This is a genomic window from Methylomarinovum caldicuralii (assembly GCF_033126985.1).
Lineage (GTDB): Bacteria > Pseudomonadota > Gammaproteobacteria > Methylococcales > Methylothermaceae > Methylohalobius > Methylohalobius caldicuralii.
Genome location: NZ_AP024714.1, coordinates 894,310 through 1,004,917, shown reverse-complemented (window position 1 = coordinate 1,004,917; position 110,608 = coordinate 894,310). Strand labels below are relative to the sequence as shown.

At 65.5% G+C, this 110,608-nt stretch carries 109 protein-coding genes, 2 tRNA genes and 1 pseudogene (2 of these 112 running past the window's edge); 42 read left to right on the top strand and 70 right to left on the bottom strand.

Translation table 11 applies throughout. The features are described 5' to 3' along the window. The 4 genes from leuS to MCIT9_RS05275 all read right to left on the bottom strand — a co-directional run. Window positions 1-1,836 carry the 5' portion of a leucine--tRNA ligase gene (gene leuS / locus MCIT9_RS05290; protein WP_317706366.1) on the bottom strand. The gene continues 627 nt to the left of window position 1, outside the view, so the window shows 1,836 of its 2,463 coding nt (coding positions 1-1,836); the start codon lies at window positions 1,834-1,836; the stop codon falls past the left edge of the window. A gap of 85 nt (window positions 1,837-1,921) precedes the next feature. Beyond that, entirely contained in the window at window positions 1,922-2,785 is an 864-nt protein-coding gene (locus tag MCIT9_RS05285) for a TonB-dependent receptor (RefSeq protein WP_317706365.1), read from the bottom strand. 12 nt (window positions 2,786-2,797) lie between these two features. Further along, window positions 2,798-3,799: a TonB-dependent receptor plug domain-containing protein gene (locus MCIT9_RS05280; protein ID WP_317706364.1), complete on the bottom strand. Its 1,002-nt coding sequence runs from the start codon at window positions 3,797-3,799 to the stop codon at window positions 2,798-2,800. Between the two features lie 73 nt (window positions 3,800-3,872). Then, window positions 3,873-4,994: an ISAs1 family transposase gene (locus MCIT9_RS05275; protein WP_317706363.1), complete on the bottom strand. Its 1,122-nt coding sequence runs from the start codon at window positions 4,992-4,994 to the stop codon at window positions 3,873-3,875. Between the two features lie 213 nt (window positions 4,995-5,207). Between MCIT9_RS05275 and MCIT9_RS05270 the strand changes: the two genes are divergently transcribed. From MCIT9_RS05270 to MCIT9_RS05255, 4 genes are read left to right on the top strand one after another with little or no spacing between them, the layout of a single operon-like run. Then, on the top strand, window positions 5,208-5,993 hold the full coding sequence (locus MCIT9_RS05270; RefSeq protein ID WP_317706362.1) for a ParA family protein: 786 nt from the start codon (window positions 5,208-5,210) through the stop codon (window positions 5,991-5,993). After that, complete coding sequence (locus MCIT9_RS05265; protein WP_317706361.1) at window positions 5,990-6,967, top strand: ABC transporter substrate-binding protein; 978 nt, start codon at window positions 5,990-5,992, stop codon at window positions 6,965-6,967. Before MCIT9_RS05270 ends, MCIT9_RS05265 begins: the two co-directional genes overlap by 4 nt. Before the next feature lie 6 nt (window positions 6,968-6,973). Next, the gene (locus tag MCIT9_RS05260; RefSeq protein WP_317706360.1) at window positions 6,974-7,711 is read left to right on the top strand and encodes an ABC transporter permease; all 738 of its coding nucleotides are present in this window, start codon (window positions 6,974-6,976) and stop codon (window positions 7,709-7,711) included. Further along, on the top strand, window positions 7,708-8,406 hold the full coding sequence (locus MCIT9_RS05255; protein ID WP_317706359.1) for an ABC transporter ATP-binding protein: 699 nt from the start codon (window positions 7,708-7,710) through the stop codon (window positions 8,404-8,406). The genes MCIT9_RS05260 and MCIT9_RS05255 overlap by 4 nt, the downstream gene beginning before the upstream one ends. Window positions 8,407-8,627: 221 nt before the next feature. Here the strand turns inward: MCIT9_RS05255 and MCIT9_RS05250 are convergent, their stop codons facing one another. Both MCIT9_RS05250 and queA read right to left on the bottom strand, forming a co-directional pair. Beyond that, entirely contained in the window at window positions 8,628-9,728 is a 1,101-nt protein-coding gene (locus tag MCIT9_RS05250; protein WP_317706358.1) for a lysylphosphatidylglycerol synthase transmembrane domain-containing protein, read from the bottom strand. A gap of 35 nt (window positions 9,729-9,763) precedes the next feature. Further along, window positions 9,764-10,786: a tRNA preQ1(34) S-adenosylmethionine ribosyltransferase-isomerase QueA gene (gene queA, locus MCIT9_RS05245; RefSeq protein ID WP_317706357.1), complete on the bottom strand. Its 1,023-nt coding sequence runs from the start codon at window positions 10,784-10,786 to the stop codon at window positions 9,764-9,766. A 42-nt stretch (window positions 10,787-10,828) separates the two neighbouring features. Between queA and MCIT9_RS05240 the strand changes: the two genes are divergently transcribed. The 5 genes from MCIT9_RS05240 (at window position 10,829) to MCIT9_RS05220 (ending at window position 17,118) form a co-directional block, all read left to right on the top strand. After that, window positions 10,829-10,915: transfer RNA gene (locus MCIT9_RS05240), tRNA-Leu, on the top strand. Window positions 10,916-11,165: 250 nt separating this feature from the next. Next, entirely contained in the window at window positions 11,166-11,588 is a 423-nt protein-coding gene (locus MCIT9_RS05235) for a hypothetical protein (RefSeq protein WP_317706356.1), read from the top strand. Between the two features lie 53 nt (window positions 11,589-11,641). Next, on the top strand, window positions 11,642-12,298 hold the full coding sequence (locus MCIT9_RS05230; protein WP_317706355.1) for a DUF2760 domain-containing protein: 657 nt from the start codon (window positions 11,642-11,644) through the stop codon (window positions 12,296-12,298). Then, the gene (locus tag MCIT9_RS05225) at window positions 12,295-14,355 is read left to right on the top strand and encodes an Hsp70 family protein (RefSeq protein WP_317706354.1); all 2,061 of its coding nucleotides are present in this window, start codon (window positions 12,295-12,297) and stop codon (window positions 14,353-14,355) included. The genes MCIT9_RS05230 and MCIT9_RS05225 overlap by 4 nt, the downstream gene beginning before the upstream one ends. A 3-nt stretch (window positions 14,356-14,358) precedes the next feature. Beyond that, complete coding sequence (locus MCIT9_RS05220; RefSeq protein WP_317706353.1) at window positions 14,359-17,118, top strand: Hsp70 family protein; 2,760 nt, start codon at window positions 14,359-14,361, stop codon at window positions 17,116-17,118. Here MCIT9_RS05220 and MCIT9_RS05215 read toward each other — a convergent pair. The 5 genes from MCIT9_RS05215 to MCIT9_RS05195 are packed head-to-tail and all read right to left on the bottom strand — an operon-like array spanning window position 17,115 to window position 22,985. Next, entirely contained in the window at window positions 17,115-18,845 is a 1,731-nt protein-coding gene (locus tag MCIT9_RS05215; protein WP_317706352.1) for an ABC transporter ATP-binding protein, read from the bottom strand. The genes MCIT9_RS05220 and MCIT9_RS05215 overlap by 4 nt on opposite strands. Next, on the bottom strand, window positions 18,845-20,041 hold the full coding sequence (gene spt, locus MCIT9_RS05210; RefSeq protein ID WP_317706351.1) for a serine palmitoyltransferase: 1,197 nt from the start codon (window positions 20,039-20,041) through the stop codon (window positions 18,845-18,847). The genes MCIT9_RS05215 and spt overlap by 1 nt, the downstream gene beginning before the upstream one ends. Next, entirely contained in the window at window positions 20,041-20,286 is a 246-nt protein-coding gene (locus MCIT9_RS05205; protein WP_317706350.1) for an acyl carrier protein, read from the bottom strand. The genes spt and MCIT9_RS05205 overlap by 1 nt, the downstream gene beginning before the upstream one ends. Before the next feature lie 20 nt (window positions 20,287-20,306). Next, a complete protein-coding gene (locus MCIT9_RS05200) occupies window positions 20,307-21,221 on the bottom strand; it encodes an NAD-dependent epimerase/dehydratase family protein (RefSeq protein ID WP_317706349.1) in 915 nt (304 codons plus the stop codon). Window positions 21,222-21,242: 21 nt separating this feature from the next. Next, window positions 21,243-22,985: a fatty acyl-AMP ligase gene (locus tag MCIT9_RS05195; protein ID WP_317706348.1), complete on the bottom strand. Its 1,743-nt coding sequence runs from the start codon at window positions 22,983-22,985 to the stop codon at window positions 21,243-21,245. 293 nt (window positions 22,986-23,278) lie between these two features. Between MCIT9_RS05195 and MCIT9_RS05190 the strand changes: the two genes are divergently transcribed. Together MCIT9_RS05190 and MCIT9_RS05185 are read left to right on the top strand one after the other, a co-directional pair. Further along, window positions 23,279-24,409: a hypothetical protein gene (locus tag MCIT9_RS05190; protein ID WP_317706347.1), complete on the top strand. Its 1,131-nt coding sequence runs from the start codon at window positions 23,279-23,281 to the stop codon at window positions 24,407-24,409. A 142-nt stretch (window positions 24,410-24,551) separates the two neighbouring features. Next, window positions 24,552-25,340 carry a nucleotidyltransferase family protein gene (locus MCIT9_RS05185; RefSeq protein WP_317706346.1) on the top strand — a complete coding sequence of 263 codons (789 nt, stop codon included), beginning with the start codon at window positions 24,552-24,554 and terminating at the stop codon, window positions 25,338-25,340. On the opposite strand, the gene MCIT9_RS05180 is transcribed toward MCIT9_RS05185, so the two are convergent. From MCIT9_RS05180 to ffh, 9 genes are all read right to left on the bottom strand, one after another. Then, window positions 25,320-26,486 (bottom strand): MotY family protein, encoded by a 1,167-nt coding sequence (locus MCIT9_RS05180; RefSeq protein ID WP_317706345.1) that lies wholly within the window; start codon window positions 26,484-26,486, stop codon window positions 25,320-25,322. The two genes, MCIT9_RS05185 and MCIT9_RS05180, sit on opposite strands and share 21 nt — an antisense overlap. Window positions 26,487-26,552: 66 nt before the next feature. Beyond that, complete coding sequence (locus MCIT9_RS05175) at window positions 26,553-27,350, bottom strand: alpha/beta fold hydrolase (protein WP_317706344.1); 798 nt, start codon at window positions 27,348-27,350, stop codon at window positions 26,553-26,555. Continuing rightward, entirely contained in the window at window positions 27,347-28,759 is a 1,413-nt protein-coding gene (gene lpdA, locus MCIT9_RS05170; RefSeq protein WP_317706343.1) for a dihydrolipoyl dehydrogenase, read from the bottom strand. The genes MCIT9_RS05175 and lpdA overlap by 4 nt, the downstream gene beginning before the upstream one ends. Window positions 28,760-28,779: 20 nt before the next feature. Then, window positions 28,780-30,075, bottom strand: a complete 1,296-nt coding sequence (gene aceF, locus MCIT9_RS05165) for a dihydrolipoyllysine-residue acetyltransferase (RefSeq protein ID WP_317706342.1) — start codon at window positions 30,073-30,075, stop codon at window positions 28,780-28,782. Between the two features lie 53 nt (window positions 30,076-30,128). Continuing rightward, window positions 30,129-32,822: a pyruvate dehydrogenase (acetyl-transferring), homodimeric type gene (gene aceE / locus MCIT9_RS05160; protein WP_340681280.1), complete on the bottom strand. Its 2,694-nt coding sequence runs from the start codon at window positions 32,820-32,822 to the stop codon at window positions 30,129-30,131. Further along, window positions 32,819-33,400 carry a Uma2 family endonuclease gene (locus tag MCIT9_RS05155; protein ID WP_317706341.1) on the bottom strand — a complete coding sequence of 194 codons (582 nt, stop codon included), beginning with the start codon at window positions 33,398-33,400 and terminating at the stop codon, window positions 32,819-32,821. Before MCIT9_RS05155 ends, aceE begins: the two co-directional genes overlap by 4 nt. Before the next feature lies 1 nt (window position 33,401). Further along, entirely contained in the window at window positions 33,402-34,382 is a 981-nt protein-coding gene (gene moaA, locus MCIT9_RS05150; RefSeq protein ID WP_317706340.1) for a GTP 3',8-cyclase MoaA, read from the bottom strand. A 10-nt stretch (window positions 34,383-34,392) separates the two neighbouring features. Then, window positions 34,393-34,614 carry a hypothetical protein gene (locus MCIT9_RS05145; protein ID WP_317706339.1) on the bottom strand — a complete coding sequence of 74 codons (222 nt, stop codon included), beginning with the start codon at window positions 34,612-34,614 and terminating at the stop codon, window positions 34,393-34,395. Window positions 34,615-34,624: 10 nt separating this feature from the next. Continuing rightward, window positions 34,625-35,989 (bottom strand): signal recognition particle protein, encoded by a 1,365-nt coding sequence (ffh, locus tag MCIT9_RS05140; RefSeq protein WP_317706338.1) that lies wholly within the window; start codon window positions 35,987-35,989, stop codon window positions 34,625-34,627. A gap of 62 nt (window positions 35,990-36,051) precedes the next feature. On the opposite strand from ffh, the gene MCIT9_RS05135 reads away from it, so the two are divergent. Beyond that, on the top strand, window positions 36,052-36,846 hold the full coding sequence (locus MCIT9_RS05135) for a cytochrome C assembly family protein (RefSeq protein ID WP_317706337.1): 795 nt from the start codon (window positions 36,052-36,054) through the stop codon (window positions 36,844-36,846). On the opposite strand, the gene fliT (MCIT9_RS05130) is transcribed toward MCIT9_RS05135, so the two are convergent. From fliT (MCIT9_RS05130) to MCIT9_RS05105, 6 genes are all read right to left on the bottom strand, one after another. Next, entirely contained in the window at window positions 36,827-37,084 is a 258-nt protein-coding gene (gene fliT, locus MCIT9_RS05130; RefSeq protein ID WP_317706336.1) for a flagellar protein FliT, read from the bottom strand. The genes MCIT9_RS05135 and fliT (MCIT9_RS05130) overlap by 20 nt on opposite strands. Window positions 37,085-37,089: 5 nt before the next feature. After that, entirely contained in the window at window positions 37,090-37,386 is a 297-nt protein-coding gene (gene fliT / locus MCIT9_RS05125; protein ID WP_317706335.1) for a flagellar protein FliT, read from the bottom strand. A 10-nt stretch (window positions 37,387-37,396) separates the two neighbouring features. Continuing rightward, window positions 37,397-37,756 carry a flagellar protein FlaG gene (locus tag MCIT9_RS05120; RefSeq protein WP_317706334.1) on the bottom strand — a complete coding sequence of 120 codons (360 nt, stop codon included), beginning with the start codon at window positions 37,754-37,756 and terminating at the stop codon, window positions 37,397-37,399. A gap of 28 nt (window positions 37,757-37,784) precedes the next feature. Further along, window positions 37,785-38,210, bottom strand: a complete 426-nt coding sequence (gene fliS / locus MCIT9_RS05115) for a flagellar export chaperone FliS (protein ID WP_317706333.1) — start codon at window positions 38,208-38,210, stop codon at window positions 37,785-37,787. A 20-nt stretch (window positions 38,211-38,230) separates the two neighbouring features. Continuing rightward, window positions 38,231-40,279 (bottom strand): flagellar filament capping protein FliD, encoded by a 2,049-nt coding sequence (gene fliD / locus MCIT9_RS05110; RefSeq protein WP_317706332.1) that lies wholly within the window; start codon window positions 40,277-40,279, stop codon window positions 38,231-38,233. 77 nt (window positions 40,280-40,356) lie between these two features. Continuing rightward, complete coding sequence (locus MCIT9_RS05105) at window positions 40,357-42,519, bottom strand: flagellin N-terminal helical domain-containing protein (protein WP_317706331.1); 2,163 nt, start codon at window positions 42,517-42,519, stop codon at window positions 40,357-40,359. 133 nt (window positions 42,520-42,652) lie between these two features. Between MCIT9_RS05105 and MCIT9_RS05100 the strand changes: the two genes are divergently transcribed. Genes MCIT9_RS05100 through bioA form a run of 4 tightly spaced genes read left to right on the top strand, consistent with a single transcriptional unit; the run spans window position 42,653 to window position 46,163 of the window. Beyond that, window positions 42,653-42,973, top strand: a complete 321-nt coding sequence (locus tag MCIT9_RS05100) for a type II toxin-antitoxin system RelE/ParE family toxin (protein ID WP_317706330.1) — start codon at window positions 42,653-42,655, stop codon at window positions 42,971-42,973. A gap of 3 nt (window positions 42,974-42,976) precedes the next feature. Next, window positions 42,977-43,276 carry an addiction module antidote protein gene (locus MCIT9_RS05095; protein WP_317706329.1) on the top strand — a complete coding sequence of 100 codons (300 nt, stop codon included), beginning with the start codon at window positions 42,977-42,979 and terminating at the stop codon, window positions 43,274-43,276. 50 nt (window positions 43,277-43,326) lie between these two features. Then, window positions 43,327-44,841 (top strand): Ppx/GppA phosphatase family protein, encoded by a 1,515-nt coding sequence (locus MCIT9_RS05090; RefSeq protein ID WP_317706328.1) that lies wholly within the window; start codon window positions 43,327-43,329, stop codon window positions 44,839-44,841. Further along, window positions 44,838-46,163: an adenosylmethionine--8-amino-7-oxononanoate transaminase gene (gene bioA / locus MCIT9_RS05085; RefSeq protein ID WP_317706327.1), complete on the top strand. Its 1,326-nt coding sequence runs from the start codon at window positions 44,838-44,840 to the stop codon at window positions 46,161-46,163. Before MCIT9_RS05090 ends, bioA begins: the two co-directional genes overlap by 4 nt. Here the strand turns inward: bioA and MCIT9_RS05080 are convergent. The 4 genes from MCIT9_RS05080 to MCIT9_RS05065 form a co-directional block, all read right to left on the bottom strand. Next, window positions 46,112-46,669: a Uma2 family endonuclease gene (locus MCIT9_RS05080; protein ID WP_317706326.1), complete on the bottom strand. Its 558-nt coding sequence runs from the start codon at window positions 46,667-46,669 to the stop codon at window positions 46,112-46,114. The two genes, bioA and MCIT9_RS05080, sit on opposite strands and share 52 nt — an antisense overlap. A 13-nt stretch (window positions 46,670-46,682) precedes the next feature. Further along, entirely contained in the window at window positions 46,683-47,252 is a 570-nt protein-coding gene (locus MCIT9_RS05075) for a UbiX family flavin prenyltransferase (RefSeq protein ID WP_317706325.1), read from the bottom strand. Beyond that, window positions 47,249-48,196: a prolyl aminopeptidase gene (gene pip, locus MCIT9_RS05070; protein WP_317706324.1), complete on the bottom strand. Its 948-nt coding sequence runs from the start codon at window positions 48,194-48,196 to the stop codon at window positions 47,249-47,251. Before pip ends, MCIT9_RS05075 begins: the two co-directional genes overlap by 4 nt. 67 nt (window positions 48,197-48,263) lie before the next feature. After that, window positions 48,264-49,124: a porin family protein gene (locus MCIT9_RS05065; protein ID WP_317706323.1), complete on the bottom strand. Its 861-nt coding sequence runs from the start codon at window positions 49,122-49,124 to the stop codon at window positions 48,264-48,266. Window positions 49,125-49,335: 211 nt separating this feature from the next. On the opposite strand from MCIT9_RS05065, the gene MCIT9_RS05060 reads away from it, so the two are divergent. Next, entirely contained in the window at window positions 49,336-51,222 is a 1,887-nt protein-coding gene (locus MCIT9_RS05060; RefSeq protein WP_317706322.1) for a polysaccharide biosynthesis protein, read from the top strand. Then, window positions 51,219-51,566 carry a hypothetical protein gene (locus MCIT9_RS05055; protein WP_317706321.1) on the top strand — a complete coding sequence of 116 codons (348 nt, stop codon included), beginning with the start codon at window positions 51,219-51,221 and terminating at the stop codon, window positions 51,564-51,566. The genes MCIT9_RS05060 and MCIT9_RS05055 overlap by 4 nt, the downstream gene beginning before the upstream one ends. Before the next feature lie 4 nt (window positions 51,567-51,570). Here MCIT9_RS05055 and MCIT9_RS05050 read toward each other — a convergent pair whose 3' ends face one another. Next, on the bottom strand, window positions 51,571-52,272 hold the full coding sequence (locus MCIT9_RS05050) for a YggS family pyridoxal phosphate-dependent enzyme (protein WP_317706320.1): 702 nt from the start codon (window positions 52,270-52,272) through the stop codon (window positions 51,571-51,573). Window positions 52,273-52,300: 28 nt separating this feature from the next. Between MCIT9_RS05050 and MCIT9_RS05045 the strand changes: the two genes are divergently transcribed. Together MCIT9_RS05045 and MCIT9_RS05040 are read left to right on the top strand one after the other, a co-directional pair. Continuing rightward, window positions 52,301-53,335 (top strand): type IV pilus twitching motility protein PilT, encoded by a 1,035-nt coding sequence (locus tag MCIT9_RS05045; protein ID WP_317706319.1) that lies wholly within the window; start codon window positions 52,301-52,303, stop codon window positions 53,333-53,335. An 11-nt stretch (window positions 53,336-53,346) separates the two neighbouring features. Continuing rightward, window positions 53,347-54,471, top strand: coding sequence for a PilT/PilU family type 4a pilus ATPase (locus MCIT9_RS05040; protein ID WP_317706318.1), 1,125 nt, complete (start codon window positions 53,347-53,349; stop codon window positions 54,469-54,471). Window positions 54,472-54,473: 2 nt separating this feature from the next. Here MCIT9_RS05040 and MCIT9_RS05035 read toward each other — a convergent pair whose 3' ends face one another. Genes MCIT9_RS05035 through gshB form a run of 7 tightly spaced genes read right to left on the bottom strand, consistent with a single transcriptional unit; the run spans window position 54,474 to window position 60,034 of the window. After that, entirely contained in the window at window positions 54,474-55,748 is a 1,275-nt protein-coding gene (locus tag MCIT9_RS05035) for a dihydroorotase (RefSeq protein ID WP_317706317.1), read from the bottom strand. Beyond that, window positions 55,745-56,704 (bottom strand): aspartate carbamoyltransferase catalytic subunit, encoded by a 960-nt coding sequence (locus MCIT9_RS05030; protein ID WP_317706316.1) that lies wholly within the window; start codon window positions 56,702-56,704, stop codon window positions 55,745-55,747. The genes MCIT9_RS05035 and MCIT9_RS05030 overlap by 4 nt, the downstream gene beginning before the upstream one ends. Then, on the bottom strand, window positions 56,701-57,213 hold the full coding sequence (gene pyrR, locus MCIT9_RS05025) for a bifunctional pyr operon transcriptional regulator/uracil phosphoribosyltransferase PyrR (RefSeq protein ID WP_317706315.1): 513 nt from the start codon (window positions 57,211-57,213) through the stop codon (window positions 56,701-56,703). The genes MCIT9_RS05030 and pyrR overlap by 4 nt, the downstream gene beginning before the upstream one ends. Then, complete coding sequence (gene ruvX / locus MCIT9_RS05020; RefSeq protein ID WP_317706314.1) at window positions 57,210-57,644, bottom strand: Holliday junction resolvase RuvX; 435 nt, start codon at window positions 57,642-57,644, stop codon at window positions 57,210-57,212. Before ruvX ends, pyrR begins: the two co-directional genes overlap by 4 nt. Continuing rightward, window positions 57,637-58,203, bottom strand: coding sequence for a YqgE/AlgH family protein (locus tag MCIT9_RS05015; RefSeq protein ID WP_317706313.1), 567 nt, complete (start codon window positions 58,201-58,203; stop codon window positions 57,637-57,639). The genes ruvX and MCIT9_RS05015 overlap by 8 nt, the downstream gene beginning before the upstream one ends. A gap of 11 nt (window positions 58,204-58,214) precedes the next feature. After that, window positions 58,215-59,039, bottom strand: coding sequence for an energy transducer TonB (locus MCIT9_RS05010; RefSeq protein WP_317706312.1), 825 nt, complete (start codon window positions 59,037-59,039; stop codon window positions 58,215-58,217). Then, window positions 59,036-60,034 carry a glutathione synthase gene (gshB, locus tag MCIT9_RS05005; protein WP_317706311.1) on the bottom strand — a complete coding sequence of 333 codons (999 nt, stop codon included), beginning with the start codon at window positions 60,032-60,034 and terminating at the stop codon, window positions 59,036-59,038. Before gshB ends, MCIT9_RS05010 begins: the two co-directional genes overlap by 4 nt. A gap of 85 nt (window positions 60,035-60,119) precedes the next feature. Here gshB and rpmB point away from each other — a divergent pair, with 85 nt between their 5' ends. Continuing rightward, complete coding sequence (gene rpmB / locus MCIT9_RS05000; protein ID WP_317706310.1) at window positions 60,120-60,356, top strand: 50S ribosomal protein L28; 237 nt, start codon at window positions 60,120-60,122, stop codon at window positions 60,354-60,356. A 24-nt stretch (window positions 60,357-60,380) separates the two neighbouring features. Continuing rightward, window positions 60,381-60,536: a 50S ribosomal protein L33 gene (rpmG, locus tag MCIT9_RS04995; RefSeq protein WP_317706309.1), complete on the top strand. Its 156-nt coding sequence runs from the start codon at window positions 60,381-60,383 to the stop codon at window positions 60,534-60,536. Window positions 60,537-60,577: 41 nt separating this feature from the next. On the opposite strand, the gene MCIT9_RS04990 is transcribed toward rpmG, so the two are convergent. Continuing rightward, on the bottom strand, window positions 60,578-62,431 hold the full coding sequence (locus tag MCIT9_RS04990) for a cyclic nucleotide-binding domain-containing protein (protein WP_317706308.1): 1,854 nt from the start codon (window positions 62,429-62,431) through the stop codon (window positions 60,578-60,580). Between the two features lie 139 nt (window positions 62,432-62,570). On the opposite strand from MCIT9_RS04990, the gene MCIT9_RS04985 reads away from it, so the two are divergent. Next, the gene (locus MCIT9_RS04985) at window positions 62,571-62,933 is read left to right on the top strand and encodes a hypothetical protein (RefSeq protein ID WP_317706307.1); all 363 of its coding nucleotides are present in this window, start codon (window positions 62,571-62,573) and stop codon (window positions 62,931-62,933) included. Window positions 62,934-63,004: 71 nt separating this feature from the next. On the opposite strand, the gene ltrA is transcribed toward MCIT9_RS04985, so the two are convergent. The 6 genes from ltrA to MCIT9_RS04955 all read right to left on the bottom strand — a co-directional run bounded on the left by ltrA (window position 63,005) and on the right by MCIT9_RS04955 (window position 70,162). Further along, window positions 63,005-64,339: a group II intron reverse transcriptase/maturase gene (ltrA, locus tag MCIT9_RS04980; RefSeq protein ID WP_317704536.1), complete on the bottom strand. Its 1,335-nt coding sequence runs from the start codon at window positions 64,337-64,339 to the stop codon at window positions 63,005-63,007. Window positions 64,340-64,918: 579 nt separating this feature from the next. Further along, a complete protein-coding gene (locus MCIT9_RS04975; RefSeq protein WP_317706306.1) occupies window positions 64,919-65,932 on the bottom strand; it encodes a formate dehydrogenase subunit gamma in 1,014 nt (337 codons plus the stop codon). 13 nt (window positions 65,933-65,945) lie between these two features. After that, window positions 65,946-66,083, bottom strand: coding sequence for a hypothetical protein (locus tag MCIT9_RS04970; protein WP_317706305.1), 138 nt, complete (start codon window positions 66,081-66,083; stop codon window positions 65,946-65,948). A gap of 164 nt (window positions 66,084-66,247) precedes the next feature. After that, window positions 66,248-66,853, bottom strand: coding sequence for a formate dehydrogenase FDH3 subunit beta (gene fdh3B / locus MCIT9_RS04965; RefSeq protein WP_317706304.1), 606 nt, complete (start codon window positions 66,851-66,853; stop codon window positions 66,248-66,250). A gap of 289 nt (window positions 66,854-67,142) precedes the next feature. Further along, window positions 67,143-69,989 carry a formate dehydrogenase subunit alpha gene (locus MCIT9_RS04960; protein WP_317706303.1) on the bottom strand — a complete coding sequence of 949 codons (2,847 nt, stop codon included), beginning with the start codon at window positions 69,987-69,989 and terminating at the stop codon, window positions 67,143-67,145. Continuing rightward, complete coding sequence (locus MCIT9_RS04955) at window positions 69,986-70,162, bottom strand: hypothetical protein (RefSeq protein WP_317706302.1); 177 nt, start codon at window positions 70,160-70,162, stop codon at window positions 69,986-69,988. Before MCIT9_RS04955 ends, MCIT9_RS04960 begins: the two co-directional genes overlap by 4 nt. A 125-nt stretch (window positions 70,163-70,287) precedes the next feature. Between MCIT9_RS04955 and speE the strand changes: the two genes are divergently transcribed. Then, window positions 70,288-71,148: a polyamine aminopropyltransferase gene (speE, locus tag MCIT9_RS04950; protein ID WP_317706301.1), complete on the top strand. Its 861-nt coding sequence runs from the start codon at window positions 70,288-70,290 to the stop codon at window positions 71,146-71,148. 32 nt (window positions 71,149-71,180) lie between these two features. On the opposite strand, the gene MCIT9_RS04945 is transcribed toward speE, so the two are convergent. Then, on the bottom strand, window positions 71,181-71,504 hold the full coding sequence (locus MCIT9_RS04945; protein ID WP_317706300.1) for a c-type cytochrome: 324 nt from the start codon (window positions 71,502-71,504) through the stop codon (window positions 71,181-71,183). Window positions 71,505-71,539: 35 nt separating this feature from the next. Between MCIT9_RS04945 and MCIT9_RS04940 the strand changes: the two genes are divergently transcribed. Beyond that, entirely contained in the window at window positions 71,540-72,118 is a 579-nt protein-coding gene (locus tag MCIT9_RS04940; RefSeq protein ID WP_317706299.1) for a MarR family winged helix-turn-helix transcriptional regulator, read from the top strand. 23 nt (window positions 72,119-72,141) lie between these two features. Here MCIT9_RS04940 and glnK read toward each other — a convergent pair whose 3' ends face one another. Continuing rightward, window positions 72,142-72,480: a P-II family nitrogen regulator gene (glnK, locus tag MCIT9_RS04935; RefSeq protein ID WP_317706298.1), complete on the bottom strand. Its 339-nt coding sequence runs from the start codon at window positions 72,478-72,480 to the stop codon at window positions 72,142-72,144. A 117-nt stretch (window positions 72,481-72,597) separates the two neighbouring features. Between glnK and ubiK the strand changes: the two genes are divergently transcribed. Both ubiK and MCIT9_RS04925 read left to right on the top strand, forming a co-directional pair. Then, the gene (gene ubiK / locus MCIT9_RS04930; RefSeq protein ID WP_317706297.1) at window positions 72,598-72,852 is read left to right on the top strand and encodes a ubiquinone biosynthesis accessory factor UbiK; all 255 of its coding nucleotides are present in this window, start codon (window positions 72,598-72,600) and stop codon (window positions 72,850-72,852) included. Between the two features lies 1 nt (window position 72,853). Then, window positions 72,854-74,386 carry a YifB family Mg chelatase-like AAA ATPase gene (locus MCIT9_RS04925; RefSeq protein WP_317706296.1) on the top strand — a complete coding sequence of 511 codons (1,533 nt, stop codon included), beginning with the start codon at window positions 72,854-72,856 and terminating at the stop codon, window positions 74,384-74,386. Here the strand turns inward: MCIT9_RS04925 and MCIT9_RS04920 are convergent. Beyond that, window positions 74,362-75,192, bottom strand: coding sequence for a DUF2797 domain-containing protein (locus MCIT9_RS04920; RefSeq protein ID WP_317706295.1), 831 nt, complete (start codon window positions 75,190-75,192; stop codon window positions 74,362-74,364). The genes MCIT9_RS04925 and MCIT9_RS04920 overlap by 25 nt on opposite strands. A gap of 33 nt (window positions 75,193-75,225) precedes the next feature. Between MCIT9_RS04920 and ppa the strand changes: the two genes are divergently transcribed. Then, complete coding sequence (ppa, locus tag MCIT9_RS04915) at window positions 75,226-75,765, top strand: inorganic diphosphatase (protein WP_479724339.1); 540 nt, start codon at window positions 75,226-75,228, stop codon at window positions 75,763-75,765. Between the two features lie 16 nt (window positions 75,766-75,781). Here ppa and MCIT9_RS04910 read toward each other — a convergent pair whose 3' ends face one another. After that, on the bottom strand, window positions 75,782-76,213 hold the full coding sequence (locus MCIT9_RS04910; RefSeq protein ID WP_317706293.1) for a molybdenum cofactor biosynthesis protein MoaE: 432 nt from the start codon (window positions 76,211-76,213) through the stop codon (window positions 75,782-75,784). Window positions 76,214-76,215: 2 nt separating this feature from the next. Next, complete coding sequence (locus tag MCIT9_RS04905; RefSeq protein WP_317706292.1) at window positions 76,216-76,446, bottom strand: MoaD/ThiS family protein; 231 nt, start codon at window positions 76,444-76,446, stop codon at window positions 76,216-76,218. A gap of 61 nt (window positions 76,447-76,507) precedes the next feature. Here MCIT9_RS04905 and moaC point away from each other — a divergent pair, with 61 nt between their 5' ends. The 3 genes from moaC to MCIT9_RS04890 all read left to right on the top strand — a co-directional run bounded on the left by moaC (window position 76,508) and on the right by MCIT9_RS04890 (window position 78,120). Beyond that, entirely contained in the window at window positions 76,508-76,999 is a 492-nt protein-coding gene (gene moaC / locus MCIT9_RS04900; protein WP_317706291.1) for a cyclic pyranopterin monophosphate synthase MoaC, read from the top strand. A gap of 46 nt (window positions 77,000-77,045) precedes the next feature. Continuing rightward, window positions 77,046-77,987 carry a Tim44 domain-containing protein gene (locus MCIT9_RS04895; protein WP_317706290.1) on the top strand — a complete coding sequence of 314 codons (942 nt, stop codon included), beginning with the start codon at window positions 77,046-77,048 and terminating at the stop codon, window positions 77,985-77,987. A gap of 60 nt (window positions 77,988-78,047) precedes the next feature. After that, window positions 78,048-78,120 (top strand) — tRNA-Lys (locus MCIT9_RS04890). A gap of 6 nt (window positions 78,121-78,126) precedes the next feature. On the opposite strand, the gene MCIT9_RS04885 is transcribed toward MCIT9_RS04890, so the two are convergent. After that, on the bottom strand, window positions 78,127-79,260 hold the full coding sequence (locus MCIT9_RS04885; RefSeq protein WP_317706289.1) for a tyrosine-type recombinase/integrase: 1,134 nt from the start codon (window positions 79,258-79,260) through the stop codon (window positions 78,127-78,129). Between the two features lie 357 nt (window positions 79,261-79,617). Here MCIT9_RS04885 and MCIT9_RS04880 point away from each other — a divergent pair, with 357 nt between their 5' ends. The 4 genes from MCIT9_RS04880 to MCIT9_RS04865 are packed head-to-tail and all read left to right on the top strand — an operon-like array spanning window position 79,618 to window position 82,706. After that, window positions 79,618-81,051, top strand: a complete 1,434-nt coding sequence (locus MCIT9_RS04880) for an RNA polymerase factor sigma-54 (RefSeq protein ID WP_317706288.1) — start codon at window positions 79,618-79,620, stop codon at window positions 81,049-81,051. Further along, window positions 81,048-81,896 carry an RNase adapter RapZ gene (gene rapZ / locus MCIT9_RS04875; protein ID WP_317706287.1) on the top strand — a complete coding sequence of 283 codons (849 nt, stop codon included), beginning with the start codon at window positions 81,048-81,050 and terminating at the stop codon, window positions 81,894-81,896. The genes MCIT9_RS04880 and rapZ overlap by 4 nt, the downstream gene beginning before the upstream one ends. Before the next feature lie 4 nt (window positions 81,897-81,900). Continuing rightward, a complete protein-coding gene (msrB, locus tag MCIT9_RS04870) occupies window positions 81,901-82,359 on the top strand; it encodes a peptide-methionine (R)-S-oxide reductase MsrB (RefSeq protein ID WP_317706286.1) in 459 nt (152 codons plus the stop codon). After that, complete coding sequence (locus MCIT9_RS04865) at window positions 82,359-82,706, top strand: HIT domain-containing protein (protein ID WP_317706285.1); 348 nt, start codon at window positions 82,359-82,361, stop codon at window positions 82,704-82,706. Before msrB ends, MCIT9_RS04865 begins: the two co-directional genes overlap by 1 nt. A 12-nt stretch (window positions 82,707-82,718) precedes the next feature. Here MCIT9_RS04865 and purH read toward each other — a convergent pair whose 3' ends face one another. The 5 genes from purH to MCIT9_RS04840 all read right to left on the bottom strand — a co-directional run bounded on the left by purH (window position 82,719) and on the right by MCIT9_RS04840 (window position 87,885). After that, a complete protein-coding gene (gene purH / locus MCIT9_RS04860; protein WP_317706284.1) occupies window positions 82,719-84,278 on the bottom strand; it encodes a bifunctional phosphoribosylaminoimidazolecarboxamide formyltransferase/IMP cyclohydrolase in 1,560 nt (519 codons plus the stop codon). Between the two features lie 2 nt (window positions 84,279-84,280). Beyond that, window positions 84,281-84,541: a helix-turn-helix domain-containing protein gene (locus MCIT9_RS04855; RefSeq protein WP_286292670.1), complete on the bottom strand. Its 261-nt coding sequence runs from the start codon at window positions 84,539-84,541 to the stop codon at window positions 84,281-84,283. A 28-nt stretch (window positions 84,542-84,569) separates the two neighbouring features. Further along, the gene (gene dusB, locus MCIT9_RS04850; protein WP_317706283.1) at window positions 84,570-85,541 is read right to left on the bottom strand and encodes a tRNA dihydrouridine synthase DusB; all 972 of its coding nucleotides are present in this window, start codon (window positions 85,539-85,541) and stop codon (window positions 84,570-84,572) included. A gap of 62 nt (window positions 85,542-85,603) precedes the next feature. Continuing rightward, complete coding sequence (locus MCIT9_RS04845; RefSeq protein ID WP_317706282.1) at window positions 85,604-86,464, bottom strand: HAD family hydrolase; 861 nt, start codon at window positions 86,462-86,464, stop codon at window positions 85,604-85,606. After that, entirely contained in the window at window positions 86,461-87,885 is a 1,425-nt protein-coding gene (locus MCIT9_RS04840) for a glycosyltransferase (protein ID WP_317706281.1), read from the bottom strand. The genes MCIT9_RS04845 and MCIT9_RS04840 overlap by 4 nt, the downstream gene beginning before the upstream one ends. 120 nt (window positions 87,886-88,005) lie before the next feature. On the opposite strand from MCIT9_RS04840, the gene MCIT9_RS04835 reads away from it, so the two are divergent. After that, window positions 88,006-89,265, top strand: coding sequence for a glycosyltransferase (locus MCIT9_RS04835; protein WP_317706280.1), 1,260 nt, complete (start codon window positions 88,006-88,008; stop codon window positions 89,263-89,265). 6 nt (window positions 89,266-89,271) lie between these two features. Here MCIT9_RS04835 and speD read toward each other — a convergent pair whose 3' ends face one another. Both speD and MCIT9_RS04825 read right to left on the bottom strand, forming a co-directional pair. Next, window positions 89,272-90,054: an adenosylmethionine decarboxylase gene (gene speD, locus MCIT9_RS04830; RefSeq protein WP_317706279.1), complete on the bottom strand. Its 783-nt coding sequence runs from the start codon at window positions 90,052-90,054 to the stop codon at window positions 89,272-89,274. A 24-nt stretch (window positions 90,055-90,078) separates the two neighbouring features. Beyond that, a complete protein-coding gene (locus MCIT9_RS04825; RefSeq protein WP_317706278.1) occupies window positions 90,079-90,507 on the bottom strand; it encodes an OsmC family protein in 429 nt (142 codons plus the stop codon). A gap of 264 nt (window positions 90,508-90,771) precedes the next feature. On the opposite strand from MCIT9_RS04825, the pseudogene MCIT9_RS04820 reads away from it, so the two are divergent. From MCIT9_RS04820 to purL, 4 genes and pseudogenes are all read left to right on the top strand, one after another. After that, window positions 90,772-91,827 (top strand): annotated as a pseudogene (locus tag MCIT9_RS04820) (integrase core domain-containing protein); the annotation flags it as partial. Window positions 91,828-91,978: 151 nt separating this feature from the next. Further along, on the top strand, window positions 91,979-92,854 hold the full coding sequence (gene dapA / locus MCIT9_RS04815) for a 4-hydroxy-tetrahydrodipicolinate synthase (RefSeq protein WP_317706277.1): 876 nt from the start codon (window positions 91,979-91,981) through the stop codon (window positions 92,852-92,854). 4 nt (window positions 92,855-92,858) lie between these two features. Next, window positions 92,859-93,431 (top strand): outer membrane protein assembly factor BamC, encoded by a 573-nt coding sequence (bamC, locus tag MCIT9_RS04810; protein ID WP_317706276.1) that lies wholly within the window; start codon window positions 92,859-92,861, stop codon window positions 93,429-93,431. Next, window positions 93,428-97,294 (top strand): phosphoribosylformylglycinamidine synthase, encoded by a 3,867-nt coding sequence (gene purL, locus MCIT9_RS04805; protein ID WP_317706275.1) that lies wholly within the window; start codon window positions 93,428-93,430, stop codon window positions 97,292-97,294. The genes bamC and purL overlap by 4 nt, the downstream gene beginning before the upstream one ends. Window positions 97,295-97,440: 146 nt before the next feature. On the opposite strand, the gene amoB is transcribed toward purL, so the two are convergent. From amoB to MCIT9_RS04745, 12 genes are all read right to left on the bottom strand, one after another. Continuing rightward, the gene (gene amoB / locus MCIT9_RS04800; protein ID WP_317705821.1) at window positions 97,441-98,685 is read right to left on the bottom strand and encodes a bacterial ammonia monooxygenase, subunit AmoB; all 1,245 of its coding nucleotides are present in this window, start codon (window positions 98,683-98,685) and stop codon (window positions 97,441-97,443) included. A gap of 49 nt (window positions 98,686-98,734) precedes the next feature. Further along, entirely contained in the window at window positions 98,735-99,478 is a 744-nt protein-coding gene (amoA, locus tag MCIT9_RS04795; protein ID WP_317706274.1) for a bacterial ammonia monooxygenase, subunit AmoA, read from the bottom strand. 145 nt (window positions 99,479-99,623) lie between these two features. Then, complete coding sequence (gene amoC / locus MCIT9_RS04790) at window positions 99,624-100,445, bottom strand: bacterial ammonia monooxygenase, subunit AmoC (protein WP_317705823.1); 822 nt, start codon at window positions 100,443-100,445, stop codon at window positions 99,624-99,626. A gap of 248 nt (window positions 100,446-100,693) precedes the next feature. Then, window positions 100,694-101,020, bottom strand: a complete 327-nt coding sequence (locus MCIT9_RS04785) for a DUF4389 domain-containing protein (RefSeq protein ID WP_317706273.1) — start codon at window positions 101,018-101,020, stop codon at window positions 100,694-100,696. Window positions 101,021-101,022: 2 nt separating this feature from the next. After that, a complete protein-coding gene (locus MCIT9_RS04780) occupies window positions 101,023-102,072 on the bottom strand; it encodes a DUF2333 family protein (RefSeq protein WP_317706272.1) in 1,050 nt (349 codons plus the stop codon). A gap of 50 nt (window positions 102,073-102,122) precedes the next feature. After that, entirely contained in the window at window positions 102,123-103,028 is a 906-nt protein-coding gene (gene xerC, locus MCIT9_RS04775; RefSeq protein ID WP_479724334.1) for a tyrosine recombinase XerC, read from the bottom strand. Continuing rightward, a complete protein-coding gene (locus tag MCIT9_RS04770) occupies window positions 103,025-103,726 on the bottom strand; it encodes a DUF484 family protein (protein WP_317706271.1) in 702 nt (233 codons plus the stop codon). Before MCIT9_RS04770 ends, xerC begins: the two co-directional genes overlap by 4 nt. Further along, window positions 103,723-104,532 (bottom strand): diaminopimelate epimerase, encoded by an 810-nt coding sequence (gene dapF / locus MCIT9_RS04765; RefSeq protein ID WP_317706696.1) that lies wholly within the window; start codon window positions 104,530-104,532, stop codon window positions 103,723-103,725. Before dapF ends, MCIT9_RS04770 begins: the two co-directional genes overlap by 4 nt. Before the next feature lie 17 nt (window positions 104,533-104,549). After that, on the bottom strand, window positions 104,550-105,797 hold the full coding sequence (gene lysA / locus MCIT9_RS04760; RefSeq protein ID WP_317706270.1) for a diaminopimelate decarboxylase: 1,248 nt from the start codon (window positions 105,795-105,797) through the stop codon (window positions 104,550-104,552). Beyond that, window positions 105,798-105,908, bottom strand: coding sequence for an LPS translocon maturation chaperone LptM (lptM, locus tag MCIT9_RS04755; RefSeq protein WP_317706269.1), 111 nt, complete (start codon window positions 105,906-105,908; stop codon window positions 105,798-105,800). A gap of 2 nt (window positions 105,909-105,910) precedes the next feature. Then, window positions 105,911-107,296: a TRAP transporter large permease gene (locus MCIT9_RS04750; protein ID WP_317706268.1), complete on the bottom strand. Its 1,386-nt coding sequence runs from the start codon at window positions 107,294-107,296 to the stop codon at window positions 105,911-105,913. A gap of 4 nt (window positions 107,297-107,300) precedes the next feature. Next, on the bottom strand, window positions 107,301-107,837 hold the full coding sequence (locus tag MCIT9_RS04745; protein WP_317706267.1) for a TRAP transporter small permease subunit: 537 nt from the start codon (window positions 107,835-107,837) through the stop codon (window positions 107,301-107,303). Between the two features lie 52 nt (window positions 107,838-107,889). Here MCIT9_RS04745 and MCIT9_RS04740 point away from each other — a divergent pair, with 52 nt between their 5' ends. Together MCIT9_RS04740 and MCIT9_RS04735 are read left to right on the top strand one after the other, a co-directional pair. Beyond that, window positions 107,890-110,271 carry a Lon protease family protein gene (locus MCIT9_RS04740; RefSeq protein ID WP_317706266.1) on the top strand — a complete coding sequence of 794 codons (2,382 nt, stop codon included), beginning with the start codon at window positions 107,890-107,892 and terminating at the stop codon, window positions 110,269-110,271. A gap of 50 nt (window positions 110,272-110,321) precedes the next feature. Beyond that, a protein-coding gene (locus MCIT9_RS04735) for an LEA/WHy family protein (protein WP_317706265.1) crosses the window boundary here: on the top strand, window positions 110,322-110,608 show its 5' portion. The gene runs 205 nt beyond the window's last position; 287 of the gene's 492 nt are visible here — the first part of the coding sequence; the start codon lies at window positions 110,322-110,324; its stop codon lies beyond the right edge, outside the window.

The following is a 110,608-nucleotide window of genomic DNA, read 5'->3' as shown; positions in this document are numbered from 1 at the left end:
TTCCGGCGGAGCGGCGAAGAGGATGAACAGGCGCACGGTATCGGCGCCGTATTTCCCGATCAGTTCCTCGGGATCGACCACGTTGCCCTTGGACTTGGACATCTTGGCCCCGTCCTTGAGCACCATCCCCTGGGTGAGCAGGTTCCTGAAGGGCTCGTCGCAGCTCACCAGGCCGTGGTCGCGCATCAGCTTGTGGTAGAAACGGGCGTAGAGCAGATGGAGGATGGCGTGTTCGATGCCGCCCACGTACTGGTCCACCGGCAGCCAGTAGTCGGCCTTTTCCTTGTCCACCATGCCGGCGGCGTAGTCGGGGCAGGTGAAGCGGGTGAAATACCAGGACGATTCCATGAAGGTGTCGAAGGTGTCGGTTTCCCGCTTGGCCCTGCGCCCGTCCGGCAGGGTGACCTCGTAAAAGTTCGGGTCGGTCTTGAGGGGCGAGTGGACCCCGTCTAGGGTTACATCCAGCGGCAGCGCCACCGGCAGCTGGTCTTCAGGCACCGGAATCGGGGTGCCGTCCTCCAGATACAGGATGGGAATCGGCGCCCCCCAGTAGCGCTGGCGCGACACCCCCCAGTCCCGCAGGCGGTACTGGACCTTCCGGTGCCCGTATCCGTGACTCTCCAGCCAGCGGGCGACGGCCTCGAAGGCTTCCTCCGAGGTCAGGCCGGTGAAGGGACCGGAGTCGATCAGCACGCCCTTTGCGGTGAAAGCGCCTTGTTCCAGATCGCATTCGACATCGCTGCCGGGTTTGGGGGCGATCACCTGCTTGATCGGCAGACCGTATTTTTTGGCGAACTCCCAGTCGCGCTGGTCGTGGGCCGGCACCGCCATGACCGCCCCGGAGCCGTATTCCATCAGCACGAAGTTGGCGACCCACACCGGCACCTTGTCGCCGCGGATGGGATGAACGGCGTAAAGCCCCGTGGGACAGCCCTTCTTCTCCATGGTGGCCAGATCGGCCTCGGCCACGGCGCTCTTCTTGCATGCCTCGATGAAGGCCTTGAGCTCGGGATGGGTCTCGGCCGCCTTCAGGGCCAGCGGATGCTCCGGGGACAGGGCCAGGTAGGTCACCCCCATGACGGTATCCGGACGGGTGGTGAAGATGGTGATGGACTCATCACCGCCCTCCAGGGGGAACTGCATCTCCACCCCGACGGACTTGCCGATCCAGTTGCGCTGCATGGTTTTGACCCGCTCGGGCCAGCCTTCCAGCTGGTCCAGATCCTGGAGCAGCTCTTCGGCGTAAGCGGTGATCTTGAGGAACCACTGGGGGATCTCGCGCCGTTCCACCGGTGCCCCGGAGCGCCAGCCGCGGCCGTCGATGACCTGCTCGTTGGCGAGCACGGTCTGGTCCACCGGGTCCCAGTTGACCGTGGCCATCTTGCGGTAGGCCAGGCCCTTGTCGAACAGCCGGGTGAAGAACCACTGTTCCCATTTGTAATAGCCGGGATCGCAGGTGGCGATCTCGCGTTTCCAGTCGTAGGCGAACCCGAGACGCTTGAGCTGCCCCTTCATGTATTCGATGTTCTCGTAGGTCCACTTGGCCGGATGGATGCCGTGCTTGGCGGCGGCGTTCTCCGCCGGCAGGCCGAAGGCGTCCCAGCCCATGGGCTGGAGCACGTTCTTGCCCAGCATGCGCTGATAGCGGGCGATGGCGTCGCCGATGGAGTAGTTGCGCACGTGGCCCATGTGCAGCCGCCCGGAGGGATACGGGAACATCGACAGGCAGTAGAACTTCTCCTTGCTTGGGTCCTCGGTGACCTCGAAGGCGCGGGTTTCTTCCCAGAGCCGTTGAACCTTTTCCTCGATGGCGTGGGGGCGGTAGTTCTCGTCCATTGGTGGCTTCAATCCTGCTGGCAAAGGTTGGTCGGGTCCAATTGGTGGATTCTATCCAACCTCGTCAGACCGGTCTAATCCACCGCTAAAATTCCAGGCGGAATCCCGCCTCCGCCCCGCGGCCCGCTTCCGGGGCGATGGTGCGCAGGGGGGAGGTGGCGCTGCGGATGGTCTGGTCCAGCAGGTTGGTGCCCCGGGCGAACAGGGTCAGACCGCGGCCCTCCCCCAGCGCCAGACGGTACTCGCCGCCCACGTCCAGTCTCAGATAAGCGGGAGTGGGCACTTCGAGACGGCCCGGGTGGTCCTGGGCCTCGGCCCGGGTCAGGCGCAGGGCGAGGCTGCCGTCAGCGCGGTAGAGGCCCAGTTCCATACCGTAGCGCAGCGGCGGCATCCGGGGCACGTCCCCACCTTGGGACAGCCGTCCCCGGACCCGGTCGCCGAACAGGGTCAGATCCAGATCGCCCTGGTCAAGGGCCAGCAGGTTGAGCCGGACGCTGGCCTCGAGCCCCCGGAACACCGCATCCTCCTGGGCGGCGGCGAAGACCGGCAACCCCGACTCCGGATCGGAACCGCCGGTGGCGCGGAAGAAAACGTAATCCCGTACCCAGTGGTGGAACAGGGTGAGGTCCGCCTCGAGCCGGGCGCTGCGGAAACGGTAACCCAGTTCCAGTTGGTGGGAACGCTCCGGCTTCAGACCGGGCGCACCGATCTCGAAACGCTGGGTGGCGGCATGGACGCCGAAGGCATAGCGCTCCTCGGGCGAGGGGGCGCGGGCGGTGGCGGTGTAGGCCAGGGAGAGGCTTTGGTTGTCATCAGGCCGCCAAACCGCCTCCAGGGCGCCACTGGGGAGGAAATCCCGCCGGGGGGCACGGCCCTGGGCCTGGAGCCGCTGCCATTCCAGCCGCAGCGCGCCGCCGGCGGCAAACGGCCCCTTCTCCCAGCGCTCCACCACAAAGCCGGCTTAGCTGGCGGTCTTGGTGCGGGGCACGATGGCCTCCTCCCCGATGGCGGCCACCTTGCCGTGGCGGCTGTGGAACCCCACCTGACCGGCCATCCCGGCCACCGGCAGATGGCGCAGCACCACCCGGCCTTCGTAGCTGCGCCGGGTCCAGCGGCTGCCGCGCTGGCCGGATTCGATTTCCACGTGGCGGTAGTCGTTGTGGGCAAAGGCCAGATCCAGGGCCTCCACCCCGGCGGCAGGGCCATACCAGGCGGCGCGCAGCTGATGCCGGGTGCGGGTCAGGTCGATGTCGAGGGGGACGGCCTCGAAGCTGGGCACTCCGTAGTGGTTCTCCAGGCGGCTGACCGAGCCTCCCAGAAAACCGCTCTCCCCGATCCAGGACAGGCCGGCGCCGCCGCTGCGGCGGTCGCTGCCGGTATGGTCCAGCACGCCGCGTCCGGTGCGCAGGTCACCGCTGTGGCGCCGGGAACCGTCCAGATGCACTCCCAAGGAGCCGGCGCCGGCATCGAGGCGCACCGCCCCACCGTGGGCATCGTCGGGGGAGGTGTAACCGTAGCGGGCGCCACCGCTCAGGGGCTTTTCCGGCAGGGTTTGCGGAATCCTGCCGTCGTCCACGTTGACGGCGCCTCCCAGCAGCCCGCTGCCGTAGGCCAGGGCGGCGGGACCGCGCAGCAGCCCGACGCGGCCCGCCAAGAGGGGATCGATGGCGACGGCGTGGTCGGGGCTGAGGGCGGACAGATCCCCGGCGCCCAGGCCGTCCTGCAGCAGCCGCACCCGGTTGCCTCCCTGGCCGCGGATGACCGGCCGTCCCACGTTGGGCCCGAAGGACTGATTGGCGATGCCCGGCGTCCCCTCCAAAGCGGTCCCCAGGTTGGCACCGCTGCCGTATAGCGGCAGCGCTTCCTCAGCGTGGACGACCATCTCTTCCAGGCGGATGGTCTCATCGGCCTGGACGGCGGCCGAAACCAAGGCGGCGATCAAAACGATGACGTTGGGCAACATGCGCTCCTCAGGCTCCGTGAACAAGCAGGCGCGCCTATTGTCTCAAAGCGATGCCAGGGCAATCGCATGAACGCTACGTCCATCCAAGCAACTGAGCCCGATAGTGGTCACTGGAGGCGGCCAGGAGCCGTCTTGCCTTGATACCCCCGCGGCGTTTGGTGTGGTCGAGGCGAAAGAGATTGAGCACCATCTGTTTGAGCAGCGCCAGGTTATGAGCCGCATGTCGGGTTCGAAGGCGCATCTGATCATCGTTGAATACGACATCCATACACCAGTGAAGCGGGTTCTCCACCGCCCAATGCTGGCGCACCGCCGAGGCCAGCCGTTCGGCATCGGCCGGCAGGCTGGTGATGTAGAAACGCCGTTCCCGGGTGGTTTTGCCGGCGACGGTGCGTTCGGACTCGACCACGGCAAAGCAGGCCAGATCCGGCCAGCGCTGGGGCCGGTCCAGGCCGTCGAGCTGGTCGAACACATAGCAGCGTCGCACTTCCAGGCGACCATGCGCCCTGTCGACCGTCTCGCATTGCTGATGCGGGGTTTTGTCCGGCGCGTCCTGAAAGGCCTGGAAGAAATCCCGGATCGATTCGGACAGACCTTTCTGGTTGTCCTTGACCGCCAGTACATAGTCGGCCCCCCGGTCACGGATGGCCTTGGCAATCTTGGGATCGGTCCCCATGGCATCGAGGGTCACCACGCATCCTTTCAAGGCCAGGGTCTCCAGCAGGGCGGGAATGGCCGTCTTCTCGTTGGATTTGTCGGCCACCGCCTCTTGACCGACCACCAACCGGTACTGAGCCGCAAAGGCACTGACCAGATGCAGGGGATCCTGCCCCTTGGACCGGCTGCGCCGACTGGTCTTGCCGTCGATGGCGATCACCTGACCTTCCAATGCCGGAACCACGCTCACCGCCCAGCGCTGGAAGGCCGATCCGAACGCTTCCGGATCGATCATCGCCAAAATCCTCCCTAGGGTGTCGTGGGACGGAATCCCATGCGGCAAAGGCACATATCGACGCAGCCAATCCAGCTTCTCTTTGCCCCAAAGTTCAATCTCCACCAACGTATCGGCACCGCAGATCACCGCACACACCACAACCACCAGCACTTCCACCAGATCGTAGGTCACCTTCGATGATTGTCGCGGGTCCGGAATCGATACGAACACCTCGCTCAGCGCCAGGGGCTTTTCCAACATCTGTGCCTCCCACAAAAAGCATGCTCCTCAGAGAAGAAGTCTCTAATCTGCAAGTAATCTGCTGCAAGTCATCGAATCTTAAACCATCATCTTCGTGGGGTATATTCATGCGATTGCCCTGAAAGCGATGCACAGCTGTGCAACACCCCCCCGGCAACAATGCTAGAATGACGAAATTCTCCATTTTGGCTTGACAACTCACAGGCACACTCCATGCGCAGGGGCATCTTCAATCAGAAAGGCGGTGTCGGCAAATCCACCATCACCTGCAACCTGGCGGCCATCAGCGCCGCCGAGGGCAAATCCACCCTGGTGCTGGACCTGGACATCCAGGGCAACACCACCCACTATCTCCTGGGCGGCAAGATCGAGGACCCGGAGGAAACCCTGGCCAAGTTCTTCCGCGACACCCTCAGCATCAACCCCTTCGCCAAGAACCAGAAGGCCTCGGCCCGGGAGCTGATCCAGGACACCCCCTTCCCGAATCTCTACCTCCTCGCCTCCCATCCGGACATGGAGGAGCTGCAGACCCGGCTGGAATCGCGCCACAAGATCTACAAGCTGCGCGAGGCGCTGGAACAGCTCAACGACTTCGACCACATCTACATCGACACCCCGCCGATCCTCAATTTCTACAGCCGCTCGGCCCTGATCGCCGCCGAGCGCTGTCTGATTCCCTTCGACTGCGACGCCTTCTCCCGTGACGCCCTCTACAAGCTGCTGGAGGCCATCGCCGAGATCCGCGCCGACCACAACGAGAGCCTGATCGTCGAGGGCGTGGTGGTCAACCAGTTCCAGAGCCGCGCCCGCCTGCCCCAGCAGCTGGTGGAGGAGCTGAGCGCCGAGGGCCATCCGGTGCTCAAGACCCGCATCTCCCCCTCGGTGAAGGTGCGCGAGTCCCACAGCCAGGCCCGGCCCCTGATCCACTATGCCCCGGATCACAAGCTGACCGAGGAGTTCAGGAACCTGTATCGGGAACTGCACGGCGAGGCGGCATGAAAGCTTTCCTCATCCTGACCGCCCTGCTGGCCTGGCTCGTGCCGCAGGCCCGGGCCGGCAGCCGCGACATCACCGTCGGGGCGCTGGCCTACGGCACCTTCAACTGGGAGCTGACCGTCATCGAGCGGGAAGGGCTGGACCGGCGCCAGGGCTTCCATCTCAAGATCCGCAAACTCGCCAATCCCCAGGCCGGCCGCATCGGCCTTCAGGGCGGCAGCGTGGATCTGATCGTCACCAACTGGCTGTGGGTGGCGCGCCAGCGCAGCGGCGGGCACGATTTCACCGCCGCGCCCTATTCCCTCACCCACGGCGCCCTGATCGTGCCCCCGGACTCTCCCATCCGGGGCATCGCCGATCTGAAGGGCAGGCGCATCGGCGTTGCCGGCAGCCCCCTGTACGAGAACTGGATCCTGCTCAAGACCCTGGCCAAACGTGAATACGGCCTCGATCTGGAACAGGACGCCCGGCCGGTGTTCGGGGCCCCGCCGCTGCTCAATCAGCAATTGCGCCAGGGCCGTCTCGACGCCCTGCTCAACTACTGGCACTACGCCGCCCGCCTGGAAGCGGCGGGTTACCGCCGCCTGCTCGACGGCGGCGAACTGCTGACCCGGTTAGGGGTCACCCCGCCGGTGCCGACCCTCAGCTACGTGTTCCGGCAGCGCTGGGCCGCCGACCGCCGCGATACGGTCACCGCCTTCCTGCGCGCCGCCTACGGAGCCAAGGACGCCATCTGCAGCGACCGGCGGGCCTGGCGCTACGTCGCACCCCTGACCGGCAGCACCGATCCCAAGATCCAGGCTGCTCTGCGGCAACGCTACTGCCAGGGCCGTCTGCGCCACTGGGGGGCGCCGGAACGCAAGGCCGCCGCCCGGCTTTACGCCCTGCTGCACGAAGCCGGCGGTGACGCCCTGACCGGCCCGGCCGCCACCCTGCCCCGCGGCACTTTCTGGGCGGACTTCGTTCTGCCGCGCTAGCGGCCCATGCAGCGCCTGATCGTCCCCCTGTCGCTGCTGTCCCTGGTGCTGCTGTGGCAGGGACTGGCCGTCTGGCTGGCATCGCCCCTGCTGCCGTCGCCGTGGCAGGTGTTCCAGCGCCTGGGCAGTGAAGCCGCTGGCGGCGAACTGCTGCATCACCTGGGCGTGACCCTGGGACGGCTGGGAATCAGCTTCGTGGCGGCGATGCTGCTGGGCTGCACTCTTGGCATCCTCATGGGCCGCCATCCGCTGCTGGACCGCTGGCTCGATCCCTGGCTGACGGTGTTTCTCAACATCCCTGCGCTGGTGACCATCATCCTGTGTTACGTCTGGTTCGGGCTCACCGAGGCGGCGGCCATCCTCGCGGTGGTGGTGAACAAACTGCCCAACGTGGCGGTCACACTGCGGGAGGGCAGCCGCCATCTGGATACCGGCCTGCTGGAAATGGCGCAGGTCTATCGCTTCGGCCGCTGGAAGACCCTGCGCCACGTCATCTGGCCCCAGCTCTACCCTTTCGTGGTCACCGCCGCCCGCACCGGGCTGGCATTGATCTGGAAGATCATCCTGGTGGTGGAACTGCTGGGACGCAGCGACGGCATGGGCTATCAGCTCCACCTGTTCTTCCAGCTGTTCGACGTCACCGGCATCCTGGCCTACACCGTCGCCTTCGTCATCGTCATCCAGCTGCTCGAATGGACCGTCCTCCAACCCCTGGACCGCTTCGCCAACCGCTGGCGCCGATGATCGACATCCACATCGAACGCAAGGCCTTTGCCGCCAGCGGCAGGGCCGCTTCCCACACCGCCATCGCCGGCCTTGAGCTGCATCTGGCGGAACACGAATTCGTCTGCCTGGTGGGGCCGTCCGGCTGCGGCAAGACCACGCTGCTCAACCTGATCGCCGGGCTGGAGCGGGATTTCGAGGGCCACATCCAATTCCACAAAACCAACACCCCGCGCCTGGGTTATGTCTTTCAGGAGCCGCGCCTGCTCCCCTGGCGCACGGTGCGGGAAAACCTGGCGCTGGCGTTGCCGGCGGACGTGGAACCGGCCCTGCTCGACAAACTGCTGGAAATTGCCGGCCTGACCGCCTTTCAGCATACCTACCCCACCCGCCTTTCCCTGGGGATGAGCCGCCGGGTCGCTCTGGTACGGGCGTTCGCAGCCCGGCCGGATCTGTTGCTCATGGACGAACCCTTCGTCTCCCTGGATGCGCCCACCGCCGCCCGCATGCGGCAATTGCTGCAGGATCTGTGGCAACGCCGCCCCCACACGGTGCTGTTCGTCACCCACGATCTACGCGAAGCCCTGGAACTGGGCGACCGCATCGTCTTCCTGTCCCCTCCGCCGGCCCGCGTCATCCGGGAAATGACGCCCCCCCCCCGCCCCCGCGACCGGGACACCCTGGAACGCCTGTACCGCCGGATCCGCGGCGATTGAGGGTTTTCACCCAGATTGCGGCAATTGCCGCAGACAGGCAGCCCCGTTACGGGGTCAAGATCCGTCTAAAAAATCTATGCCATTGAATTTAATATAAAATTCAAAAATGGCACGCCGCCTGCAATATATACCAGTGCATAACCTCTTCAACCTGGTTACCGGTGCCCTGCAGTCTTTCACTCCTCCTCTCAAGACGTGCAACCTCGGGGCACCGGCTTTTTTTACCCCTTTCCAGTTCCGTAAACCCGCTGCAACCAGCGTGACATCACCGGCACGCCGACGAACAGGTACGGGTAATAACTGAGCATCCGCCACAGCAGCGCCAACGGAATCACCAGCCCCGGGGCGACCAGATCGGCGAACATCAGCGCGAAACCCGCCTCCGCCACTCCGGCACTGCCCGGTGTCGGCGACAACACCATGACGATGAACAACGCCGCCTGACGCGCGAAAGCCAGAGCATGCTCACTCCAACCGAAAGGCCCGGCGGCGAAGGCGGCCAGCAGGCAGTTGAGGACCCCGTAGCGGGCCAGCCAGGCCAGGGCGGTGACGCCCCAGATCCGCAGCCACCACCCGGTGGTGCGCCGGCGCAATGCCACCGAAGTGATCAAAAGATCCCGGGCAGTACGCAGCCCCCACCGCCGCCAGCGCTTGAGCCAAGGCACCATGAACAGCCAGCGCAGCGCGCGGTTGACCGACTGGGGCCAGACGAACAGACTCGCCCCCAGCAGGGCCACATAGGCGGCGATGAGCCCGTAGGCGCTCCAAAAGGCGGTCTGCATCCCCACCGTCAACCAGGGATGATGAATCAGCTGCAACGGCCGGAACACCGCCTCGTAACCGGCCATCCAAAGGCCCAGCGGCACCATCAGCAGATAGAAAATCTCGTCGAACAGCACCGTGGTGAAGACGATGGCGGTGCTGCGGCCGATACCGATACGCTCCCGGGTCAGCATGAACACCGCCACCGCTGCCCCGCCCAGAATTGAGGGGGAGACGGCGGCGAAGAAATCCCACAGCAACACGATCTCGACCACCGCCCGCCACGACAGGCGCCGCTCGCTCAGGAGGCGCAGCTGCAGCATGTAGGCGAGATCGCGCAGCAGCACCATCGCCACCGCCAGGATCAGCCACAGGACCGTGCGCTCCTCCGGCCGGGCCAGCGCCTGCAGCGCCCGCCACATCTCATCACCGCTTTGGCGGATGTCCTGATAAAGGAGGAAACCGCTGAACCCCAGACCGATCCCCAGCGGCAGCAGAATCCGGCGCAGGGGGAAGCGGCTGGAAATTCCCCCCTGTCCGGCGGACGTCAAATCAGCCACGGCATATCTCTGGGAAAATTGCGGGCATCATGGCATCAGGGCCTGCGGGTCAGAAACATGGCATCGCCATAACTGAAGAAACGGTAGCGCTGCGCCACCGCATGGCGATAGGCCCGCATGACCGCATCGTAACCGGCAAAGGCGCAGACCAGCATCAACAGGGTCGATTCCGGAAGATGGAAATTGGTCACCAGGGCATCGACACAGCGGAAACGGTAACCCGGGCGAATGAACAGCTCGGTTTCCCCACGGCAGGGGACCAGTTTCCCGCGCCCGGCCGCCGCTTCCAGGCTGCGCACCGCCGTGGTCCCCACCGCGACCACCCGCCCGCCCCGGGCCCGGGTCCATTCCACCGCCGCCACCGTGGCCTGCGGCACCTCGAACACCTCCCGGTGCATGCGGTGCCGCTCCAGATTCTCGACCCGCACCGGCTGGAACGTCCCGGCGCCCACGTGCAGGGTGACGAAGGCGGTTTCGACACCTTTGGCCGCCAGCCGCGCCAACATCGCCTCGTCGAAATGCAGTCCCGCCGTCGGCGCGGCGACCGCTCCCGGACGGCGGGCGTAAACGGTCTGATAGCGCTGCCGGTCCGCTTCCGTGTCGGGACGGTCGATGTAAGGCGGCAGCGGCATGTGGCCGATGCGCCCGAGAATCTCCAACAGCGGCGCCCCCGCGAAACGCAGGCGGAACAGATCCCCCTCGCGCCCCTCCACCCGGCAGCCAAAGCCTTGGTCGAGGTCGATCATCTGCCCCGGCTTGGGCGCCTTGCTCGCCCGGACGTGCGCCAGCGCCAAATCATCTGCCAGTGGGCGTTCGATCAGGATCTCCACCCGGCCGCCGGTTTCCTTGCGGCCGTACAGCCGCGCCGGAATCACCTTGGTATCGTTGAAAACCAGCAGATCCCCCGGCGCAAGCAGATCAACGAGATCGGCGAAACGGCGGTCCCGGATCTCCCCGCTCCCCTCAAGCACCAACAGCCGGCTGGCGCTGCGCTCCGGCAACGGCTCCCGGGCGATCAGGTCTTCGGGCAGGTGGTAATGGAAGTCGGAGGTGCGCATCTTTGCTTCCTTCATTCGAAGCCGTATAATGGCAAAGCATTTGCCGAGGTGGCGAAACTGGTAGACGCGCCAGACTCAAAATCTGGTGGTGGCAACACCGTGGGAGTTCGAGTCTCCCCCTCGGCACCAGCCCACCACTGTAACAAAGAACCTCATCCCGGAACAGAACTGACGCGAACCTTCCAGATTCTGTTCCCCGATCCCTCCCCATCCTGCTCTGCGCAAAGGCAGATCCAGCCTAACCGGCGAAGAGACAGGAAGATCGTGTCATAATAAGCCGCGATCGATTTTATTGAGCCGCTTCCCCGGCCCTGAAGCCTGGCCGGGAGCGTCATACCCATTTCTCCCTCAAGCGTCTTTCGCCAAGGAGGTGTAGCGGATGATACGGTACATGCTGTTCACCCTGATGGCGCAGCTGGCCGCCTGTGCCGGTACGCCCGAGAGCCAACCGCCCACGCAGGCGAAGGCAGAACCGGCGAAGCAATGGAACCCCAGCACGCTTCAGGAGGAAACCAAGCAGACGGCGATGGCCGCCAGCCGCGATTACTTTGGCTGCATTCAGGACGAGCTGATGCATTACCGCTACCGGGGCGGCGACTCCCGCTACGAAACCCAGGCGCTGCTGCGCCGCTGTGAGAAACGCCTGCAGCCGATCCGCACCGCCTTCGACGCCGAGGGTGTCGATCCCCGCATCACCCGCCGCTATCTCAAACGCAAGCGCACCCAGGCGGCGCGTTTCGTGCTGCGCAATCTCATGGCGGTGGAAGCCCAGGCGCGGGCAGCCCGGCAGGCGGGGGAATGATACAATTCCGCCCCAGTGAGGCTCCCCAATCATAACGACAGGCTTGAAGAGGCATGAACATCGACATTTCCCTGCTGCCCCAGACCCTGGACGCGCTCCATCTGATCCTGGGGATCGCATTTATCGTGACACTGTTTCTGTTGGTTCTGGTGCTGACCGTCGCCGTGCTGGTGCTGCTGCGCCGCAGCGCTGCCCCGGCCCAGCCCCAGATGATCGAAAAGGTGGTGGAAAAACCCACGCCCGCTCCAACCCCGCCGCCCGCGGCGGTCCGCGAGGAGAAAAAGGCGGAAAAACCGGCCCCGCCCCCCAAACCGGTCATCCTGCGCGAACCCACCCCGGACGCCGCCCTGCAGCTTCTGGGACTGTTCCAGAGCGAGGCCCGCCTGCTCGATTTCCTCGAAGAAGACATCAGCGCCTATTCCGATGCCGACGTGGGGGCGGCCGCCCGCATCGTCCACGAAGGCTGCCGCAAGGTGCTTCACGAGCACTTCGACATCGAGCCGGTGCGCCCCGAGGAGGAAGGCACCCGCATCACCATTCCCAAGGGCTTCGACCCGGCGGAGATCCGCCTCACCGGCAACATCGTCGGCGAGCCCCCGTTCCAGGGCGTGCTCGTCCACCGCGGCTGGCACGCCGTCAAGGTGAAGCTGCCGCAGCTGTCGGAAGGCCATCGGGTTGACATCCTCGCCCCGGCGGAGGTGGAGCTATGAGCGATCAGAACGACAAACGCTACGCCGTCGGCATCGACTTGGGCACCACCAACAGCGTGGTCGCCTGGACCGACCTGGAAAAGTGCGACCGCGATCTGGCGCCGGTCGAACCCATGGGCATCCCCCAGCTGATCGCCCCGGGGGAGGTGGAGGAACGGCGTCAGCTGCCTTCCTTCCTGTATCTGCCCCATCCGGACGAACTGCGGCCGGAAGACAGGGTGCTGCCCTGGCGCGAGAACGTCGAACACATCGTCGGGGTCCTCGCCCGCGAGCTGGGCAGCAAGACCCCGATCCGCCTGGTTTCAAGCGCCAAGAGCTGGCTGTGCCACGCCGGGGTCAATCCCAAGGAAGCCTTCCTGCCCATCGAGGCTCCGGAGGAAGTCCCGCGGGTATCGCCCTATCAGGCCTCTTTGGAGTACCTCCAGCACATGCGCGACGCCTGGAACCATCTCCATCCGGACGCGCCTCTGGAGGAACAGCATTTGGTCCTCACCGTCCCCGCTTCCTTCGACCCGGCCGCCCGCGAGCTGACTGCCGAAGCCGCCCGCGAGGCGGGCCTGGCGCAGGCGGTACTGCTGGAGGAACCCCAGGCGGCCCTGTACAGCTGGATCCAGCTCAGCGAAGGGCAGTGGCGCGAAAAGGTCCACGTGGGCGACATCATCCTGGTGGTGGACGTGGGCGGCGGCACCACCGACCTGTCGCTCATCGCCGTCACCGAGGAAGACGGCAATCTGCAGCTGGAACGCGTGGCCGTCGGCGACCACATCCTCCTGGGCGGCGACAACATGGACCTGGCCCTGGCCTACGTGGTGAAGATGAAGCTGGAGCAGGAGGGCAAACGCCTCGACCCCTGGCAGATCCATGCCCTGACCCACGGCTGCCGCGAAGCCAAGGAGAAGCTGCTGGCCGATCCCGAGCTGCAGGCGGTGCCGGTGGTGGTGCCCAGCCGTGGTTCCAAACTCATCGGCGGCACCCTGCGCACGGAGCTGACCCGCGAGGAAGTCCAGCGCACCCTGATCGACGGCTTCTTCCCCATCGTTTCCATCGACGAAAAACCGGTCTCGCGCCCGCGCACCGGCCTGACCACCTTGGGGCTGCCCTACGCCCAGGATGCCCGCATCACCGTCCATCTGGCCCACTTCCTCACCCGCCAGGTGGGGGCGGTGGACGAGCTGAAGGACGTCAGCGTCCCTGAAGGCGCCCGCTTCATCCATCCCTCGGCCATCCTGCTCAACGGCGGGGTGTTCAAGGCCGACATTCTCGCCCAGCGGGTGCTGGAGGCGGTCAACCACTGGCTGCAGACCGACGGCGCCCCGGAGGCCCGGCTGCTGGAAGGGGCCGACCTGGACCTGGCGGTGGCCCGCGGCGCGGCCTATTACAGCTACGTGCGCCTGGGCGGCGGGGTCAGGATCCGCGGCGGCACCGCGGCCACCTACTACGTGGGCGTCGAAAGCGCCATGCCGGCGGTTCCCGGCTTCCCGCCGCCGATCCGGCTGCTGTGCGTCGCTCCCTTCGGCATGGAGGAAGGCACCGAAGCCCCCCTGCCCCCCTACGAATTCGGCCTGGTGGTGGGCGAGCCCGTGCGGTTCCGCTTCTTCGCATCCACCGTGCGCCGCGACGACCCGGTCGGCGCCCTGATCGACCAGTGGTCCGAGGACGAAATCCAGGAGCTGGCGGAAATCGAGATCACCCTGCCGCCGGAGAACCGCAAGCCCGGTGAAGTGGTGCCGGTGAACCTGGTTGCCACCTATACCGAAGTCGGCACCTTGCGCCTCGAGGCGGTGGCCAAGGATACCGGCGAACGCTGGAAGATCGAATTCGACGTCCGCGGCCAGGAACTGCCGGCCCAGCCCCAGGCGCCGGAATCGCCGGTGTCGGAGGCGGTGATCGCCGAAGCGGTGGAGGAAACCCCGCCGGCCGAGTCGGAATCCGAGGAAACGGCGGCAGAGACACCGGCGGAAGAAACGCCCGCCGGAGCAGCACCGCCCCGGGAGGAGACCGCCGAGGAACGGGAAGAGCGGGAGCGCAAGGCCGGTTTCTGGCCGTTCAAAAAGTAACCCATGGCCAACCCCCGCTATCTGGTCGGCATCGACCTGGGCACCACCCACACCCTGGTCGCCTACACCGACCTGTCCCGCGGCACCGAGGCGCCGATGGAACGCTTCGCCATTCCCCAGCTCATCGCCCCCGGGGAACTGGCGGAGCGGCCGCTGCTGCCCTCGGTGCGCTATCATCCAGCGGAAGGGGAGCTGAACCCGGAGGAAATCCGCCTGCCCTGGCCGCCGGTGGACATCGGCGACCCGGTGCCGCACCCCGTGATCGGCGAACTGGCCCGCCGCCTGGGGGCCAAATCCCTCGGCCGCCTGGTCACCAGCGCCAAGAGCTGGCTGTGCAACGAGGGGGTCGACCGTCTGGCCGACATCCTGCCCTGGGGATCGCCGCCGGAGGTGCCCAAGGTTTCCCCCCTGACCGCCAGCGCCAGTTACCTGGCCCACGTACGCGGCGCCTGGAACTACCGCTTCCCCGACCACCCGCTGGAGAACCAGGAGGTCGTCATCACCGTGCCGGCCTCCTTCGACGAGGCCGCCCGCACGCTGACCGTGGAGGCAGCCCGCCAGGCCGGTCTTTCCCGCATCCGCCTGCTGGAGGAACCCCAGGCGGTGTGTTACGACTGGCTCCACCGCCACCGCGGCGATCTGTCCCCCATCGCCGACCGCCGCCTGCTGCTGGTGGTGGATCTGGGCGGCGGCACCACCGACCTGACCCTGATCGCCATCGCTCCCGGCGACGGCCAGCCCGAACTGACCCGCATCGGCATCGGCGACCATCTGCTCCTGGGAGGCGACAACATCGACCTGATGCTCGCGCATCTGGCCGAGGAACACCTGCTCGACCAGGGCCACAAACTGTCCCCGGCCGAGTTCGCCCAGCTGGTGGAACAGTGCCGCCTGGCCAAGGAGCGCCTGCTGGCCACAGACAGCCCCGACAGCGCCACGGTCACCGTCCTCGGCGGCGGCCGCAGGCTGATCGGCGCGGCCCGCTCGGTCACTTTCACCCGCGAGGAGGTCCGCCGCATCGTCCTCGACGGCTTCTTCCCCGAAGTCTCGCTCCGGGATCACCCGGAAGGGGTCCGCAGCGGCCTGGTGGAATTCGGCCTGCCCTATGTGGCCGATCCGGCGGTCACCCGCCACATCGCCGCCTTCCTCAGCCACCACCGCCGGGCCGCTGCTCAGGCGTTGGGAGACGAGGCGGCCGAACCGGTCCCTGACGCCATTCTCCTCAACGGCGGGGTGTTCCTGAGCCCGGTCATCACCGAACGCCTGCTGGCGGTGGTTTCCCGCTGGGGACGGACGCCCATCCGCCGGCTCGACAATCCCCATCCGGATTTCGCCGTCGCCGCCGGGGCGGTCGCCTACGGCCTGGCCCGCCGCGGGCTGCAACCCAGGATCGGCGGCGGCTCGCCCCGCAGTTACTTTCTGGTGGTGGAAAGCGAAACCGGTCAGCCCCAGGGAGTATGCCTGCTGCCCCGCGGCGCCGAGGAGGAGCGGGAAATCCTCCTCCAGGACCGCCGGTTCGCGCTGCGCCTGGGCCGTCCGGTACGCTTCCATCTGGTCGCTACCAGCGACGACATCACCCCCGTCCCGGGGGAGGTCCTGCCCTTGGACAGCGAGCGCTTCACCTCCCTGCCCCCGCTGGTGCTGGCGCTGGCCGGGGAAGACCAGGGCGAGATTCAGGTCCGCCTCGCCGCCCGACTCACCGAAGTTGGCACCCTGGAACTGGACTGCGTCGCCGTGGACGATCCGGAAAAGCGCTGGCAGCTGACCTTCGAACTGCGCCGCCAACCCCTCAGCCACAAGCTTCAGGACGCTTCCCATCCCCACCTGGAGGAGGCCTTGGGACTGATCCGCCAGGTCTTCGGCAAGAAATCCCGGGACGTTTCCCCCAGGCTGGTCAAAAGCCTGCGCGCGGAACTGGAAAAGCGTCTGGGACCGCGGCAGCGCTGGGACATGCCCCTGCTGCGGGAGCTGGCCGATGCGCTGGTGGAAGGACGCAGGTTCCGCCGCCGCAGCGCCGAACACGAGCGCGCCTGGCTGGGCCTGACCGGTTTCTGCCTGCGTCCCGGCTTCGGTTATCCCCTGGACGACTGGCGCATCGATCAGCTCTGGCCCCTGTATGCCGCGGGACTCCAGTTCGTCAACGTGATCCAGAACTGGGCCGAGTGGTGGACCTTCTGGCGCCGCCTCGCCGGCGGTCTCCCCGCCCATGCCCAGGAAACCCTCTACGCCGACATTCGCGACTACCTCGATCCGGTCAAATCCCGCAAGGGCAAGCTCGCCACCTTGAGCAAGCAGCGCAGCTACGAAAACATCGTCCGCCTGGCGGCGGTGCTGGAGCACCTGCCCGCAAGCACCAAGACCGAACTGGGCCGCTGGCTGCTCAAACGCCTGCAGAATCCCCGGGAACCGGAACAGACCGCCTGGGCCCTGGGACGGGTGGGAAGCCGGATGCCCTTCTACGGCAGCGCCCACAACTGCGTCCCCCGCGAGGAAGTGGAGGACTGGCTGCGGCAACTGCTGACGATGGATTTCCGGAAACGACCGCTGTTGGGCTTTGCCGCCGCCCTGCTGGCGCGGCGCTGCGGCGACCGCAGCCGCGACGTGGACCCTCAGCTGCGCGAGGCCGTCATCGCCCGGCTCAAACAGGCCAAGGCGCCGGCTTCGTGGATCGCGATGGTGAGCGAGGTGGTGGAGCTGTCGGCGGAGGACGAACAGCGCCTGTTCGGCGAAGCCCTGCCACCGGGACTGAAACTGATCGCCTAACCGAGGACGGCGACCGCCTTGGGGGCCTCCAGCAGACGCGCCTTCCCCTTCTCCAGCTGATAGACGCGGTCGGCGATTTCGACGATGCTGGGCTGGTGGGAAATGGCCAGAATGGTCAGCGCGTACGCCTGTTTCAGATCCTGCAGGGTGCGGCAGATGGCGCGCTGGGTTTCGGGATCGAGGGCGCTGGTGGCCTCGTCGAGAATCAGCAGTCTGGGCCGGTGCGCCAGGGCGCGGGCGATCATGATGCGCTGGCGCTGACCGCCGGACAGCCGCGCGCCGCGCTCGCCCACGACCGTCTGCATCCCCTCCGGCAGACGGCTGACGAACTCCCAGGCGCCCGCCGCCTTCAGGGCCCACTCGGCATCGGCTGCGGTGAGCCCGGGATCACCGAAAGTGACATTGGTGAGAACGGTGTCGTGCAGCAGCAGGTTCTCCTGGGGCACGTAACCGATCAGGCGCCGCCAGGCATGGAGATCGATTTCGACTAGATCGACGCCGTCGATGAGAATCCGCCCGCTTTGGGGACGAAGCAGGCCGGTGACCAGATCCACCACCGTGGTCTTGCCGGCGCCGGAAAAACCGATCAGGGCCGTCAGCTCCCCGGCGGGAATGACCAAAGACAACCCCTGCAGCACCGGGCGGCGCTTGTAGGCGAAATGGACATCCTCCAGCGCGATGCCCCGGGACAAGGTCGGCCGGCGCTCGCCCCCGGTCGGCTCGACCGCGCGCCGTGCCTCCTCGATGGTGCCGAGCAGGGACCAGTAGGCGCTTTCGCAGCTGACCATGTTCTGGTGCATGCGCTGCATCCGGCCCATGGCCGACAGCACCCGGCTGAGCAGGATCAGCAGCACCATCACCTCGGCCGTCGGCATGTGCCACAGCACGTAACCGACGTAGAAACCGCCGCTGACCAGCCCCAGGAATGCCGGGCCCTGCACCGCCTTCAGCGCTTCCTTGCTCAACACTTCCTTCTGCAGCGCTTTGTTGAGGCGCTTGGTTTCGCTGGCGATCACGCGGTCGGCCAGCTCCTCCCGGCCCATGGCCTTGAGCGGCTTGACCGACTGCAGGCAATCGGTCAATTGGCGCAGCAGGGCTTTGAGCACCCGGGTCTGGCGTTTGCCGGCCTTTTTTGCCATGCGCACGAAGAACTGCAGGATGGCCAGGACCACCACCGCCCCGCCCAGATAAGCCAGCGTCGCCGTCCAGGAGACCGTCAGCGCCACCGCCACGTAGGCGAACGCCTGAATGGCGGCGGCCAGCATGTTGGTGCCGTGAAAATACGCCATCGACGCCCGGTTGGGCTCCGTGGACATGGCGTTGGCCAGCGTCCCCAGCGGCAATCCAAGGTAGAAGTTCCACTTGGCCTTGAGCAGGGCGTCGAGCAGCTGCAGGCGCAGATCCGTCGCCACCTGGGCGATGGTGTAACCGACGTACTTCTTGGCCACCAGCACCAATCCGCTGCGCAACACCGTGCCCACCACCAGGACGACGATCAGCACCCCCAGGGTCAGGGGCAGACCCACCCATTGCAATGCCTTAAGGAGATAGGCCGCTTTGCCGTCGGCCTCCATTTCCAGCGCACCGCCGCTTTCCACCACCGAACTCAGCATCGGCAGCAGCGCAGTCATGCTCACGCCTTCCACCAGACCGGCCAGCACCAGAGCGACCAGCACGATCAGGCTCTGGTGGGGATAGGCGCGCAGGAAGCGGAGCAGCAGGCGCATCAGGCGGTCAGGCCGTGGGCGGCGAACACTTGGGCGAAGGTGTCGAGCAGGCGGTCGATCTGCGCCGGCGTGTGGGCGGCGCTCATGCTGCAGCGCAGCAGGCAGCGGTGGTCGGGGGTGGCCGGCGGCATCACCAGGTTGACGTACACGCCGCGTTCGAGCAGCGCCTTCCACAGCGCCAGCGAATCGCCCCGGTCCTCGCTCAGAATCACCGGCACCACCGGGCTGAGCTGCGGGCCCAGGGTGCAGCCCAGCGCCTTGAGGCCGTCGTAGAAACGCTCGGCGTTGTCCCACAGACGCCGGCGCAGTTCCCGGCCGTCCCGCAGCAGGTGCAGGGCGACCCGGGTGGAAGCGATCTGGGCCGGTGAGGAGGAAGCGGTGAAGATGTAGGGCCGGGCGGCGTAACGCAGGGTGTCGAGGGCCTGGTGGGGGCTGACGCAGTAGCCGCCGATGGCACCCAGGCTCTTGCTGAAGGTGCCGACGATGAAGTCCGTCCGTTCGATCACCCCTTCCGCCTCCACCAGTCCCCGGCCCTGCTCGCCCAGCACCCCGAGGGAATGGGCCTCGTCCACCATGAGGAAGGCGCCGTAGCGGTCCTTGACCTCGACGATCTCCCGCAGGGGGGCGCGGTCACCGAACATGCTGTAGATCCCTTCCACCACCACCAGGGCGCGCCGGGCGCGGTCCTTGAGCCGGCGCAGGCGCTTGTCCAGATCGGCGACATCGTTGTGGCGGAAGCGGATCACCTCGGCGGCGCTCATCTTGCAGCCGTCGTAGATGCTGGCGTGACAGTCGGCGTCGATCAGAATGACGTCGTCCGCCCCCGGCAGGGTGGAGAGCAGCGCCAGATTGGCCAAGTAACCGGCGGAAAACACCACGCCGTAGGGAAGCCCGTAAAATTCGGCGAACTCCCGCTCCAGCGCCTGGTGATCGGCGTAGTTGCCGTTGGCCATGCGCGAACCGGTGGTGCCGCAGCCTTCCTCGCGGAGCGCCCGGACCGCCGCTTCGATGCACTCGGGATGGAAGGTCAGCCCCAGATAATTGTTGGTGCCGGCCAGGATCACCCGGTGACCGTTGACGATCGCCTCGGTGGGCGAAAGGATCTTCTCCACCACCACGTTGAAGGGGTCGGCGCCGAGGGCCTTGAGCTGGTTGCGGGTCTCCTGGAGCGGCCTGAACTTGTCGAGGAGATTCATCAATCCTGCAGCTGCTGGTGGATCTTGCGGGCCAGATCGCCGACGGTGCGCACGTCCGGGAGCACATTCAGGGGAATCGAGACGTCGAAATGGTCCTCGACTTCCTGGAGCAGGTTCATCACCTTCATGGAATCGAGGCCGAGGCTTCCCACCAGTTCGGTGTCCTCGTCGATCTCCGTCGCCTGGGGGACCAGAGTGCGGAGAGTCTGCAGCAGTTCTTCGAGTACTTGTTGATAGGTCTTCATGGCATGTCGGTCGTTGCAGTTCAAGCCGGTGACGCCAGGGTCCGGGGCAACCCGGTGGCGAAATCCACCTGGGGACGCCAGTCGAGGACCTGACAGATCCGGGTATTGTCGCACACCCAGTCCGGGTGGCGTAACTCGTTGACCTTGGCCGGGGTCAGCATCGGCAGGCGCCCGCTCAGCCTGGCAAGGCCCAGGCTGATCCTGGCCACGGTCCGTAACCAGGCTTCGGGCACTGGCAGCAGACGGGCCTTCCCCTGACGGTAGGCGGCGGCGATGGCCTGCACCTCGTGCCAGCCGTAACCGCCGGGACGGCCGTCGTCCAGTTCGAACACCCCCTCGGCGTCGCTCCGCACCGCCGCCGCCACCGCCCGGGCCAGATCCTCGACGTAGAGCAGGGAGAAACGGGCACTCAGATCGCTTAGGACGGGAATCCAGCCCCGCGCCATCGCCTCCAACAACGGACGCATCTCCCGGTCACCGGGCCCGTACACCGCCGGCGGCCGCAGCGCCAAAGACGAGAACGCCTGGCCGAACGCTGAAATCACCTCCTCCCCCGCGCGCTTGCTGGCGGCATAAGGAGACAAATGGGGCTCCCGGGCCGCCAGGGACGAAATCAGCACGAAACGGCGCACCTTCGCTCTGGCGGCGGCAGCGGCCAGATGCCGGGTTCCGGCGACGTTGACGGCCTCGAAATCCGCCGGCGTGATGCCGCGCACCTGCCCGGCGCAGTGAACCACCGCCTGCGCGCCGGCGACGAAGGCCGCCAGCCCCTCCGGTGCGGTCAACGTGCCCCGGTGCCGCAGCAGTGGAAGACCGGCGGGCAGCCTGGACTCGGAGCCGGGGCGCACCAAAACGCGAACCCGCCATCCGGCGGCAACCAGATGGCGGGCGATCCAGCGGCCGATGAAGCCGCTGGCACCGGTCAGCGCGATCAAAGGCGCCGGGGCCGTCACGCTTCAGAGGGCGGCAGCACGCTGCCCCTTGGACTGGACCAGGCCGTGCTGGGTGATGTAATTTTCCCGGGCCTTGGAACGCGACAGCTTGCCAGAGGACGTCCGCGGCAGGGTGTGCAACGGCACCAGCTCCACGGTGCAGTCGACACCGATCTCCGCCTGCACCTGGGAGCGGATGCGCCGCACCAGATCGGCGCGTTTGGCCTCGTCGGTCTCGCGGCACTGTACCACCAGGATGACCCGGTCGCCGTCCGCATCCGGCACCCCGAAGGCCAGGGCGTCACCGGGACGCACCTCGGGCTGGCGGTGGGCGAGATATTCCAGATCCTGCGGCCAGATGTTGCGGCCGTTGACGATGATGAGATCCTTGGCCCGCCCGGTCAGGTACAAGCGACCATCGGCCACGTAGCCGAGGTCGCCGGTATTGAGCCAGCCGTCATTGGAAAGCACCGCCTCGGTGGTTTCCGGATCCTCAAAATAGCCGGACATCACGCTCGGGCCGCGCAGGTGGATGGTGCCGATGCGGCGCTCGCCCACCTCGTTGCCGTCGGCATCGAGAATCCGCATCTCGAAACTGGGCAGCAGCACGCCGCAGTCGACGAATTCGTTGACCCGCTCGGCGTCCCCGGTCGGAACCGCCCGCCCCTCCAGAGCCAGAACTTCCCCGTCGACCCGATCGACCTTGACCCCCTCGGCCAACGGCGCAAAGGAGACGGCCAGGGAACATTCGGCCATGCCGTAGCAGGGCAGGAACGCTTCTTCGCGGAAACCCGCCGGCGCCAGTGCCTCGGCGAAATGGTTTAAGGTTTCGGTGCGGATCATCTCCGCCCCCACGCCGGCCACCCGCCAGGCGCTCAGATCGAACTTGGCCGCCTCCCCGGGACGCAGGCGGCGGGTGCACAGCTCGTAACCGAACGGCGGTCCGAAGGAAATCGTCGCCTTGTTCCTGGACATCAGCGCCAGCCACTGACGCGGCCGCATGGCGAACTCGCGGGTTCCCAGGTAATCGACCGACACCTGGGACGCCACCGGCGTCAGCATCAGCCCCACCAGCCCCATGTCGTGGTAGAACGGCAGCCAGGACACCGCCCGGTCCCCGGGACGCAGATCGACACCGTGCTGGGCGATTCCCGCCAGGTTGTCCATCACCGCCGCCTGGCGGATCATGACCCCGCGCGGAAAGCGGGTGCTTCCGGAGGTGTACTGGAGGTAGGCCAGTTCATCGGGCTCGAGCGGCTTCGGTTCGGCGTTGCCGTAGGGCAGGCGGTAGAAATCCTCCGGGGCGCCGAAAAACTCGAGATCGAGCCCTGCCGCAGCCTCGGTGAGGAAGGAGATGAAACTGACCGGCGCCATCGCCAGCGCCGGAAGGCAGCTTTGCAGCATCGCCCGCAGTTGGCGCACGTAAGCCTCGTGGCTGCCGAGGCTGAAAGGGATGGGCAACGGCACCGGCACCAGACCGGCGTATTGACAGGCGAAGAAGAAGCGGAGGAAATCCGGGGTGGTCTCCGCCACCAGAGCGAGACGCGACTCCCGCGGCAGCCCCAGTCCGGCCAGACGCCGGGCCAGCTCGAGGGCCTGCTCTCGCAGTTTGGAATACGGCAGAACCTCGTACAGCTCCCCACGGCCGTTGTAGAAGTTGCAGCCGGTCTGCCCCTGCGCGGCGTAATCCAGCGCGTCGGCTAAAGTCGAAAAATCTGCCCGCCGCAGCGGCAACGTATTCTCGGTAGGCGTAGCTTGAGCACCCAAGAGCCTCTCCCCTGTTTCATTCACGTTTCAATCCGCCCATAAAAACCGGTTGGCGTTTCGCAACAACAGCGAAGGCAGGTGTCCTTGTTATCTGTCGTTTTTGGTTGCTTTCACGCGAAAGCCAGGTAACCTATGGGTAAAAAACATCATAGCACCGACGTCAATTCGGAGACAAGCACGGGGCAAAGCCCTGAGCACCCCGTGAAGGTCACCGAAATACTTGGCCTCAAGGATAGCCTGTTGCTAATAAACAATCAACCGTCTCATTAAGGCAACGATACAACACCCCGTCCGTGACCACCCTGCGATTACTTCCCGTCACCCATCCCAAGGATCTGACACGGTTCCTCCGTCTCCCCCACCGCCTCCACGGCGGCAACCCCCACTGGATCGCCCCCCTGGAGCTGGAACGCCGCCAGCATCTTTCCCCGCAGAATCCCTATTTCCGCCACGCCCGCTGGCAGGGCTGGCTGGCGCTGCGCGACGGGGAACCGGTGGGCCGCATCAGCGCCCAGATCGACCGGCTCTATCTGGAGCGGCACGATGACCGGACCGGCTTTTTCGGCCTGCTCGAGGCCGTCGACGATCCGGCGGTGTTCGAGGCCCTGCTGGGACAGGCGGAAACCTGGCTGCGGGAGGCGGGGATGACGGCGGTGCGGGGGCCGTTCAACCTCTCCATCAACCACGACTGCGGGCTGCTGGTGGAAGGCTTCGACAAGCCGCCGATGGTGATGATGCCCTACAACCCGCCCTATTACGCCGACCGGATCGAAGCCCTCGGTTATGCCAAGGCCAAGGATCTGCTTGCCTACCGTCTCGAAACCGATGTCGAATTTTCCGCCGCAGTCCGGCGGCTGGCGGCCAAGGCGGCCGGGGAAATCCGGGTCCGTCCCCTCAGGCGCCGGCGCCTGCTGGAGGAATTCGAGCTGCTGCGCGACATCTTCAACGACGCCTGGTCCGACAACTGGGGCTTCGTGCCCTTCACCCGGGAAGAATTCGCGGAAATGGCCGGGACGCTCAAACACATCGTCGCCGACGACTTCGTCCAGATCGCTGAATACCGGGGCGAGGCGGTGGGGATGATCGTCGCCATTCCCAACCTGAACCAGCTGCTGGCCGGGCTCGACGGCCGCCTGCTGCCGCTCAACTGGCTCAAACTGCTGTGGCGCTGGAAATCCCAGCCGCCCGACAGCGGCCGGGTGATCCTGATGGGCATCCGCAAATCCCAGCGCCAGAGCCTGATGGGCGCCGCCATCGCCTATCTGCTGGTGGATGCCCTGCGCGAGCCGGTACTGCGCCACGGGATGCGGTTCATGGAGCTGTCGTGGATTCTGGAGGACAACCGGCGCATCCGCGGCATCATCGAAAGCCTGGGGGCCGGGATCGACAAACGTTACCGGATCTACCAGAAGTCGCTGGCATGAATTTCCCACCCGCATCACCTCCGTCAGCGGGCCGGAACACCGCTTTTCGGGGACGTCGTGAACCCGTCCCTGGGGACTTGGACACGGCCGTCCGGGCCGTATACACCCCGAAAAGCGGCATCCCGGCCCGCTCACCGGCACCATGAACTGGCACGCTGTCGTTCTCGCCGCCGACCGTGAACGGGCCAACCCGGTCGCCGCGGCCGCCGGGGCTCCCTGCAAGAGCCTGGTGCCGCTCGCCGGCGCCCCCTTGCTGGCGCGGGTGCTGGCGGCCCTGGAAGGCTGCCCGCTCATCGAGGCCATCGTCCTCGTCGGGCCGGCCGAAACCATCTGGCGCCGGCACGCCTTAAACAGCATCAAACCCCTGCGCTGGCTGCCGCCCGCCGCTTCCCCCTCCCTCAGCGCCTGGCGCGGCATGGAAACCGTCCCGCCCCGGCAGCCGGTGCTGCTGACCACCTCGGACCTGGCCTTTCCCGATTCCGCAGTGTTCACGGAATTCTGCCGCCGCGCCCAGGACAGCGGCGTCGATCTGGCCGTCGGCCTGGTCCCGCATCGGCTGGTGGTCCGGCGCTTTCCAGGCGTGCGGCGCACCGCCCTGCGCTTCGCCGACGGCCCCTTCTGCACCTGCAATCTGTTCGCCTTTCTCACCCCCAAAGGACGGGAGTTCGTCCACTTCTGGCGCCGTCTGGAACAACAGCGCAAACGCCCCTGGCGCCTCATCCGGGAACTGGGGGCGGTCACGCTGGTGCGTTATCTGCTGGGCCGGCTGACCACCGCAGAGGTGGCCCGACAGGTGGAAAAGAAGCTCGGCATCCGGGTCCGTTTCGTGATTCTGGAACACCCGGAGGCGGCGGTGGACATCGACACCCCCGAAGATCTGGCCCTGGCCAGATCCTGGCTCGAAGCCGGATCAGCGCCCGGCGCCCGGTAACGGCCTCTCGTCGAAATCGATCCACACTCTCCGGTTCTTGGCCTGCCCGGCTTTGGTCAAATTGCTGGCGACCCGGTGGCGCGATCCCCAGGCCTTGACCGTCATCCGCTGCGGCGCCACCCCGCGTCCGGCCAGATAATCACGGATGCGCTCGGCCCAGCGGCGCGACAGCGCCAGATTGGTGCGCTCGCTGCGCCAGCGGGCACCGTCGCTGTAACCGTGGATGACGAGCTGGCCGGGAAAGAATTCGTTGACATAACGGGCCAACAGATCGAGCCGGCGGCGCTGGGCGGCCGTGAGCCGGCTCTGGCGGCGGCCGTAGTGGTACAGGCGCAACCCCTCGGGGCCGAACAGGCGGATCTCCACCACCGGTTTGCCGCGGGCCTTGCCGGTAGTGACCCAATCGGCCGTCAGCCCCTGGGACTGAAGCCAGCGCCGCACCCGGAGAAACCGCTTCCGGAACCAGCTTTCGGCCGCCTTGCCGGCCCCGGCGGTGACGTTCCTGACCACCACCTGCCCCTTGCCCAGCCGCTGGAGCAGATCCGCCAGCTGGGACAGGCGGGTACGGGCCGCCGGCGGCAGCTCTACCTGCTGCTCGCGGAAGTAATACTGCAGATCTGTGAAGTCATCCAGACTGTAGGGCGGCAGCTTGGCGCGGCAGTTCTGAAAATCGGGATAGCGCTCCCAGAACCGCACCGCCGACACGCTGACCTGGGCCTCGCTGAGCACGTTTCCCCAGGGGCGGCGGTAATCGAAGCGGGGAAAGCGGCCTGCATGCACCGCCGCCAGCATCTGCTCGGCGACAGCCCCTTCCACCACCAGGCGCCGGCCCAAGGTTCCCGCCGTTTCGATGCGGTCGACGGCGTAACGCCGACCGGGCAGGTAACGGTGCTGCCAGGGTGCGGGATGGATCTGAAGGCCGGCGTCCACCACCCGGGGTTCGTGTGCCAATTGCAACCAGAAACGCAGCGGCTTGCCGGCCCGCTGCTCGAAGGCCACCGTTCCCAGATCTTCGACCGTCTGACTCAGGCGGCAAAACAGCTTCCCTGTTTCCAGATGCCAGCCGGCGGTCAGCGGCGAGGGTTGATACACCTCCGCCGCCACCCAACCGCTCCACAACAAACCGAGCCAGATCCAAATACGCATGTCGCCGCTTTCCGCATTCCCACCGAGGTTAGCGGCGGGAAGGGACGCGGCTTTAATGGCGTCGGCTCATGCCTCCCGCAGGAAGCAGCGCACCACGTCTAGGAAGACCTCGGGCTCGTCGCTGTGGACCCAGTGGCCGGCGTTGGCGATGGTCTGGATGCGGGCGTTGGGGAACAGGGTGCGGATGGCCTGGTGGTACTGGGGCTTGAGGTATTCCGAGCGACCGCCGGCGATGAACAGGGTCGGCCCCTCGAACGGCCTGACCTGGTCGTCTAGGGGGAAGCCGACAATGCCCGGCAGCGCCTCGGCGATGAGGTCGAGGTCGATGCGCCAGCGGTAGCGGTGATCGTCGGCCACCAGATTCTGGAGCAGAAACTGGCACACCAGCGGATTGTCCAGGTGCTGATTGAGCCACGCTTCCGCCTCGCGGCGGCTGTGGATCCGCTCCAGGGGCAGGGCCCGCAGGGCGGCGATGACGTGGTCGAAATTGTGGCTGTACTGCACCGGGGCGATGTCCACCACGATCAGCTTTTCGACCCGCTCCGGATGGTGCAGCGCCAGGGTCATGGCCACCTTGCCGCCCATGCTGTGCCCCAGCAGGCTGGCGGAGGCCAATCCTTCACGATCCATCAGGGCGAGGACGTCTGCGGCCATGTGGGGATAATCGATGGGCCCCACCTGGGGCGATTCCCCGTGTCCCCGCAGATCGGGGACGTGGAGCTGGCATTCATCCGCCAGCTTGCGGGCCAGGGAATACCAGTTGCGGCCGGCGCCGAACAGGCCGTGGAGGATCATCAACGGCGGACCGGACTCGCCGAAATGCTGGCAACGCAGCGCGACCGTGGGCAATTCCGCCAGATTCATTTTTTCTTGCCGCCCAGATACAGATCGGTGATGGTACCCTCGAGTATCTCGGCGGCGAACATCAGCGTCTCCGACAGGGTCGGATGGGGATGGATGGTCAGGGCCAGATCCTCGGCATCGGCCCCCATCTCCAGCGCCAGCACGGCCTCGGAAATCAGCTCGCCGGCGTGGGGCCCGGTGATGCCGGCACCCAGAATCCGGCGGGTCTTCCTGTCGCACAGCAGCTTGGTGAGCCCCTCGCGCCGCCCCATCGCCAGGGCGCGGCCGCTGGCGGCCCAGGGAAACACCGCCTTGTCGTATTCGATGCCGGCTTCCTTCAGCTCGGCCTCGCTCCTGCCCATCCAGGCCACCTCCGGGTCGGTGTAGGCCACCGCCGGGATGGTCAGGGCCTGGAAGGCCACTTTCTCGCCGGCGATGACCTCGGCGGCGATCTTGCCCTCGTGGCTGGCCTTGTGGGCCAGCATCGGCCCCGGCACGAGGTCGCCGATGGCGTAGATGTGCGGCACCTGGGTGCGCATCTGCTCGTCCACCGGGATGAGGCCGCGCTCGTCGGTGTCGATGCCGGCGGCGGCCAGATTGAGGCGGTCGCTGTTGGGGCGGCGTCCCACCGCCACCAGGAGGCGGTCGAAGCGGGCCTGATCCGGCACCCCCTCCCCCTCGAAACGGACCGTCAGGCCGTCCGCCCCGGCCTCGACCCCGGTCACTTTGGAGCGGAGCCAGATGTTCTCGTAGCGCTTGGTGATGGTCTGCAGCAGCGGCCGGATCAGCTCCGGATCGGTCCCCGGCAGGATCTGGTCCGCCAGCTCCACCACCGAGATCTTCGCCCCCAGGGCATGATAGACACAGGCCATTTCCAGACCGATGACACCCGCCCCCACCACCAGCAGATGGCCGGGAACCTCCTCCAGCGCCAGCGCATCCGTGGAATCCATGATCCGCGGATCGTCAGGGAAACCGGGCAGCTGCACCGGGCGGGAACCGGCGGCGATGATGGCGTTCTGGAAACGGATGGTTTCGCTGCCTTCAGGGCCTTCCACTTCGACCTCGTGGGGGGAGACGAACTTGGCCACCCCCTGCACCACCTGGACCTGGCGCTGCTTGGCCAGACCGGCCAGGCCGGTGTTGAGAGTCTTGACCACCCGTTCCTTCCAGGCCCGCACCTTGTTGAGGTCGATCTTCGGGGCGCCGAAATCGATGCCTTTGGCGGCCGCGTCCCCGGCCTGATAGATCAGCTCCGCCAGGTGCAGCAGGGCCTTGGAGGGAATGCAGCCGACGTTGAGACACACGCCCCCCAGCACCGGGAAGCGTTCCACCAGGGTCACTTTCTTGCCCAGATCGGCAGCGCGGAAGGCCGCCGTGTAACCGCCGGGGCCGGCGCCGATGACCAGGACTTCGGTTTCGATCGTCATGTTTTTTTCCTCCCTCTCCCTCACAGCACCAACTGGCGCAAATCGCAGAGCAGTTGACCGAAGCGGACCACAAACTGCGCCCCCTCGGCGCCGTCGATCACCCGGTGATCATAAGACAGGGAGATGGGCAGCATCACTCGCGGCTCGAATTCACCGCCGTTCCACACCGGCTGCATCCGCGCCCGTGACAGCCCCAGAATGGCCACCTCCGGCACGTTGACGATGGGGGTGAAGTGCCCCCCGCCGATGCCGCCGAGGCTGGACACCGAGAAGCAGCCCCCCTGGAGATCGTTGGGCCCGAGCTTGCCGGCGCGGGCACGGGCGCTGACATCGGCCAGCTCCCCGGCCAGTTCCCACACGCCCTTGCGGTCCACGTCGCGGATCACCGGCACCACCAGCCCGTCCGGCGTGGCCACGGCGACGCCGATGTGACAATAGCGTTTGAGAATCAGGGTTTCGCCGTCCGGCGCCAGGGAAGCGTTGAACTGGGGGAATTCCTTCAGCACCACCGGCAGCGCCCGCAACACGAAGGCCAGCGGCGTCAGCTTGATGCCGCGCTTTTCCGCCTCCGGTTTGAGGGACTGGCGGAAATTCTCCAGCTCGGTGATGTCCACGTCGTGGTGCTGGGTCACCTTGGGGGCGTTGAGCCAGGCCCGCTGCAGGTGGGGACCGCTGCGGCGTTTGATCCGCGACAACGGCTGTCTTTCCACCGGCCCGAACTTGGTGAAATCCACTTCCGGAACCGGCGGGATTCCCGGCGCGGCACCCGCCGCCGGCGCCCCCTGCAGGCGGGACTTGACGTAGCGCTCCACGTCCTCACGCAGAATCCGGCCCTTGGGCCCGCTGCCGCGCACCTGGGACAGATCCACCCCCAGGCTGCGGGCGAAGCGCCGCACCGACGGGCTGGCGTAGGGCAGTTCGGCGGCCGGGGCTGCGGCAGGCGGCGGTGCAGGTTCGGGTTCGGGGGCCGGCAGCGGTGCCGCTTCGGAGACGGGGGCCTGGACCTCCGGCGCGGCGGCCGGGGCCTTGGCTTCTTCTTCCTTGGCGGGTGGCGCGGCTTCGGCTTCCTCCGCCTCGCTCGCCTCCAGGCGGACGATGGGATCGCCTTCCTTGACCTTGTCCCCCACCTTGACCAGCACCTCCTTGACCACCCCCGCCTCCGACGAGGGCACCTCCATGGTGGCCTTGTCGCTCTCCAGGGTGATCAGCGGATCGTCCTTGGCCACGGTGTCGCCGGGCTGGACCAGCACTTCGATGACATCGACGGCGTCCACATCTCCCAACGGCGGGACGCTGATTTCCTTGATCTGGCTCACTCGTTACCCCTTTTTCGATGATCTTGTGGTTATTATGCGCTCACTCTACCCTTTCACACCGTCGGCGGGAACGGTTTTTCCGGATCGATGCCGTAGCGGTCGATGGCCTGTCGCACCACCCCGGCCTCGACATTGCCCTCGTCGGCCAGCGCCTTGAGGGCGGCCAGCGCCACCGCGTGGCGGTCCACCTCGAAGAAGTAACGCAGGGCCTTGCGGGTGTCGCTGCGGCCGTAGCCGTCGGTTCCGAGGGTGACATAGCGCTGCGGGACGAAGGCGCGGATCTGCTCGGCATGGCTGCGGATGTAGTCGGTCGCCGCCACTACCGGTCCGGGCGCCTTTTCCAGGCATTCGGTGACGTAGGGCTTTTTCGGCGCCTCGGCAGGATGACGCTGATTCCAGCGCTCGGCCTGGACGCCGTCGCGGTGCAGCTCGGAGAAGCTGGTAACGCTCCAGACGTCGGCGGCAATGCCGAAATCCTGCTGCAGCAGTTCGGCGGCGGCCATCACCTCGCGCAGGATGGTGCCGCTGCCTAAGAGCTGCACCCGGGCCTGATCGCCGCCGCTGACGATGCGGTACATGCCCTTGAGGATGCCCGCCTCCACCCCTTCCGGCATCGGCGGATGGGGGTAATTCTCGTTCATCACCGTCAGGTAATAATAGACGTTCTCGCCGTTGCCGATGATGCGTTTGAGCCCGTCGCGGATGATGACCGCCAGCTCGTAGCCGAAGCAGGGATCGTAGGCGATGCAGTTGGGGACGGCGGAGAAGAAGTGGAGGTTGTGGCCGTCCTGGTGCTGCAGCCCCTCCCCGGCCAGGGTGGTGCGCCCGGCGGTGCCACCCACCAGGAAACCGCGGGCCTGCATGTCGCCGGCAGCCCAGCACAGATCGCCGACGCGCTGGTAGCCGAACATCGAATAATAGATGTAGAACGGCACCATCGGCAGATCGTGGTTGCTGTAGGAGGTGGCGGCGGCGATCCAGTCGGCCATGGCGCCGGCTTCGCAGATGCCCTCCTCCAGCACCTGCCCCTTCCTGTCCTCGCGGTAGTAGTTGATCTGCCCGGCGTCCTCCGGCTCGAACAACTGCCCCACGTGGGAATAGATGCCGTACTGGCGGAACAGCCCTTCCATGCCGAAGGTGCGGGCCTCGTCGGGAACGATGGGCACCACGTGCCTGCCGAAGCGGCGGTCGCGCATCAAGGCCGCCAGCAGGCGCACGAAGACCATGGTGGTGGACATCTCGCGCTCTCCGGTGCCCTTGAAAGCGAAATCGTAGGGCTTGTCGTCGGGGAGGGAGAGGAACACCGATGACTGGCGCCGGCGCTGGGGCAGGTATCCACCCAGGGCGCGGCGGCGCTCGTGCAGGTAGCGCATCACCTCGCTGTCTTCGGAGGGCTTGTAGAAGGGCGTCTCCAGCAGCTTGTCGTCAGGGATGGGGATTTCGAAGCGGTCGCGGAACTGACGCAGGGCCTTCTCCTCCAGCTTCTTCTGCTGGTGGGCGCCCATGCGGCCCTCGCCGGCCTCGCCCATGCCGTAACCCTTGATGGTCTTGGCCAGGATCACCGTCGGCTGACCGACGTGCTTCACCGCCCGGTCGTAGGCGGCATAGATCTTTCTGGGATCGTGGCCGCCGCGGTCGAGGCGGAAGATTTGCTCGTCGGACATGTCCTTGACCATCTCCAGCAGCTCCGGGTACTTGCCGAAAAAGTGCTGGCGCACGTAGGCCCCGTCCTTGGCCTTGTAGGTCTGGTATTCGCCGTCGACCACCTCCTCCATGCGTTTCTTCAGGAGGCCTTGGGTGTCGCGGGCCAGGAGCGGATCCCAGCGCGAGCCCCAAATCACTTTGATGACGTTCCAGCCGGCGCCGCGGAACAGGCTTTCCAGCTCCTGGATGATCTTGCCGTCACCGCGCACCGGGCCGTCGAGGCGCTGGAGGTTGCAGTTGACGACGAAGATCAGATTGTCGAGACGCTCGCGCCCGGCCAGGGACAGGGCGCCGACCGACTCCGGCTCGTCCATCTCGCCGTCGCCGCAGAAGCACCAGACCTTGCGGCCCGAGGTGTCGGCCAGCTCGCGGTCGTGGAGATAGCGCATGAAGCGGGCCTGATAGATGGCCATCAGCGGCCCCAGCCCCATGGAGACGGTGGGGAACTGCCAGAAATCGGGCATCAGCCACGGATGGGGGTAGGAGGACAGGCCGTTGCCGGCGACCTCGCTGCGGAAGTTGGCCAGCTGTTCCTCGCTCAGCCGCCCTTCGAGGAAGGCGCGGGCGTACATCCCCGGCGAGGCGTGGCCCTGGAAGAACACCAGATCGCCGCCGAAGTTCTCGTTGGGGGCGCGGAAGAAATGGTTGAAGCCCACCTCGTACAGGGTCGCCGCCGAAGCGTAACTGGCGATGTGGCCGCCGTATTCGGTGGAACGGCGGTTGGCCCGCACCACCATGGCCATGGCGTTCCAGCGCACGAAGGAGCGGATACGCCGCTCCAGGTCCAGATCGCCCGGATAGCTCGGCTCCAGTTCCGCGGGGATGGTGTTGATGTAGGGCGTGGTGGCGGAATAGGGAATGGCGACCCCGGCCTGGCGGGCCTGGTCGATCAGACGCTCGATCAGATAGTGGGCCCGCTTGGGACCGGCGTGGCGGATCACCGCCTCCAGCGCCTCGAGCCACTCGCGGGTTTCCTGGGGATCGTTGTCCTGGATCAGTCGCGCCCCGGACAGGCCGCGGGGGTCCAAATTCCTCTCAGTCACAGGTCCTCCAATACGCTTGCCAACAAATCCAAATCCAATTGCAACCCGGCAATCCGGCTCGCCATCACGCCTTTTAGCCCCGTGATGTGCGGGGCACCGTAACCATTCCCTTCCAGACGCCAGATCATCAGCACCCGGTCCAGCGGTTCGATGGTCCAGTATTCCACCACCCCAACCCGGGCATAGAGTTCGCGCTTGACGGTGAGATCCTTGGCCGCAGTATGGGGCGAGAGCACTTCCACCGCCAAATCCGGCGCGCCCCTGGCCCCCCGCTCGTCCAACTTGGACGGATCGCACCAGACGCTCACGTCCGGCTGCACTACGGTATCGATCTCGTCATCGGCCAATCCCGGCGCCCCCAGGCGCACGTCGAAAGGGGCGACATAAACCCGACATCGCCGGTCCGCCAGCTGATTGGCGAATTGACGGCAGATTTCCACCACGATTTCCTGATGGCGGCGCGTCGGGGCCGGCGACATGTCGTAGGCAACGCCGTCGATCAGCTCCCAACGCTCGTTCTCGGGCCAGGTGAGATAATCGGCATAGGTGTAACGTCGCTGTACTTCCGGCACGCCCATTTCAGCCTCCGGTGTGATTCATATGCCGCAGGATCACCGGCTGCTCGCGCAGATCGAAATGATGACGCTCCGGCTTGCGCCCGATGGCCTCGCGGATGGCCCGGCGCAGCCGGTCCTCGTCGCCGGGCCAGCGCCGCAGGATCCGGCGCAGGTCCAGGGAATGCTCGTTGCCCAGGCACAGCAGCAGACGCCCTTCCACGGTCAGGCGCACCCGGTTGCAGTCGCCGCAGAAATTGTGGCTGTGGGGGGAGATGAAGCCGACCCGGGTGTCGCTGCCGGCCACCCGCCAGTAGCGCGACGGCCCGCCGGTGCGCTCGGTGGTGGGAAGCAGCTCGAAATGCCTTTCCAGATCGGCCCGCACCTGATCGGAAGCGTAGAAGGCCGCGGCGCGGTCGTGGTCGCCGATCACCCCCAGGGGCATTTCCTCGATGAAGCTGATGTCTAGGCCGCGGTCGACGGCGAAGCGCACCAGAGCGGTGGTCTCGTCGTGGTTGACGCCCTTGAGCACCACGGTGTTGAGCTTGATGCGCTGGAAACCGGCCCGGCGCGCCGCCTCGATACCTTGTAGCACCTGCTCCAGGTCGCCGACCCGGGTGATACGGCGGAAGCGCTTAGGATCGAGGCTGTCGAGGCTGACGTTGAGGCGCCGGACGCCAGCCGCCGCCAGCCGCCTGGCGCACTCGGCCAGACGCATGCCGTTGGTGGTCAGGGTCAGCTCCCGCAGCGGCAGCCTGCCCAGATCCTCGATCAGATTCAGCCCCCCCCGCCGCACCAGCGGCTCGCCACCGGTGACGCGGATCTTCTCCACCCCCAGTCCCACGAACACCCGGGCCAGGGTGTAAAGCTCCTCCAGGGTGAGGATCTGGGCCCGGGGCAGAAAAGTCATGTCCTCGGCCATGCAGTAGCGGCAGCGCAGATCGCAGCGGTCGGTGACCGACAGGCGCAGATAGGTGATGCGGCGGCCGAAACAGTCGATGAGCATGGGTCAGCCTTCAGTCCCGCAGTTCCAGACGCCGCTCGACCCGTTCCAGCCGGTCGCCGAAACGGTCCATGCGGATGGACTGCTCCGCCAGAAAACCGTGCAGGCTGGCCACATCGCTCTCCAGCCGCCCCAACCGGCTTTTGATTTCGCGGATGTCCTCGCGCATCTCGCGCTGATTGTCGAGGACTTTCTGCACCATCTGCATCAGCAGCTCAAGATTCGCTTCAGCCATGCCCATCCCCTCAGAACGGCAGCTTCGGCATCCCGCCGCCGGGCATGCCTGGGAAGCCGCCTTTGCCGAAGCCCTTCATCTTTTTCATCTTCTTCATCATCTTCTGCATCTGGTTGTACTGCTTCAGCAGGCGGTTGACGTCCTGCACCTGCATCCCCGCCCCCCTGGCGATGCGGCGCTTGCGTGAGGTGTTGATGACCGCCGGGAAGCGGCGCTCATGGGGGGTCATGGAATTGATGATGGCGATCTGGCGGTCGATGTCGCGGTCGTCGATGTTCTGTTTGACGTTCTTGGGCAGCTCGCCCATGCCCGGCAGTTTGTCGAGGAGCTTGGAGACGCCGCCCATCTTGTTGAGCTGCATAAGCTGCTCGCGCATGTCCTCCAGATCGAAGCCCTTGCCCTTCTGGAGCTTGTTGACGAATTTCTCCGCCTTGCCCTTGTCGATCTTGCGCTCGACCTCCTCGATCAGGCTGAGGACGTCGCCCATGCCGAGGATGCGCGAGGCGATGCGGTCCGGGTGGAACAGCTCGAGGGCGTCGGTCTTCTCGCCGGTGCCGATGAACTTGATCGGCTTGCCGGTGATGTGGCGGATCGACAGCGCTGCCCCGCCCCGGGCGTCGCCGTCGGCCTTGGTCAGCACCACGCCGGTGAGCGGCAGGGCGTCGTGGAAGGCCTTGGCGGTGTTGGCGGCGTCCTGGCCGGTCATGCTGTCCACCACGAACAGGGTCTCGACCGGATTGACCGCCGCGTGGATGGCCTGGATCTCCCGCATCATGTCCTCGTCGATGTGGAGACGGCCGGCGGTGTCGATGATGACCGCATCCAGCAGTTTCCTGCGGGCGTGTTCGACGGCCTTTTTGGCGATCTCCACCGGCTGCTCCTCCGGCGACGAGGGAATGAACTCGACGCCGACATCTTCGGCCAGGGTTTTCAGCTGCTCGATGGCGGCCGGGCGGTAAACGTCGGCACTGACCACCGCGACCTTCTTCTTCTGATTGTCCTTGAGCCAGCGCGCCAGCTTGGCCACGGTGGTGGTCTTGCCCGCCCCCTGCAGGCCGGCCATCAGGATCACCGCCGGCGGCTGGGTGGCCAGGTCGAGGCCTTCGCTGGCCCCGCCCATGACATCCACCAGTTCCTGGTTGACGATCTTGACGAATGCCTGCCCCGGCGTCAGGCTGGCCTGGACCTCCTGTCCCAAGGCGCGCTCGCGCACCCGGTCGATGAAGGCCTTGACCACCGGCAGGGCGACATCGGCCTCCAGCAGGGCCATGCGCACCTCGCGCAGGGTGTCCTTGATGTTGTCCTCGGTCAGGCGGCCCTGGCCGCGGATGGTCTTGAGGGTCTTGGTAAGGCGTTCGGTCAGATTGTCAAACATGGCGTACTGTCACCTGCAATAGAATGTCGGGTATTATGCCAGAGTGAGTAAGGAGGAAACCATTGGCGAATTGGACCATGATCGTTGCCGGCGGCGCAATCGCCGCTTATCTCGTCGGATTCTGGCGGCTGCTGCATCCGGCCGCCAGCCGCTGGACGGTGCTGGCGGCCACCGCCATCGGCGCGGTGCTGCACGGCATCGCCCTGGGGAACATCCTGCTGACGCCCGCGGGGCTCGATCTCAGCTTCTTCAATACCGCCGCCCTGATCAGCTGGATGATCGTGCTGCTATTCCTCACCGCCGCTCTGGGCAAACCTCTTGACAAGCTGGGGCTGGCGGTCCTGCCGCTGGCGGCGCTTACACTGCTGCTTAGACTGGCGTTTCCCGCCGAAGTGCATCCCCTCGCCACGCTGTCGCCGGGGATGCAGCTGCACATCCTGGTGTCGATTCTGGCCTTCAGCCTGCTCAACGTCGCCGCCTTCCAGGCCGTCCTGCTGGCCTGGCAGGACTGGCAGCTGCGCCACAAGCATCCGGGGCGTTTCGTGCGTTCGCTGCCGCCGCTGCAGGCGATGGAAACGTTTCTGTTTCAGCTGATCGGGGTGGGGTTCGTGTTGCTCAGCGCCTCGCTGCTGACGGGGCTGATGTTCGTGGAGGATCTGTTCGCCCAGCACCTGGTGCACAAGACGGTGCTGTCGATCCTGTCGTGGGGGGTGTTCGGGCTGTTGCTGTGGGGACGCTGGCGCCACGGCTGGCGCGGCAAGACGGCGATCCGCTGGACGCTGGGGGGGTTCGCGGCGCTGCTGCTGGCTTACTTCGGCAGCAAGCTGGTGCTGGAGCTCATCTTGCGGCGTGCCTGAACTCGACCGGCATCCGATGACGACGGCGAAGTCTCAGGCGGATGATCGTCCGGTCCACCGCCACGGCCCGCTGGATCCAGGCGGCGGCTTCCTGTCCTTCGGTGCGGCGCAGCAGGGCCTGCAGCAACGCCTGCCGTTCGCGCGCCAGTTGTCGCAGCTCGTCCCAGCGGCCGGCGGCGGCGCAGTCGAGCAACTGGCGGTTGAGACGTTCCAGGTGGGACAGATCGGCTTCCGGCATCGGGTTCACGCTCCGCTGGCAAGATACCGGGAAACCGCCTGATGCCGGCTGCGCAGCCGGCGCAGGGCAGCGGCGGCCTGATCCCGCTCCTGTTCCAGGACGGCGACGATCCTTGCGTCCAGTTCCCGGATCCGGCACAGTGCCGCATACCGCTCCCGGCGGGACCCCTCCTCCCCCGCCAGCGCCCGGCGCAGCATAGCGTCCCGGCGGGATTTGAGCGCCTCCAGGGGCTCGAAGTCCGCCGCTTCCGCCTTTTCCGCCATCGCGGCCGTCAGCCGCAGCGCTTCATCCAAGTCCGTCATGCAAACGCCCTCAGACCCGCTGTGCGAACAGCAGACCTTCCTCCTTGCTTTCCTTCATGGCCTTGGCCAACTCCAGGGCCGATTTGGGGGGAATCTGCCGCACCACCTCCCCGCTTTCGGCATCCAGCACCTTGACCACCACCTTGTGGGTGTCCCGGTCGATGGAAAACTCCAGATTGCGCTGCACCGTCTGCAGATAGTCGTTGATCTGCTTGACCGCCTCTTCCAGTTGTTCCGGCTCCGGGGCGGCCTCGGCCTGCCGCTCCCCTGCGGGCTTGGAAGTCGCCGGATTTGTCCCCGTATGCCCGGTGGCCGGCTTGGCGGCGGGTGATGTGGGTGGATAGGGGTTCATCAGCGTTTCGACGTTCATGGTTCTGTCCTCCGTGTAGGGCCGTCTCTCAAATCCGGTCGTTCGGCAGCGGCATCCGGCGGGCCTCCTCGGGCATTGCCGCCCAGGCTTCGGCCAGCGGACGCAGCAGCCCGGCCACCTCCTGCATCAGTTCGGGCCGGTTCTTGACGTGGGCCTCGAGCAGCCGGCGCTGCATGTAGTCATAAAGCCGGTCGAGATTTTCCGCCACTTCGCCGCCAGCTTCGAAGTCCAGGGTTTCCCGCAGACCGCCGAGAATGGTCACCGCCTTGCCGATCAGCTCGCCCTTGCGCGCCAGATTGCCGGCCTCCAGGGCGGCGCGGGCGGCGTTGATGCGTTCCAGGGCGCCTTCGAACAGCAGCATCACCAGCCGGTGGCCGTCGGCGTCGGCCACTTGGCCTTCGGCGCCCACCTGCTGATACTGTTTCAGCGCTGCGTTGCCTGCCGTTGCGTACATGTCGTCTCTCCTCGATTTCGTCAATTGTCACTCTTCGGTTCCAGCGCCTTGAGCTGCTGGGTGAGAAAGTCCCCGGTGCTCTTGAACTGGGCCACCAGGGCGTCCATCGCGTTGAATTTCTTCAGGTACATTGCCTCCAGCCGCTGCATGCGGTCGTCGAGCTTGTGCTTTTCCTGATTGAGCTTGTCGAGGCGGCTGTTGAGCCCGTCCATCTTGTCGGCCAGGGAGCCGCCGCTGCCGGTCAACCGCTTGAGCAGGTCGTCGAGGCGATCGGCCACCCCGCGGATCAGGGTCACACTGCCGCGCTCCCCCAGGGCCCCGCCCAGCACCTTGACCTGCAGCCCCTCGCTGGCGTCGCCCTCGGCGCCGATGAGGAACTGCCCCTTGCCCTCGGCCGCCACCCCGTTGATCTTTCCCGCCGCATCGGTGCCGGCGGTGCCGGCGGCCACCGAGAAGCCCAGGGTGCCGGCAGTGTTGTTATCGACCGCGGCGAAGGAAACCTGAGAGCTGCTGCCGTAGGTCGAGGAAGTGAGCACGAAACGGGCGTTGGCGCTGTCGTAGCTGACCTCCACGTGGCGGGCGGCGGCCTTGAGGGCGGCATCGTCGTTGATGCGGTTCTGGATCTCGCGCGCCAGGTCGTCGCCGGAGGCGTAGCTGCCCTGGGTCAGCTGGATGGGGCCGGAGCGGACGCCGTCCACCTCGACGGTGAACTCGTCGTTGTCGGCGTCGATCACCAGTGGGGTCGCGGCGAAATCCGCCGGCAGCACCGATGCGCCGTCGAAATGCCCCTGGGTCGCCAGGGCGGTCACCTCGACCGCATAGGTGCCGGCCCGGGTCTTGGGAGTGGCGCCGAAATAGCGGATCTGGGCGTCGCTGGTGTCGCCGCGGGTGGCGAACAGGGCCTGCATCTCCCGGGGATGGTCGTGGAGCATGGCCTTGAACTTGGCCGTGTCCAGGGACAATTGCCCGGTGTCCTTGTTGGTGCTCAGTCCCACGTCCGCCAGGGAGCGGATGCCGGCGTCCTCCAGCCCCGGCACCACCTGGCCGATCAGGCGCCGCAGCTGGGTGTTCACCGAGCGGACGGTGCTGTCGCCCAGCAGCGGGGCGGCCACGTTCTGCTCCTTGTCGAAGGCGGTGGCCTCGGTCGCGTGGGCGCGGAACTGGTTGTAGGCGTCCACGAAGCCCTGCATCGCTTCGGTGATCGCCTCGTCGTCGAGAGAAACGCCCACGGTCACGGTGGAACCGGGGGCGGCGCTCTTGAGATTGAGGGTCACCCCGTCGATGACGCCGGTGACCAGGTTGGTGGGCGAGGTGACGGCGATGCCGTCCACCTCCAGCTCGGCGTCGCGCCCGGCCAGGGTCTGGGTCATATTGTGGGCCGAGGCGTTGAACGCCAGCCGCGACAGGCCGGCGGCGTCGGTGTCGTTGCCGTCGCTGTCGCTGACGCTGACCTCCAGGGCGTTGCCGGCGCCGGTCCGTTCCGAAGTCAGCACCAGCCGGAAGCCGCTGCCGTCGTTGACGATGGAGGCCCGCACCCCGACGCCGGCGTCGTTGATGGCCTCCCGGATGCCGGACAGGGTGTTGTTGCTGGTGTCGATGGTGAGGGACTGGGCGGCGCCGCCCGCAGCGGCGGCAAACGTGGTGGGATTGCCGTCGGCGTCGTAACTCCAGGTGCCGAAGCGGATGGTGAGCGTTCCGCCCCCCACCACCTCGTCCACCGAGGAGAAGGTTCCGGAGGCCACTGCGTGGGCCTGGGCGGTCTGGTTCACCGTCACCTGGTACTGCCCTTCACGGGCCACGGCGCCGGCGGTGGCGGTCACCACCGCTTCGTTGCTGGAACTGGTCTGGTGCCGCTGCCAGAAGATCGGCGACTTGAGCTTGCCAAGGGCCGCGTCCATCTCCCCCAGGTCGCTCTTGAGCTGGCCGAGGGCCGACAGCTGGGCCTGGATCTGATCCTGCTGGCGCTGGATGCGGGCCTCGGTCGGCTTGCGCTCGGCGTCCACCAGGCTGGTGACGATGTTCTGGATGTCGAGACCGGAGCCGAGTCCGGTGGATGTGATGGTCGCCATGATGCCTCCTCAAACGGCAAGGGGACGGACCCGAAACGGGCCCGTCCCTGGGCTGTGGTCGAAGTTGCCGGCCTGCCTTACCGCAGCAGCGACAGCACCTGCTGCGGGGCCTGCTTGGCCTGGGCGAGCATCGCCATCCCGGCCTGCTGCATCACCTGGGCCTTGGCCAGCTGGGCGGTCTCGGCGGCGAAGTCGGCGTCCATGATCCGCGACTTGGAGGCGGTCAGGTTGTCGCGGGTGATCTGGACGTTCTCGATGGTGGCCTCGAGCCGGTTCTGCACCGCCCCCAGCTCGCCGCGCTGGCTGTTGATGGTCTCCAGGGCATTGCCGATGGCCTCCAGGGCCTTGTTGGCGCCGTCCACCGTGGACAGGTCCACGTCCTTGAGGAACTGGCCGCTTTCCGCCCCGCCATAAGTGCCGGCGCGGAAGTTGAGGTTCTCCAGCGCCGCCTTGCCGTTGATCCCTGCCTGGATGTCGATTTCCTTGGCCGAGTGCAGGGTCACGGTGGAGTAGTAGGTTTGCGCCGTAGCCGCGAAGGTATTGGCGGCCACATCGGAGTCGGTGGCGATCCCAGTCAGACCGAAGTTGGCGGCGGTACCTCCCCCATTCTCATCTACAACGATGCTGATATTGCGGCCATCGGCGGCAGTCAATCGGATGCCCTCACCGGTGTCCTCAGCGGTCACGCCGGTCTGATCGGCGATGGCGTTGATGGCGGCGGCCGTGGCGGCACGGTCCTTGTCAAGGTCATTCACCGAAACGATCGCCGCAGTGGCCACGTTGTTAATGTACACCTGAATGGACTGACCGGCAGTTTCCGCAGTACTCGAGCTGGTGGCTTCCACCACGTTGGCATCGGCGGTCGCCGTCACCCCGGTGGCGTCGCTGGCCTTGTTGATCGCGGCGGCGATGGCGATGGCGCTGGCTTCCTTGATGCTGGAGTTGGCGGTGGTATCGGAGGCAGTGTCGTCGATGGCCTGGGCCGCCTGGATGGCCACGCCGTTGATCACCAGGTCGCCGTCGTTGAGCGCGGCATCTTGGCCCGTGCTTCCATCGGTCGCACTGATAGCGCTTGCTTGAGCGCTAACTGATTTACCATCCAGGTTCGATACCGCCGCCACGTTGCCGTCATAGGTTCCGGCGATCAGACCGGTATTTTGCAACCCCGACTCGCCATTGGTGCCGGCCTCGATCTTGATCGGCTGGCCGTTGGTGGAGACCAGGGTGATGCTGCCCTCATAGGTGTCAGCACCGGCCAAGCCAGTGGCAGCGGCGGTCACCGTATTAAATGCGATCTGGATATTGCGACCGTCGGCGGCCTTCAGGGTGATGCCGGTGGAATCCTGGCCGGTGTCGATCGCCTCCACCCCGGTCTGGTCCTTGACCGCGTTGATCGCGGTCACAACCGCCTGGCGGGTGGCCACAGTATCGGTGCTGGTCTCAATGTTGCTGATGGTGACACCGTTCAACGTAATCGACCCGGATAAAGCAGCCCCTATCATCGAGCTTCCGGCCACGGTATTGGCGTTGACCTTGGCGGTCACGCCGGTCTGGTCGGAGACGCGGTTGATCGCCGCTGCCTTGGCGATGGCGCTGGCGGCTGCATTGTTGGTTGAGGCAGTGTCGTCACTGGCCAGGGAGGTGCCGATGGCCACCCCGTTGATGATCAGGTCGCCGTTCGCGAAGGCGTTGTCGGTTCCGACCGCCGACACCCCGGCGCTCTGACCGGCCCCGAGCTTGTCGGTGGTCATCTTGCCGATGCTGAGTTCGAAGGTTTCGCCAGCGTTGGCGCCTATCTGCAGCACCTTCTTGCCGAAGCTGCCGTCGAGGAGCTTGGTGCCGTTGAAGTGGGTCTGCTCGGCCACGCGCTGGATCTCGTCGATGAGCTGCTGGGCCTCGGCGTTGAGGGAGGCGCGGTCGCTGTCGGTGTTGGTGGCGTTGGCCGACTGCAACGCCAGCTCGCGCAGCCGCTGCAGGTTGTCGGTGATGCTGGACAGCGCCCCCTCGGCGGTCTGGGTCATGGAGACGCCGTCGCCGGCGTTGCGCATGGCCACGGTCAGACCGCGGGCCTGGGCGTCGAAACGGGTGGCGATGGCCAGCCCGGCCGAATCGTCCGCGGCGCTGTTGATGCGCAGCCCCGAGGACAGACGTTCCATGGCCTGGCTCAGCATGCCTTCGGTCTTGTTGAGATGACGCTGGGTGTTGAGGGCCATGATGTTGGTGTTGATGATGCTGGGCATGAGAGTTTCCTCCTACGTATTCTCATGGACGAATCGCGTTCACTCCCGTTAGCGACCTGCGGAGAAAAAACTTTAGGCCGGGGCGCTTTTCCACCGCCCGCCGGGAAATCGCCGCCCCGTCCTGCAACGGCTGATGGCGATCGATTACAATGGGGGCATGTATCGAATCAAACGCACCGATGAATTTGCCGCTTGGCTGGACGGTCTCAGGGATCATCAGGCAAAAGCCCGCCTGATCCGGCGTCTGGAGCGGGCCGCCCGGGGGAATTTGGGGGATGTCCGGTCCATCGGCCATGGCGTGTTTGCAATGCGGGAACACTTCGGCCCGGGATGGCGCATGTATTACGCTCAATGCGGTAATGCGCTGATCGTCATGCTCGGTGGCGGCGACAAATCCACTCAGGCAACGGATATCGCCAAAGCCATCGAGCTGGCCCAACGTCTAGAGGAATGACTCATGAACGATCCCATCAAAATCCACGAATTGCCTGTTTTCGACCCGGCGGAACACCTCAAAGACCGGAAGGACATCGCTGCCTATCTGGCTGCCGTACTGGAAGAAGGCGATCCGGCGGAACTGGCCCAGGCTTTGGGCGTCGTCGCCAAGGCGCGCGGCATGACGGAAATCGCTCGGGAAGCCGGCATCAGCCGGGAAACGCTGTATCGCGCCCTGCAACCAGGCAATTCTCCCAAGATGGACATCATCATCAAGGTATGCCGGGCCTTGGGTTGCAAGCTGACCGTGATCGCAGCCTGACGGCGGCAAACCCCTTATACTCTGGCACCCGGACCTGACGGAGTTCATTCATGCCCGAATCCTCCCCCCTCCACGCCGTCATCGACATCGGCTCCAACGCCGTCCGCCTGCGCGTGGGCGCGCTGGGGCACGGCGGCCGCCTCGACGTCATCGAGGCCATCCGCGCCCCGGTGCGGCTGGGACAGGACGCCTTCGGCCGGGGACGTCTCGGCGAGGACACCCTCGCCCGCGCCCTGGAGACCTTCCACGACTTCCGCCAACTGCTGGAACGCAAGCACGTCCCCCTGACCCAGGTGCGCGCCATCGCCACCAGCGCCATGCGCGAGGCGGAAAACCGCCAGGTGCTGATCGAGCAGGTGAAGGCGGAAACCGGCATCGTCATCGAGGTCATCTCCGGCACCGAGGAGGCGCGGCTGATTTCCCTGGCGGTGCGCCACGCGCTCCCGGAGCTGGAGAAGCGCAACGCCTTCCTCATCGACATCGGCGGCGGCAGCGTCGAGTTCGTGGTGCTGGCGCGGGGGCAGGTGACGGCGCTGGAAAGCCTGAAGATGGGCACGGTGCGGCTGCTGTCGCGCTTCGGCGGCGAGGACCAGAAGCGCTTCGTCCGCCTGCTGGACGAATTCTTCGACGCCAACGCCGGCAAGATCCGCGAACTGGTGGACGGCGCCCCCATCGACATCGCCGTCGGCACCGGCGGCAACATCGAGGCCCTGGGGCAGCTGGGGCGGCAGCTGCTGGACACAGGCTCCCCCAAGCGCCTCAGGTACGGCCAGCTCAAGGCCCTGTGCAAGCGCCTGGACGCGCTGAGCTACGAGGAACGGCTGGAACAGCTCAAGCTGCGCCCGGACCGGGCCGACGTCATCATCCCCGCCAGCCACGTGCTGCGGCAGGTGCTCAAGCTGGTGGGCAAGCCGGATCTGCTGATCCCCGGCGTGGGGCTGGCGGAGGGGGCGCTGCTGGACCTGCTCCAGCGCCGCCGCGGCAACGCCCATCAGGACGCCCTGGCCTGGGCCGCCTCGGTGGCGCGCAAGTACCGCGTGGACCGGGAACACGCCGACCAGGTGCGCCGCCTGGCCCTGCAGCTGTTCGACCAGCTCACCCCCGTCCACGGCCTGCCGGCCCGCGACCGCCTGCTGCTGGAACTGGCGGCGCTGCTGCACGAGATTGGCATCTTTGTCCGCCCCGACGGCCATCACCGCCACGCCCACTATCTGCTCAGCGCCATGCCGATGCTGGGCATCAGCAACGCCGAGCAGCGACTTTTCGCCCTGGTGGTGCGCTGCCAGCGCAAGAAACTGCCGGACGGGGACGACGCGCTGCTGGCGCCGCTGGACAAGGCTGCGCGGGAACGCTGGCTCAAACTGACGGCGCTGCTGCGGCTGGCCATCGCCTTCGACAAGGAACGCCGCGGCGGGGTGGCGGAAATCCATTGCCACTTCGACGGCAAGCGCATCGAGATCCGCTGCCTCGGCAAGGGCGACCTGCTGCTGGAACGCTGGGCCGCCCTGCGGCAGAAGGACATCGCCGAAAAGGCCCTGGGTCATCCCATCGACATCGAGCTGTGAGCGCCTGGAACGCCGCCCTCGCCTTCGACCGCGCGCATCTGTGGCATCCCTACAGCACCCTGCCGCCCCACTATCCGGTGTGGCCGGTGGCGCGCGCCGAGGGGGTGCGCCTGCACCTGGCCGACGGCCGGGCACTGATCGACGGCATGGCCTCGTGGTGGTGCGTGATCCACGGCTACAACCACCCACGCCTCAACGCCGCCGCCCGGGAGCAGCTGGCGCAGATGGCCCATGTCATGTTCGGCGGCCTGACCCACGCCCCGGCCGTGGAACTGGGCCGACGGCTGGTGGACCTGACCCCGGCGCCGCTGGAGAAGGTGTTCTTCAGCGATTCCGGCTCGGTGGCGGTGGAGGTAGCCCTGAAGATGGCGCTGCAGTACTGGCGGGCCCGCGGCCGGCCGGAAAAGCGCCGCTTTCTGGCCCTGCGCGGCGGCTATCACGGCGACACCTTCGGCGCCATGTCAGTGTGCGACCCGGTCACCGGCATGCACACCCTGTTTTCCGGCCTGCTGGCGCAGCAGCGGTTCGCCCCGCGGCCGGCCTGCCGCTTCCACGATCCCTGGAACCCGGCGGACCTGGAACCCCTGGCCGCCCTGCTGGCGCGCCACCACGACGAACTGGCGGGGCTGATCCTGGAACCGATCGTCCAGGGCGCCGGGGGGATGTGGTTCTATCATCCCGAATACCTGCGCGGGGCGCGGCGGCTGTGCGACGAACACGGCGTGCTGTTGATCGCCGACGAGATCGCCACCGGCTTCGGCCGCACGGGTAAACGGTTCGCCTGCGAGCACGCCGGCATCGCCCCGGACATCCTCTGTCTCGGCAAGGCCCTGACCGGCGGTTACCTGACCCTGGCCGCCACCCTGACCACCGCGGCAGTGGCCGATACCCTGCGCTGCAGCGAGGCGGGTTGTCTGATGCACGGCCCCACCTTCATGGCCAATCCCCTCGCCTGCGCGGTCGCGGCGGCCAGCATCGACCTGCTGCTGGAATCGGACTGGCAGGCCGAGGTGCGGCGGATCGAGGCCGGCCTGCGCGCCGGGCTGTCGCCCTGCCGGGCGCTTCCGGAGGTAGCGGATGTGCGCGTTCTGGGGGCGATCGGGGTGGTGGAGACGACCGAACCGGTGGACCTGGCGCAGATCACGCCAAAGTTCGTCGAGGCCGGGATCTGGCTGCGGCCTTTCGGCAAGCTGGTCTATACCATGCCGGCCTACGTGATGGACGATGCGGACCTGGCGACGCTGACCGCAGGCATCTGCCGGGTGCTGGCTCAGGCCCAGAGCCGGTCCAGGGGAAATTCGACCGCCTCGAAGGGCGGCTGACGCACCGGGTCGTCGTCCTTGAGGGTCGTCAGCACACACCAGCGGCCCTGCTCCAGGGCGTAAACCTCCAGCGTCCGCAGCGACGGGTCCACCAGCCACAGATGGGGCATGCCCCAGCGGGCGTAGCGCGGCATCTTCAGGCTGCGGTCGATGCGGGCGGTGGAGGGGGACAGCACCTCGCAGACCCAGTCGGGCGCCAGTTCGAACCAGGCGGTCTCCGGCAGCGCCGGCATCCGCTCGCGCCGCCAGCCGGCCAGGTCGGGCACCAGGATGTCGCCGCCGATGTGCAGCTCCGGCTCGTCGATGATCCACCAGCCGCCGGGGCCGCCGCTGCCCCAGCCGTAGGCTTCTCCAAGGCTTCCCCCCAGAACCGAATGGCTCCAGGCGTGTTTCGGCGCCGGCCGCGGCTGGGTGTAGAGCGCGCCGCCAATAATCTCGCCGACCAGATTCTCCGGCAGGTTGAGGATGTCCTCGTAGGTGACGTGGCGTTTGGCGGTTTGGGCCATGGGCTTTCCTCCGCTACAGACCTTCCCAGGATTCTACCAGCCCGTCGATCTCGATGCCGAAGAAGCCGAGAATGCGGCCGACGCTCTCGTCGATCATCTCCGCCAGGGTCTTGTTGCGGCCGTAGAAGGCCGGCAGCGGAGGGAAGACGATGCCGCCCATTTCCGTCACCGCGGTCATGTTGCGCAGATGGGCCAGGTTCAGGGGGGTCTCGCGGGGCACCAGCACCAGGGGGCGGCGCTCCTTGAGGGTGACGTCGGCGGCGCGGCTGATGAGATTGTCGCCGAAGCCGTGGGCGATGGCCGCCAGGGTCTTCATGGAGCAGGGCGCCACCACCATGCCATCGACCCGGAAGGCGCCGCTGGCGATGGCGGCGGCGATGTCATCGATGTCGTAGTGGACGTCGGCCAGCGCCTGCACCTGGGGTTTCTTCATGCCCAGCTCGTGATGCAGGTTCATCACCCCGGCGCGGGAGACGATGAGATGGGTTTCCCACGCCGGCAGCGGCCGCAGCAGCTGGAGGATGCGGACGCCGTAGACGGCGCCGGTGGCGCCGGTGAGGGCGACGACGAGGCGTTTTTTCATGAGGCGCTCAGGCGCTCGGCCAGGCGGTCGGCGGCATCCACCAGAGCGTCGATCATCTCCTCCCCGGCGGCGATGTGCCCGGCGTTCTCCAGCACCCGAAGTTCCGCCCCCGGCAGCTGGCGCTTGAGGACGAAGGCGGCCTCCAGCGGACAGACCAGATCCCAGCGACCGTGGACGATGGTGGCGGGAATGTGGCGGATGTAGCGGCAGTCGTGGAGGATGCGGTTGTCGTCGAGAAAATAGCGGTGGGCGGCGTAGTGGAGCTCGATCTTGACCTTGGGCAGGACGGACTCGGGAGCGGGCAGCTTGCCGGGATCGAAGTCGCGCCCCAGGGTCACCGCGCTGCTCCAGCGGGTCCAGGCTTCGACGACCCGGTGCTGCAGGGCCTCGTTGCCGCCGGTGACCGCCTTGTACATCCCCTGGATCAGATCGTTCCAGCCCGAAACCGGCAGGCTGCTGACCAGCTGGTGCCAGTGATCGGGGTAGATGCGCTTGACCCCGTCGCGGATGAACCAGTCGAGATCGTAAGGCCGGGCCAGGAACACGCCCCTGAGGATCAGCCCCAGCACCCGCTCGGGGTGTTTCTGGGCGTACAGCAGGGCGAGGGCCGCCCCCCAGGAGCCGCCGGACACCGCCCAGCGGGCGATGCCCAGGCGGGTGCGGATCGCCTCCAGGTCCTCCAGCAGCTTGCCGGTGTCGTTGTCGCGCAGCTCCCCCTGGGGCTCGCTGCGGCCGCTGCCGCGCTGGTCGAGAAGGACGATGCGCCAACGGGCCGGATCGAAGAACCGGCGGTGGTCCGGCCGGCAGCCCGAACCGGGCCCGCCGTGGAGAAACAGCACCGGCAGCCCTTCCGGATTGCCGCACTCCTCGTAGTAGATGCGGTGGCCGTCGGCCTCGAGCCAATGGCTGGCGTAGGGTTCGATGGGCGGATACAGGGTTTTCATGGCGGATATTGTAATCCAAAAAGAAAGGGGCCTTGCGGCCCCCTTCCCGATACCGAGCGGAAATGGCTCAGAACTTGAAGCCCACGTAACCACCGGCGGTCAGGCCGTCGGTGTCGGTATCCTCGACGCCATTCAGGCTGCTGTCGTTGCCGGGCGTGACGTGGTAACGGAAGTCGGCACCGATCACGACGTTCTTGAAGACGTCGACATCGGCACCGGCGCCGAACACCAGGCCCGGATTGAGCACCGTCACCCCGTCGGAGGGCGGGCTGATGACATGGATGCCCAGACCCACCGGAATGATCCACGGCCGGATCATGCTGCCGCGCATGAACTTGATCTTGGGGGCGGCGGTCAGGGTGAATTGGGTCACTGTGGAGGTTTCCGCAGTCTTCGTCGGAGCCAGCTGAGTCACCACCACACCCTGGTCGCTATCCGTCAACAAACCGCTTCCCCGGGCGAAGCGCTTGTATTCAAACATCACTTCGCCGAGCAGGTCGGTCCCTTCCAGGATCGTCCCTTCGGTCATGCCGAACAGGTCACGGCTTAGGGTGTGCTCGAAGCCGGCGCCGACGTAGAAACCATTCTGGCCCTTTGCGGCGCTAGAATCGGTCGAAGGCAGCACGTCCTTGGCGCGGTCGCTCATCGCCCGCGCATAACCGCCGCGGAAGAAGATCATGCTTTCACCGGCTGCGCCTCCGGCGCCGGCCTGTTCCTTCCATTCCTCCAGCTCCATCACCTTCTCGTGATGCATCTGGGAATGGGCCTTGAGATCGGCCAGTTCCTGCTTCAGCAGCTGCAGCTGTTCCTCCAGCATGCGGATGCGGGCGTCGGCGCCGCCGTGATGCTCGTGTGCCTGGGCCACCGGCGCCAGGGCGGTTGCGGCGGCCACGGAGCCGGCCATCAGGGCTTTGGTCAGTTTTTTCATTGTCATCCTCCCCTTTTGACGGAGTTGTTGTGATCTACCTTTGCTAAAAAGCAACATCCACGCGGGAGTTCAATGTAGCAGACAACTTTCATGCTGACAAATGTTTTGTCATAATCTTTCACGCATGCCTGCTTTCAGAGCGCGTGCGAACGCCCCGGTCCATACACTGAACCGACACGGACTTGTCGCTTAAATACAACGGAGATACCGCGTGCCCACCGTATTACGCAGAGCCTGGCTGGTCTTCATCCACGATCTGATCATGGTCGCCCTGGCTTGGCTGGGCGCCTACTGGCTCCATAACGACTTGCATCCGGTGCCTCCGCCGCTGCAGAACCAGGCCCTGCATTGGCTCCCCTGGGTCGCTTGCCTCCAGGGTACGATTTTTTATCAGTTTCAGCTCTACCGCAGCCTTTGGCGTTTCGCCTCCACGCCGGATCTGCTTCAGATCGGCAAAGCCACCCTGATGGGCGCAGGTCTTGTCGGCGCAGCCGGTTATATCCAACCGCCTCCGCACCCCTTGCCGGCGGCGATTCCGGTGCTCTACGCCTTGCTGCTGTTTTTGGCGGTCAGCGTTCCCCGCCTGATTTACCGCCTGAAAAAAGACAGCCACCGTGAACCGGACAGCGGCAAGCGGGCCCTGGTGGTCGGCGCCGGACAGGCCGGTTACATGCTGATCCGCGATTTGCTGCAGGACAGCGCCCCGGAGTACCGTCCCGTCGCCCTGGTGGACGACAATCCCCACAAACTGGGACGGGAGATGCGGGGCATCCGGGTCGTCGGTCCCTGCAGCCAGATTCCTTATCTGGTCCGGCGCTACCACATCGAAACCGTGCTGATCGCCATTCCCTCGGCCAGCGATGCCCAGATGCGCCGGATCATCGCCCACTGCGAACAGGCCGGCGTCCCTTTTCTGACCCTTCCCTCGCCGCGGGAACGCCTGAACCGGAATCAGCCCATCTCCAAGAAAACGCTCCGCCCCGTCAGCATCGAGGACCTGCTGGGACGCGAACCCACCCGTCTCGACTGGCCTTCAATCCACCGCCACCTGGCGACCAAGACTGTACTGGTGACCGGCGGCGGCGGATCGATCGGCGCCGAACTTTGCCGCCAGCTGGCCAATCTTCCCATCGGCCGCCTGATCCTCTTCGAGCGTTGCGAATACAATCTGTACCGCATCGAGCGCACCTTGCGGGAACACTTCGAATCCACCGAGATCATTCCCGTTCTGGGCGACGTCACAGACAAGGTGGCGGTCAGAGAGGTCCTGGTGAAGTATCGGCCCGAGGTGATTTTCCACACCGCCGCCTACAAACACGTCCCGCTGCTGGAAAGCCAGATCAGGGAGGCGGTTCACAACAATGTGCTGGGCACCGCCAGGCTCGCCGAGCTTGCAGTCGAACACGGGGTCGATAAATTCGTGCTGGTTTCCACCGACAAAGCGGTCCATCCCACCAACGTGATGGGGGCGACCAAACGGGGAGCGGAGGTCATCTGCCAGAGTTTCAACCTGTTACAGAAAACCCGTTTCGTCACCGTGCGTTTCGGCAACGTGCTCGATTCCGCCGGCAGCGTGGTGCCCCTGTTCCGGGAACAGATCGCCAACGGCGGCCCGGTGACGGTCACGCATCCGGAAATCACCCGTTTCTTCATGACCATCCCCGAGGCCTGCCAACTGATCATGCAGGCGGCCGCTCTGGGTCAGGGGGGGGAAATTTTCGTCCTGGACATGGGCCAGCCCGTCAGTATCCGCTACCTGGCGGAGCAGATGATCCTGCTCAGCGGCAAACGGCCGGGCATCGATATCGCCATCGAATACATCGGTCTGCGCCCTGGCGAAAAGCTGCACGAAGAACTGTTCTATCCCGAGGAGGATCTTCAGCCCACGCCCTATGAAAAATTGAAACAGGCCAGCGCGCCTGCCTGCGATCCGAAAATCATCGTCAAGCTGCTGGCCCAAATCCACAGCGCCTGCCAGGAATTCGACGTTCCCCAGCTCTACGTCCTGCTCCAGACCCTGGTGCCTGAATACCGCCCGGAAGAACCCTCGAGTGAATCGATCCCGACCCATCCCAATCGTAGGAGAACCCATTCATGACCGTCAAAATCCGTACCCTGGACGAAGCCATCGCCCACGCCAAACGCGGCCTCAAGCTCGTCGCCAAGGTCCAGCTGGCCAAGCGACCGATCACCCTGAAGGTCCATCCGGATCTGGACATCCTGGAGGAACAGGAAGGCTACCTGCTGGGGGCCCGTTTCATATTTCGCGCCGGTGACGGGGATCACGTCGTCGACCGGGTCTATGTGCTCGGTTTTCCCACCGAGGATCCGGAGGAAACCCTCATCAACCGCAATCTCGCCAACGGCTTTCTCAAGGAGGACTATCGCCGCCTGAAGGAAGCCGGAATCCGACTGCTCGACGAACCCTACTTCGAGGAATAGGGTTTCATCCGCGCCGGGGTTGCCGCGGACCGAACAGCGCGGAACCGATCCGCACCAGGGTGGCGCCTTCCTGAACCGCCGCCTCCAGATCTGCGGACATCCCCATCGACAGGTCCTCCAACCCCAGCGCGTCCCGCAGCTGCCGCAGCTGCCGGAAAGGCCGCCGTTGCGCGTCGAAGTCAGCGGCCGGCGCCGGAATCGTCATCAACCCCCGCAGGCGCAGATTCGGCAGCTCCCGGATGGCGGCGGCCAGTTCGGCGGCCGCTTCCGGGGCCACGCCGGCCTTGCTCGCCTCACCGCTGACGTTGACCTGGATGCAGACATTGAGCGGCGCCAGCCATTCGGGCCGCTGCTGGCTGAGGCGGCGGGCGATCTTGAGCCGGTCCACGGTGTGGACCCAGTGAAAATGGGTGGCGATGGCGCGGGTCTTGTTGGACTGGATCGGGCCGATGAAATGCCAGGTGATGTCGCAGTGCCCCAGGGCCTGCTGCTTGGCCAGGGCCTCCTGGAGATAGTTCTCGCCGAAGTGGCGTATCCCCAGCCGCCAGGCTTCCAGCAATGCCCCCGCAGGCCAGGTCTTGCCCACCGCCACCAGGGTCACATCGTCCTGTCTGCCGGCGGCGTGAAGGGCTTCACCGATCCGCCGCCGGATCCGGGCCAAACGCTGGGCCAGCGGAGATTCTGAACTATACTTGCCGGTATTCATCCGACCCGACTGCGCTGAGGAGTGATTCATGGACATCGCCGAACTGCTCGCCTTTTCCGTCAAGAACAATGCCTCCGACCTCCACCTCTCCGCCGGCCTGCCACCGATGATTCGCGTTGACGGCGACATCCGCCGCATCAACGTGCCGCCATTGGAGCACAAGGAGGTCCACGCGCTAGTTTACGACATCATGAACGACAAACAGCGGCGCGATTACGAGGAATACCTGGAAACCGACTTTTCCTTCGAGCTGCCCGGGGTGGCCCGTTTCCGTGTCAACGCCTTCCATCAGGACCGGGGCGCGGCGGCGGTGTTCCGCACCATCCCCTCCAAGGTGCTGACCCTGGAGGATCTGGGCTGCCCGCCGTTCTTCCGCGAAGTGACCCAGAAACCCCGCGGCCTGATCCTGGTGACCGGCCCGACCGGCTCCGGTAAGTCCACCACCCTGGCGGCGATGATCGACTACATCAACTCCAACAATTATTCCCACATCCTCACCGTCGAGGATCCGATCGAATTCGTCCATCAGAGCAAGAAATCCCTCATCAACCAGCGCGAGGTCCACCGTGACACCCTCGGATTCAACGAAGCCTTGAGATCGGCGCTGCGCGAGGACCCGGACGTGATCCTGGTGGGGGAAATGCGCGACCTGGAAACCATCCGCCTGGCCCTGACCGCGGCCGAGACCGGCCATCTGGTGTTCGGCACCCTGCACACCTCGTCGGCGGCCAAGACCATCGACCGTATCATCGACGTGTTCCCGGCGGCGGAAAAAGCCATGATCCGTTCGATGCTGTCGGAATCCCTGCAGGCGGTCATCGCCCAGACCCTGCTGAAGAAGATCGGCGGCGGCAGGACCGCCGCCTGGGAGATCATGGTCGGAACCCCGGCGATCCGCAACCTGATCCGCGAGGACAAGGTGGCGCAGATGTACTCGGCGATCCAGACCGGACGCAAGGACGGCATGCAGACCCTCGACCAGCACCTGCAGGAACTGGTGGACAAGGGCGTCATCTCGCGCCAGACCGCCCGCACCAAGGCCGTCAACAAGGCGGCGTTCTGAGGGAGGCGGCCATGAACGTGGAATCCATGCTCACCCTGATGGTGCACAAGAAGGCCTCGGACCTGTTCGTGATCGCCGGCCGGCCGCCGTGCATCAAGGTCAACGGCAGGCTGGAGCCCATCAGCCCCAAGTCCCTCAGCGAACCGATGGCGCGCGAGCTGGTGCTCAGCACCATGGACTCGCGCCAGCGGGACGAGTTCGAAAACGCCCGCGAGTGCAACTTCGCCATCGCCATGGAGAACCTGGCCCGCTTCCGCGTCAGCGCCTACTACCAACGCAACAGCCCGGCGATGGTGATCCGGCGCATCCAGGATTACATCCCTGACGTGGAGGAGCTGAACCTGCCGCCGATCCTTAAGGAGCTGGCAATGACCAAACGCGGTCTCATCATCTTCGTCGGCGCCACCGGCACCGGCAAGTCCACCTCCCTGGCGGCGATGCTCAAATACCGCAACCACAACAGCTCCGGGCACATCATCACCATCGAGGACCCGATCGAGTACACCCACCAGCACGCCGGCTGCATCGTCACCCAGCGCGAGGTGGGCACCGACACCGAATCCTACGAGGTGGCGCTGAAGAACACCCTGCGCCAGGCCCCGGACGTGATCCTCATCGGCGAGATCCGCACCCGGGAAACCATGCAGCACGCCATCACCTTCGCCGAAACCGGGCATCTGTGCCTGTCCACTCTGCACGCCAACAACGCCAACCAAGCCATCGACCGCATCCTGCACTTCTTCCCCGAGGACATGCACAGCCAGCTGTTCATGGACCTGTCCCTCAACCTCAAGGCCATCGTGGCCCAGCAGCTGATCCGCCGCGCCGACGGCGAGGGCCGCTATCCGGCGGTGGAGATCCTCATCAACACCCCGCTGGCCTCGGACCTGATCCGCAAGGGCGAGGTCCACAAGCTCAAGGACCTGATGAAGCGCTCGCGCGAACAGGGGATGCAGACCTTCGACCAGTGCCTCTACGATCTCTACAAGGCCGGCAAGATCAGCTACGAGGACGCCCTGGCCGCCGCCGACTCGCGCAACGAGGTGCGGCTGATGATCAAACTGGGGGAAAGCGGCGACCTCGACCGTTACGCGCCCGGCGAAGACAAGATGCGGCTGGTGGAGGAGGACGACTGATCTCAGCCGGGATGGACGATGCGGCCGTCCACCAGGGTGTAACGCACTTTTCCCTTCAGGGTTTGGCCCCAGAACGGGGTGTTGCGGCCGCGGCTGTACCAGTGGTCGGCATCGATGGGCCAGCGGGCCTCGGTATCGATGACGATCACATCGGCCGGAGCGCCCGGCTGCAACCGTCCGCCCTCCAGCCCCAGCACCCCGGCCGGGCCCATGGTCAGCCGGGCCAGGGCCCGGGGCAGCGTCAGGACACCCTCGTCCACCAGGGCCAGCACCAGCGGCAACAAGGTCTCCAGGCCGGCGGCTCCCGGTTCGGTGGCGGCGAAAACGTCCAGCTTGGCATCTTCCTCGTGGGGGCGGTGATCGGAGCAGACCGCCGTCACCGTCCCCTCGGCCAGGGCCCGGCGCAGCCCGTCGCGGTCGGCCAGGGTGCGCAGCGGCGGCGCCAGATGGACACTGGCGTCGAAGCCTTCCAGCGCCTGTTCGGTCAGATGCAACTGGTGGGCGGCCACATCGCAGCTGACCGGCAGGCCGTCCGTGGCGGCGGCCCCGATCATCGCCGCCGCCCGGGCGGTGCTCAGGCAGGAGAAATGCACCCGGGCGCCGCTGTCGGCCACCAGCGCCAGGATCTGCGCCACCGCCACCGTTTCCGCGCTCGCCGGGATACCCGGCAGTCCCAGCCGGGTCGCCACCTCCCCTTCGTGGGCGCAGCCGCCCGCCGCCAGCCAGGGATCCTGGGGGCGGACGAACACGGTCAGACCGTAGGTGGCGGCGTATTCCAGCGCCCGGCGCCAGACCAGGGGATTGGCCAGCGGCCGGCCGGCGTTGCCGACGGCACGGCAGCCGGCCTCGCCCAATGCATGCATCTCGCTCAGACGCTCGCCCCCCAGCCCGCAGGTCAGCGCCCCCACCGGCACCACCCTGGCCCGGGCGGCATGTTCGGCGCGTTCGCGGATCAGCTCGATGACCGCCGGGGTGTCCGCCACCGGCTGGGTCTCCGGCAGGGCGCAGACGGTGGTGACGCCGCCGGCCGCTGCGGCGCGGGTTTCGCTGGCGATGGTGCCCTTGGCCTCGAAACCCGGCTCCCGCAGGCAAACGCTGAGGTCGATGAGACCGGGAGCGATGACGCCACCGCGCGCGTCCAGCTCCCGTTGCGGGGTGAAATCGGGCGGCGGCGAACCTGTGGCGACGATCTTGCCCTCGGCGATCCAGACCCCGCCGGGCGTCAGGGTTTCGGCGACCGGGTCGCACACCAGGCCGTTGACGATGGCGAGCTTCATCCCTGCACCGCTCCCAGAGTCAGCGCCATCACCGCCATGCGGATGGCGATGCCGTGGCCCACCTGTTCCAGAATCACCGAGCGGCTGCAGTCGGCCACCTCCGAGGCGATCTCGACCCCGCGGTTGATGGGGCCGGGATGCATCACCAGACAATCGGGCCTGGCCCGCCGCAGCCGGGCGGCGGTCAGCCCGAAACAGCGGAAGAATTCCCGCTCGCTCGGCAGCAGCGCCCCCTGCATGCGCTCCTTCTGCAGCCGCAGCATGATGACCACATCGGCATCCTCCAGCCCTGCGTCGAGATCGTGGCAGACGCGCACCCCGAGGCGCTCCACCGCCACCGGCAGCAGCGTCCGCGGCGCCACCACCCGGACTTCCCGGGCGCCGAGGGTGTTGAGGGCATGGATCTGGGAACGGGCGACGCGGGAATGGAGGATGTCGCCGACGATGGCCACGGTCAGGCGGGAGAAGTCGCGCTTGTGGCGGCGGATGGTGAACATGTCGAGCATGGCCTGGGTGGGATGGGCGTGGCGGCCGTCGCCGGCGTTGATGACGCTGACGTGGGGGGCGACGTGGCGGGCGATGAAATGGGCCGCCCCGCTCTCGGCATGGCGCACCACGAACATGTCCACCCCCATGGCCTCCAGATTGCGGATGGTGTCGAGCAGGCTTTCGCCCTTGGCGGTGGCCGAAACCGCCACGTTGATGTTGAGCACGTCCGCCGACAGGCGCTTGGCCGCCAGCTCGAAGGTGGTGCGGGTGCGGGTGCTGGTTTCGAAGAACAGGTTGACCACGGTCTTGCCGCGCAGCAGCGGCACTTTCTTGACCTTCTGGACGGCCACGCTCTCGAAGGATTCGGCGGTGTCCATGATACGCTCGAGCCAGTCCCGCCCCAGCCCCTCGACGGTGAGGAAATGGCGCAGCCGGCCGCCGGCGTCCAGTTGCAGGACGCAGCTCATGGGGCCTCGACGGTGTGAATCTCCAGTTTCAGGGGGTCGGGGCCGGTCAGCTTGATGCGCTGATCGGGTCCCAGAGAGACGCGGCCGCCGACGCAGTCCGGCTGGATCGGCAGCTCCCGCCCGTCGCGCTCGATCAGCACCCCCAGGATCACCTGGCGCGGGCGGCCGTAGTCGAACAGCTCGTTGAGGGCGGCACGGATGGTGCGACCGGTGTAGAGCACGTCGTCGATCAGGATCACGTCGCGGTTCTCGGTGCTCGGCAGCTGGCTCGGGCGCACCTCCGGGTGCATGCCGATGCGGGAGAAGTCGTCGCGGTAGAAGGCGATGTTCAGCCGTCCCAATGGGGTCTCGATCCCCAGACGCTCGCGCAGCCGCTCGGCGATCCAGACCCCACCGGTATGGATGCCCACGAGCAGCGGGTCGCGCAACCTGCGGGTTTCGATCTGGCGGCGCAGGCAGTCTGCCAGATTCTGCAACAGGGTATCGATGTCCAAAGCTTCGGCATTCACGCAGGCGTCTCCTGATGGTTGAGCCAGGTCTGCAGGATCAGGCGGGCGGCGACCTGGTCGTTGTAGCGGTGCACCTTGCCGGCCCGCAGCCCCGCCTCCTCGAACAACAGCTGGCGGGACTCGAAACTGGTCAGGTACTCGTCCATCACGTGGACGGGACGATGATACCGCCCTTCCAGCTGGCGGCAAAACTTGCGCATCAGCGGGGTCACCGGATTGTCGCTGCCGTCGGCCTGATACGCCATTCCCACCACGAAACCGGCCGGCCGCCAGGTCCGCACCAGACGGTCGATCGCCTGCCAACGCACCGCCTTCTTCTCCGAACGGATCGTCTCCAGGGGGGAGGCGGTGCCGGTGAGGCGCTGGCCCACGGCCACCCCCAGTCTGCGGGTGCCGAAATCGAAGCCCAGCCAGGTTTCCGCCTCAGCCATGTCCCACTTGCGACGACATCCGGTCGAGATCGATCCCCAGCCGGGCGGCGGCGGCCTTCCAGCGCTGCGCCGGCGGCAGGTCGAAGAGGATCTCCATATCGGCCTTGACGTTGAGCCAGGCGTTTTCGAGCATCTCCCGCTCCAGCTGGCCCGCACCCCAGCCGGCGTAACCGAGGGCGACGAGGAACTTTTCCGGTCCACGGCCGGCGGCGATGGCCTCCAGGATGTCTCGGGAGGTGGTCAACCCCACCCGGTCGTCGACCGCAAGGGTGCCGTGCCAGTCGCCCACTGGAGTATGCAGCACGAAACCGCGCTCCGGCTGCACCGGACCACCGAAATAGACCGGCTCGGCGGCGATGGCTTCGTTCCCGGCCTCGATCTGCATCGACGCCAGGATGTCCTTGAGGCGCATGTCCTCCAGCGGCCGGGAGATGACGATCCCCAGTGCTCCCTCCTCGCTGTGCTGGCAGATGTAGGTGACCGTGTGGGCGAAATTGGGATCGTCCAGGGTCGGCATGGCGATGAGAAACTGTCCGGTCAAAGCGGTATGCGTCGTCATGGTTTTGTCCTTCAGCGGCCCATGGCCAAGCCGTTGTCGTTGAAGAAGCGCCAGGTGCGGGTGATCACCAGCACGTCGGTCTGCTGCGCCAGCTCCTTGGGAAACGGCGCGAACGGCGAGGCCAGGCGGACGATCCGCACCGCCGCCGCATCCAGAATCTTGTAACCGGAGGAACGGCGGATCTTGATCTTCTTCACCGTTCCGTCCTTGGCCACCCAGACACTCACCAGCAGTTTTCCCGACAGGCCCTTGCGCCGGGCTTCGTCAGGATAGTTGAGCTTGCCGACACGTTCGACCTTTTCCTGCCAGGCGCGTTCGTAGGCGGCGGCGACGTATTTGTGGGCCCGGATGCGCTCGATAGGCGTCACCCGCTCGCCGGCAAAGCGGAGGCTGCGACGGGGCCTTACGTCCAGTTCGGCGATCTGCCGGGCCAGCAGCCCCGGATCGAGACGGTGGCTGGGCTGTGGCTGGGGGCGCGGGGCCTGGGTCACCGCCTGTGGCGCCGCCTGACGGGTCAGCACGCGGCGTGGCCGCAAGTGTGTCGGCGGCGGAGGCTGCGGCACGCCGCGGGGGCGGCTTTGGGGTGGCGGCTGCGGCCTGCGGGCCTGCTCTCTGGCGCCACCGTCGCTGCTGTGACTCGCCAGATAATCCGCCTTTTCGGGACGCCGGCCATCGACCTCGGAGACCAGCTCGATGTCCAGGGTACGCCGTACCGGCGGCGGTGTCGGCAAGCGGAAGCGCACCCCGAAAAGGATCGCGGCGTGCAGCACCAGCGCGACCAGGAGCGCCACCAGGAGGCGGTCACCGGGACTACCGAAACGGGTATCCAGGGTCATGGGGACAAACGGGCCTCGATTTCGTTCATCAACTGGGCGCTGAGGTTCAGTCCAAATAGTTTATCCAATTCCTGAATGCAGGTGGGGCTGGTGACGTTGATCTCGGTGAGATAATCGCCGATCACGTCGATGCCGGCGAAGATCAGACCACGGCGGCTAAGTTCCGGCCCCACCTGGCTGCAGATCCAACGGTCGCGGTCGCTCAGGGGCCGGCCCTCGGCCCGGCCGCCGGCGGCCAGATTGCCCCGCAGTTCCCCTTGGGCGGGAATCCGCGCCAGAGCGTAGGGAACCGGCTCGCCATCGATCAGCAGGATGCGTTTGTCGCCGTCCTTGATTTCGGGCAGATAGCGCTGGGCCATCACGAAGCGGCTGCCGTGGCGGGTCATGGTTTCGAGGATGACACTGACATTGGGATCGGCCGGATGCAGGTAGAAAATCGAGGCACCGCCCATGCCGTCCAGGGGTTTCATGATGATTTCCCCCTGCTCGGCCAGGAAAGCGCGGAAACGCTGCGGATCGCGGGCCACCAGGGTGGGGGCGCAGCACTGGGGAAACCAGGCGGTGAACAGCTTTTCGTTGGCGTCACGCAGGCTCTGGGGTTTGTTGACCACCAGAACCCCCTTTTGTTCGGCGCACTCGAGCAGATAGGTGGCGTAGATGTATTCCTGGTCGAAGGGCGGATCCTTGCGCATCAGGATCACGTCCAGGCAGTCCAGGGGCTGCACCGTTTCGTCCTCAAACGCATACCAGCGTTGTGGATCGCGCCTGACCGCAAGACGGCGCATGCGGGCGAAGGTGCGGCCGTCGCGCAGATACATATCGCCCAGTTCCATGTACGCGAGTTCCCAGCCCCGCGCCTGGGCCTCCAGCAGCATGGCGAAGCTGCTGTCCTTGTGGATGTTGATGTTCTGGATCGGATCCATCACGATCCCCAGCTTGATCCTCGCGGCGGTCATCGTCTCGTTCGCATTCCGTGTTGATCGGGGGCGTTCCATGATAACACTTTCCGTTTTTTGCTCCGCACCCCAACTTGCGCTAGAATTGCTCGTTTGAATCGACTGGGTATATCGGGGTTTAGAAATGTCCAGAGTATGTCAAGTGACGGGCAAACGTCCCATGACCGGCAACAACGTCTCCCACGCCAACAACAAGACCAAGCGCCGCTTCCTGCCGAACCTGCACACCCGCAAGTTCTGGGTGGAAAGCGAGGGTCGCTGGGTGCGCCTGCGGGTTTCCAGCCAGGGCATGCGCATCATCGACAAGAAGGGCATCGACACCGTGCTTGCGGAAATGCGCCAGCGCGGCGTCAAGATCTGATCAGGCCATAAGGAGAGTTAAGCCATGCGCGAAAAGATCAAACTGGTGTCCAGCGCCGGCACCGGCTACTACTACACCACCACCAAGAACAAGCGCAACACGCCGGACAAACTGGAATTCAAGAAGTACGATCCAGTGGTGCGCAAGCACGTGATCTTCCGGGAAGCCAAGATCAAATGACCTCGAACCCCGCCGCGGCGGGGTTTCGTTTGCCTCTGACATCATTCGGCGAACAGGTCTTCCTCCTCGGGCGGCGCCTCACCGGCGGTCGCCGTACCTTCCTTCCCGCCTTTGTCCAGAGATACCGCACCCGGTTCTGCGGCAAAAAGATCCTGGTCTTCGGGCGGCTGTGTTTGCCCTTCCGGCTCCGGCGCCACCGGCGCTGATTCCTCCGCCACCTGGCCGTCCCAGAGCCACTGCGCCAGCCAGCGGCGGCCGCTTTCACTCTGCAGCCCGATCCCCAGCAGCGCCAGGCTCGCCAGCGCGCCCACCAGGGTCCACAGCAGCGGTCCGACCCAGCCACGCCGAGCCGCTTCCCCATCGGCCTGGGGGGCGGGCTGGAGCAGCGGCAGATCCTCGGGCTCCAAAGCCGTCCAATCCGCCGGTGGATGCCAGCTCATGCCCTCACCACTTTCCTGCGCCAACTCCCGGCAACGGGCCCGCAGCGCCTCGACCTGCCGGCGCATCGCCGCTACATCGGCCTCGGCCTGCTCCCGCACCATCTCCAATTCCGTCTGCAGCGCCTGGAGCCGGTCGTCCCCCTCCATCTCGGCCGCGGCCTTGCAATAATCGCGGATGACCGCCTCCAGTTCGGCGACCCGCCGGCGCAGGGTTTCCGCCTCGGCTTCCAGTGCCGCCTTCTCCTTGGTTTCCTCTGCCTGGGACGCCAATCGGGCCGACAGGTCCCGGTTTTCGGCGTCCAAGTCTTCCAGCCGCTGCTGCAGCTGCCGGTTGTGCCGCTGCAATTCCTCCAGCGCCTGGTCATCCTTCTCCTCCGGAGGCACGACCGGTGCCGGCGCTTCGACCTGCCCGGCCTCCTCCCGGACCTCGCCGTTCAGACACTTGGGGGGGACACTGCCCAATCCGCCTTCGAGCACCGCGGCCTCGAAGCCGTGCTTCAACAGCAGAAAAGCAGCAGCAGTGGCAAGGCGGCCGTCTTCGGAAACGGTGATATACCGCTGCCCCCGCTGCAGCCCGGTCAATTGCATGCGCAGGGAAAAGAAAGGAATGTTAAGACTGCCGCGGATGTGATGCTGCCGGAACTGGTCCGGGTCGCGCACGTCCAGCCATTGCGCCCCCTGCTCCACCTCGCGGAAGGCCGCTTCGAAACTGAACGAATCGAGCACGGGCTCGGCGACCAGTTGACGGAATCGCTCCGGAGAAAGGCACAACACGACCCCGTCGGTCGCCATGGTCACCGTGACCGCCCGCGCCTGACCGGACAGGATCGCATCCTCCCCGAACATGTCTCCGGGCTTCAGGATTCCCAGTTTGAACACCTTGCCGCCGGGACGGGGCTGACGGCTGACCTCACACTGCCCGGAGCGGAGGATGAAGACGCCGTCGGCCACCTCCCCCTGCAGGATCACCGGCGTGCCGGCCTCCAGGGCCTTCTCCTCCAGCTGCAGGATTTTTTGCAGGTTGCTGGCCGGCAACCGTTGGAAGATCGGCGATTTCAACAACCGCGTCATCCAGTCGCCTTGCGTTTTCCCGGGCTTGGTGTCTGTCATCCTCGTCTCTTCCTGCGGCAGTGCCGGCTTGATACGCTGAGGGTCGATACGGATGTAGCGAAGCGGCGTGAGCGCGCGCGCCGTCACCTTACGGGGGCTCTGATGCGCCAGGGGGAAACGGGCGTTGTCGTCACCGGCCTGGAGCTCTTCCATCACGATGCCGCCGGCCTCGAGGGCAACCCTGCCTTCGAGCAGATAAACCCACTCATGGGAGATCTCCCCCCGTTCGAACAGGATCTCCCCGCTCGATGCTTCCCTTGGAACCAGCGTTTTGCACAATCGTTTGCAACTTTCCTGCGGCAGCAGGTGCAGCGGAATGAGCCGGCGAATCTCGGCGTAGTGCACGGAAGGCGTATCCTTCATCGGTTCATACCGCTCTCCGCCTGCATCCGGTGAAACCCATTGACTCCCGCTGCTTCCCAAGTAATTCTAGCCCACTCCCGCCAAACGGGCGGTTATCCGATTCACAACCAGGAGTTTCGACATGCGACCGAGAGCCATTTTCCTGCTTTGCTTTGCCGTGGCGGCGATGACCCTGCCCAAATTCTTCAACGCCCTGTATGCGATCTTCGTCATCCCGGGGCTGTACTCGGCCGTCTGGCTGATCAGCAACGCGCTGGTGCTGATTTCCTGCTACGGCCTGTGGCAGATGCGCCGCTGGGGCGTCTATCTGTTCCTGGTGGGCTGGGGGCTGAAGCTGGCCGGGATCCTATGGTTCCCGGTGCCCCAGGGCCGAAGTCAGTGGCTGTTCTGGTTCCCGGTCATCGTCCTGCTGGTGTATCTCGCCGTGGTGGCCCACTACTGGCAGGACATGGACGGCAAGGCGCAGGAAACCGATGCCGGGTGACCGCGGGCGATTGCTCACCCGCGGTTCCCACAGATCCGGACGTGCCCGATTAAGGCATCCGGCTCCTCGGACTATGGCGTCGCTACGCAACGGGCAATTCCGTGAACCACGCGCGGTGGGGGGAGTGGGTATCGTTTGTACAGCCGCCCAAAATGGTCCCAGTTCATCCGTTCCCGGTTGCGGCGGGACAACCATTTGTACCAGCGCCGTCTGACCTCGTACAGGAAGCGGGCCAGCGATTGGCTGTTGCCGACGATCCCATAGTAGGCATAATGCCCCTTGAGTTTGCGGCTCAGGGCCGCTTGTTGGTCTGCAACCGGCCAGTGGCGGTGCATCCGGCACCAGTGGTTGATCGCCTGCAGGGAGCGGCTGAGCCGGGCTTGGGCGGTCTTGCGTTTGACGACCCAACGCCCTTTCCTTGAGCGTCCCCAGTAGTGGGTGAATCCCAGGTATTGGAAGCTCTGGCCTTTCCGTCCGGGTTTTCTGAAGTCGAGCAGGCGGGTTTTGTCCGGGTGCAGGCGCAGGCCGTATTTGGCCAGGCGCTTGCCCAGAACGGCCAATACCCGCCGGGCGTCTTCTTCCCGTTTGAACACCAGGACCGCATCGTCGGCGAACCGGACTTCGAAGGCGCTGCCTTGCAGTCGCGGTTTGACCGTCTGCTCGAACCACAGGTCGAGCACGTGATGCAGGTAGAGGTTGGCCAGCAGTGGGGAGATCACCCCACCTTGCGGTGTCCCTTGTTCGGGGTAGTGAAGCTGTCCGCCTTCCATGACACCGGCATTCAGCCATTTACCGATCACGCGGCAGATCACGCCGTCGCGCACCCTCTGCCCCAGAAAGTTCCGCAGCCGGTCCCGGTCCACATCGTCGAAGAAGTTTTGGATGTCCAGGTCGATGACCCAGCCACCGCCCATGGCCATCAGCCCGCCCCATAGCCTCTCCAGGGCCTGGTGGGCACTGCGTCCGGGCCGGAACCCGTAGGCGCAGTCGAGAAAGTCCTGCTCGAAGATGGGTTCCAGCGCCATCAGCACCGCCCGTTGCAGCACCTTGTCTTCCAGCGTGGGAATGCCGATCGGGCGGGTCTTTCCCGTTCCCGGCTTGGGCAGGTGGACGCGCCGTACCGCAGGCGCCCGATACCGGCCGGTCTTGAACCGTTCCAGCAGGCGCGTCAGGTTCTCCTCTAAGTCGGCTGCGTATTGGGATGCAGTCACGCCGTCCACCCCGGCGGCCCCGTCCTTGCGGGTGCGCCGCCAGGCTTCTTCCAGCCACACCACGTCGATGTGGTGGGCAATCGTGGTCAGTTCCAGCTTCGGTTCGATCCGGGCCAGTTCCGCTAGCTTCCGTTGTCGTGTTGAGATGTTCTCCTGGCTCGATGTCCCGGCCATCTGTCCCTCCGAAAGCCCCATCGTCCGACCTGCCGCTTCCCTCCATCGGGTCCCTTGGGGCAGGTTCCCCGACTTCCCAGGTACTATCGGCAGGCTCCGATTGCTCGATCACCTTCCCAGCGCGCTTCGTCGCCTTCGCGCGCCGGTACCCTGCTTCGTGTCCCGTTCGCTCCCATCGGCCGGACACCGCTCCGATGGGCCTGGGCCTTTTCTCACACGGCGCCCGCACCGCTCTTCCCGCAAGGAGTGATCGAGCCCTCCCAGGTTCCTGGGCGACCCTTGCCCTGCATGCCCCGCTCTTCGACCCCGGCGGAGGGATGATGCCAGGCCAGTACAGCACCACCCCTGTTGCCTTCCGTCCGTTCAACAACGTCGGCTCCGCATTCCGTACTTTCGAGGCTCCATCACGCGGCCTACAGGCCCCCTGTGTACGCTTCGCAGTCGGGATCGCTCCTCGACCACGCAACACTCGGTTCCGGCTGGTGGCCAGCCTTGGCCGGACAGGACTTGCACCTGTCAGGTCGCTCTGAAGGTTTCAGCGATGTCTTTCCTTCTACATAACTTCCTCCTTCTCCAGGCTTGGCCTGGCGCAATGAACGGCTAATCGGCGTCCGGACGGAAGAAGTGGGCGTGACGCTCCACCTTGGGGCGTTCCCCCTGCCGTGGAAGCCGGCCGGCCTGCTGCAATTCCTCCAGCCACAGATCGTGATGCTGCCGGACCCAGGACAGATCGACCTTCCCTGAGATCATGCCTTCCAGCGCCCCCTCGGTGCCCACGGTGCCGATGTAGATGTGCCCCAGGGCGGCGGCCATGACGATCAGAGCTGCTGCCACATGGAGGATGTGGCTCAATTGCAGGGACTCGCGTTCGAGGCCGAACAGGGGCAGGTCGAGCAGCAAACCGGTGACCGACACTACCGCCCCCACGGTCATCAGCAGCCAGAACCAGGCTTTCTCACCGGCGTTCATGCGCCCGGCGTGGGGATGGCCGCCGCCGAACAGGCCGCCGAAGGACTTGAACCAGTCCCAGTCAATCCGCTGCCACAGATTGTCGCGGAACCAGATCAGACCCATGACGATCAGGCAGGCGACGAACAGGGGGCCGATGAGATTGTGGGCGAACTTGGCGACGGCGAGATAGGCGGAGAAGGTCTGGTGGCCGATCAGGGGGATCAGCAGCCGGCGGCCGTAGAGCAGGCTCAGGCCGGTGAGACTCAGGACGATGAACAGGGTCGCGGTGGTCCAGTGCAGCACCCGCTCCCCCAGGCTCCAGCGCGGCACCTTGATGCCGGTGCGGGGCTTTTCCAGCCGCTGGGGACCGTGAAGCAGATGAAACAGTCCCAGAACCAGCGCCACGCCGCCGAGAACCAGCCCCCCGGCCCAGGACAGCGGCCCGTTGCGCCAGCCGCGCCAGACCTCGCCGGAAGCCTGGATCAGCTCGCCGCTTTCCAGACCGCGCACTGCGCTGTAGCCTTCCACCCCTTCGCGCACCTGGCGCCACAGCTCAGCGCGGGGGTTGCTCCAGTCGACGGTCGCCGCCACCAGCCCCACCGACAGCAGCAACAGGGCCAGCCCGGTGACCTGCCAGAGTCTGCGGCTTCGTGTCGATGACATCACGGTAGCCATGTCAGCGGTCCGTCTGTACCATCAGTGCCCGTTTACGCAGGGTTGCGGCATCGGGGTAGTGTTTGTGGACATCCGCCTTGCCGGCGTACTCGGGATTGCGGTCGAAAACCCGGTCGGCCTGGCGCTCGCAGGCGGTCAATCCGGCAACCACTCCCAGAAAAAGGGTAAAGGCACAGCGCCGCCAAGCGCCTTCGGTCGTCTGGCTGGAGGGCGTACCCGGCCTGGACGGGCGGGTTTCGAGCCTACAGGGACGTACTTGCGGCGTCCCGGAAGCCAGATGACCGAAAGCGCTTCCCCACCACTTCATGGCTTCTTGTCCCCGTAAGCCTGCCCCCAGCCCCACGGCGCCTTGGACGGAGCCGGTTCTTCCTCCCGGTCGGCGCGGCGCACCACCCGCTCGCGGAAGATGTCGGCGATGACGTCGCCGTCGCCGGCCAGCAGCGCCTTGGTGGAACACATCTCGGCGCACAGCGGCAGCTTGCCCTCGGCCAAGCGGTTGCGGCCGTATTTCTCGAATTCGGCTTCGGAATGATCTTCCTCGGGACCGCCGGCGCAGAAGGTGCACTTGTCCATCTTGCCCCGGACCCCGAAGGCACCGTCCTGGGGGAACTGGGGCGCGCCGAAGGGGCAGGCGTAGAAGCAGTAGCCGCAGCCGATGCAAAGATCCTTGTCGTGCAGCACCACCCCGTCTTCGGTGATGTGGAAGCAGTCCACCGGACAGACGGCGGCGCAGGGCGGGTCGGAGCAGTGCATGCAGGCCACCGAGATGGATTTCTCCCCCGGCTGGCCGTCGTTGAGGGTCACCACCCGGCGGCGGTTGACCCCCCAGGGCACCTCGTGCTCGTTCTTGCAGGCGGTGACGCAGGCGTTGCATTCGATGCAGCGCTCCTCGTCACAGAGAAACTTCATCCGCGCCATGGGACTCCCCCTTGCTGTGCCGGGAAAGGGGTTCCAGGGACGCCGCAAGTACGTCCCTGTAGGCTCGAAACCCGGCCGTCCAGGCCGGGTACGCCCTTCCACCCCTTTCCCGGCACACCAACGACAGCCCGGTACCGAGACAGGGAAGGAAACCCGTTTTCCGGGGTGTACGCGGCCCGGACGGCCGCGTCCAAGCCTCCAGGGAAGGATTCACGGCGTCCACGGAAAACGGGTTTCCTTCCCCATCCTCCCCCAGCTGAGAGTTGCTCACACATGCGCCTCAACCTCCCCGCTTAAGCCGGCACAGGGACACCTTGGTCTCCTGCATCATGGTGACCGCGTCATAACCATAGGTGAACACCGTGTTGCAGGCCTCACCGCGCACGTAAGGGGCGGTGCCCTCGGGATAGCGGGGCTTGAGGTCCACTCCCTCCCACCAGCCACCGAAGTGGAACGGCATGAACACCGTCCCCCGCGGCACCCGGCGGGTGACGAAAGCCGTCACCAGGATGCGTCCCCCCTCCGGCCCTTCGACCCAGACCTTGCCGCCGTGGCGCAGGCCGGCATCGTTGGCGTCGGCCGGATGCACTTCCACGAACATCTCCTGCTGCAGTTCCGCCAGCCAGGGATTGGAACGGGTCTCTTCGCCCCCGCCTTCGTACTCCACCAGGCGCCCGGAGGTCATCACCAGGGGGAAGTCACGGGAAAAATCGATCTCTTGGAGCGAACGGTAGCGGGTCGGCAGGCGGTAGAAACGCTTGCGGTCGGGATAGGTGGGATAGTCCTGGACCAGATCGCGGCGGCGGGTGTAGATCGGCTCGCGGTGAACCGGGACGGGATCGGGGAAGGTCCAGACGATGCAGCGGGCCTTGGCGTTGCCGTAAGGGGCGCAGCCGTAGGCGATCGCCACCCGCTGGATGCCGCCGGAAAGATCCGTCTTCCAGTTCCGTCCTTCCGCCTGCCGTTTTTCCTCCGGCGTCAGGTCGTCCCACCAGCCCAGCTTCTTCAGCAACTTGTCGGAGAATTCGGGATAGCCGTCCTTGATCTCGGAGCCTTTGGTGTAGCTGTCCTCGGCCAGCAGGCTGACGCCGTTGCGTTCCACCCCGAAGCGGGCCCGGAACGGCAGCCCGCCCTCGGCCACCGGCTTGCTCAGGTCGTAGAGGATCGGCGTGCCCGGATGCTTGAGTTCCGGTTTGCCCCAGCAGGGCCAGGGCAGGCCGTAGTATTCGCCGTCGCAGGGGCCGCCCTCGGCCCTCAGAGTGGTGGTGTCGAAAGTGTGCCAGTACTGCTGCTGCCTTTTCAGGCGCTCGGGGCTGATGCCGCTGTAACCGATGCTCCAGGCGCCGCGGTTGATCTCCCGCAGGATGTCCTCGATCACCGGCTCGTCGCCCTCGACGCGGATGTTCCTGGTCAGCTCGGCGGCGAAACCCAGCTTTTTCGCCAGCCGGTACATAGTAACGTGATCGGGCTGGGACTCGAACAACGGCTCGATCACCTGATCGCGCCACTGCACCGAACGGTTGGAGGCGGTCACCGAACCGTGGGTCTCGAACTGGGTGCAGGCGGGCAGCAGATAGGTGTCGTTCTGGCGCTCGTGCATCACCGCCGACACCGTGGGATAGGGGTCGATGACCACCAACAGGTCCAGCTTCTCGAAGGCCCGCTTCATCTCCGGGCCGCGGGTCTGGCTGTTGGGGGCGTGGCCCCAGAAGATCATGGCGCGGAGATTGTCCCGCTGGGACAGGTTGGCCTTGTCCTCCAGCACCCCGTCGATCCAGCGCGACACCGGGATGCCGGGCATGAACATGGTCCGGCTTCTGCCGCCCTTGCCGTCCGGGTATTCGGCCGGGTCGAAGCGGGACGACAGCCAGTCGTAGTCCAGGCCCCACACCCGGGCCCAGTGGCGCCAGGCCCCTTCCGACAGGCCGTAGTAACCGGGCAGGGTGTGGGCGTTGGGCCCCACGTCGGTGGCACCCTGGACGTTGTCGTGGCCGCGGAAGATGTTGGTGCCGCCGCCGGCCACCCCCATGTTGCCCAGGGCCAGCTGGAGAATGCACAGGAGGCGGGTCTGGTTGGTGCCGTGGTGGTGCTGGGTGATGCCCATGCACCAGACCACGGTGCCGGGGCGGTTTTCGGCCAGCGTCTTGGCCACCTGATGCACCTGTTCCTCCGGCACCCCGCAGACCCGCTCCACCTCCTTCGGCGGCCACTTTTTCGCCTCTTCGCGGATCGCCTCCATGCCATAGACCCGCCGACGGATGAAATCGGCATCCTCCCAGCCGTTCTCGAAGATGTGCCACAACAGGCCGTAGACGAAGGCGACATCGCCGCCGGGGCGGATGCGCACGTACTGGTCGGCGTGGGCGGCGGTGCGGGTGAAGCGGGGATCGACCACGATCAGGCGGGCGCCCTTTTCCTTGGCGCGGAAAACGTGCTGCATCGACACCGGATGGGCCTCGGCCGGATTGCCGCCGATGATGAGGATGGCGCGGCTGTTGTGGATGTCGTTGTAGGAATTGGTCATCGCCCCGTAGCCCCAGGTGTTGGCGACGCCGGCGACGGTAGTGGAATGGCAGATGCGGGCCTGGTGGTCGACGTTGTTGGTCCCCCACAGGGCGACGAACTTGCGCAGCAGGTAGGCCTGCTCGTTGTTGTGCTTGGAGGAGCCGAGCCAGTAGACCGAATCGGGACCGGATTCCTCGCGGATCTGCAGCAATTTGGCGCCGATCTCGTCGATGGCCTGCTCCCAGGTGACGCGCCGCCACCGGCCGTTCACTTTCTTCAGCGGATATTTGAGGCGCTTGTCGCCGCGGCCGTGGTCACGAACCGAAGCCCCCTTGGCGCAGTGGGCGCCGAGGTTGAAGGGATGCTCGAAGGCCGGCTCCTGCCCCACCCAGACGCCGTTTTGGACCTCGGCGATCACCCCGCAGCCCACCGAGCAGTGGGTGCAGACGCTGCGCACCTGTTTGACTTCGGGCTGGGATGCGACCGACTCCTCGGCCTCGGCCTTGCGCATGAGCTTAAACGGCAGGGCGGCGGCCAGGGAAGCGCCGCCGACGGTGACGGAGGTGCGCCGCAGGAAGGTGCGGCGGTCGATGGATTGGGGGGAACGACGCTTGAGGGTCATGCTTCCCTCGCGGTCTGATAGTAGCGGCGGACGTGGTCGGTCTCGCGGTAGCCGGACGGCTTCTCCGCGTCCGTCTCAGCCACAGCCTGCTCCCGGCGCTGTCCCAGGGCTGCAGCGGTGGCGGCAACCCCTCCGGCCCCGAGCAGGGTCTGCAGAAAGCGGCGGCGTTTCATCGGCGCACTCCTCCTCGGTTTTTGCCGTCATTAAACCGCCACGGCGGCACGACGTCAACGGCGTTTGCAGTCCTCTCCCCGATATAGCAAACTTTGCCGATTTCCATTTTCCGCAAGGAGAGATCATGCTAGAGCCCAACCGCTGGTTCACCGAGATCGACGAGGACAACCACAGCGCCTTTTCCCTCAAGATCACACGCAAGCTGCACGAGGAGCAGACCCCGTTCCAGAAAATCGAGATCTACGAGACCGTCGGCTTCGGCAACCTGATGGTGATCGACGGCTTCGTCATGCTATCGAGCCGCGACAACTTCCTCTATCACGAGATGATGACCCACCCGGTGCTCTACAGCCATCCCGACCCCAAACGGGTGTGGATCATCGGCGGCGGCGACTGCGGCAGCCTGCAGGAAACGCTCAAGCACCCGGAGGTGGAAAGCGCCATCCAGATCGAGATCGACGAGCGCGTCACCCGCCTTTCCGAGGAGTACTTTCCGGAACTGTGCCAGGCTAACGGCGATCCCCGCGCCCAGTTGAAATTCGAGGACGGCATCCAATGGGTCCGGGAAGCGCCGTCAGGCAGCGTCGATGTCATCATCGTCGACAGCACCGATCCCCTGGGACCGGGTGAGGGGCTGTTCACGGAAGGCTTCTACCGCGACTGCCTCAGGTGCCTGGGCGACAACGGCCTGTTGATCCAGCAGAGCGAATCCCCGCTGTTCCACCCGCACATTCTCCATCCGATGCGCAAGGCGATGAAGGCCGCCGGCTTCCGGGAGGTAAAGACCCTGTTTTTCCCCCAGCCGGTGTACCCGTCGGGCTGGTGGAGCGGGACGGTGGCCGCCAAGACGGCCATCGGCAGCCCCAGGGAGGCGGACATCCTGGGCAGGCCCTTCCCCACCCGCTATTACAATCTGGACATCCACCGCGCCGCCTTCGCCGCACCCAACTTCTTTCTGGAAGCGACGGAAAGAGAGGAAGACTGACGGGCGGCCTGCGCCGCCCGTTCAGCCGGGTTTCAGGGACAGGGCTTCAAACTGTTGTAAAAGGCCGCCAGATTGGCGATGTCCGCATCGCTCAGGCCGGCGGTCATCCCGTTCATCAGCGGCGCCTGGCGGGTCTTGTCGCGGTAAGCCTTCAGGGCCTTTTCCAGATAGGGGGCTTTCTGGCCGGCAAGATTCGGATAGGAGGTACCCGGCGCACTGATGCCATTGGCGCCGTGACAGCCGACACAGCCTTTGCTCTGGGAAATCTTCCGCCCCGCATCGGCATCGGCGCAAAGAGCGGCATTCCCCCACAGGCCGCCGACCATCAATGCTATAATGGAAAAGGTTTTTCTCATCGTTCGTTCCTCCTCCTCAATGGAAGCCCATGCACATGAAGACCGCTGAAGTTTACAAATATCTGGAGCGTATCGGCAATCTGCTTCGCGCCGAGATCCGCCAGGGCGATGCCAAACTCCAGCCGGTACAACTGGAAATTCTCCACTATCTCAGCATCTGCAACCGTCACAGCAACATTCCGGCGGCCGTCACCGAATACCTGGGGCTGACCAAGGGAACGGTCTCCCAGACCCTGACGGTACTGGAAAACAAGGGACTGATCGAGAAAGTGCCGGATGCCCAGGACCGCCGTGTCATCCACCTGTTTCTGACCGAAAAGGGCAAGGCGGTGGTTGACGCCTCCCTGCCGCCGGCGACCCTGGACCAAGGGCTGAGCTTCATGGCGCCGGAAGCGCGCGAACAGCTGGCCCGGGGGCTGGCCGCTTTGCTGGAGGGAATGCAGGCTGCCCGCCAATACAAAGCATTCGGCGTCTGTAGCACCTGCGCGCATCTCCGTGAAACCGAAACCGGCCACCGCTGCGACCTCACCGGCCTGCCGCTGGAAGCCGGACACCTGCAGCAGATCTGCCGCGAATTCCTACCTACCGCAAAAGAGGGCGAAAAGGCGGCCTGACGCCGCCGGCCTTTTTGCATCCGTCAAAGCGCGTCCGGTCCGGATTCTCCGGTGCGAATGCGGATGACGTTCTCCAGCGGGGAGACGAAGATCTTGCCATCCCCGATCTTGCCGGTACAGGCGGCCTGGGTGATGGCCTCCACCACCTCATCGGTGCGGTCGTCGGTCACGGCCACTTCCAGTTTGACCTTGGGCAGAAAATCCACCACGTACTCGGCCCCCCGGTACAGTTCGGTATGGCCTTTCTGGCGCCCGTAACCCTTGACCTCGGTGACGGTCATGCCGGAGATGCCCAAGTCCATCAGGGCTTCGCGGACGTCGTCAAGTTTGAACGGTTTGATGATCGCGGTAACGAGTTTCATGAGACTCCCCTTTCATTGCCAACGCTTCAATATGCCGCAAAATCGCGGTGAACTCAATTGGCCCGCCGGCAGGGGTTGCGCTATGCTTGAAACATTTCCTTACGGAGAATTCTGTTCATGCTCGATCCCAAACGTCTCGACGAACTCGCCCAGCGCCTGAGCCAGGCGCTGCCCCCCGGCCTCCAGCATCTGCGCGAGGACATGGAGAAGAACTTCCGCGCCATCCTGCAAAGCGCCTTTTCCCAGATGAACCTGGTCAGCCGGGAGGAATTCGAAGTTCAGGCCGAGCTGCTCAAACGCACCCGCGAAAAACTGGAACGCCTGGAACACCAGCTGGCGCAGTTGGAACAGCAACTGGACAAGCCCGAATGACATGAACCTCGCCCGGGTTTACAGCCGGGGGCAGAGCGGCATCGACGCCCCGGAAGTGTGCGTCGAGGTGCATCTGGCCAACGGCCTGCCGGGGCTGTCCCTGGTCGGCCTGCCGGAAACCGCGGTCAAGGAAAGCAAGGACCGGGTCCGCGCCGCCCTGGTCAACTGCGGCTTCGAATTCCCCGCCCGCCGCATCACCGTCAACCTGGCCCCGGCCGATCTGCCCAAGGAGGGCGGCCGCTTCGATCTGGCCATCGCCCTGGGAATTCTGGCCGCCTCCGGCCAGCTCCCCGGCGACCGCCTGGCGGATTACGAATTTCTGGGGGAACTGTCTCTCGGCGGCGAGCTGCGCCCGGTCCGCGGCGCCCTGCCGGCGGCGCTGCGGTGCCGCCGGGCCGGCCGCGATCTCATCCTGCCTGCGGCGAACACCGCCGAGGCCGCTCTGGTGAACGACCTGGCCGTGTTCGGCGCCGACCATCTGCTGGGCGTCTGCGCCCACCTGCAGGGGCGCGAGTCCCTCCCGCCCGCGACAGCGCCTCCGGCAATCGCGGCGGCCTGGCCTGTCGATCTGGCCGAGGTCCGCGGTCACTACCAGGCCAAGCGCGCCCTGCAGGTGGCCGCCGCCGGGGGACACAACCTGCTGATGGTGGGGCCGCCCGGTTCCGGCAAGTCGATGCTGGCCCAGCGCCTGCCGACGCTGCTGCCGCTGCTGGAAGAGGATCAGGCCCTGGAAAGCGCCGCCATCGCTTCGGTGAGCGGCCAGCCCTTCGATCCCGCCCGCTGGCGGCTGCCGCCGTTCCGCCATCCCCACCACAGCGCCTCGGCGGCGGCGATGGTGGGCGGCGGCGGGGGGTCGTCCCTGCGTCCCGGGGAGATTTCCCTGGCCCATCACGGCGTCCTGTTCCTGGACGAGCTTCCGGAATTCAGCCGCAAGGTGCTGGAAACCCTGCGCGAGCCGCTGGAAAGCGGGCGCATCACCCTCTCCCGCGCCGCCCGCAAGGTGGAATTTCCGGCCCGCTTCCAGTTGATCGCAGCGATGAACCCCTGTCCCTGCGGCTTTCACGGCGACCCCGGCAACCGCTGCCGCTGCACCCCGACGCAGATCCAGCGTTACCGGGACCGCCTTTCCGGCCCGCTGCTCGACCGCATCGACCTGCACCTGGAGGTGGGCAGCCAATCCGGCGACCTGCTGCTCTCCGCCGGACGGGAACGCAGCAGCGCCGAGCTGCGCGAGGAAGTGATCCGCGCGCGGGAAATTGCCCTGGCACGCAGCGGCTGTCTCAACGCCCACCTGCCGGTGGCGGACATCGAGCGCTTCTGCTTCCCGGAGCCCCAGGGTCAGACTCTGCTGCAGCAGGCCATCGAACGCTTGGGCCTGTCCCACCGGGCCCTGCACCGCGTCCTCAAGGTCGCCCGCACCATCGCCGATCTCGACGGCAGCGAGACAGTGCGGGTCAGACACGTGAGCGAGGCCATCGGCTACCGCCGCCTCGACCGCCGTCCCCTGCCTCAGGCCGCCAGCGCGATCCGGTAACCGGCGAACTTGCGGATGTTGATAACGCCGGTGTCGAAGATCAGGTACTGGCCCTTGATGCCGGTGAGGGTACCTGTGACCTGCGGCTGCTTGTCGAAGTTGAAGGATCTGACCTTGTCCGGATAGCGCAGGACCGGGTAGCGGATGTGGATCTCGGCCGCCGCCAGCCGCTCCAATCCCTCCCCGATCGCAGCCAGCTCGGCGGCTGCCAGTTGCAGCAGGCGGTCGCGCTCGGCCGCCAGATCGACGACCGGCGCCGCGCCCCGGAGCATCTTCTGCCACTGGGTCCGGTCGCTGACATGCTGCTTCAACGCCACCTCCGCCCGCCCGGCCAGCAGACGCTCGCCCACCTGCAGGATCGGCAGCGCCTGGGTGGCACCCTGGTCGATCCAGCGGGTGGGAATCTGGGCGGCGCGGGTGATACCCACCTTCAGGCCGGAGGAATTGGCCAGATAGACCACATGGGGACGCAGGCAGTTATCCCTGGCCCAGGCCGGCTCACGGCAGGTCCCCTGATGATAATGACACAGCTCCGGCTTGACGATGCAGGTGTCGCAGCGCGCCAGCCTGCGCACGCAGGGGAAGCAATAGCCCTGGTTGAAGCTTTTGCGGGTCTTGCGGCCGCAGTGGATGCAGTGGATGTCCCCGGTCCATTCCAGTTTCAGAGGCCGGCCGATGAGCGGCGCCAGGGGAACATCGCGCCCCTCCCCCAGGGGCAGCCGGTATTCGGCCGTGCCGTCTTCCCGCAACCGGGTCTTCATTTTGCGCAGGTCGCCACACTCGTTCATAATGAGTGGTTTGTTCATGGACTTTAAGCGAAGGAGAATCCAGTGGCATTGATGCGCGTCTCCTCCGGGGTCAATGTACCCCACGATATCAACGTCATCATCGAAATTCCAGCCTACAGCGACCCGGTCAAATACGAGATTGACAAGGATACCGGCGCCCTGTTCGTGGACCGCTTCATGGGCACGGCGATGCAGTATCCCTGCAACTACGGCTACGTACCCCACACCCTCTCAGAGGACGGCGACCCGGTGGACGTGCTGGTAATCTCCCCCTGGCGCCTGATCTCCGGCTCGGTGGTGCGCTGCCGCCCTATCGGCATGCTGCAGATGACGGACGAATCCGGCGTCGACGCCAAGGTGCTGGCGGTACCGGTGGACAAACTGACCCCACTGTACGCCAAGGTGGATTCCTTCCGCGACATCCCCGAATCCCAACTGGCCCAGATCGCCCATTTCTTCAAGCACTACAAAGATCTGGAACCGGGCAAGTGGGTCAAGGTGGAAGGATGGCTCGGGGTCGAGGAGGCCAAGCAGGAAATCCTCGCCAGCGTCGAACGCTACAACCAGGCCAAGGAAAAGCCCAACTTCTAACCCAGCGCCGGGCCCCTCAGCCCGGCGTGTTCTTCTCCACCCAGCGCGTCCCGTGCGGGGTCACCTCCTTCTTCCAGAAGGGGGCCCGCTGCTTGAGCGCCTCCATCAGCCAGCGGCAGGCCTTGAAAGCCTCGCGGCGGTGTGCCGACCACACGCCCACCAGGGCAATGGGCTCCCCCGGCCGGATGTGCCCCACCCGGTGGACCACGAGCACCGCCACCAACGGCCAGCACTGCCGGGCTTCCGCCGTCAGCCGCTCCAGCTCCCGCTCCGTCATGCCGGGATAATGCTCCAGAAACAGGGACTCGACTTCATCCCCCTGATTGAAGTCCCGCATGGTGCCGACGAAACAGGCCGTCGCCCCGAAACTGCCGGGCGGCAGACGCCGCTGCTCGGCCTGCAGGAGCGCCCAGGGGTCGAACTCACCCTCGACCAGCCGTACTGTCATGCTCAGCCTCCCGTCACCGGTGGAAAAAAGGCCACCTCGTCGCCGTCGCGCACCGGCGCATCGGGGCCGGCGTGGTTCATGTTGACCGCCGCCAGCACCTGGGCCGGCAGGTCGTCGCCGGTCAGCCGGCGCCAGACATCGGCGACACAGCCGATCCCCTCCGGCGTCATTTCCGTCTGTTCGATACCCAATCGCTCCTTCAAACTGGCGAACACGCGCACCCGAATGGCCATGACCTCCCCTTTTTCCGACAATTACGCTAAGCTTTGCATCTATTTAAGCACAGGAACGACGATGGCAGAACTGACCCACTTCGATGCCCGCGGCCGGGCCCACATGGTGGACGTGGGCGACAAACCGGCGACAAAGCGCCGGGCGGTGGCCGAAGGCGCAATCGCCATGCAGCCGGCCACCCTGGAGCTGATCCGCAGCGGCAGCCACAAAAAGGGGGACGTCCTCGGCATCGCCCGCATCGCCGCCATCATGGCGAGCAAGAAGACCGCCGACCTGATCCCCCTGTGCCATCCGTTGCCGCTGACCCGGGTCGAGGTGACCTTCGAGCCCGCGGAGAACCGCATCCGCTGCCGGGCCACGGTGGAAACCACCGCCCCCACCGGGGTGGAGATGGAAGCGTTGACCGCGGTGCAGATCGGCCTGCTCACCATTTACGATATGTGCAAGGCGGTCGACCGCGGCATGACGATCACCGACGTCCGGCTGCTGGAAAAATCCGGCGGCCGCAGCGGCCATTGGCGCCGTGAATGCGCGAACCCGGAATCTCCTTAGCGGTCCAATGACTGCCTCCACGAAGTAGAAACCTAAGGAATCATCCATGATAAAACTTCCCCTGAGCCTTCTCAGCCTGCTGTTGACGGCCGTTTTCGTCATGGCCCCCTTCCAGGACGCCGAGGCCAAGCGCTTTGGCGGCGGTCGCTCCTTCGGCGGCCGACCGCTGTACAGCATGCCGTACAAACGCTCGGCGATCCCCAAAAAGCCCCTGTACAACCGCCAACAGGCGGCACAGCGGCAGGCGACCGCCCAGCGCAATCAGGCCGCCCGCCAGTCCTGGCGCAATCGCGGCGGTCTTCTGGGCATGCTGGCCCCATTCCTGATCGGAGGACTGCTGGGGGCGCTGTTCTTCGGCGGCGCCTTCGAGCACATCAACCTGGCCGACATCCTGGTGCTGGGGGGCCTGGCGTTTCTGGCCTTCAAACTGCTGGCGCGCCGCCCCCAACCGGCGGCGGAAAGCCCTTATGGCGGAAGCGGTTACGATCCCGGCCCGGATGCATCCCCAACCGGCGGCTTCCGGGCCACGGAATCGGCCCCCCGGCGGCCGTTCGACACCGACCTGCTGTTCGGCCGCAAGGGCGCCCGCACCGTGGAGGCTCCGCCGCCGGAACTTCCGGCCGACTTCGACGTGGACGCCTTCCTGGAAGAGGCCAAGTCCCTGTTTTTGCGGCTCCAGGAAGCCTGGAACCGGGGGGAGATGGCCGACATCCGCGCGCTGACCACCGATGAGGTGTTCATGGAGATCAAGGACCAGTGGCAGCAGGAAGACAGCGGCGAGCCGACCGAAGTGCTGGAGCTGGACGCCCAACTGCTCGACTACCGCCGCGACGAGGACGGCGAAGAGGCCGCGGTCCTGTTCACCGCCCTGCTGAGGGAAGGACGACACCCCCCCGAGCAGATCGAGGAAATCTGGCACTTCGTCCGCCCCCGGCGCCAGTTCAATGCCGGCTGGCGGCTGGACGGCATCCAGCAGGTGGAGGACTGATGAACGACGGCCGGTTGCGTTTTCCGCAATCGGCCGCTATCATATGCGCCTTCCCGCCACGGGCCGTTAGCTCAGTCGGTAGAGCACCGCACTTTTAATGCGATGGTCGTTGGTTCGAATCCAACACGGCCCATCAAATTCAAGAACTTACAGCGAAATTTTTTCGCAGCAGCGTGACTGGCGGAGTTTTTCCGGACTCGATGTCCGCCAGTCTTTCCACCGCGGCGATCAGCTCGCCAAGTTCCGCCGGCGAGTAGTGCAGGGTCACGTCGCCGTCGGTATGGTGCAACAGCGCCTTTCTGGTCTCCAGGGGCACGCCCGCCGCCCTCAGCCTTCTGCCGAACGTGTGACGCAGGTTGTGCGGGCCTTTGTTGTACCTGCCGTCCGTCGGCAGCCCGGCTTCCGCCCAGGCCCGTTTCCAGGCCGTTGAGTGCATGTGACCTATCCTCTTGCCGCGATAGCAGAACACGTCTTCGGGATGCAGGAAGCGCTGGCCCTCGATGACGGACCGGGCCACCCGGTTGAGCACCACCACCTGGTCGCTTTTGTTCTTCGTCCCCGGCCACATGCCGTCTCCATAGCGTATCCGCCGCCCTGGGACCACGAACACGGTGGCGTCCAGTTCCGGGATCCGGGTTTTCCAGCCCCACCGCAACCAGCAGACGACTTGTTCGCGCAGCCCGGTGTTGACGGCAAGCAGGGCCATGGCCGCCAGGTGATCCGGCAGCGCTTGCAGTAGCCGCCGCTGTTCTTCGGCGTTGAGCGGATACGGTTCGGCGCTGTCTTCCCAGTTCGGCATCTGGAACATGGGCACGGTGTCCAGCCAGGGGCGGTTGTACCTGTCCCGCCACAGTCTGGCGCTGAGCGTCAGCACCCGGCGCACCACGGCCAGTTCCCGCTTGACCGTGGCGCTCTTGATGCCCGCCTGTCGCCTGGCGTCGATGTAAGGTTGCAGCGTTCCCATGTGGATTTCGTCCAGGGGCAGGTCGCCGATGTGCGGATCGACGTTCTTGAGGCAGTCAGCGTCCCTGGCGATGCTGCGTTTGTGCATGTGCTCGTTCAGGTAGCGCGTTGTCGCCTCCCGGAACGTGTGCCGTTCCCGTCTGTTTCTGGCCTCCGTCTCGATCTCCGCCAGCCGCCGTATCAGGTAGCGTTCGGCCGCTTCCCTGTCGCCCGTTCGAGTGCTTTCGCAAAGTCGGCCATACCCTCGGATTTGCTTGTCGATGTGCCAGATCTGACCTTTCTTTCTGAGGCCCGGAATTCTTTTCGCCATGTTTCACCTCCTTTTGTCCTACCGGGCCGCCCTTTGCGCTGTTTATAGTCGTCGGCCCAGGCGTCCAGGTCAAGGCGGTCGAAGGCGACGCCTTGGGAGCCGATGGGGATTTCACTGAACCTCCCCACGCCTAAAGGCGTGGGGAGGTTCAGGTCAAATGACGTAAGTAGCGCATAGCAAAGGGAAGCCCGGAACAAGATTTATTTAATTATCAACAAGTTATGAAAAAATTAGCACTTTTAATGCGATGGTCGTTGGTTCGGATCCAACACGGCCCACTCCCTTCCCTCTCCCGCCCGCAATCTGTCGCCATTATCAGCTAGAATAGCTTCCAGGACCGATAAGCACGGGATTTCGATGAAGCAAAGCCTGCAACTGCGCCAAGGCCTGCAGCTGAGGATGACGCCGCAGCTGCAGCAGGCGATCCGTCTGCTGCAACTCTCCTCCGTGGAGCTCAAGCAGGAGATTCAGGAAGTTCTGGAGAGCAACATCATGCTCGAGCTGGCGGAAGAGGAACAGGCGCAGGTTCAGACGGCGGACCAAGACCGCAGCGCCGAAACCCCGGTGACCGCGGCCGCCTCGGACATCCCCAAGGAACTCCCCCTGGACGCCCAATGGGAGGACGTCTACGACAACGTCTATACCACCCTGAACGGCGCGGACGACCCGGACCACGATTTCCTGCTCCAGCGCAGCGCGCCTGAAGGGCTGCACGAGCACCTGGAATGGCAGATGGAGCTGTCGCGCTTCAGCGAACGGGACCAGCTCATCGCCATGGCCCTCATCGACGCCATCAACGAAGAGGGCTACCTCGAAGCCTCCCTGAGGGACATTCTCCAGGCGCTGGAGAACGAATTGCCGGCCCTGGAGGCGGACGAAGTCGAGGCAGTGCTGCACCGGCTTCAGCAGTTCGATCCTCCCGGCGTCGCCGCCCGCTCCCTGGGGGAATGCCTGGCGCTCCAGCTGCATCAGCTGCCGGAGGAGACCCCCTGGCGCCGGGAAGCCTTGACGGTCGTCACCCGCCACCTGCGGGAACTGGAGAAGCAGAACATCGGCGCCCTCAAAAAAATCCTGGGGCTCGATGAGGCGCAGCTGGACGAGGTCATCGCCCTGATCCGCACCCTCAACCCCCACCCCGGCCTCGCCTACTCCACCCGGGAACCGGAATACGTCATTCCCGACGTCTTCGTCTTCAGACGCGGCGGGCGCTGGGTGGTTTCCGTCAACCCGGAAACTGCCCCCAAACTGCGCATCAATCCCTACTATTCAGGCATGATCAAACGGGCCGACAAAAGCCCGGACAACGTCAGCATGCGCTCCCATCTGCAGGAGGCGCGCTGGTTCCTGCGCAGCCTGCAGAGCCGCAGCGAGACCCTGCTGAAGGTGGCGCAGTGCATCGTCGACCGCCAACAGGGATTTTTCGAACACGGCGAGATCGCCATGAAGCCGATGATCCTGCGCGATGTCGCCGGGGAACTGGGGCTGCACGAATCGACGGTGTCGCGGGTGACCACCAACAAATACATGCACACGCCCCGTGGCATCTACGAATTCAAGTACTTTTTCTCCAGCCACGTGGGCACCGAATTCGGCGGGGAGGCCTCGGCCACCGCAATCAAGGCCCTGATCCAGGAGCTGATCCAACACGAGAATCCGGCCAAACCCTTGAGCGATCTGAAGATCGCCAAGCTGTTGCAGGAAAAGGGCATCCACGTCGCCCGCCGCACCGTGGCCAAGTACCGTGAGGCCCTGGGGATTCCCGCCTCCAGCCGGCGCAAGCGCCTGTTATGAACCAGATCGTCATCGTCAGCGGCCTGTCCGGCTCCGGCAAGAGCGTGGCCCTGGCCACGCTGGAGGACTGCGGCTACTACTGCATCGACAACCTGCCGGTGCGGCTGCTGGAACCGTTCGCCCGGGACCTGTGCGAAAACCATCCCTTCGACCGCACCGCCATCAGCATTGACTGCCGCAACCTGGGCGGTGACGACGATCTGTTCGACCAGGCCCTGGAAATCCTGTCCCAGTTCCAGATCCCATACCGCATCCTGTTCCTGACCGCCGACACCCGGACCCTGATCCAGCGTTACAGCGAAACCCGGCGCCGTCACCCGATCGGTGACCGACCCCTGGCCGACGCCATCGAGCAGGAACGGCGCCTGCTCGAATCCATCGCCGCCCGCGCCGATCTGATCATCGACACCAGCCGCACCAACATCCACCAGCTGCGCCAGGAAATCCGCCAGCGGCTGGGCGGACTGGACAACCGCAGGCTGTCCCTGTGCTTCACCTCGTTCGGCTTCAAGCACGGCCTGCCCCTGGACGCCGACTTCGTCTTCGACGCCCGCTGCCTGCCCAATCCCCACTGGGAGCCGCGGCTGCGCCCCCTGACCGGCAAGGACGACGGCGTCGCCGACTACCTGGAGAAATATCCCGAGACGCAACGGTTCCTCGACCAGATCGAAACCTTCCTCCGCGACTGGCTGCCCCGCTTCGAGGCCCAGAACCGCAGCTATCTGACCGTGGCCATCGGCTGCACCGGCGGCCAGCACCGTTCGGTCTATCTGGTGGAACGATTGAAACGGGCGTTCTCGGGCGGCCCCTATCCGATTCTGACCCGTCACCGCGAACTGAGCTGACACCATGACGCGCAATTACCGCAAACCCGACCCGGAAACCCTGCGCCAGCGCCTGACGCCGCTGCAGTATGAGGTCACCCAGAACGACGGCACCGAGCCTCCTTTCCAGAATGAATACTGGAATGAGAAGCGCGACGGCATCTATGTGGACGTGGTCAGCGGCGAGCCGCTGTTCTGCTCCCTGGACAAATACGACTCCGGCAGCGGCTGGCCCAGCTTCAGCCGCCCGCTGGAGCCGGACAACCTCGCCGAGCGCGAGGACACCCGCCACGGCATGCGCCGCATCGAGGTCCGCAGCCGCCACGGTGATTCCCATCTGGGACACGTGTTCACCGACGGCCCGCCGCCGACCGGCCTGCGTTACTGCATCAACTCCGCGGCGTTGCGCTTCATCCCCAGGGAAGACCTGGAACGGGAAGGTTACGGTGAGTATCTGAAACTGTTCGAACAGGAGAGACGCTGATGGCAACCATCTTCGAGAAGATCGTCAAGGGGGAACTGCCGGCGGACATCGTCTATCAGGACGACCAGGTCACCGCTTTCCGCGACATCCGCCCGGCCGCCCCCACGCACATCCTCATCGTGCCCAACAAGCCGATCCCGACCGTTAACGACGTCCAGCCCGAGGACGAGCCCCTCCTCGGCCACATGATCTACGTGGCAAAACGGCTGGCCGAGAAGGAAGGCATCGCCAAGGACGGTTACCGCCTGATCATCAACTGCAACCAGCACGGCGGTCAGGAGGTCTACCACCTGCACCTGCATCTGATCGGCGGCCGACCGCTGGGGCCGATGGTGGTGCGCAAGTAGTATCCCCGCCACTCAATGGCGGAAGTGGCGCATGCCGGTGAACACCATGGCGATGCCCGCCTCGTCCGCGGCGGCGATGACCTCCTCGTCGCGGATCGAACCGCCGGACTGGATGATCGCCGTTACCCCGGCCTCGGCGGCCGCGTCGACCCCGTCGCGGAAGGGGAAGAAGGCGTCGGAAGCCATCACCGAACCGGCGACGCTCAAGCCCGCCTCCTCGGCCTTCAGAATGCCGATCCTGGCGGACCACACCCGGCTCATCTGCCCGGCGCCGATTCCCAGGGTCTGGCGATCCCTGGCATAGACGATGGCGTTGGACTTGACATACTTGACCACCTTCCAGGCGAACAGCAGGTCCGCCAGCTCCGCTTCTGTCGGCTTGCGCCGGGTGACTGCCTTGAGATCCTCAAGGGCCACCATGGCGATGTCCTTGTCCTGAACCAGCAGGCCGCCGGAAATCCGCCGCAGCTCCAGTTCCGGGGCCGGCGGCTCCCACATCCCGCAGGCGAGCACCCGGACGTTGGGCTTGGCCGCAAGCGCCGCCAAGGCTTCCTCGCTGACGGCGGGGGCGAGGATCACCTCGACGAACTGGCGTGAGACGATGGCGGCGGCGGTGTCGCCGTCCAGGGTCTGATTGAAGGCGATGATGCCGCCGAAGGCGGAGGTGGGATCGGTGGCATAGGCACGGTCGTAGGCGGCCAGCAGGGTGCCAGCCTCGGCGACGCCGCAGGGATTGGCGTGCTTGACGATCACACAGGCGGGGCGCTCGGTGAAGGACTGGACGCAGGCCAGGGCGGCATCGGCGTCGGCCAGATTGTTGTAGGACAGCGGTTTGCCCTGCAGCTGGCGGGCGTGCCCCAGGGTGCCGGGCGGGGGTTCCTGCTCCCGATACAGGGCCGCACGCTGGTGGGGGTTCTCGCCGTAGCGCAGATCGCGCACCTTGCGGGCGCTGACTTCCAGGGCCGGCGCCAGACCGGCGTCGGGATCGACCACCCTGGCCAGATAGGCGGCGATGGCGGCATCGTAGGCGGCGGTGTGCTGGAAGGCCTTGACCGCCAGCTGCAGCCGCAGGGCGTCCGGCAGGGCGTTGAGGTTGAGTTTGAGGGCTTCGAGCACCTGGCTGTAGTCCTCCGGATCCACCACCACACCGACGTCGCGGTGATTCTTGGATGCCGCCCGGATCATCGCCGGGCCGCCGATGTCGATGTTCTCCACCGCCTCCTCGAAGGTGCAGTCTGGACGGCGGATCACCTGGGTGAAGGGATAGAGGTTGACGACCACCAGATCGATGGGTTCGATGCCGTGCTCGGCCATCACGGCGTCGTCGATGCCGCGGTGGCCGAGAATGCCGCCGTGGACCTTGGGATGCAGGGTCTTGACCCGGCCGGCCATGATCTCCGGAAAACCGGTGTACTCGGACACCTCGGTCACCCGGATGCCGTTGGCCTCCAGCAACTTGGCCGTTCCGCCGGTGGAAAGGATCTCGATCCCCAGCTCCTGCAATCCCTCGCAGAATTCCACCACTCCGGTTTTGTCCGATACGCTTACCAGCGCGCGCTTGACTTTGTGCATGGTTATTCAATCTCGTATTGTTGGATTTTCTTACGCAGGGTGCTGCGGCTCATTCCCAGCACCTGGGCTGCCTTGCTCTGATTGCCGCCGGTGTGGTTCAGCACCGCCTCGATCAAGGGCTTTTCCACCTCGGCGATCACCATGGCGTGGAGCCCGACCACGGTTTCCCCGTCGAGCTGGGCGAAATAGCGCTCCACCGCGATCCGCACCTGCTCTTTGAGGACGATTCCCTGTCTCGACAGCTGTCGATTGTCCTGGGTCATGACGTTCCTGTGCTTGCAATTGGAAGATTCAGGCGGCCCGGTGGGCCTGAAGCAGACCGGCCAGGGCGTCGCGCTGGGCCGCTGCCGTCTCCAGCTGCAACAGCGGCCGCCAGCAGGCCGCCGGCCATCCCAGCCGCTCCAGATACCAGCGGATGTGCTTACGGGCGATCCGCACCCCCGCCTGGGGCCCGTAGAAATCGTGCAGCGCCTGGATGTGCTCCAGGATCACCGCCGCCTTTTCCGTCCAGGCCGGCTCCGGCAACCGCCGCCCCGAAGCCAGATAGGCGCCGACCTGGCGGAATAGCCATGGCCGTCCCTGAGCGGCGCGGCCGATCATCACCGCATCAGCGCCGGTGTGATCCAGCACCCGGCGGGCTTTCTGGGGGCTGTCGATGTCGCCGTTGGCCACCACCGGGATCGACACCGCCTGTTTGACCGCGGCGATGGTGTCGTACTCGGCCGCGCCGCTGAAACCGCAGGCCCGGGTGCGGCCGTGCACCGTCAGCATCCGGATGCCGGCGTCCTCGGCGATGCGGGCGATGATGACGGCGTTACGGCGGGCCGGATCCCAGCCGGTGCGGATCTTCAGGGTCACCGGCACCGAAACGGCCTTCACCACCGCCGCCAGGATCGCCGCCACCCGCCCCTCGTTACGCAACAGCGCGGAGCCGGCGGCCACCCGGCAGACCTTCTTGGCCGGACAGCCCATGTTGATGTCGATGATCTGGGCTCCCAGGGCCTCGGCGCTGCGGGCGCAGGCCGCCATTTCCTCCGGATCGACCCCCAGGATCTGCACCGCCCGCGGTTCCGGCTCGCCGCGATGCTCGGCCCGCTGGCGGGTGCGTCGGTGGTGCCGCAGCTGTGGCCGGCTGGAGATCATCTCCGACACCGCCAGTCCGGCCCCGTAACGCCGGCACAGACGGCGGAAGGGCAGATCCGTCACCCCGGCCATGGGGGCCAGAATCACCGGTGAAGACAGAGCGTAAGGTCCGATGCGCATGGTCGCTGTTTTGAGGCTGGGAGCCGATCAGTTTAGCCGATGGCGCCACCAATGCCCAAGCCTCAATCCCCCAGCACCTCAGGGATCTGGGACAGGGTTTTGAGAATGCAGGTCGGTTCCACGTTGCGGCAGTCGGGATCGTCCTCCCGCAGCCGCAGCGAACGGGCGTCGCCGGCATAGAGGCCACCGGCCATCCCCACCCGGACGGACGGGCGGATGTCGTTGCGGATGTCGTTTCCCACGTAGAGCACCTCGCCGGCCCCCACCCCGTGGCGCGCCAGTGCTGTCAGGGCGGCCTCGAACGGCCGGATCGAAGGTTTGGCCACCCCCAACCGCCAGGAAAACAGGCACAATTCCGGGAGAAATCCCAGTTCCTCCAGGGATTTCCCCAGCAGGGCGGGGAACAGCAACGGGGTGAAGAACTGGGCATTGGAGACGATGCCCAGCAAATAGCCGCGCCCGGCCAGCCAAGCCAGGGTCTCGGCCAGATCGGGCATGGGCCAGACCGGATTGACCCGCAGCTCGTATTCCAGTGCCAGGCACCGAACCGTCTCCGGCGGCGCCTGAAGCCCCAATTCCCCCAGCACCGCCTGCCAGATGGCGACGATGTCCACTTCCGGATAATCGATCCCGGCCTCCCGCTTGCGGGCGTGCTCGGCCCGGATCGCTGCGGCGAGCAGCGCGGCGCTGCCCCCGGGCGGCAGTCCTACGGCGGCCAGGGCCTCGGCAAAGGCTTGGTCGCTGTCCACCGCCAGACCGACGCCGATTTCCCCGGCGGCGGAAACGAACAGGGTGCCGTAGATGTCGAACAGCACCGCCCGCACCCGCGGCAGCCGCGGCAGCCGGGGCTCGATGGCGGTGGGCAGCGGTTCGAGCGGGCGGGACAGGGCCCGGATGCGGGCGATCAGGATATCGTCGTTCACAGGCGTAACAGACACAGACGTTCGGGTTGCAGAAAGCGGTGCAGCAGCGCCGCCGCGTCCAGGGTTTCGGGCGGCCTGCAGGGGGCGGCCAGCAGAGCGGCGTAGAGGCTTTCCAGGCGCTTGCCGTAGTGGTGCAGGTCGTAGTGCCCCAGGGCCACGGTTCGGTTGCGGGCCACCGTCTGCGGCGACGGGACCGCCAGTCGCCGGGGCAGCATCCGGCGGGCAGCGGCGCTGTGGTGAAGACGGCGGATGACCTGGGTCTGCAAAGGCTCGTCGAGACGGCCGAAATCCACCCGTCCCTCCCGCACCCAGGCGGCCCAGGCCCGTTCGCACTGTTCGGCCGTCGGTTCGGGCAGTCCGTAGGCACGGTACAGATCCCTAAGTCCTTCCACCAACCGCTGTCGCAGCGGTTTTTCCCCCAACCATTCGACCGGGATATCCAGGCGGGGGTAGAGATGGTCCAGCGCCAGTCCGGCCCCGCGGAAATCGGCGGTGATATCCGGCAGATCGCGGCCGCTGACCGGCCGCTCCAGCAGCCAGGGTTCCAGAAACGCCATGCCGAAACCTTCCGCCACGCTGGTGGTCACCAGACAGTGGGCCGCCCGCACCATGGCCGGGAAGGACCAGCCGCTCCGGCGGGCCAAATCGAAACTCAGCGGCAGCGCCAGCTCTTGGGCCAAAGAGACCCAGTGACGGTAGAAACGCTGCTCGCGCGGGTTCTCCGGCGCCAGCGAGGTGGCGAAATGATCGCCGGGCTCTGCCAGCGTGGCCCACAGCAGCAATTCGCCGATGTTCTTGCGCCGGATCGCCCGGGTGGGATACAGCCACAGGCGTCCTTCCGGCCAGCGCCCTGCCTCCCCATCCTGCGGCGGCAGCCAGACCGGATTGGGCAAAAGATGGAGTCGTTCGGCCGCCACGCCGGCACCGGCCAGAAAGGCGCGGTCGCGGCTGTTGAGCACGGCATAATGCACCTGGGGAGCGGACGGATAACAGGCGGCGAGATCCTCGTCCAGGAAGCGGCGCAGGCGCTGGTAATTGTAGGGACGGAAGTCCTCGGGAAAATCGTGGACCTGCAGCAAAAGCCGCGCCCCTGCGGCGGCCAGCCGGGCCACGACCGGCGGCAGCGCCAGATTTTTGCCCAGGTGATGATTGTGGAAATGCCACACGTCCGGCGCCCCGCCTAGGGCGGCAGCGGCGGCGTCCGCCAGCGCCGCGTGCAACCGGCTGACGGAGACAGGTTCCTTTCCCTCGTCGTAGGCCAGCGCCTTGACCGCCTTGACCGGCACCGGAAAGTCCTCCGGCGCCTCGGCCGCCAGCACCACTACCTGCCGGCCGGAAGCGCGCAGCAGCCGGGCGGCGTGTTCGATCACCCGGGTGACGCCCCCGGGCCGCAGATGGTAATGGACGATCGCGATCCGCACGGTTTTCCTGACAGTTTTTATTCCATTATGCCTGCCCCCCCTAGGGCCGCAAAATCCTTATAATGGCGCTCGGTTTAAGCGCTATCCTTGAAGTAAACCACGCCAACGCACGCACCTTCCATGGCAGAAAACATCGGCTTCGTCTCCACTCGCTTCGCCGGCACTGACGGCGTCTCCCTGGAATCGGCCAAATGGGCCGAGGTGTTCTGGGAGGACCGCCACATCAGTTTCTGGTATGCCGGCCGACTCGACCGCGCCCGGGAAATCAGCCTGGAGGTCCCGGCGGCCTACTTCGGCCACCCGGACAACGAATGGATCAATCAGCAGCTGTGGGGCCGCACCCGCCGCACCCCCGAGGTAAGCCGGCGCATCCGCGATCTGGCCGAATACCTCAAAGGCACCCTGTACGAATTCGTGGACCGCTTCGACATCACCCGCCTGGTGGTCCAGAACGCCCTCACCATCCCCATGCACGTTCCCCTGGGGGTGGCGATCATCGAATTCCTGATGGAGACCAAGATTCCCACCATCTGCCACCACCACGACTTCTACTGGGAGCGGGAGCGGTTCCAGATCTCCCCCATCGCCGACTATCTAGAGATGGCCTTCCCGCCCCGCCTGCCGGAGATGCAGCACGTGGTCATCAACCAGGCCGCCCGCGAGGAGCTGGCCTGGCGCAAGGGACTGTCCTCGGTGCTGATTCCCAACGTCCTCAACTTCGACCGCCCGCCGCCCGGCATCGACGACTACAACGCCGACATCCGCCAGGAACTGGGACTGAGCGACGACGACATCCTGCTGCTGCAGCCGACCCGGGTGGTGCCCCGCAAGGGCATCGAGCACGCCATCACCCTGCTGCGGCGCCTGAACGATCCCCGCTGCAAGCTGATCCTGTCCCACGGCGTCGGCGACGAAGGCATGGAATACTTCAACCGCCTGATGGACCTGGCCCGCGACGAGGGGGTGGACGTGCGCTACTTCGGCGACCGGGTCGAGGACAAACGCCGCCTCAACGAACACGGGCACAAAATCTACACCCTCGACGACCTCTACCCCCACGCCGATCTGGTGACCTATCCCAGCCTGTACGAAGGCTTCGGCAACGCCTTCCTGGAGGCGGTCTATCACCGCAAGCCGATCATGGTGAACCGCTATTCCGTGTTCGCCCGCGACATCGAGCCCAAGGGCTTCCGGGTACCGGCCATGGACGGCTTCGTCGACCGCCACGTGGTGGAGGAAGTGCGCCGGGTCCTGGACGATCCCGACTACCGCCAGCAGATGGTGGACCACAACTTCGCCCTGGCGCGGGAATACTACAGCTACCCGGTACTACGCTACGGCCTGCAGACCCTGATGAACAACTTCATCCACGCCATGTAGCCGCACTCAGTCGTAGTTGCGGCCGTAGAAGATCTCGTCCATTTCCTGCTGCACCTTCTGCCACACCGCCTCCCGCTCCTCGGGGGAAAGCACGACGTCATCGGGCGCGAACAGGTAATCGTCGAGATCGAACTCCTTGAGCTTCATTTTGGTGTGGAAAATGTTCTCCTGATAGACGTTGACGTCGATCATCTGGTAGCGGGCCTTGGTGTCCTCGGCGAGGAAATTCTGGATCGAGGTGATGGCGTGGTCGATGAACAGCTTGCGCCCGGTGACGTCGCGGGTGAAGCCCCGCACCCGGTAGTCCATGATGACGATGTCGGATTCGAAGCTGTGGATCAGGTAGTTGAGGGCCTTGAGGGGGGAGATCTGGCCGCAGGTGGCCACGTCGATATCGGCCCGGAAGGTGCTGATGCCCTCGTGGGGGTGGCTTTCCGGATAGGTGTGGACAGTGATGTGGCTCTTGTCGAGATGGGCCAGGATGGTATCCGGCAAAGGCCCCGGGGTTTCGGCATTGCAGCCGCCGTGACTGAGCGGATCCTCGGAGATCAGCATGGTGACGCTGGCCCCCTGGGGGTCGTAGTCCTGGTGGGCGATGTTGAGGATGTGGGCGCCGATGATGTCGGCCACATCGGTGAGGATCCGGGTCAGGCGCTCGGCGTTGTAGGCCTCGTCGATGTACTCGATGTAGCGCTGCTGGTTCCTGGGGCTGGTGTAGCAGATGTCGTAGATGTTGAAGCTCAGGCTCTTGGTGAGGTTGTTGAAACCGTGCAGTTTCAGCTTTTCCATCGATGGCAAACCCTCTGAAAAAAATCAGTCCCGATCCCCCGGATCGACCACTTCGAAGCTGTGGCTGACCTCGGCGGCCTTTCCCAGCATGATCGATGCCGAACAGTATTTTTCCGCCGACAGGGACACCGCTCGTTCCACCGCCGCTTCGCTCAGCCCCGTCCCGGTAACCACAAAATGGAGATGGATTTTGGTGAAGACCTTGGGGACGGTATCGGCACGCTCGGCCTCGACCCGCACTTCGCAATCGGTTACCGGATGGCGGCCTTTTTTGAGAATATGGACCACATCGAAGGCCGAGCAGCTCCCCACCCCCAGCAGCAGCAGTTCCATCGGCCGCGGCCCCAGGTTGCGGCCGCCGGATTCGGGAGGCCCGTCGATCACCACCCCGTGACCGCTGCCGGACTCGCCCAGAAAGGCGACGCTCTCGATCCACTTGACCCGTGCTTTCATCGCTCACCCCGTGAAAAAAAGGGGCATAAAAATACCACAATCGATCGAAAAAGACGCAACCAATTCATCCAGGGCAATCGCATGAATATACCTCATAAAAAGGCTGGTTTCTGGTTTGACTTGCAAATTAAGCTGTTGGGTCCCGTGTGATCATATTCCCAAAAGGAGCTATCCTTTGTTCCGTGCCTGGGATGTTCTGAGTGAGCTGATGGCAGAGGCCCAGGCCAGAAAGACGACTCAAGCCTGACGGACGAGGAGGAAGTTATGGTCATCCGTCTTCACAAGAAAGCCCGCACCACCCCTGAGATCCGCCGGGAGATCCAGAACTCCGATCTGCCGGCCACGGTCCTGGCCAGGAAATACGGCGTTCATCGTCATACCATCCGCAAGTGGCGCCAGCGCGATTCGGTCGAGGACGCCTCGCACCGGCCCCATCGCATCCATGCCACCCTGACCCCGCAGCAGGAAGCGATCGTGGTCTGTCTGCGCGAAACCCTGCTGCTGCCCCTGGACGACCTGCTGGCGGTCGTTCACCGCTTCATCCATCCCAAGATGTCCCGCTCGGCTCTGGACCGGCTGCTGCGCCGCCATGGGGTCTCCAATCTCAAGGAACTGATCGCTGCCAAGGAAGGGGAGAACGCCCCCGCCAAGGCCAAAAAGAAAGGCTTCAAGGACTACGAGCCCGGGTTTGTCCACATCGACATCAAGTACCTGCCCAAGATGCCCGATGAGACTCGGGGCCGTTACCTCTTCGTCGCCATCGACCGGGCCAGTCGCTGGGTCTACCTGGAAATCCATCCCACCAAGGAAGCCCAGGTCGCCGCCGCCTTCCTCGACCGCCTGATCGCCAAGGCTCCCTTCAAAATCACCAAGGTCCTGACCGACAACGGCAAAGACAAATCCGCCGGGAGCGGATTTGGACCGCGCAGCGGGCCCCGAAGGGGCGAACCCCAGGGATGGGGTGAGCAATTCACCGACCGCTTCTGCGCCACCGGGGAACGCGAACCGACCGGCCGTCACCTTTTCGACCAGACCTGCCAACGCCATGGCATCGAGCACCGCCTCATCCCACCCAAACACCCGCAGACCAACGGCATGGTCGAACGTTTCAACGGTCGGATCGCCGAGATCCTCAAAACCACCCGCTTCCGCAGCAGCCAGGATCTGGAACGGACCTTGATGCAGTATGCCAGTGTCTACAACCATCAGATCCCCCAGAAGGCCCTGGGACACAGATCACCGGTACAGGCCCTCAAAGACTGGCAGAAGAAGCGGCCGGAGCTCTTCAAAAAACGTGTATACAATCTCACGGGGCTTGACACTGGAACGGATCAAGCACATCGACGCCAACCTGCTCGACCGGGTGGTCAGAGTGTACGTCAGGAAGGCGGAACCCGCCTAAAGCCGCTGTCTTGTCTTTTCCGGCCCGCTTCAGTACCATTTGCGATTTTAATCCAAGGGCCGAATCGCCATGATCCAAGGCAGCATCGTCGCACTCGTCACGCCCATGCATCCCGACGGCAGCCTCGACGAAGTCAGCTTGCGGGAGCTGGTGGAATGGCATGTTGCCGAAGGCACCGACGCCATCGTCGCAGTCGGCACCACCGGCGAGTCGGCCACCCTCGATGCCGCCGAGCACTGCCGGGTGATCCGCTGGACCGTGGAGCAGGCCAGAGGCCGGATCCCCGTCATCGCCGGAACCGGTTCCAACTGCACCCGCGAGGCCATCGAGCTGACCCGCGAAGCCAGGGAGGCCGGCGCCGACGCTTGCCTGTTGGTGACCCCTTACTACAACAAGCCAACCCAGGAAGGGCTTTACCGCCACTACCGGGCGGTGGCCGAGGCGGTGGCCATTCCCCAGATTCTCTACAACGTGCCCGGCCGCACCGCCTGCGACCTGCTGCCGGAAACCGTCGCCCGGCTGGCGGAGATCGACAACATCGTCGGCATCAAGGAGGCTTCCGCCGACACGCCGACCCGGGCCCGGGAAATCCGCGCCCTGTGCCCGGACTTCCCCATCTATTCCGGGGACGACGCCACCGCCCGTCAGGTCTGCCTCGAAGGCGGGCGCGGGGTGATCTCGGTGACCGCCAACGTCGCCCCCCACAAGATGCACGAGATGATCACCGCCGCCTGCGCCGGGGACGCGGCCACCGCCGAACGCCTCGATGCGCCGCTGGCCGCCCTGCATCACAGCCTGTTCCTCGAATCCAATCCCATCCCGGTCAAATGGGCGCTTTGCGAGATGGAAAAGATCCCTGCCGGTATCCGCCTGCCCCTGACCTGGCTTTCCGACCGCTATCACGACGAGGTGCGCCAGGCCCTGCGCCAGGCAGGCGCGCTTTGAAGTCATGACGCGCCTGCGCTTCGCGCCGCTCATCGCCCTGCTTCTGAGTGGCTGCAGTTGGCTGGTCCCGGACAAGGAAAAGGAATTGCTGGCGATCCGTCCCCTGCCCGCGCTCAAGCTGCCACCGGCCTCCGGCACCGTCCCCACCTTGGAAGCCGTCAAGCCGCCACCGGTGGTCCCAACGCCACCCCGGATCCCCGCCACGGCCACGCTGGAAACCTTGTACATCGATCTGGACCAGCCCTTCGCCGAGGCCTGGGTGCACACCCTCCAGGCGCTCGACCGGCTGGAGCTGGAGATTACCGGCCGCGACCCGAACCGGGGCGTGCTGCACATCATCGAAAGCGCGGCCGAGGCTGAACTGGCGCAGGACCGGGGCTGGTGGGGGGATCTGCTGTACTTTTTCGGCAGGGGCGCACAGCTGCGTGAACGCGAATATCAGCTGGTGCTGCAGCCGGCCGGAGACCAAACCCGTCTCTTTCTTCTCGACACCGACGGCCGCCCTCTGCAGGACGAACGCGCCCGCCAACTGCTGCAACGTTTGCAACGAACGCTAGCCACCACAGGATCGTCATGATCGTACTGGAACTGCCGGGCCCCGCCGCCCTCTCCCCTTTCCGCCGCGACAAGCTGCTGCAGACCCTGCAGGCACAGATACCGTCCATCCGCCGCCTTGCCGCCCGCTACGTGCACTACCTCGAATGCCAGCGGGAGCTGCTTCCCGAAGAACGCAGCCGCCTGGAGCGGCTGCTGAATCCACAACCTGCCGCCGAGGCAGGTTTCGACGGACAGCATTTCTGGGTGCTCCCCCGCCCCGGGACCATTTCCCCTTGGTCAAGCAGGGCGACCGACATCCTGCACACCTGCGGCCTGACGGTGGTGACGCGCATCGAACGCGGCGTCGAATACTGCCTCGACGCCGACCAGCCGCTGGCCAAACCCCAGCTCCAGCCCCTCTACGACCGCATGACCGAAGTGCTGCTGGCCGAAGGCGAGGAAGCGGAAATCTTTTCCCATCGCCCGCCGGCGCCGCTGGTCACCGTTCCCCTGCTGAGCGAAGGCCGTGGCGCGCTGGAACGCGCCAACCGGGAACTGGGGCTAGCGCTGTCCTGCGACGAAATCGATTATCTGGTGGAACGCTTCACCGAACTGGGCCGCGATCCCACCGACGCCGAACTGATGATGTTCGCCCAGGCCAATTCGGAGCACTGCCGCCACAAGATCTTCAACGCCACCTGGACCATCGACGGCCGGCCGCAGGACAAATCCCTGTTCCAGATGATCCGCAACACGGCGGAAAAGAGCCCGGCCGGCATCCTCTCCGCCTACAAGGACAACGCCGCGGTCATCGAGGGGGCGGTCACGCCGGTCTTCCTGCGCGATCCCGAGGGCCGTTACCGCTACCACGAGGAAGCGGCCCACATTCTGATGAAGGTGGAAACCCACAACCATCCCACCGCCATTTCCCCTGACCCCGGCGCAGCCACGGGCGCCGGCGGGGAGATCCGCGACGAAGGAGCCACCGGCCGCGGCGGTTACCCCAAGGCGGGGCTGACCGGTTTTTCCGTCTCCCATCTGCGCATCCCCGGCTGGCGTCAGCCTTGGGAAGAAAACGATCCCGGCAAACCCAGTCGCATCATCTCCGCCCTCGACATCATGATCGAAGGCCCCATCGGCGCGGCCCGCTTCAACAACGAGTTCGGCCGCCCCAATCTGGCCGGTTACTTCCGCACCTTCGAACAGCAGGTGCCGGACAGCGACGGCCGGGAGTGGCGCGGCTATCACAAGCCCATCATGCTGGCCGGCGGGATGGGCAACATCCGCGAGGCGCACATCGCAAAACAGGAAATCCCTCCCGGGGCACTGATCATCGTTCTCGGGGGACCGGCGATGCTCATCGGTCTGGGGGGCGGCGCGGCTTCCTCCCAGGCTTCCGGGGAGTCGGCCGAGGAACTGGATTTCGCCTCGGTGCAGCGGGCCAACCCGGAGATGCAGCGCCGCTGTCAGGAGGTCATCGAACACTGCCGCGCCCTGGGGAAGGAGAACCCGATCCTCTCGGTCCACGATGTCGGCGCCGGTGGCCTGTCCAACGCGGTCCCCGAAATCATCCACGACTGGGACCGGGGCGGCAAATTCGAGCTGCGCCAGATTCCCTGCGCCGATTCCGGCCTGTCGCCGATGCAGATCTGGTGCAACGAATCCCAGGAACGCTACGTCTTCGCCATTCATCCCCAGTCGCTGCCGCGTTTCGAACAGATCTGCGCCCGCGAACGCTGTCCCTTCGCGGTCATCGGCTGCGCCACGGGCAAGGAGATCCTGCGGGTCCACGACAAGCTGTTCGACAATTATCCGGTGGACATCCCCATGGACCTGCTGTTCGGCAAACCGCCGCAGATGCACCGCGACGTCCACCACCTGCCGCCCCGCGCCCGAACGCTCGGCGGCTCCCTGCCTGACATCCGGGAGGCGGCCTACCGAGTGCTGCGCTTCCCCACCGTGGCCAGCAAAAGCTTTCTGATCACCATCGGCGACCGCTCCATCACCGGCCTGGTGGCCCGCGACCAGATGATCGGACCGTGGCAGGTGCCGGTGAGCGATGTGGCGGTCACCGCCGCCGGTTTCCGCACCAACCGGGGCGAGGCCATGGCCATGGGGGAACGCACCCCGGTGGCGGTGCTCGACGCCCCGGCCTCCGGTCGTCTTGCCATCGGCGAAGCGTTGACCAACATCGCCGCCGCCCCGATCGAGCGCCTGGGTGACGTCAAGCTCTCCGCCAACTGGATGGCTGCCTGCGGCCATCCGGGCGAAGACGCCGCCCTGTTCGATACCGTCAAGGCCGTCGGCATGGAGTTGTGCCCGGAACTGGGCATCGCCATTCCGGTGGGCAAGGACTCGCTGTCGATGAAGACCGTCTGGCACGATAACCGGGGGGAGAAGGTGATGACCGCACCGGTTTCCCTGATCGTCTCCGCTTTCGCGCCGGTCAGCGACGTGCGCCGTACCCTTACCCCCCAATTGCGGCGTGATCCCGACACCCACCTGCTGCTGCTCGATCTGGGAGGCGGCAAAAACCGTCTCGGCGGCTCGGTGCTGGCCCAGGTTTATGATGCCTTGGCACTGGAAAATCATTCCGTGCCGGACCTCGACGATCCGGCCTGCCTGCGGGCTTTTTTCATCGCCATCCAGGCGCTCAACCGCCAGGGCCTGCTGCTGGCCTACCACGACCGCTCCGACGGCGGCCTGCTCGCCTGCCTGTGCGAAATGGCCTTCGCCGGCCGCTGCGGTCTCGACGTCGATTTGACATCCCTGGGAGACGATCCCCTGGCGATCCTCTTCAATGAGGAACTGGGGGCGATGATACAGGTCCGCAGCACCCACCTCGATGCAGTCCGTAAAATCCTGGCCGCCCACGGTCTGGCGGATCACTGCCATCCGCTGGGCTCCCCAAATCTGGAAGGATGGATGCGTTTCCGCCATCAGGACCGGACGCTGCTGGAAGAAAGCCGCTGCGATCTCCACCAGGCTTGGGCCGAAACCAGCTACCGGATGCAGGCGTTGCGCGACAATCCCCAATGCGCGCGCCAGGAATTCGAGAACCTCGCCGATGACCAGGATCCCGGCCTTCAGGTCAGGCTCAGTTTCGATCCGGCCGAGGACATCTGCGCCCCGTTCGTCCATACACGCCGTCCCAAGGTAGCGATCCTGCGGGAACAGGGCGTCAACGGCCATGTGGAGATGGCGGCGGCTTTCGAGCGTGCCGGTTTCGAGGCCGTCGACGTCCACATGAGCGACATTCTCGGCGGCCGCGGCCTGGACGAGTTTTCAGGGCTTGCAGCCTGCGGCGGTTTTTCCTACGGCGATGTCCTCGGCGCCGGTTCCGGCTGGGCCGCTTCCATTCTTTTCAATTCCCGGGCCCGTGACACTTTCCGGAAATTCTTCGAGCGCGAGGAAACCTTCAGCCTCGGTGTTTGCAACGGCTGCCAGATGCTGTCCCAGCTCAAGGAGCTCATTCCCGGCGCGCAGCATTGGCCCCGTTTCCAGCGCAATCTGTCGGAACAGTTCGAAGCCCGCCTGTCCCTTGTGGAAGTGCTTCCCTCGCCTTCCATCCTGCTGCAGGGGATGGAAGGCTCCATTCTCCCTGTGGCCGTCGCCCATGGAGAGGGGCGTGCGGTATTCGAGCCACAGGATCAGCCCCAAGCCCTGATATCGCTGCGTTATGTGGACCATTACGGCAACCCAACCGAAACCTATCCCTTCAACCCCAACGGCTCTCCAGGCGGCATCACCGGTCTGACCACCACGGATGGCCGTGTCACCATCATGATGCCCCACCCCGAGCGCTGCTTCCGCACCATTCAGCATTCCTGGCATCCCGAAGACTGGGGAGAAAACGGCCCCTGGCTGCGTCTGTTCCGCAACGCCAGAAAGTGGCTTGACTGATATCGATCTCTGTGCAATCCAAAGAAGCCGGCATTGCGCCGGCTTTTTTTCTGGGCCCAAAGATTAAAAAAGCCCCCTCGTTTGAGGGGGCTTTGAGTTGGGGATTGTTGTTATTGTTATGCGGTGACCACGCCGCGGTCCCTGCCTTACATGAAGGTCGGGATCAGCGGAGCGTCAATCATCACCATCTGGCGGTTGCCGGCATCGTCATAGAAGAACAGAATACCACCCATCCGGCTGTCCGGGTCGTAGATGATGTCTGCCAGACGATACACTTCCCAGGCTGCGTCCGATGCGGTCACTTCGATCGTCTTGGTCTCACCCGGAGCAATCGGATCGTTCGGTACCACGGTCAGACCTTCGTCTGCCAGCAGGTCTTCCGGATAGCCGGTGTCGTCTTCGCACACTTCCGGATTCATGAAACGCACGTTGGCGGTCATGAACTCGCACAGCTGGACCGGACGATCACCCTTGTTGGTGACGGTCAGCACCATCTTCATGGCGCGGCCCGGCACACGGTAGGTGGCTTCGTCCACTTTGACGTCCACGCTCGGAGCCGGCATTTCGATCGGCTTGATGCCACGCAGGGTACCGGCCTGCAGCGGAATGGTCACCGGGTACTTGCTCTGGGTGCTGCTGTAGCCGAAGATCAACAGCAGAATGGTGGCGGCGCCAAACAGCATGCCCACTTTCTTTTCGGTCGGGGTGATCAGTTCGTCACCACGGCCGGCATTGACCATCACCATGCGCGGCAGGAACACCGGGTTGCGCACGAAGTAGATAATCCAGGCCAGACCGATGGCATACCACAGCACGTGCCAGAACACGGTGTTGGCAGTGTTGTAGTTTTCCAGGTCGATGGTCTGACCGGTCAGGGTGGTGATCGGGTTCTTGAACTCGCTCAGTTTCCCCTCGATGATCACCCATTTACCCGGACCGATGATCGGACCACCGCCCTGGACGTTCAGCATCGGGTGAACGTGCCATTCACCCCCGCGGCGGGCTTTCAGCACTACGCGGAAGGTGTAGGTGTTGCCGATTTCCAGGCGCACGGAACGCGGCACGAAGGTGTCGCCGATGTAGGATTCCTTGCGGATGAACACCGGTCCAGGAATCCCGACGTTCAGGAACGACACTTCGGGCGGATCCACGGATTCAGGCCAGCCTTCGAAGACGTGGAATTTGCCGCTGATCTCCATCTCTTCGTTGACCTTGAGCTGGTCGGTGGACCAGTTCAGGTCGAACCAGTGGATGGTACGCATACGCAGGAACGCTGCCTGCGACTTTTCACCGTGGGCCGAAGCCGCCGGGGTGTACATCACCGCGGCCGCCAGGGTCATCAGCAGGCCGACCAGCGACCAGCGGGTGAGCCTATCTCTTATCGTTTTCATCTATTTCCTCCTCAGATGTGTCTGTCGATGTCGATGCGCGCAAAATTCATCAGGTCTTCTTGACGAATTTCACGGTGCCGAACCAGCGGCCCACAAAGTGCCACATGAAGTAGATCAGAATGGACATGAAGCCGGAGAAGAAGGCAGACACCGGAACCACGTCCTTACCGAAGGTACGCAGGGTGCCCTTTTCCACCATGCGGATGTATTCCGGGGTACCGGTACGCACATAGTGGTAGCCCTGAATGTCGGCAATCGACATCAGCATGCCGTTGTATTCCACCGGCACGTGCAGCGGGCCAATGATCGGCCAGTTGCCCGGGTACATCAACAGACCCCAGCCCAGACCACCGATCACGGCGGTTAACAGGTAGCTGCTGGACAGCATCAGCACCACGTCAAGGAAGATCGCCATGTGGACCGCGGCGGTCGGGAACACGAAGTTGATCGGGAAGTAGGTCCAACCCCAGAAGTTGAAGTAGCGGTTGACCCATTCGCCGAACAGAATCCCCAGAATGCACACCGTGGCGCCCCAGGGCAGACGCAGGCGTTCCCACAGTACGGCCTGTACCGCCGCCGGGAAGGTGATCATGACGATCGGATACACCGTCACCCACAGACGACGGTCTTTCCAGTCGGCCCAGAAGTCCCAGTCACCCATGGTCAGCATGCCATGGATGTGGTAGGAACCGGTCAGTACCATAAACAGGATGAACAGGCCCAGGTAGTCTACCCACCTGGAGGCCTGAACTGCTTCGGCATGTGACCGAACAACAGATTCAGCAGTGCTCATTATTTACCTCCAAAGTCGCTTGTTGTTGCTTTACCACCAACTCTCAAAGTCGGCTTCTCTTCGCCTCCCTGGCAGGGGGACCGCCGGCGCCCCGGCGGCCTCCCTCATTTCAAGTCCTTCAGGGATTTTGCAACCCAGTCGGACCTCATTCGGCCCACTGAGCCTGGTCTTCGCCGACGCGGGCAACCGCTTCGTCGTAGACCTCACCGCACAGCGGCTTGCCAATCAGATTCAGGAAGCTGGCAAAAACCTGCAGCAGCAGCCCCAGAATCGACAGCGCAAACCAGCCAAACACCACAAAGCCATAGTGCAGCGGCGCCACAAACAGCTCTTCCATGAACCAGAAGGTGTGACCCCATTCGTTCAGACCCACGTTCGGCAAAATCATGAACGGCCCCACCACCGTGATCAGGTACGGCAGCGACAGACCCTTCTTCTGATAGTTGAAGTACGGAAGACGGGTGTGCGCATAAATCATCGCCGCAAACCCGGTGATGATGTAGATCGGGTAGCTCAGATAGAACTCGATAATGTGGCTCGGCGTGAAGTCCGTGTCACGAACGATGGTCTGGTGCCAGGTGCCGTCCTGTTCGGTGAAGTAGCTCGCTCCCCAGTAAATCGCCCACGCATAGGCCACCAGCCAGATCAGGTGGGTGAAGTTGCGGCGCAGCTCTTCACGGGTCCCTTCCACCGCTTCAAGATTGCGGTCACGGGTCCGCCACAGATAACCCCACAGCACCGAGGCAGTGACCACCTCAGCCACAATCTCCGTGTACAGGAAGTTCATCCAGTAAGTTTCAAATTCCGGTGCAAAAGAGTCCAGACCGGCACTCCAGCCGTAAACCCCTTCGTACCACCGGACCCACATATAAAACACGGTGTAAATGCCGATCGCAAAAGCAAGCCAGCCCTTGTGCACAAGGGGGGCTTCCTGCTCTGCGCCAACAGCTTGAGTCGTTGCAGCCATTGAGTTACCTCCTTAAGTTCACTCAATCAAGTTTTTCGTTGGGTTTCGCTCCATCCCTAAACGCTCCACCTGCAAACCCCTAAAGCCCGCAGGTGACCTCCTTCCTTCGGTATCCGCCAGTCTAGCATCGGCTAGGGTCTTGTCAAGACTTGACCGGCGTAAAAATTTTCGCCGCCAAACCTTTGTACAAATAGAGAAAACAAAGACATCCATGGAGACGCCTTTATTCACGTCGCGTAAGAAAAATCCTACCGGGGTGCGCGCTGTTTGCCGGAAGGCAATCGCCCCATCCCCTCCAGTTCTGCGAAGGGAAACGGCATCTGCTCGGTGTTGAAGGTCAGAAACAGCAGGATTTGATAGACGTAGACCGCCAGCGTCGCCCCCAGCTGCCGTGCGTGGGGGTTGTCCTGGCCCGTCAGCAGCTTGCTGGCCACCTGGAACAGCACGACCGCCCATAGCAACATGCGGACAAAACCGAGGATGAAGGCGAATACCGCCATGAAGAAAATCCGCTGCCAAGTATTGGGGGCCTTGATATGGCGCTGGATCTCCGGATCGAGGGGAGGCACTTGCATGGTCAGATGCTCAACAGATCGCGCAGATCGATGAGGGCCGCGTTGGCATGGGCGATATAGGTCGCCAACGTCAGCGAATAGTTGGCGAAGATGCCGAATCCGCTGCCGTTGAGGACCACCGGGCTGAGAATCGGCGCCTGGGTCGCCTCCAGCTCGCGGATGATCTGATGCACCGGCGTTTCCGCCGCCTTCATCTGGAGAATGTTATGGAAGTCGTTTTCGATCGCCTCCATGACGTGAAGCAGAGCCCAGGCATAACCGCGGGCTTCGTAGAAATTGTCATCCACCAGCAGCCACGGGGTGCGTTCCATCGGCTTGAAGGCGGTGGAGGGCTTGCCGCGCACGATGAGCGCCGTTTCCTGGTGGACCGAGCTGCTCGCGCTCAGGCGCTGGGTGTAGCTCCCGAGGCGCTTTTCCAGAATCATCACGTACTGGGTCAGGTTGTCGGCGCGGGGATAGAAGGGGGCCTTGCCCTCCCTCAGCCGAGCGAGATAACGCCGGAAGGCATCGATGCCTTTTTGATATTGATTTTCGCTCGCCGGCAGAATCCAGGAATCGGTTTCGAAGTAATAGTAGGGCTCACCGATGGCCAGATCCTTGTCCTCCTGGGACTGGGACTGGGCCCGGGACAAGTGGTTGCGGAGGGCGGTGGCCAGGTCGCGGGAGGCGACCACGACGCCGAACTCCCAATTGGGCATGTTGTCGAGGAAGATGCTCGGCGGGGTGACGTCGTTGCTGAGGTAACCGCCGGACTTGTGCAGCAGGTAATCCATGTTGTGGATCAGCACCGCCGTGGTCCGGGCCCCAACGGGAAGCTTCTTGGGATCGGTCAGCCCGGTTTCCTTGAGCGCAATCTCGGTCACGTCGTAGGTTTCGGGACTGTAACACTGCAGGGTCCAGTACCAACCCAGACCCGTAAACAACAGCAGGGTCGAAGCAACGATGCCGACCAGGGTCCAGATGCGCCGCTTGCGCTGCGCCTCCTCGGCGTCGAGGACTTCCTCCGCTTCGAGATGCGCTTCGGATTCTGTGGATGCGTGTGGCGAGACCATCACAGGAACCTCATCGATCAAATGATGGATAGATTAGCAAATTTGGACCGTCAATGGCGCCGTTTTGCTCGCGGATGGGCACGATCGTAAACCGAGGCCAGCTGCTGGAAATCCAGATGGGTGTAGATCTGGGTGGTGGCGATGTCGGCGTGACCCAACAGTTCCTGAACCGCGCGCAAATCCCCGCTGCTCTCAAGCAGATGGCTGGCGAAGCTGTGGCGCAGCAGATGGGGATGAAGCGGCTGCTGAAAACCCAGACGCCGGGCCCACTGGGCCAGCCGCTGCTGGACTCCCCGGCGCCCCAGACGCTGGCCGAAGCGGTTGACGAACAACGCTGCCTCGTCCGCCGCCGCCAGCCGCGGCCGGATCCCCAGCCAATGCTGCAGCGCCCGACGGGCACAGAGTCCGACCGGCACCAACCGCTCCTTGCCGCCCTTGCCATGCCGCACCCGCACCTCGCCCCCGGCCAGATCCAGATCGCTACAGTCGAGCGCCACCAGTTCCCCCAGGCGCAGGCCGGAGGAATAGAACAGCTCCCACATCGCCCGGTCGCGGCGCTCCAGCGGGGTGACCGCTTCGGCCTCGACCAATGCCGCGACCTCATCCACCGACAGCACCCCGGGCAGCTTGCGTGCCTTTTTGGGCGCCCGGACCCGCGCCGCCGGATTGTCTTCGAGCCGCCGCAGACGCAGCAGATGGTTCAGCAGGCCACGCAGGGCCGCCAGCTCCCGTTGCAAGGTGGCAGGCCCCACGCCAGCCTCATGGCGCTGACGCAGATACAAGCGGATCGCGGTCTCGTCCACCTGCCCCCAGTCCGTCACCCCGCGCGCCTGGAAAAAGCAGGCGATCCGGGTCAGGTCGCGGCGGTAGGCATCCAGAGTATGGGGGGAAATCCGGCGCTGATCGCGCAACTGCCGTAGATAAGCGTCGAGCGCCGTCTCCAGCGTCGGGGTCATGGCGCCACCCGCGCCTGCAGCAGCGCATTCAGACGGGTGCCGATCAGTTCCCCCAGGCGGGTCAGGAACAGCCGGCCCAAATCCGGGTGGAAACGGTCCACATCCCGGCTGCCGAGGGCGAGCACGCCCTGGAACAGAGGCTGGTCGAACGGCACCAGGGCCCAGGAACGGATCGCGGTCTGCTTAGGGAACAGCAGGGACAGTTCACGCTCGTCCGGGGGACCGACGTAGACCTCCCGATGACGCTGCAATGCCGCAAAGGCCGCCGCCTCCTGGGGGTCGGCGAACACCTCGTCCTGGCAGGCGGCCTCGCGCGCGGTCAAAACCCGTAACGTCACCCATTCGACGCCGAAACGTTCCCGCAGGGTGGTTTCCACCGTGGCCAGGATCTCGGCCACCTCGTCCGTCTGCAGCAATGCCAGGGTCAGGGCGTGCATGTGTCCCAACAGGGCGTCGTTGAAACGCGCCACGTGCACCAGGTGTTCGATCTGACGGCACAGCTCCTGATTGGTCTGGCGCAGCAGCGCCACCTGACGCTCGATCAGGGACACCGCCTCGCCGCAATCGTGGGGGATGCTCAGGTTCTCCAGCAGCCATTCGTGCGCGACGAAAAACTCCGGATGGTCGAGTAGCCAAGCTGCGATCTCGGTATCCCCCAACCGGTCGCGGGGCAACGGCTCACACGGTTCCCGGGTCATAATTCAATTTCACCCTCGAAGACAGATTCCGCCGGCCCCGTCATCCAGACCGGCTCCCCCCGCCCCTGCCACTCGACTGTCAATTCCCCGCCCGGCAGGGCCACCGTGACCGGCGAACGCAACCGCCCCTGGTCGATGCCGACCACGGCGGCCGCGCAGGCGCCGCTGCCACAGGCCAGAGTTTCCCCACTGCCGCGTTCGTACACCCGCAGCCTGACTTTCCCGGGGGAAACGATTTCCATGAAACCCACGTTGACCCGCTCGGGAAACAGGGGATGCTGCTGCAACGCCGCCCCCACGGCCGCTACCGGCGCCTTTTCCACCGACGGGACCACGATCACCGCATGGGGATTTCCCAGGGAAACCGCCCCGAAGATCACGTCGTGACCGGCGACGGAAACCTGATATTCCGGCATCTCCTCGTGCACCGCCAGGGGGATCGCCGCCGGGTCGAAGTTCGGCACCCCCATGTTGACCCGGACCCGATCCTCGCCCACCAGCGTCAGCGTCATCGCCCCTGCGGCGGTCACCACCCGGATCACGTCCCGGTCGATCAGCCCCTTTTCGCGCACGAAACGGGCAAAACAGCGGGCCCCGTTGCCGCACTGGGCCACTTCGGAGCCGTCGGCGTTGAAGATCCGGTAGCGGAAATCGGCTTCCGGGCCGGGGGGCGGTTCCACCACCAGCACCTGATCGCAGCCAACGCCGAAATGGCGGTCCGCCAGCCGGCGTATCGTGGCGGTATCGAGGGCGACGGGCTGGCTGACAGCGTCGATGACCACGAAATCGTTGCCGAGGCCGTGCATCTTGGTGAATTTCAGCTTCACGGCAGCACCTGTTCCCCGCGCCACAAGTCTTCCAGCGTTTCCCGCCGCCGCGCCAGATGGAGCCGGCCGCCATCGACCAGGATCTCCGGCGGCCGCGGCCGGGAATTGTAATTGGAGCTCATGGTAAAACCATAGGCCCCGGCGGAGCGAACCGCAAGCAGATCGCCTTCGCCCAGCGCCAGGTGGCGGCCGCGGCCGAGGAAATCGCCGGTTTCGCACACCGGCCCGACGATGTCGTATTCCCGCACCGGAATGTCATCGCGGGGGCGTACCGGCACGATCTCCTGCCAGGCGTCGTACAGGGCCGGGCGCAGCAGATCGTTCATGGCGGCATCGACGATGGCAAACCACTTGGCCGGGGTGCGCTTGAGATACTCCACCCGGGTCACCAGGATACCGGCGTTGCCGGCGATGGCCCGCCCCGGCTCCAGCAGGATCTCCCAGTCGCGGCCGCCGAGCCGCTCCAGCAGGGCGGCAACGTATTCCGCCGGCAGCGGTGGGTTTTCGTCGTGGTAGCGGATGCCCAGACCGCCGCCCAGATCGAGATGGCGCAGGGTGATACCTTCGGCCGCCAGCCCCTCGGCCAGCTCCAGGACCCGGTCGAGGGCGTCGAGGAACGGTTCGACATGGGTCAGCTGGGAACCGATGTGGCAGTCGATACCTTCGACCTCCAGATGGGAAGAGTCGGCAATGCGGCGGTAGAGGTCCGGCGCTTCGGCCACATCGATGCCGAACTTGTTCTCCTTCAGCCCGGTGGCGATGTAGGGGTGGGTGCGGGCGTCCACGTCGGGATTAACCCGCAGCGACACCGGTGCCCTGACCCCCATCTCCTCCGCCAGTCGTTCCAGACGGTCCAGTTCCTGCGGCACCTCGACGTTGAAGCAGCGGATGCCCACCTCCAGGGCCAGGCGCAGCTCGTCCTCGCGCTTGCCGACGCCGGAGAACACTACCTTGGCCGGATCCCCCCCCGCCCTGAGCACCCGCTCCAGCTCCCCCACCGAGACGATGTCGAAACCGGAACCGAGGCGGGCGAGCAGATTGAGCACCGCCAGGTTGGAATTGGCCTTGACCGCGTAGCAGATCAGATGGGGATGGCCGCCGAAGGCGGCATCGAAGGCGCGCCAGTGCCGCTCCAGGGTGGCGCGGGAATAGACGTAGGCCGGGGTGCCATATTCGGCGGCGATGGCGGCGACCGGCACGTCCTCGGCGTACAGTTCGCCGTCGCGGTAATCGAAAAAGTCCATTCAGCGGGATTCCTCTTGCTTGGGTTCCGGTTCGGGAAGATACAGCGGGCCTTTCTGGCCGCAGGCGGCCAGACCGACGAGGCAGAGGAGCGTCAACGCAGCGATACGCATGTTCAGTTTCCGTAGAGTTGTTGCGGCAGCCAGGTGGCCAGCGCCGGCCACAGGGCCAGACCGGCCAGCAACAGCAGCTGCAGGGCGATGAAAGGCATCACCCCCAGATAAATTTGACCGGTCTTCACCGCCGGTGGTGCCACCCCGCGCAGATAGAACAGGGAGAAACCGAAAGGCGGGGTCAGGAACGAGGTCTGCAGGTTGAGGGCGATCATCACCCCCAGCCACACCGGGTCCAGCCCCAGGGTCAGCAGCACCGGGCCGACGATGGGCACCACCACGAAGGTGATCTCGATGAAATCGAGGACGAAACCCAGGGCGAACATCACCGCCATCACCACCACCATGGCGCCGAAGGCCCCGCCGGGGAGGCCGGCGAGCCATTCCACCACTATCTCGTCGCCGTAGAAACCGCGGAACACCAGGGAGAACAGGGCCGCGCCGATTAGAATCAGGAACACCATGCTGCTGACCCGGGCGGTGCTCTGCATCACTTCACGCAGCCGGGCCGAATCCAGCTCCCGCCGCAGCAGCGCCAGCCCCAGCGCGCCCACGGCGCCCACGGCGGCCGCCTCGGTGGGGGTCGCCAGCCCACCGAGAATCGAGCCGAGCACCAGCACGATCAGCACCAGCGGCGGCAGCATGCCCCGCAACACCCGCACCAGCAGACGGCCGTCCTGCAAACCGTCCGGCTGGGGCGGCATCCACTGGGGTTTAAGCCAGGCGACGGCGACGATGAACACCAGATACAGCCCCACCAGCACCAGCCCCGGCAGCAGGGCGCCGGCGAACAGGTCCCCCACCGACACGGTCCTGGGGGCGAACACTCCCATCTCCAGCTGGGCTTGGCTGTAGGCGGAGGAGATCACGTCCCCCAGCAGCACCAGCACGATGGAAGGGGGGATGATCTGCCCCAGGGTCCCGGAAGCGCAGATGGTGCCACAGGCCAGGGCCGGATGGTAACCGCGCCTGAGCATCGTCGGCAGCGACAGCAGCCCCATGGTCACCACCGTGGCGCCGACGATGCCGGTGCTGGCGGCCATCAGCATTCCCACCAGGGTGACGGCGATGCCCAACCCGCCGCGCAGGCGCCCGAACAGGGCCGCCAAGGTGTCGAGCAGCTCCTCGGCGATCCGGGCCCGCTCCAGCACCACCCCCATGAACACGAACAGGGGCACCGCCATCAGGGTCTCGTTGGTCATGATGCCGTAGAGCCGGTTGGGCAGGGCCTCGAGGAAGGCGGTGTCGAACAGATCCAGCCAGGTGCCCAGAGCGGCGAAAGCCAGCGCCGTGCCACCGAGGGCGAAGGCCACCGGATAACCGCTCAGCAGGACCACGAAGACCGCCGCGAACAACCCCAGGGCCAGATGATGCTCGCTCAGCGCCATGCCGTCACGCCTCCAGCGGCCGCCCGGCGATGACCGCAAGGGCCTTGAAGCCCTGGGCCAGCCCCTGCAGCGCCAGCAGGACGGCGAACAGCGGAATCAGGCTCTTGAGCAGAAACACCGCCGGCAGGCCACCGGCCTCGCGTGAGGCTTCCTTCACCGCCCAGGCGGCGGCCACGTAATCCCAGGAAATCCAGGCGATGAAAGCGCACACCGGCACCAGCAGCAGCCAGGTGCCGAGCAGGTCGATCCAGGCCCGCCCCACCGGCCCCAGTCGCTGATAGAAGATATCGACGCGCACGTGGGCGTCGTGTTTCAGGGTATAGGCGGCGGCGAGCAGAAACAGGGTCGCATGCAGATAGACCACGCTTTCCTGCAGGGCGATCCACCCCAGCCCGAAGCCATAGCGCAGCACCACCACCAGGAAGGTGATCGCGACCATTCCCAGGGACAGCCAGGCCACCGTCCGCCCCAGCCAGTCGCTCAAGCCATCGACGCCCCGCACGAAAGCGGCGATAATCTTCCAGAACACCATTGCGCCCATTCGCCATTTGCAAAATGGCGCCCATTATACCGGGAAAAGGAAATCCGCCTCCATGACCACACCCAAACACCCCACCCTGCCGGCCGACGCCCTGCGCCCGCCCCGGCCGGACCTGGATTTCACCACCACCGCCGAGCTGGAGCCCCTGGAAGGCATCCTGGGCCAGACCCGGGCGGAGACCGCGCTGCGTTTCGCCATCGCCATGGACCGGGGCGGTTATCACGCCTTCGTCGCCGGAGAGACCGGCAGCGGCCGCCTGACCCTGGCCCGGAGCCTGACGGAGGAAACCGCCCGCCGGCGCCCTGCCCCCGATGACTGGATCTACCTCAACAATTTCGACGACCCGCGCCAGCCCCTGGCGGTCGCCCTGCCCGCCGGCCGCAGCCGGGAACTGGCCGCTGCCATCGACAACTTGATCGACAAGCTGCTGGACACCTTCCCGGCGGCCTTCGAGAGCCCTTCCTATCAGCGCCGCCGCCACCGCATCGAGCGCGAATTCAACCAAAAGTACGATCAGGCGCTCCGCCAGGTGGAACGGCAGGCGCTGGAGAAGAACATCGCCGTGTTCCGCGACGGCGACTCGATCACCTTCACCCCTCTGAAGGACGGCGTCCCCCTGGACGACGCCCAGTTCGCCCAGATGCCCGAGGCCGAGCGCGAAGCCTTCGACCGGGCCGTCAGCGAGCTGGAGGACTATCTGGCCGACCTTCTCGCCGAGCTGCCCCAGTGGCGCCGGGAGGCGGCGGAGAAACAGCGGCGTCTCGATCAGGAAGTCATCCGTCAGGCCATCGACCCGCTGCTGCGCCCGCTGGAGGAACGCTACCGCGACATCGAAGGGTTGGCACGCTATTTCCAAGCCCTGCGCCGGGATCTGGAGCAGACCGCCCAGGAAAAGCTCGGCAACGAACAGCTGAGCGAGGCAGACAAGCGCAGCGTGCTGCAGGAAAGCTACGCCCCCAACCTGCTGGTCACCCACGCGGCCGACGGCGGCGCGCCGGTGATCTTCGAGCCCCATCCTAACTTCGCCAACCTCTTCGGCCACATCGAGTACATCGCCGAACAGGGGGTGATCGAAACCAACCACCGCATGATCTACGCCGGCGCCCTGCACCAGGCCAACGACGGCTTCCTGCTGGTGGAGGCGGACAAACTGCTGGCCGAACCCCTGGTGTGGCCGGCCCTGAAACGGGCCCTGCGGCGCCGCCTGCTGGTGATCGAACGCGCCCTCAACGAGCCGGTCACCCTGCTGCCGGCCACCCTCAACCCCGAACCGATCCCCCTGGCGGTCAAGGTGGTGCTGATCGGGGAGCGGGAACATTACGAGCTGCTTCAGTCCCTGGATCCGGAATTCGGAGAGATTTTCAAGATCCTGGCCGACTTCGACGACGATTTCCCCCGCGACCCGGCCACCGTCCGCGCCTTTGCCCGCTTTCTCGCCCACCAGACCCAGGCGCTGCAAACCGCCCCGCTCACCGCCGCCGCGGTGACCCGGCTGCTGGATTTCAGCTCGCGGCTGGCGGAAAACCAGCGCAAGCTCTCAGCTCGGCTGGCGGAAATCTGCGACCTGCTGGCCGAGTCGGAATGGTGGCGCGCCCGGGACCAGGCCCCCCACATCGACGCCGTCCACGTGGAACGGGCCGTCGCCGCCGAGGAGGAACGCGAGGGAAGGCTGGCGCAGGTGATCCTGGAGGAGATCCTCGACGGCACCCTGCTCATCGCCACCACCGGCAGCGCGGTGGGGCAGATCAACGGCCTGACGGTGTTCGAGACCGGCACCTTCAGCTTCGGCACCCCGGCGCGGATCACCGCCACCGTCTATCCCGGCTCCAAGGGCATCGTCGATATCGAGCGCGAGGTCAATCTGGGCCAGTCGATCCACTCCAAGGGGGTGATGATCCTGTCGGGCTATCTCGGCTCCAAATACGCCCAGCAATTCCCCTTCGCCATCTCCGCCCACATCGCCCTGGAGCAATCCTACGGCTACATCGACGGCGACAGCGCCGCCCTGGCGGAAGTCAGCGCCCTGATCTCCGCCCTCACCCACCTGCCGATCCGCCAGTGCCTGGCGGTCACCGGCTCCCTCAACCAGTACGGCGAAGTCCAGGCGGTGGGCGGCGTCAACGAGAAGATCGAGGGTTTTTTCCGGGTCTGCCGCGCCCGCGGCCTCGACGGCAGTCACGGGGTCATACTCCCCCGGGCCAACTGTGACGATCTGGTGCTCAAGGACGAGGTGATCGAGGCGGTGGCTGCCGGCCGCTTCCATCTCTATCCGGTCACCTGCGTGGATCAGGCCCTGGAGATCCTCATCGGCCGCCCGGCCGGCGCCCCGGACGCGGAAGGTAACTATCCGCCCGATTCCATCAACGGCAGGGCCGTCGCCCGGCTCAAGGAGATCGCCGAACTTTACGACCACGAGGCCAAGGCCGAAGGCTGAGGGGGTATGCTAGAATGCCTCCAGATCAACCGTCAGCTTTTCTTCCATCCATGCGCCCGTTCATCATTCTGCTGCTGTTGCTGGGGCTGAGCGCCTGCGCCAATCTTTCCACCTTCGAACAGCCCCGGGTCACGGTCACCGACGTGCGTCTGCGCGGCGGCCATCTGCTGGCCCAGGAGTTTCTGGTCACCCTGCGCCTCGACAACCCCAACAAGTACGGCTTCGACGTCAACGGCGTGGCCGCCGACGTGCTCATCAACGGCCAGCCGCTGGCGCGCGGGCTGAGCAACCGGGCGGTGCACGTTCCCGGCTTCGGCAGCGCCGACATCACCCTGGC

What these genes read in the sequence shown, in the direction of transcription:
- MCIT9_RS05280 (WP_317706364.1), bottom strand. Translation starts at nt 3,799, where the DNA reads ATGTTGCCCAACGTCATCGTTTTGATCGCCGCCTTGGTTTCGGCCGCC.
- MCIT9_RS05275 (WP_317706363.1), bottom strand. Translation starts at nt 4,994, where the DNA reads ATGTTGGAAAAGCCCCTGGCGCTGAGCGAGGTGTTCGTATCGATTCCG.
- MCIT9_RS05270 (WP_317706362.1), top strand. Translation starts at nt 5,208, where the DNA reads ATGCGCAGGGGCATCTTCAATCAGAAAGGCGGTGTCGGCAAATCCACC.
- MCIT9_RS05265 (WP_317706361.1), top strand. Translation starts at nt 5,990, where the DNA reads ATGAAAGCTTTCCTCATCCTGACCGCCCTGCTGGCCTGGCTCGTGCCG.
- MCIT9_RS05260 (WP_317706360.1), top strand. Translation starts at nt 6,974, where the DNA reads ATGCAGCGCCTGATCGTCCCCCTGTCGCTGCTGTCCCTGGTGCTGCTG.
- MCIT9_RS05255 (WP_317706359.1), top strand. Translation starts at nt 7,708, where the DNA reads ATGATCGACATCCACATCGAACGCAAGGCCTTTGCCGCCAGCGGCAGG.
- queA (WP_317706357.1), bottom strand. Translation starts at nt 10,786, where the DNA reads ATGCGCACCTCCGACTTCCATTACCACCTGCCCGAAGACCTGATCGCC.
- MCIT9_RS05235 (WP_317706356.1), top strand. Translation starts at nt 11,166, where the DNA reads ATGATACGGTACATGCTGTTCACCCTGATGGCGCAGCTGGCCGCCTGT.
- MCIT9_RS05230 (WP_317706355.1), top strand. Translation starts at nt 11,642, where the DNA reads ATGAACATCGACATTTCCCTGCTGCCCCAGACCCTGGACGCGCTCCAT.
- MCIT9_RS05225 (WP_317706354.1), top strand. Translation starts at nt 12,295, where the DNA reads ATGAGCGATCAGAACGACAAACGCTACGCCGTCGGCATCGACTTGGGC.
- MCIT9_RS05220 (WP_317706353.1), top strand. Translation starts at nt 14,359, where the DNA reads ATGGCCAACCCCCGCTATCTGGTCGGCATCGACCTGGGCACCACCCAC.
- MCIT9_RS05215 (WP_317706352.1), bottom strand. Translation starts at nt 18,845, where the DNA reads ATGCGCCTGCTGCTCCGCTTCCTGCGCGCCTATCCCCACCAGAGCCTG.
- spt (WP_317706351.1), bottom strand. Translation starts at nt 20,041, where the DNA reads ATGAATCTCCTCGACAAGTTCAGGCCGCTCCAGGAGACCCGCAACCAG.
- MCIT9_RS05205 (WP_317706350.1), bottom strand. Translation starts at nt 20,286, where the DNA reads ATGAAGACCTATCAACAAGTACTCGAAGAACTGCTGCAGACTCTCCGC.
- MCIT9_RS05185 (WP_317706346.1), top strand. Translation starts at nt 24,552, where the DNA reads ATGAACTGGCACGCTGTCGTTCTCGCCGCCGACCGTGAACGGGCCAAC.
- MCIT9_RS05180 (WP_317706345.1), bottom strand. Translation starts at nt 26,486, where the DNA reads ATGCGTATTTGGATCTGGCTCGGTTTGTTGTGGAGCGGTTGGGTGGCG.
- MCIT9_RS05175 (WP_317706344.1), bottom strand. Translation starts at nt 27,350, where the DNA reads ATGAATCTGGCGGAATTGCCCACGGTCGCGCTGCGTTGCCAGCATTTC.
- lpdA (WP_317706343.1), bottom strand. Translation starts at nt 28,759, where the DNA reads ATGACGATCGAAACCGAAGTCCTGGTCATCGGCGCCGGCCCCGGCGGT.
- MCIT9_RS05155 (WP_317706341.1), bottom strand. Translation starts at nt 33,400, where the DNA reads ATGGGCGTGCCGGAAGTACAGCGACGTTACACCTATGCCGATTATCTC.
- moaA (WP_317706340.1), bottom strand. Translation starts at nt 34,382, where the DNA reads ATGCTCATCGACTGTTTCGGCCGCCGCATCACCTATCTGCGCCTGTCG.
- MCIT9_RS05145 (WP_317706339.1), bottom strand. Translation starts at nt 34,614, where the DNA reads ATGGCTGAAGCGAATCTTGAGCTGCTGATGCAGATGGTGCAGAAAGTC.
- ffh (WP_317706338.1), bottom strand. Translation starts at nt 35,989, where the DNA reads ATGTTTGACAATCTGACCGAACGCCTTACCAAGACCCTCAAGACCATC.
- fliT (WP_317706336.1), bottom strand. Translation starts at nt 37,084, where the DNA reads ATGCCGGAAGCCGATCTGTCCCACCTGGAACGTCTCAACCGCCAGTTG.
- fliT (WP_317706335.1), bottom strand. Translation starts at nt 37,386, where the DNA reads ATGACGGACTTGGATGAAGCGCTGCGGCTGACGGCCGCGATGGCGGAA.
- MCIT9_RS05120 (WP_317706334.1), bottom strand. Translation starts at nt 37,756, where the DNA reads ATGAACGTCGAAACGCTGATGAACCCCTATCCACCCACATCACCCGCC.
- fliS (WP_317706333.1), bottom strand. Translation starts at nt 38,210, where the DNA reads ATGTACGCAACGGCAGGCAACGCAGCGCTGAAACAGTATCAGCAGGTG.
- fliD (WP_317706332.1), bottom strand. Translation starts at nt 40,279, where the DNA reads ATGGCGACCATCACATCCACCGGACTCGGCTCCGGTCTCGACATCCAG.
- MCIT9_RS05105 (WP_317706331.1), bottom strand. Translation starts at nt 42,519, where the DNA reads ATGCCCAGCATCATCAACACCAACATCATGGCCCTCAACACCCAGCGT.
- MCIT9_RS05100 (WP_317706330.1), top strand. Translation starts at nt 42,653, where the DNA reads ATGGCGATCGATTACAATGGGGGCATGTATCGAATCAAACGCACCGAT.
- MCIT9_RS05095 (WP_317706329.1), top strand. Translation starts at nt 42,977, where the DNA reads ATGAACGATCCCATCAAAATCCACGAATTGCCTGTTTTCGACCCGGCG.
- MCIT9_RS05090 (WP_317706328.1), top strand. Translation starts at nt 43,327, where the DNA reads ATGCCCGAATCCTCCCCCCTCCACGCCGTCATCGACATCGGCTCCAAC.
- MCIT9_RS05080 (WP_317706326.1), bottom strand. Translation starts at nt 46,669, where the DNA reads ATGGCCCAAACCGCCAAACGCCACGTCACCTACGAGGACATCCTCAAC.
- MCIT9_RS05075 (WP_317706325.1), bottom strand. Translation starts at nt 47,252, where the DNA reads ATGAAAAAACGCCTCGTCGTCGCCCTCACCGGCGCCACCGGCGCCGTC.
- pip (WP_317706324.1), bottom strand. Translation starts at nt 48,196, where the DNA reads ATGAAAACCCTGTATCCGCCCATCGAACCCTACGCCAGCCATTGGCTC.
- MCIT9_RS05065 (WP_317706323.1), bottom strand. Translation starts at nt 49,124, where the DNA reads ATGAAAAAACTGACCAAAGCCCTGATGGCCGGCTCCGTGGCCGCCGCA.
- MCIT9_RS05055 (WP_317706321.1), top strand. Translation starts at nt 51,219, where the DNA reads ATGACCGTCAAAATCCGTACCCTGGACGAAGCCATCGCCCACGCCAAA.
- MCIT9_RS05050 (WP_317706320.1), bottom strand. Translation starts at nt 52,272, where the DNA reads ATGAATACCGGCAAGTATAGTTCAGAATCTCCGCTGGCCCAGCGTTTG.
- MCIT9_RS05045 (WP_317706319.1), top strand. Translation starts at nt 52,301, where the DNA reads ATGGACATCGCCGAACTGCTCGCCTTTTCCGTCAAGAACAATGCCTCC.
- MCIT9_RS05040 (WP_317706318.1), top strand. Translation starts at nt 53,347, where the DNA reads ATGAACGTGGAATCCATGCTCACCCTGATGGTGCACAAGAAGGCCTCG.
- MCIT9_RS05035 (WP_317706317.1), bottom strand. Translation starts at nt 55,748, where the DNA reads ATGAAGCTCGCCATCGTCAACGGCCTGGTGTGCGACCCGGTCGCCGAA.
- MCIT9_RS05030 (WP_317706316.1), bottom strand. Translation starts at nt 56,704, where the DNA reads ATGAGCTGCGTCCTGCAACTGGACGCCGGCGGCCGGCTGCGCCATTTC.
- ruvX (WP_317706314.1), bottom strand. Translation starts at nt 57,644, where the DNA reads ATGGCTGAGGCGGAAACCTGGCTGGGCTTCGATTTCGGCACCCGCAGA.
- MCIT9_RS05015 (WP_317706313.1), bottom strand. Translation starts at nt 58,203, where the DNA reads ATGACGACGCATACCGCTTTGACCGGACAGTTTCTCATCGCCATGCCG.
- MCIT9_RS05010 (WP_317706312.1), bottom strand. Translation starts at nt 59,039, where the DNA reads ATGACCCTGGATACCCGTTTCGGTAGTCCCGGTGACCGCCTCCTGGTG.
- gshB (WP_317706311.1), bottom strand. Translation starts at nt 60,034, where the DNA reads ATGGAACGCCCCCGATCAACACGGAATGCGAACGAGACGATGACCGCC.
- rpmB (WP_317706310.1), top strand. Translation starts at nt 60,120, where the DNA reads ATGTCCAGAGTATGTCAAGTGACGGGCAAACGTCCCATGACCGGCAAC.
- rpmG (WP_317706309.1), top strand. Translation starts at nt 60,381, where the DNA reads ATGCGCGAAAAGATCAAACTGGTGTCCAGCGCCGGCACCGGCTACTAC.
- MCIT9_RS04985 (WP_317706307.1), top strand. Translation starts at nt 62,571, where the DNA reads ATGCGACCGAGAGCCATTTTCCTGCTTTGCTTTGCCGTGGCGGCGATG.
- ltrA (WP_317704536.1), bottom strand. Translation starts at nt 64,339, where the DNA reads ATGGGGCTTTCGGAGGGACAGATGGCCGGGACATCGAGCCAGGAGAAC.
- MCIT9_RS04975 (WP_317706306.1), bottom strand. Translation starts at nt 65,932, where the DNA reads ATGTCATCGACACGAAGCCGCAGACTCTGGCAGGTCACCGGGCTGGCC.
- fdh3B (WP_317706304.1), bottom strand. Translation starts at nt 66,853, where the DNA reads ATGAAGTTTCTCTGTGACGAGGAGCGCTGCATCGAATGCAACGCCTGC.
- MCIT9_RS04960 (WP_317706303.1), bottom strand. Translation starts at nt 69,989, where the DNA reads ATGACCCTCAAGCGTCGTTCCCCCCAATCCATCGACCGCCGCACCTTC.
- MCIT9_RS04955 (WP_317706302.1), bottom strand. Translation starts at nt 70,162, where the DNA reads ATGAAACGCCGCCGCTTTCTGCAGACCCTGCTCGGGGCCGGAGGGGTT.
- speE (WP_317706301.1), top strand. Translation starts at nt 70,288, where the DNA reads ATGCTAGAGCCCAACCGCTGGTTCACCGAGATCGACGAGGACAACCAC.
- MCIT9_RS04945 (WP_317706300.1), bottom strand. Translation starts at nt 71,504, where the DNA reads ATGAGAAAAACCTTTTCCATTATAGCATTGATGGTCGGCGGCCTGTGG.
- MCIT9_RS04940 (WP_317706299.1), top strand. Translation starts at nt 71,540, where the DNA reads ATGAAGACCGCTGAAGTTTACAAATATCTGGAGCGTATCGGCAATCTG.
- glnK (WP_317706298.1), bottom strand. Translation starts at nt 72,480, where the DNA reads ATGAAACTCGTTACCGCGATCATCAAACCGTTCAAACTTGACGACGTC.
- ubiK (WP_317706297.1), top strand. Translation starts at nt 72,598, where the DNA reads ATGCTCGATCCCAAACGTCTCGACGAACTCGCCCAGCGCCTGAGCCAG.
- MCIT9_RS04925 (WP_317706296.1), top strand. Translation starts at nt 72,854, where the DNA reads ATGAACCTCGCCCGGGTTTACAGCCGGGGGCAGAGCGGCATCGACGCC.
- MCIT9_RS04920 (WP_317706295.1), bottom strand. Translation starts at nt 75,192, where the DNA reads ATGAACAAACCACTCATTATGAACGAGTGTGGCGACCTGCGCAAAATG.
- ppa (WP_479724339.1), top strand. Translation starts at nt 75,226, where the DNA reads ATGCGCGTCTCCTCCGGGGTCAATGTACCCCACGATATCAACGTCATC.
- MCIT9_RS04910 (WP_317706293.1), bottom strand. Translation starts at nt 76,213, where the DNA reads ATGACAGTACGGCTGGTCGAGGGTGAGTTCGACCCCTGGGCGCTCCTG.
- MCIT9_RS04905 (WP_317706292.1), bottom strand. Translation starts at nt 76,446, where the DNA reads ATGGCCATTCGGGTGCGCGTGTTCGCCAGTTTGAAGGAGCGATTGGGT.
- moaC (WP_317706291.1), top strand. Translation starts at nt 76,508, where the DNA reads ATGGCAGAACTGACCCACTTCGATGCCCGCGGCCGGGCCCACATGGTG.
- MCIT9_RS04895 (WP_317706290.1), top strand. Translation starts at nt 77,046, where the DNA reads ATGATAAAACTTCCCCTGAGCCTTCTCAGCCTGCTGTTGACGGCCGTT.
- MCIT9_RS04885 (WP_317706289.1), bottom strand. Translation starts at nt 79,260, where the DNA reads ATGGCGAAAAGAATTCCGGGCCTCAGAAAGAAAGGTCAGATCTGGCAC.
- MCIT9_RS04880 (WP_317706288.1), top strand. Translation starts at nt 79,618, where the DNA reads ATGAAGCAAAGCCTGCAACTGCGCCAAGGCCTGCAGCTGAGGATGACG.
- rapZ (WP_317706287.1), top strand. Translation starts at nt 81,048, where the DNA reads ATGAACCAGATCGTCATCGTCAGCGGCCTGTCCGGCTCCGGCAAGAGC.
- msrB (WP_317706286.1), top strand. Translation starts at nt 81,901, where the DNA reads ATGACGCGCAATTACCGCAAACCCGACCCGGAAACCCTGCGCCAGCGC.
- MCIT9_RS04865 (WP_317706285.1), top strand. Translation starts at nt 82,359, where the DNA reads ATGGCAACCATCTTCGAGAAGATCGTCAAGGGGGAACTGCCGGCGGAC.
- purH (WP_317706284.1), bottom strand. Translation starts at nt 84,278, where the DNA reads ATGCACAAAGTCAAGCGCGCGCTGGTAAGCGTATCGGACAAAACCGGA.
- MCIT9_RS04855 (WP_286292670.1), bottom strand. Translation starts at nt 84,541, where the DNA reads ATGACCCAGGACAATCGACAGCTGTCGAGACAGGGAATCGTCCTCAAA.
- dusB (WP_317706283.1), bottom strand. Translation starts at nt 85,541, where the DNA reads ATGCGCATCGGACCTTACGCTCTGTCTTCACCGGTGATTCTGGCCCCC.
- MCIT9_RS04835 (WP_317706280.1), top strand. Translation starts at nt 88,006, where the DNA reads ATGGCAGAAAACATCGGCTTCGTCTCCACTCGCTTCGCCGGCACTGAC.
- speD (WP_317706279.1), bottom strand. Translation starts at nt 90,054, where the DNA reads ATGGAAAAGCTGAAACTGCACGGTTTCAACAACCTCACCAAGAGCCTG.
- MCIT9_RS04825 (WP_317706278.1), bottom strand. Translation starts at nt 90,507, where the DNA reads ATGAAAGCACGGGTCAAGTGGATCGAGAGCGTCGCCTTTCTGGGCGAG.
- dapA (WP_317706277.1), top strand. Translation starts at nt 91,979, where the DNA reads ATGATCCAAGGCAGCATCGTCGCACTCGTCACGCCCATGCATCCCGAC.
- bamC (WP_317706276.1), top strand. Translation starts at nt 92,859, where the DNA reads ATGACGCGCCTGCGCTTCGCGCCGCTCATCGCCCTGCTTCTGAGTGGC.
- purL (WP_317706275.1), top strand. Translation starts at nt 93,428, where the DNA reads ATGATCGTACTGGAACTGCCGGGCCCCGCCGCCCTCTCCCCTTTCCGC.
- amoB (WP_317705821.1), bottom strand. Translation starts at nt 98,685, where the DNA reads ATGAAAACGATAAGAGATAGGCTCACCCGCTGGTCGCTGGTCGGCCTG.
- amoA (WP_317706274.1), bottom strand. Translation starts at nt 99,478, where the DNA reads ATGAGCACTGCTGAATCTGTTGTTCGGTCACATGCCGAAGCAGTTCAG.
- amoC (WP_317705823.1), bottom strand. Translation starts at nt 100,445, where the DNA reads ATGGCTGCAACGACTCAAGCTGTTGGCGCAGAGCAGGAAGCCCCCCTT.
- MCIT9_RS04785 (WP_317706273.1), bottom strand. Translation starts at nt 101,020, where the DNA reads ATGCAAGTGCCTCCCCTCGATCCGGAGATCCAGCGCCATATCAAGGCC.
- MCIT9_RS04780 (WP_317706272.1), bottom strand. Translation starts at nt 102,072, where the DNA reads ATGGTCTCGCCACACGCATCCACAGAATCCGAAGCGCATCTCGAAGCG.
- xerC (WP_479724334.1), bottom strand. Translation starts at nt 103,028, where the DNA reads ATGACCCCGACGCTGGAGACGGCGCTCGACGCTTATCTACGGCAGTTG.
- MCIT9_RS04770 (WP_317706271.1), bottom strand. Translation starts at nt 103,726, where the DNA reads ATGACCCGGGAACCGTGTGAGCCGTTGCCCCGCGACCGGTTGGGGGAT.
- dapF (WP_317706696.1), bottom strand. Translation starts at nt 104,532, where the DNA reads ATGCACGGCCTCGGCAACGATTTCGTGGTCATCGACGCTGTCAGCCAG.
- lysA (WP_317706270.1), bottom strand. Translation starts at nt 105,797, where the DNA reads ATGGACTTTTTCGATTACCGCGACGGCGAACTGTACGCCGAGGACGTG.
- lptM (WP_317706269.1), bottom strand. Translation starts at nt 105,908, where the DNA reads ATGCGTATCGCTGCGTTGACGCTCCTCTGCCTCGTCGGTCTGGCCGCC.
- MCIT9_RS04750 (WP_317706268.1), bottom strand. Translation starts at nt 107,296, where the DNA reads ATGGCGCTGAGCGAGCATCATCTGGCCCTGGGGTTGTTCGCGGCGGTC.
- MCIT9_RS04745 (WP_317706267.1), bottom strand. Translation starts at nt 107,837, where the DNA reads ATGGGCGCAATGGTGTTCTGGAAGATTATCGCCGCTTTCGTGCGGGGC.
- MCIT9_RS04740 (WP_317706266.1), top strand. Translation starts at nt 107,890, where the DNA reads ATGACCACACCCAAACACCCCACCCTGCCGGCCGACGCCCTGCGCCCG.